Source organism: Flavobacterium oreochromis (assembly GCF_019565455.1).
Classification (GTDB): Bacteria; Bacteroidota; Bacteroidia; order Flavobacteriales; family Flavobacteriaceae; genus Flavobacterium; species Flavobacterium oreochromis.
This window is the reverse complement of record NZ_CP067377.1, coordinates 1,737,672-1,853,014: the sequence shown is the minus strand read 5'-3', so window position 1 is coordinate 1,853,014 and position 115,343 is coordinate 1,737,672. Positions and strand designations below refer to the sequence as shown.

Genomic DNA, 115,343 nt, shown 5'->3' with positions numbered 1-115,343 from the left:
TGATTTTACTTTTGCTTTTGGCATACCTGGCATTATATTAATAAAATCAACTACAAACTCAGTATTAGAATGATTTATAATAGCTAAATTCGAGTAAGTCCCCTCTGCAATTGCTTCATCCAATTCTATATTTATATGCCCTTCCTGTTCTTGATTAAGATTATTACTCATTATAGTCTTTATTTAAATGTTATATATTATCACTAACACAATAATAATAAAAAAATCCTAACAGTTCAAAACTGTTAGGATTTATATTTATTAGAATATTAAAATTACTAGAAGTTATATTCTTCTTTAGTAATCATCAATTCATCATACTCTTCTCTAGAACCTACAATTGTATTATCATAATCTCTCATACCTGTACCAGCTGGAATTCTATGACCTACAATTACATTTTCTTTAAGACCTTCTAAAGTATCAATCTTACCAGCTACAGCCGCTTCATTTAACACTTTCGTTGTTTCCTGGAACGATGCTGCTGAGATAAACGATTTAGTTTGTAATGAAGCTCTTGTAATACCTTGAAGTATTGGAGTAGCAGTTGCAGTGATTACATCACGAGCTACAACTAAGTCCTTATCTTCACGTTTTAATAATGAGTTCTCATCACGTAATTGTCTTGGAGTAACAATCTGCCCTGGTTTTAAATTAACTGAATCACCTGCATCTTCTACAACTTTCATACCATATAACTTATCATTTTCTTCGATAAAGTCTTTTGTATGAATTAGTTGTTCTTCTAAGAACAATGTATCTCCTGGATCATTTACTTGAACTTTACGCATCATCTGACGGATAACTACCTCAAAGTGTTTATCGTTGATTTTTACCCCTTGTAAACGATACACCTCTTGAATCTCATTCACCAAGTACTGTTGTACTGCTGATGGTCCTTTAATTCTTAAGATATCATCTGGCGTAATAGCACCATCAGATAATGGCATACCCGCTCTTACGAAGTCGTTTTCTTGAACTAAAATTTGGTTAGATAACTTCACTAAGTATTTCTTAACTTCACCAAATTTAGATTCAATTACGATTTCACGGTTACCTCTTTTAATCTTCCCGAATGATACAACTCCATCAATTTCAGATACTACTGCTGGGTTAGAAGGATTACGAGCTTCTAATAATTCTGTAATTCTTGGTAAACCTCCCGTGATATCGCCTGCTTTAGAAGAACGACGAGGGATTTTTACTAATACTTTACCTGATTTAATTTTTTCTCCATCTTCTACCATTAAGTGAGCACCTACTGGTAAGTTGTATGAACGAATTAACTCACCATCTTTACCATAAATATGTAAAGTAGGAATTAACTTTTTATTTCTTGCCTCAGAAATTACTTTTTCTTGGAAACCTGTTTGCTCGTCAATTTCAACTAGATATGACTGACCTTGTTCTAAATCTTCGTAACCAACTTTACCTGTAAATTCTGAAATGATTACTCCATTATATGGATCCCATTTACAAATCGTATCTCCTTTGGCTACTATCTGACCGTCTGCAACGAAAATACTTGAACCGTAAGGAATATTGTGTGTACTTAATAAGATCCCCGTATTTTCGTCTACTAATTTTAATTCTGTAGAACGAGAAATTACGATATCTACTTCTTCCCCATCTCCATCTTCTCCTTTAACCGTTTTTAAATCTTCAATTTCTAAACGTCCAGGGAATTTAGCAATAATACTAGACTCTTCTGAAATACCTCCAGCAACCCCCCAACGTGGAACGTACGAAGTGTTAACTGTGTACCTGGCTCACCAATAGACTGCGCTGCAATTACTCCTACTGCTTCACCTTTTTGAGTCATTTTACCTGTTGCAAGGTTTCTACCGTAACATTTAGCACAAATACCTTTAGCTGCTTCACAAGTTAGAGGAGAACGTACTTCAACCGCCTCAATTGGAGAGGCTTCAATTTCTCTAACAATTGCTTCTGTAATTTCTTCACCTGCTGCTACTAAAACTTCAGAAGTTAAAGGATTTACTACATCTTGTAAAGCCACACGCCCTAAGATTCTTTCACCTAAACCTTCAACAATTTCTTCATTTTTCTTTAAAGCAGTTACTTCAACCCCTCTTAAAGTTCCACAATCTACTTGATTTACGATTACATCTTGAGCAACATCATGTAAACGACGCGTCAAGTAACCCGCATCTGCTGTTTTTAATGCCGTATCCGCAAGACCTTTACGAGCACCGTGTGTAGAGATGAAATATTCTAAGATTGATAGACCTTCTTTAAAGTTTGATAAGATTGGGTTCTCAATAATTTCACCACCACCAGCAGTTGATTTTTTAGGCTTAGCCATCAAACCACGCATACCGGTTAACTGACGAATCTGTTCTTTTGAACCACGGGCTCCAGAATCAAGCATCATATATACCGAGTTGAACCCTTGTTGATCCTCACGGATGTTTTTCATAGCTGCTTCTGTTAACTTAGCATTAGCAGATGTCCAAACATCAATAACTTGGTTATAACGTTCATTATTCGTTATAAGTCCCATGTTATAGTTCATGGTAATTGCTTCAACCTCTTCTCTAGCTCCAGCAATTAATGGGTCTTTCTCATCTGGAACCTTGATATCCCCTAATGAGAACGATAATCCCCCTTTAAAAGCAAATCCGTACCCCATATCCTTCATATTATCTAAGAAGGCTGCTGTTGTAGGTACATCAGTAACAGCTAAAATTTTACCAATAATATCACGGAGTGATTTTTTGGTTAATACTTCGTTGATATATCCGGCTTCTTCTGGTACTACTTCATTAAACAATACGCGTCCTGCAGTAGTTTGAATAATCTGATATACCAATTCTCCATTTTCATTGAAGTCTTTTGCTCTTACTTTAATACGAGCATTTAATTCTAATCTACCTTCATTTAATGCTATATGCACTTCTTCTGCAGAATAAAATGTTAATCCTTCTCCCTTAATTGTTAATTGAGGTGTAGACAAACGCTCTTTTGTCATATAATATAACCCAAGAACCATGTCCTGAGATGGTACTGTAATAGGCGCACCATTTGCAGGGTTCAAGATGTTATGTGATGCTAACATCAATAATTGTGCTTCTAAAATCGCTTCAGGCCCTAATGGTAAGTGAACCGCCATCTGGTCACCGTCAAAGTCAGCGTTGAACGCCGTACATGTTAACGGGTGTAACTGAATTGCTTTCCCTTCAATTAATTTAGGTTGAAATGCTTGAATACCTAATCTGTGAAGAGTTGGAGCACGGTTTAATAATACAGGATGTCCTTTAATTACATTTTCCAAGATATCCCATACTACAGGCTCTTTTTTATCTATGATTTTCTTAGCCGACTTAACTGTTTTTACAATACCTCTTTCGATTAATTTACGAATAACGAATGGTTTGTAAAGCTCAGCAGCCATATCTTTTGGTAAACCACACTCATACATTTTCAATTCAGGTCCAACGACGATTACTGAACGAGCTGAATAGTCAACACGCTTACCAAGTAAGTTTTGACGGAAACGTCCTTGTTTACCTTTTAATGAATCTGATAATGATTTTAATGGTCTATTTGATTCTGTTTTAACAGCAGAAGCTTTTCTTGTATTATCGAATAATGAATCTACCGCCTCTTGTAACATACGTTTTTCGTTACGTAAGATTACTTCTGGTGCTTTAATTTCCATTAATCGTTTTAAACGATTGTTACGGATAATTACACGGCGATATAAATCATTTAAGTCAGACGTAGCAAAACGTCCTCCATCTAGTGGTACTAATGGACGTAATTCAGGAGGAATAACTGGAATTACTTTCAAGATCATCCATTCTGGTAAATTCTCTCTATTAAGATTTGCTTCACGGAAAGATTCTACTACTTGAAGACGTTTTAATGCTTCAGTTTTTCTTTGTTTAGATGTTTCATTATTAGCCGCATGACGTAATTGATAAGATAATGAATCTAAATCAACACGAGCTAATAAGTCCATAATACATTCAGCCCCCATTTTAGCGATGAACTTATTAGGATCATTTTCATCTAAATATAAGTTTTCTAACGGAAGTGAATCTAAAATATTTAAGTATTCTTCTTCTGTTAAGAAATCCATTGCTTGTAATGAGTCTCCATCTGCATTTTTAGCGATACCTGGCTGGATTACTACATAACGCTCATAATAGATAATCATATCTAATTTCTTAGATGGTAATCCTAAAATGTACCCAATTTTATTAGGTAACGAACGGAAATACCAAATGTGTGCAATAGGTACCACCAAGTTGATGTGTCCTACACGGTCGCGACGTACTTTTTTCTCAGTAACTTCAACCCCACAACGGTCACAAACAATTCCTTTGTAACGAATTCTTTTGTATTTACCGCAAGCACATTCATAATCTTTTACAGGACCAAAGATACGCTCACAGAATAACCCGTCACGCTCTGGTTTGTGGGTACGGTAATTAATAGTTTCTGGTTTTAATACCTCTCCACGTGATTCAGCTAAAATAGATTCAGGCGAAGCTAAACCAATCGAAATCTGATTGAAACGTTTGATCGTATTTTTATCTTTATTTCTATTTGTTGTCATCTTTTTTGAATTTTTAAGTTTTCAGTATCAGTTCTCAGCCACAGATAAACTATGACTGAGAATGATTAACTGTATACTAATTTATTCTTCTAAACGAATGTCTAAACCAAGACCTTTTAATTCGTGCATTAATACATTGAATGATTCTGGTAATCCTGGTTCAGGCATAGTTTCACCCTTAACGATTGCCTCGTAAGTTTTAGCTCTACCTATTACGTCGTCTGACTTCACAGTTAAGATTTCACGTAAAGTACTTGATGCTCCATATGCTTCAAGTGCCCAAACCTCCATCTCTCCAAAACGCTGACCTCCAAACTGAGCTTTACCTCCTAATGGTTGTTGCGTAATTAATGAGTAAGGACCTATAGAACGAGCGTGCATCTTATCGTCAACCATGTGACCTAATTTCAACATATAGATAACTCCTACAGTAGCTGGCTGATGGAAACGTTCTCCTGTACCACCATCATATAAATAGGTATGACCAAATCTTGGAACTCCAGCTTCATCAGTTAAAGCATTAATTTCATCAAGAGAAGCTCCATCAAAAATTGGCGTTGCATATTTTCTACCTAACTTTTTACCTGCCCAACCTAAAACTGTTTCATAAATCTGACCAATGTTCATACGAGAAGGTACCCCTAGCGGATTTAACACGATATCAACTGGTGTTCCATCTTCTAAAAATGGCATATCTTCTTGACGAACGATACGAGCAACAATACCTTTGTTACCGTGACGACCTGCCATCTTATCACCTACTTTTAGCTTACGTTTTTTAGCAATATAAACTTTTGCTAATTTTAAAATTCCTGATGGTAACTCGTCCCCAACAGTAATTGTAAATTTCTCACGACGTAAAGCTCCTTGCAAGTCATTTAACTTAATCTTATAGTTGTGGATTAAATCATTAACCATTTCATTAGTTTCGTCATCAGCTACCCATTGACCTTTTGTTAGGTGAGCAAAATCCTCAACTGCTTGTAACATTTTTTTGGTGTATTTTTTACCTTTTGGCAATACTTCTTCGCCTAAATCGTTCATTACACCTTGAGAAGTTTTTCCATCAATTATTAAGAACAATTTGTCAATTAAACGATCTTTTAATTCAACAAATTTTGTCTCATATTCCATTTCAAGAGCAGCTAACTCATCTTTTTCTTGAGAACGCTTACGTTTATCTTTTACAACTCTTGCGAATAATTTTTTATCTAAAACAACACCATGTAATGAAGGAGAAGCTTTTAATGAAGCATCTTTCACATCTCCTGCTTTATCACCAAAGATTGCTCTTAAAAGTTTTTCTTCTGGTGTAGGATCTGATTCTCCTTTAGGCGTAATTTTTCCGATTAAAATATCACCAGGTTTCACCTCGGCACCAATTCTAATCATACCGTTTTCATCTAAGTCTTTTGTAGCCTCTTCAGAAACGTTTGGTATATCATTTGTTAACTCTTCGTTACCTAATTTAGTATCTCGAACTTCTAATGAATAGTCATCAATATGGATAGATGTAAAAATATCATCACGAACAACTTTTTCAGAAATTACGATCGCATCCTCAAAGTTATATCCTTTCCAAGGCATGAACGCAACTTGTAAATTTCTACCTAAAGCTAATTCACCTGCTTGAGTAGCATATCCTTCACATAAAACTTGTCCTTTAACCACTTTATCACCTTTTCTTACAATAGGTTTTAAGTTGATTGTAGTACTTTGATTCGTTTTACGGAATTTGATTAATTGATATGTTTTTTCATCTGGATCAAAGCTTACTGCTCTTTCTGCATCAGTTCTTTCGTATTTAATAGTAATTTTATCAGCATCTACATACTCAACAATACCATTACCTTCAGCATTAATTAACACTCTTGAATCAGAAGCTACTTGACGTTCTAAACCTGTACCAACAATAGGTGATTCAGGACGTAATAAAGGAACTGCCTGACGCATCATATTTGATCCCATCAATGCACGGTTCGCATCATCATGTTCTAAGAATGGGATCAACGAAGCTGAAATAGATGCAATCTGATTTGGTGCAACGTCTGTATAATGAACAGCATTTGGCTCTACTACAGGGAAGTCACCTTCTTCTCTAACAATTACTTTATCAGTAGTAATTACTCCTGTATCATCCATTTCGATGTTAGCTTGAGCAATTAACTTACCTTCTTCTTCCTCAGCACTTAAATAAATAGGTTCAGAAACTAAATCTACTTTACCATTCTCTACTTTACGGTAAGGAGTTTCAATGAATCCCATTCCGTTTACTTTTGCATAAACTCCTAAAGAAGAGATAAGACCAATATTTGGTCCCTCTGGTGTTTCAATAGGACATAAACGACCATAATGTGTGTAGTGAACGTCACGCACCTCGAAACCAGCTCTTTCTCTAGATAAACCTCCAGGTCCTAGAGCAGATAAACGACGTTTATGTGTGATCTCTGCTAATGGATTTGTTTGATCCATAAACTGAGATAACTGGTTCGTACCGAAAAATGAATTGATAACGGAAGACAGAGTCTTAGCGTTAATCAAATCAATAGGAGTAAACACCTCATTATCACGAACGTTCATACGCTCACGAATAGTACGAGCCATACGAGCTAAACCAACACCAAACTGAGCTGATAATTGCTCACCTACAGTACGTACACGACGATTTGATAAGTGGTCAATATCATCAATCTCTGCTTTAGAGTTAATTAACTCTATTAAATATTTAACAATAGTTATGATATCCTCTTTTGTAAGCACTTGCTTATCCATAGGAATATCTAAACCTAATTTTTTATTCATTCTATAACGACCTACATCACCTAAATTGTAACGTTGATCTGAGAAGAATAGCTTCTCAATAATACCACGAGCGGTTTCTTCATCAGGTGGTTCAGCATTACGTAACTGACGGTAAATGTGTTCTACTGCTTCTTTTTCTGAGTTAGTAGGGTCTTTTTGTAAAGTATTGTGGATGATTGAATAATCTGCTGTATTATTATCTTCTTTATGCAATAAGATAGACTTTACATTTGCATCAACAATTTCTTCAACATTATCTTTATCTAAAAGCGTATCACGATCTAAAATAATTTCATTACGCTCGATAGATACTACTTCTCCTGTATCCTCATCTACGAAGTCTTCATGCCATGTATTTAATACACGAGCTGCTAAACGACGACCTATATATTTCTTTAAACCTGATTTAGATACTTTAATTTCTTCTGCTAAATCAAAAATTTCTAAGATATCTTTATCACGCTCAAAGCCAATAGCTCGGAATAAAGTTGTTACAGGTAGTTTTTTCTTTCTATCGATATAAGCATACATCACACTGTTGATATCGGTAGCAAATTCAATCCAAGAACCTTTAAAAGGAATTACTCTGGCAGAGTATAATTTTGTACCATTTGCATGGAAAGACTGACCAAAGAATACACCAGGAGAACGGTGTAATTGTGATACAACTACGCGCTCAGCACCATTAATAACAAAAGTACCGCTAGGTGTCATATAAGGAATAGTACCTAAATATACATCCTGAACGATGGTTTCAAAATCTTCGTGTTCTGGATCAGTACAGTATAATTTCAGACGTGCTTTAAGTGGCACACTGTATGTAAGACCTCTGTCTATACATTCTTCAATTGTATAACGAGGAGGATCAACAAAATAATCTAAGAACTCTAATACGAACTGATTACGCGTATCAGTGATTGGAAAATTTTCCATAAAGGTGTTGTACAACCCCTCGTTTCCTCTCTCATCAGATTTCGTTTCTAATTGAAAGAAATCTTTGAACGACTTCACTTGAACATCCAAAAAATCTGGATAATTCGGAATGTTTTTTGTCGAGGCAAAATTCAATCTTTCAGTCTGATTTAATATCATCTATGGACAAAATTATGATTAAAAAAAAGTAATTTTTATGTTAGTCTATTTAACATGTAAAACAATCAATACTTTTTTATTTATAACTCACACATCTTTTGAAAACAAGCGTATTGATAAACTTTAGTTTCTTTCTTCGTGATAAGTTAAAATTCGCATAAAGTTTATTCTGAAAAGAATAACATTACTATACGAAAAAAATGGTTTAGGCCATTGAGTGCTTTACTCAAGGCCTAAACCTATAATTTATACTATGTATAATTATTTAAGCTCAACTACAGCTCCAGCTTCTTCTAAAGCTTTTTCAAGCCTTCAGCTTCGTCTTTAGAAACTCCTTCTTTAACATTTGTTGGAGCAGCATCTACTAAATCTTTAGCTTCTTTTAATCCTAAACCAGTTAATTCTTTAACAGCTTTAACTACACCTAATTTAGAAGCACCTGCATCTTTTAATACTACTGTAAATTCTGTTTGCTCAGCAGCAGCTTCAGCAGCAGGACCAGCCATAACAACTGCAGCAGCAGCTGGTTCAATACCATAGTCATCTTTTAAGATTGCAGCTAATTCATTTACTTCTTTAACTGTTAAATTTACTAATTGTTCTGCGAATTGTTTCAAATCTGCCATTTTTTTCTATCTTTTAAATGATTTGTAAAATTTATATAATTTAATTAGTGCGCTAATTATTCAGCTGTTTCCTCACCTTTTTGCTCTGCATTGTTAAGTAAAGCAGAAATGATGCGTTTAGCTGGAGATTGTAATAACCCGATGATATCGCCGATAACCTCTTCTTTTGATTTAAGAGCTGCTAACGAATCTAATTCTTTATCACCAATATATACTTCCTCATTGATATAAGCTCCTTTTAATAAAGGTTTGTCACCTTTTTTACGGAACTCTTTAATTACTTTAGCTGGAGCATTAGCAATGTCAGCAATTAAAATTGAAGTATTTCCTTTTAAAGTTGTTGGTAAATCACCAAATTCTTTATCAGAAGCTTCCATTGCTTTAGCAAGTAAAGTATTTTTAACAACTTCTAATTTGATACCTGCTTTATAACAAGCTTTTCTTAAATTTGAAGTAGTTTCTGCATTTAAACCAGAAATATCTGCTAAATAAACGATATTAGTTCCAGCTAACTGTGCAGTTAAATCTTGAATCGCTAATGATTTTTCTTCTCTAGTCATGATACTAAATTTTTTTAACTACCAATTACACTGCTTTAGGATCTAAAGCAATAGCTGGACTCATAGTACTTGATAAGTGGATAGACTTAATATAAGTACCTTTTGCAGCAGTTGGTTTTAATTTAATTAATGTTTGAATAATTTCGTGAGCATTCTCTTGAATTTTTTGAGCATCAAAAGAAACTTTACCGATAGCAGCGTGAACGATACCTGTTTTATCAACTTTGAAGTCAATTTTACCAGATTTCACTTCTTCTACTGCCTTACCTACTTCCATAGTAACAGTACCTGTTTTAGGGTTTGGCATTAAACCACGAGGACCTAAAATACGACCTAATGGACCTAATTTACCCATAACAGCTGGCATAGTGATAATTACATCAACATCAGTCCAACCGTCTTTAATTTTTTGTAAGTACTCATCTAAACCTACATGGTCAGCACCAGCAGCTTTTGCTTCAGCTTCTTTATCTGGAGTAACTAAAGCTAATACTCTTACATCCTTACCTGTACCGTGTGGTAATGAACACACACCTCTCACCATCTGATTCGCTTTACGAGGGTCTACACCTAACTTAACAGCGATATCAACTGATTCATCAAATTTTGCAGAAGCAACTTCTTTGATTAAAGATGAAGCATCTTTCAAAGAATACATTTTATTCTTTTCAATTTTTGAAGCTGCAACTTTTTGCTTTTTCGTTAATTTTGCCATTTTCTCTTAGTTTAAAGGAGAATCTCCAGTTACAGTAATACCCATAGATCTAGCTGTTCCAGCTATCATGCTCATTGCTTTTTCAATTGTGAAAGCATTTAAATCAGGCATTTTGTCTTCAGCGATTGTACGGATTTGATCCCAAGATACGCTAGCCACTTTTTTACGATTTGGCTGTCCAGACCCTGATTTAATTTTAGCAGCTTCTAATAATTGAATAGCAGCAGGTGGAGTTTTAACAACAAAATCAAACGATTTGTCTTTGTACACAGTAATTTGTACTGGTAATACTTTGCCTGGTTTATCTTGTGTTCTTGCATTAAATTGCTTACAGAACTCCATGATGTTAACCCCAGCAGCTCCCAAAGCAGGTCCAACCGGTGGCGACGGGTTCGCAGCACCTCCCTTTACTTGTAGTTTAACTACTTTACTAACTTCTTTAGCCATTTTTAAAAAAATTAAGCACATCGATCATTGGAAGCGATTGATGTGAATTATATAAATAAATATTATACTTTTTCTACCTGAACGAAACTTAACTCTAATGGTGTTTTTCTTCCGAATATTTTTACCATTACTTCTAGTTTACGTTTTTCTTCATTTATATTTTCAATAGTACCGTTAAATCCATTGAACGGACCATCAATAACTTTTATCGTCTCACCAACAGAATATGGAATAGATCCATGATCTACAGTAGTTGCTAATTCATCTACTTTTCCTAACATTCTATTAACTTCCGATTGACGCAAAGGCACAGGATCTCCGCCTTTTACTTCACCTAAGAAACCAATTACACCTGTAATAGACTTTATAATATGAGGTATTTCTCCTGTTAAGTTTGCTTCGATCATTACATAACCAGGAAAATAAACTCTTTCTTTACTAATTTTTTACCATCACGTACCGTCACTACTTTTTCAGTTGGTACTAATACTTGTGATATATAATCAGCCATTCCTACACGATTAATTTCTTGCTCGATGTAGGATTTAACTTTATTTTCTTGACCACTTACAGCCCTTACAACATACCACTTCTTCACACTAGTTTCAGCCATAATTCTATTTTATCCTTTTAACAAATTAAAGAAACCCTCAATTGTTTTAGTAAAAATTTCGTCAACACCCCAAGTGGCTAGGGCAAAAATGACAGAGAAGATGGCCACAACTACAGTTAGTTTCTGAACCTCTTCCCATCCTGGCCAAGTCACATTTGACTTAAACTCTTCAAAAGCTTCTGATATATAATTAGTCACTTTGTTCATTATATTTCTTATTTGCACGGGCGGAGGGATTCGAACCCCCATCAACGGTTTTGGAGACCGCTATACTGACCCTTGTACTACGCCCGTATTTTATAAACCAGCAGCATATAACTGCTGGTTTTTGTATTTATTTTGACTAAAATTAGTCTAATATTTCAGTTACCTGACCAGCACCAACTGTTCTACCTCCTTCACGGATAGCGAAACGTAAACCTACGTTTAATGCAATTGGATTTAATAACTCTACAGTAATTGTTAAGTTATCACCTGGCATAACCATCTCAACACCTTCAGGTAATGAAATTGTACCTGTTACGTCAGTTGTACGTACATAGAACTGAGGACGGTAGTTGTTATGGAATGGAGTGTGACGTCCACCTTCTTCTTTTTTCAAGATATAAACCTCTGCTTTAAATTTAGCGTGTGGTTTCACTGAACCTGGCTTACAAATAACCATACCACGACGGATATCAGCTTTATCAATACCACGTAATAATAAACCTACGTTATCACCAGCCTCACCTCTATCTAATATTTTACGGAACATCTCAACCCCTGTAATTGTAGAAGTTAATTTATCAGCTCCCATACCAATGATTTCAACTGGATCACCTGTATTAGCAACACCTGTTTCAATACGACCTGTTGCAACTGTACCACGACCTGTAATTGTAAACACGTCTTCAACTGGCATTAAGAATGGTTTTTCGTTATCACGAACTGGCTCTTCAATCCAAGCATCAACAGCTTCCATTAATTCAATGATTTTAGGAACCCATGTTGGATCATTATTTAATCCACCTAAAGCAGAACCTTGAACTACTGGACCGTTATCTCCATCATACTCATAGAAAGATAATAAATCACGGATTTCCATTTCTACTAACTCTAATAACTCAGCATCATCAACCATATCCACTTTGTTCATGAAAACAACGATACGAGGAATACCAACCTGACGACCTAATAAGATATGCTCACGAGTTTGTGGCATTGGACCATCAGTAGCAGCAACCACTAAGATAGCACCGTCCATTTGAGCAGCACCAGTAACCATGTTCTTAACGTAATCCGCGTGACCTGGACAGTCTACGTGAGCGTAGTGACGGTTAGCTGTTTCATATTCTACGTGAGATGTATTAATTGTAATACCTCTTTCTTTCTCTTCTGGAGCGTTATCGATTTGGTCGAACGACTTAGCTTGACAGTAACCTGCATCAGATAATACTTTAGTGATCGCAGCAGTTAAAGTAGTCTTTCCGTGGTCTACGTGTCCGATAGTACCGATATTTAAGTGCGGTTTCGAACGATTAAAACTTTCTTTTGCCATTTTACTTAATTTTTAATCTTAGTTATAATAATTAGTGTTCAAAAAAATCTTGTGAGCCAATGACGGGATTTGAACCCGTGACCTCTTCCTTACCAAGGAAGCACTCTACCCCTGAGCTACACCGGCGGTAAAGTTTTAGGTTTCTTATTAAAAGCTTCACGTTTCGAATACAACCTGAAACTTGAAACTCTCAAACTCATCTTGTGGGGAGAGCAGGATTCGAACCTGCGAAGGTTTCCCAACGGATTTACAGTCCGTCCTCGTTGGCCGCTTGAGTATCTCCCCGCCTTACTTTTTATTTCACACCTCGTTTCGGAGTGCAAATATAAAACATTTTTTCAATATTTCAAAGAGCCGATGGAGGGACTCGAACCCACGACCTGCTGATTACAAATCAGCTGCTCTAGCCAGCTGAGCTACACCGGCATTCAGTAAAAAAGTCCGCTATTTCTAACGGACTGCAAATGTAAGCATATATTTTAGATTTCAAAAGTTTTTTTTTTTTTTTTTTATTTTTTTTCAAATCAAGCATGCGCCCTCTGTTTTTCCTTGCGTTTTACAAGTAATCTTTCCAAAGCATCAACTGACAAATCCACTCCTTCTTCAAATGATTTACAGGTCTTTTTAACAACAAACTCATCCCCTGGAACTAAAATTTTAGCCTCAACTACTTTATTTTCTTTTTCACTAGTTTGTTCTACTCTCATAAAAATATCAGCAGACACAATTTTGTCATAAAATTTTTCAAGTTTATTTACTTTTTCATCTGTAAAAGAAATCAATTTTTTGTCAATGTTAAAATTAACCGCATGAACATTTACCTTCATAATTAAATCTTTTTAAGGTTAAACAATTTTAAAAGAACTACTTTCGACCTCTCGGATGCGCATTTTTATACACCTCTTTTATCTGCCCTAAACTAGATTGAGTATATACTTGCGTAGACGCTAAACTAGAATGCCCCAAGAACTCTTTTATTGAATTTAAATCAGCACCTCGGTTTAACATATGAGTCGCAAAAGTATGCCTAAGCATATGTGGACTTTTTTTTACCTTTTCCGAGACAATACTAAGATAATAATTTATTAACCTGTAAACAAAAGTTTCATTCATTTTCTTACCATTAGTAAGAAGAAATAAATATTCTTCATCAAACACACAAGACAAACGACTCCTTTCTTCTAAATATTGATTAATTTCTAAAAATATCGCATCCAAAATCGGTATAATACGCTCTTTATTGCGTTTTCCTAAAACTTTAAGAGTCTTTAAATTAAAATCAACATTAACTACCTGTAAATTAATCAACTCAGAACGCCTAATACCCGTAGTATAAAGCAAATCAATTATTAATTTATTACGAAAACCCTCAAAATCGTGACCATACTCCACCTGAGCTAAAGCAAACTCTAATTCTTTTTCAGAAAAAGGAACTTGAACTTTCCTTTCGATTTTCAACGATTTATGTTGAGACATAGGAGAATTTTCTATCACTTTTATCTTTAAAAGAAATTTATAAAATGCTTTTAAAGAAGCCATTTTCCTATTAACCGTAAGATTTGAAAGACCCGACTCAACTAAACTCACAATCCATCCTCTAATCAACACATAAGTCACCCCTTCTAATTCCCCTCCTTCTATTCCTACTAAATAATCAGAAAAAAACAACAAATCCTTAACATAAGCCTTAACTGTATAGAACGAATATTTCTTTTCTTTTAACAAATAATCCTGAAAACGAATTAAATTCTCACTCATAACTCTTTAATTGAAACAAAAAAACCGCTAGTCTAAAAGTACAACTTTTACAACTAGCGGCTTAATATATGATTATAATTTGCTATTAATTTTCTACAGCATCTCTTAATCCTTGGATATATTGTGCTTTCTGAACTTCAGCTCTTCTTGTTACAGAAGGTTTTGTAAACTGCTGACGTGATCTTAATTGACGCACAACTCCTGTTTTATCGAATTTTCTTTTATAACGTTTTAACGCTCTATCGATATTTTCTCCGTCTTTAATAGGTATAATTAACATAATTTTGACACCTCCTCTCAATTTCGATGCAAACGTAATAATTTATTTTGAATTAAGAATTATAATTTTCAAATTATTTTATAAATTTTTTATTTTACATCACAGAAATTATTTATACAAATTAACTCTGAACAAATAAGATAGTGTAAGCCAACTCTATATTTTAATTTTTAAACAACTTTAATCTTTATTTTTTCAAATAAAGTTAACAAATCTATGTTATTCTTAACACCTCATAAAACAAATAAAATTCATATTATTATTCTTTATAATCTTTAAAAAATAAAAAAACTTAGATTCTTATTTGATTTTTGACTAACAATCAAACTTATGGTTTGTTTATTATTTTATAATAGAGCTATTATCTTTTCTGCTTGTTCTACACCAGTAGCCACAGCTCCATGAACTGTCTGATGATCTCCTTGCAAATTAGTTGCTTCGCCTGCAAAAAATATTTTCCCATCTACAGATTGTGCTAAAATCTCTCTAGCATTCCCCATACCTACAGGACTATAAGAATAAGCTCCTCTTATGAATGGATGTTTTGTAAAATTTTGAACACTGGATTTAACAAAAGATTGAGTTGCTTTACCATCAAACATAGAATCCAATTCTTTTAATAAAGCATTCGTTATTGCCTCATTAGTATTGAGATCTGAAAGAGCTTGAGCTTGTTTCCCCATTACAAAAGCTAACAAAATATTATCTTTAGTTTGTTTCCCTATTGTAACGTCTCCATATGCAGCACAAACTGAACCTCCATAAATAAAGTTATCTGGATAAAACTTTTTATTAAATTTTAAAAACACTTTCATTCCGGCTTCCATTCCAATTTTTTGAAAAGCTGCAGTTTTTTCACTAGGCAAAGATGGCTTAAATGCAATATCATTTGACTTTAAAATAGTAATTGGCACTGTAACAATTACTTTATCTGCAACAAAAGTTACTCCATTTACATCTGTCACTTCAATTGATTTTCCTGAATAATCAATTTTTTTTACAATTGTATTCAATTTTATATCTTCTTTCACAAAAGGAACGACATAGTCTTCAAAAACGTCAAAATAAGTTTTACCAAATTTATAATTCTTTTCTTGACTATTTGATTTTTTTGCTTCTTCGTTATCCCATTTAGCAGAAATATTAGTTGAACTTGCTCCTTGATCACCAGCGTAGGCCTCTATAATATGATTATAAGAATTATCTAAACCTTTTTGATGTGCATGTTCCAGATAGCTAATATCTTGAAAAACCTCGTTATCATTCCTAAAAATATCTGTCTTTAAAGGTAAGGTTGGCCTAATTTGATTATTATACCAATATTGTACTTCTACATCATCCAAAGTTATTTTGGTTTGTGTATCTTTAATTATTTTACCTATTATGCTATTTTCTAAATGCAGCCATTCTGCTCCTTGATCAATATCAAAATCAGCAAAACCTGATTGTTTTCCTAGACGTCCGCCATATTTTGAAGAAGCTTCTAAAATTTTAAAACTCACTCCTTTTTTCTTTAGTGTGTATCCTGCAAATAATCCTGCTGCTCCTCCACCAATAATCAATACTTTTACATTCTTTGAATTATCCTCTTCTGCTTGAGAAGCGCAAGAGGTTAAAATTGAAGGTATCAAAACCGAAGCACCCAACACTGTTGAATGTTTTAAAAATTTACGTCTATCCATTAAATTTTAGTTTACTTTTATATAAAAATAGATTGGAACTAAAATAATTTTGTTAAAAAACTATTTTTCGCTAAGCCTAAAGTACGGATTAAAATTTTATTATAAGAAAATTTTTCTTAAAATATTCAAACCTATTTTATTATTGATCCTAAGAGGGTGTCCTAAAGTCTGTAATCTCATTATTTTACTCAAAGACTCTCCTCGAATAGGAAAGAAAAAATGATATAGTACTAACCATGAGACTTCTCATTTCATCCGAGTCATAAAGAGTACGTTGATTTTTTACTTTTTGGACAGCCTCTTTCGGATCTATTATCTTTATAAAAGTTTTATGATAACCTAGCTTAAATAAATCAAGTAGAGAGGAAGAAGTATTTTTAAAAATTTATTGTTATTTTTTCACTGCTGGTTTATAATCTTTATTATCAATGATCATTTTTGATAAAATTTCTTTTAAGATTTCAGATGTTCCTCCACCAATAGGTCCTAATCGGCTATCACGTAACAGACGAGCCAACGGATATTCTTCCATATATCCATAACCTCCTAACATTTGCAAACAATCATAAATAGCTAAATCAGCTACTTTTGTTGATTTTAATTTTGCCATAGTAGCTTCTTTTACAACATATTCTCCTTTATTTAAGCGTGCTACAGCAGCATAATTAAATACTTTACAATGTTCAACTTCTGTTGTATGTTCTACCATTGTATGTCGTAAAGCTTGGAATTTATTTATTGGACTTCCAAAAGCTTCTCGTTGTGCCATGTATTCTAGGGTATAATCTATGGCATACTCTGCACGAGCATGTGCATTAATAGCCATAATCAAACGCTCTAAAGCAAAATGTTGCATTATGTAAGGAAAGCCTTTTCCTTCTTCTCCCATTAAATTCTCCAATGGAATTTCAACATTATCAAACGCTAATTCTGCTGTATCAGAAGCTCTCCAACCTAATTTATCTAACTTAGTAGCGGAAACTCCAGGTGTTTTAGCATCTACTAAAAAGATACTAATCCCTTTATTCCCTAAAGTTGGATTCGTTTTTGCAGCTACTACATAATAGTCTGCATAGACTCCATTTGTAATAAAAGTTTTGGAACCATTAATAATAAATCTATCTCCTTTTTTTTCGGCAGTTGTTCTCATCCCAGCTACATCACTACCTCCAAAAGGTTCTGTAATACAAAGGGCTCCTATTTTATCTCCTGAAATACTTGCTGCTAAATATTCTTGTTTAATACGTTCATCTCCTTCTGCATTTAAATGAGTCATTGCTAAATAAGCATGGGCCCACATGGCTGCAGCAAAGCCTGATGATTTTACTTTTTGTAATTCTTCTAAAAATATTACTGTATAAAATAGGTCTAGATTAGATCCTCCGTAAGCTTCGGGATAATTTAGCCCAAAAAAACCCATCTCCCCAAATTTTTTCCAAATAAAACGCTCTATTGCTCCTTCTTTTTCCCATTTTTCAATGTGAGGCACTACTTCTTTTTGTAAAAAATCGCGAAAACTTTCTCTGAATAATTGATGATCTTCCGTAAAATAAATTGAGTCCATAAAGTTGTATTGTTCTTCTTGCTATTTATTTAAAGTCCAAATATAATGTAATTATTTTTACTTTATCAATTGGAAAACCCTTTATTTTAAGCAAATCATCTACGGAATGAATTCCATTATTCATACTCCTATACCCTATTATTTCAAGAGCTATAGGATATTTTAAATAAGGAATTCTTAAAAGTTCTTTGATAGAAGCTTGATTTATTTTTAATTTTAATATTTCTGGGTTTTTAAACAAAGCAAATCTACTGTTCAATTCAATAATAACTTCTGGAGATAATCCCCAAACATCCTGTAATTGTTCCATAGAGACAAAGCCTCCTAAAGTTTCTCTTTTTTTGAGTATACGATCTGAAATAATTTCTCCTATACCATACACTTTCATTAAATCTTCTTTAGTTGCTAAATTAATATCTTTTTGCACCCATGAATCCTTTTTTTGAAATCTTCATCAGATTTATTAAAAGTTATAAACTTGGATTTATTAGAATATTTATTTTTAGAGAGCCAATTAGGAAATTTAAAATAGGGGATCATTGTGGTTAGTAATGAATCTGATATTTTTGTTATACTCTGAAACTCTTTTGCTGAATTTACATATTTTCCTTTTTTCCTATAAGCGAGTAAACGATTGATTTCTTCTACAGACATACCTAATTTATAACCCTTAAAATCAGTAATATAATTAGGATTAAAGGGATATAATCTATATTCATCTTGTTTTGTTTGTTTCTTTAATGAATCTATTATTATTTGTTGAGCAAGCCAATTCTGTTCTTCTTTTGTCAACTCTATATTTGTAGAAAAATCAACTAGTGTATATATTGTATGGATCGATACACTCAAAATAATCAAACATAATAATGCTATACGTTGATTTTTTGTATATTCAAAATAACATTTGAGTGATTGAAACATAATTATAAATCAAAAACGGAGGTTCTTTTTGCTCTAACTAAATCTTTTAATTTCATAATGAAACCAATTGTTAAGTATACTCCAAACCAAAGTCCTACTGTAACACATGATATATAAATAAAAAACAAGCGAACGCTATTCGCTCTCATACCTAAACGATCGGCTAATCGTGAGGCGATATGAAACCCTTGTCGTTCAAAAAAATATTTAAGTTTTAATATCATAGAATGATAGAAGAATTTTTATATAAATACTTTAGTAAATCTACAATTTATTTTTCAGACTTCAAAAACTGAACCCCAATAGCACATTCTAAACAACGTTTATTATCACAGTAATTCTTTTTAAGCTGAATCATACCTTGAGTTTCCATTGCGCCCTTTGGCTTTAAACCATAAAATTTAAAATATTCTATTATTACATTTTTTTCAGGTTTAAGATTTTCTACTAAAGTTAAATTTAAATCATTTTGACTGTTATAATTATATTTTTCATAGGCAAATCGTATTGGCAATATTGCATTGATAATTAACAATTCAATAAATGATTTGGATAGTTTTTTTTCTTTATACTTGGATTTTTTTCAAAATTATAATGAGATCCCCAATATTCGGAAACTCCAACTGAAAAAAATTTTATAAAACTCTTCTATAGTAGTTGCTTGAATAATTAAACTAAAAAGTTTTTTTTGAATATGATAAAGCATTGCTAATTGTGCAATACGAATAGTTGGAAAATTATCTGGTCTTAATCTAAAAAACTCAAAATGTTGTATATAGTTTGATGTTAATGAATATTTAAGTTTAATATAATGATATAAGTCTATTAAATCTTTTGCATAATTTTCTTGAGGTTCTAATGGTAGAAGTCCCGCACTTCCAAAAAATAAGGCTTCTAAATACATGACATCGAAACTTTCTTTTCTAAGAACAGAGAAGGGAATAGCTCGAGCCAGATTAAAAAAAGCATCTCCATTTATATTTAATCCGAAATTTTTAGCTAAAATGATAAAAAAAACGGCTTCCCAATCATGTTTTGTATCCTTCAACAATACTTGAATATATTGATCTTTTTGCTCTAATCGTTCAAAATACAAACGTTGAATCCAACTAGAGATAATAAATTCAGGTATATCTTTTAATTTTTCTTGGCAATTGATCCATCTCTTTTTTACTATTAATTTTTCATATTGGTCAACTAATTCTTTGGAAACATAGTCTTGAAGTACTAAAACGGGAATTTCGGTATTATCTTTTCTAAAAACAGAAATATCATGTTCCCAAACTACATGTAAAATACAATTATCATACCGGCTATTGAGTTGATGATTGTGATGATACCAATCTGATGATTTTAAATGTATTTCTACATTTCCTGCCCATTTTTGATTATCAATAATGAGTTGAACATTAAAAAAATCTGGACCTGATTGATTTAATTGAAAACCTGAATGAAGTATTTGAAGGTTTTCTCCTTGTGCTGTTGTTAAGCATTGTAAAGAAAATTTTTTATTGTTCCATACATAATGTAAAAATTCTTCTTTCATAATAAGGGCGTATAATATTAATAAGGCGTATAAAAAATGAGATTATTTCATCATGTTTTATAATACAACAAATAATCTGATCTAGGTATAAATTTACAAAAAAAACCTAACAAACTCACTGCAAATGAATTTATTAGGCTTTTTTTCATAAAAACAAAATGATGTAACTTATATACGTTACAGAATATTTATTTTTTATTATTTTATAGAATTGATAATATCATATTTTGTAATGATATGATGTTTTTCATCTCCTAAATCTACTAAAACGGCTTGATTATCTTTTGTAATTAGTTTAGAAACTTCTTCTATAGGGGTTCCTTTGGCTACAATTGGAAATGGCGCTCCCATAACTTCTCTTATGGGTCTATCAGCTGTATTTTTATCTAATATATAGCTTTGAAAAAGATCTGATTCATCAATAGATCCTACGAATCCGTTTACATCAATAACTGGTATTTGTGAAATTTTATACTTACGCATTCTTTCTATAGCATGTGAAACTAGCTCTTCTGTACGAACGATTACAAGTGGTTTTTCAATATGATCTTTTATTAAGTCTTCTGCTTTTGTTAATTCTTCTTCTAAAAAGCCTCTTTCTCGCATCCAATCATCATTGAACATTTTACCTACATAACGACTTCCTGAATCATGAAATAAAACAACTACTACATCATCTGGCTTAAATTCATCTTTTAACTGTAATAATCCTTTAATAGCTGCTCCTGCTGAATTACCTACAAATATTCCTTCTTCTAAAGCAATTTTACGAGTGTATACTGCTGCATCTTTATCCGTTACTTTAGTAAAACCATCTATTAGAGAAAAATCAACATTTTTAGGCAATATATCTTCGCCAATACCTTCTGTTATGTAAGAATATATTTCGTTTTCATCAAAAATACCTGTTTCATGGTATTTTTTAAATACAGACCCATATGTATCTATTCCCCATATTTTTATATTAGGATTTTTCTCTTTTAGATATTTAGCTACACCTGATATGGTTCCTCCTGTACCAACGCCCACAACAAAGTGTGTAATTTTACCTTCTGTTTGTTTCCAAATTTCCGGCCCTGTTTGCTCGTAATGCGCTAATGCGTTACTAGGATTATCATATTGATTAACATACCAAGCATTTGGTGTTTCTTCTGCTAAACGTTTGGAAACGGAATAATAAGAACGAGGATCAGTAGGTTCTACGTCTGTTGGGCAAACTACAACTTTTGCTCCAACTGCTCTTAGTATATCACATTTTTCTTTTGATTGTTTATCTGAAATTACACAGATTAGTTTATAGCCTTTAATTATAGCACCTAAAGCCAATCCCATTCCTGTATTACCGGAAGTACCTTCAATAATGGTTCCTCCTGGTTTTAAACGACCATCTTTTTCGGCATCTTCAATCATTTTAATTGCCATACGGTCTTTAACAGAATTTCCTGGATTAAATGTTTCTACTTTTGCTAAAACTAGTGCTTCAATTTCAGCTGTTACTTTATTTAACTTTACTAGAGGTGTATTACCAATGGTTTCTAGTATGTTCTTTGCATATTGCATACTGTGATTTTTATTGTGATACTTGTTATCTTTAAACTAAATACCTATTAAATGGTTTACAAAGGTATAAATATTCTGAATATAGATTAGAATTTCTAAAATATTCAAAAAAGAACTTAATTAATTGATGTTTAAAATTTAACATTAAAATTACTGAAAGAAATTCCATACTAATCCAAAACGAATAAGAAAGTCTTTATAGGGCTGACTAGGTGCTGCAAAAAAATCATTATTAATAAAGGCAGCATTCAAATGTTCTGCTTTCAAGAAAATTCTTGTTTGGCGTACTCTAGCGTTAACAAAAAAATCAACAATAGGATGGTTTCCTATTGTTGTATCAGTTTGAGTATAAAAATTACCAATTAAAGGATTATATCCGTTGGCATAATAATTAGTAAAGTATTGTAAAGTAATACCTGTTTGTAAAAATAAAGCTTTTTTAAAATAATGGTCAGAAAAATATAGTGTATTACGAGTTAAAATTTTTGGAACATTTAAAATTGATTCCGCCTGAATTACTTGTTGATAGACTATGCTATTATTTAGTGCCCATTTTCCTAATTTTAATTCTTTTTGCAATTTAGCTGAAAAATAATTAATTGGCCCTTTGTATTGCTTAGGTGATGTAAGTAATGTTTTTTGTGTTAAATCATCATTGCTAAAATAAATATGATCATGTAATACTGTAAACTGGGATTCGAGTGTTCCCCATTGTGTTTGGGCATTTAAACGAAAAGAATTAATTTTTTCATTATTAAAATAATTTTTCCAATTATAAGCTACAAAATCACTCTGATACAGAGAAGAGGTTAAATCTGGCAATTTACTCAAATTAGTGTATTGAGCTGAAAAACTATTTTTATTGTCTACTGTATATTTTGCAAAAATATCAATAGTAGAGTTAGTATTTTTTGAAATCGCCTTGGAAAAAGAGCTTCTCCTCGAAATTTCCCTTTTAGATAAAAATATTTACCTCCAATATTTTGAACTGAAAAATCATTTCGAGCAGGTACTTTTATTTGTTGGTTTTCGATTACTAAACGATTATATCCGTAACGAAAACGACTATCTTCAATAAATATATTAAACTTTCCTATTGAGGTATTAAAAAAAGTTGCACCAATTTTATTATAAAATGTAGATGATTTTGTTAGATCTGAATAATTAGAATTTTCATACCCCAAACCGAAATAATCAGTTCTAGTCAATTTTTCAAAACTGAAATTAAAAATTTCATATTTGAATTGATGTTCTAATAGTACATTATTCAATTTTTGATTTCTATTTAAACGAAAATATTGATCTAAAAAATAACGTTTTCCTTCAAAAAAAGATTTTGCATCTCTTAATTTGACATCTAATCTTGAACGTTGGCTAAATTGAGGATCACCAGAGGTAAAATCAATGATATTTAAAATCCCACCATTTTCTTGATTTGTAAAATCTTGGCTTGTAAAATGCAAATTAAATCCGTAACGTTCATTTTTAGTTTGATAGCTTGAAGTAAATCTAAAATTACCTGTACTTGTCAATGAATTTAGATATTTACCTAATGAACGTAGTCCTTTATACGCTAATGAAAAATTAAGTTTTTTTGAAGTATTTAAGGTTATAAAAGCATCTATGTTTTGTCCTTGCTCCAAAACAGTTTTAAAATATAATTCTGTTAGAGGAGTTGGAACGTTATAATACAATATATCTTCTGAATTAAGACAATTAAATTGCTTAGCATTAAAGCCAATATTAGGCAAAGCTTTAGTATAATTATAACTGTAGTCTAAAATAGTATATACAGAACCATCATTAGCAAATGGTAACAATCCAAAATTGTCTTTTCTGAGCAAATTAAATTTATAATCACTTTTTATAGTAAGAGAGGTATCAACAAATGTGGTATCTTTTTTCAAATTGTAAATTTTATACCAATTATGTGGTGCTTTAGGATTTTCTTTTGGTGCTTGTCGCAAGGACTTAATGCTATCTTTTGATTGACTCAAAGGTGTTTTTTGAGCATAAAGAAAAATAGAAACAAAAAAAGACAGTAAACAGAAAATGTATTTCATATTATAAATTAATGAAGTACAAAAGTAGGGAAAAGGATATAAATAAAAAACCCTCGCTAAGCGAGGGTCTACTATTAATATCCTGAATTTTGAATCAAATTCTTATTTAAGTCCAATTCTCTTTGAGGTATAGGTAATATAACTTTTGGTTTACCAGGCATAGTTTCAGTTGGTGCTGGTACGGTACCTGATGATCTTAATTGTATTCCATTACGTAATAAATCCATCCTTCTATGACCTTCAAAACAAAATTCCAAACGTCTTTCAGTAATAATATTATCCAAAGTAAGAGGTGCTGTTAAGTCGGCAACTCTTGCTCTTCTTCTAATTTTATTTACATCATCAATCGGATTGGCACCAACAGCTGTACCAGCTCTCAAGTTAGCTTCTGCTCTAATCAAATACATTTCCGAAATACGAATTACAGAAAAATCTGAAGATTGATTTTTCCCATCGTCATATTTTGTTGTAAAAAATCTAGCTGAATTAATTTCATCAGCTCTTTTCAAAGTATATCGTAAATCTCCATTTGAAGCAGAAAAAGTAGCATTTAAATTAGCAGAAAAAGGACAATCTCCTCTTCCTCCTTGAGTAGAAGAATTAGTCAAAGTAGAGAAACTCACTGACGGTCCATTTTCATTACTACCAGACTGACTATCATTTGTTAAACTAACAAGGTTAAAAATATGCTCTGACGACGTTTTATTATCATAAAACAAATAATCATTAGCAAAAGTAAACTCAGGCATATTTATTACTTGATTAGCATAATTTGCAGCCAAATCAAATTTATTTTGATATAAATAAACTCTAGCTAACAATGCTTTAGCAGCTCCAATATTTGCTCTAGATCTATCAAATTTTGTAATCTTATTAATTGCATCAAGTAAATCTAATTCAATTTGATTATAAATTTGACCAATAGTTGCTCTAGCTGTACTACGCAAACCTATTTCATCTACAGATTTCACATACTGAGTAACTAAAGGCACTGATAATCCACCTGAACCTACAGTTTGAATTGGTTGAGCGAACAGGCAATTTAATTGAAAATACGCCAAAGCTCTCATAAATTTTGCTTCTCCTACAACTTGATCACGTTCTTCCTTAGAGAAATCAACATCAGGAGTAGAATAAGCTCTACTGATAATTGTATTTGCTTGAGTAATTATTTCATAATGATCTTGCCAAATAGAAGCAATATTTCCATTTGTGGAAATTGTAGTATAATCACGTATTTCAATTAACGTAGGAAATGTACCTCTAAAACCGATATTATCTGATTGCCATTCTCCTAGCAACTGTGGCACACCTCCAAAAGCCCCTTCTTGCTGTGCCAAACCATACAAACCAGTTGTAAACGATTTTACACCTAGTCCTGTGTTAAATACAACATCACGTGACGATTCATCTTGAGCGCTCACATTAAGATCTGTCTGACATCCTCCAAAAATGAGACTTAAAAAAAGTGCTGAAATATAAAAATTTTTCATAAATAAAATCTTAAAAAGTTAAACGAGTACCAAATAAGAATGTTTTAGTTTGAGGAGCCGTAAAAAATGTCTCTCCTTGTATTCCCGCACTAATTGAATTAGAAACCTCAGGATCAATACCTTGTAATTCTTTACTCTTTAATGTATATAAATTTTGCGCAGTTGCATAAATTCTAACAGATGAAATAAAGCTTTTTCCTATTTTAGCCATTGGAAAATTATAACCTAAAGTTACATTCTTTAATCTAGCAAAAGATCCATCTTTTAATTGTCTCGTTGACGCATTATTTACAGTTCTAAATGTAGGAGAGTTTGGATTTGGTGTATAAGCATCATCTCCTGACTTTTGCCAAACATTTCCAACTATTTCTCTATGATTATAACTATAAGTTGCTCTATCCACAAATCTTAATCCATCAACAAAAATATCATTCCCGTAACTATAATTAATTAGTGTAGATAAATCTAAATTCTTATATTTCAAAGTATTTGTCCAGCCTCCAGTAAAATCAGGATTTGCATCTCCTACTATTCTTCTATCTGAGGCTGAATAAACTGTAGTTGGTTTATCATTAATATCCAACCATTCAGCATTTCCAGTATCTTTATTTATTCCTAAATAAGGAACCAAATAAAATGTATTTGCTGAGTAACCTTCAATTGCTCTTTGATAAGTAGATCCCGCAATGAATTTGTTACCTTGTGCATCAACAGAAGCATCAGAATTTAATTCTAGAATTTTATTTCTATTAAAGTTAAAATTCACATTAGAACTCCATTTTAAATCAGAATTTTTCAAAATATCAACGCTTAAATCTAAATCTAAACCTCTATTTTCCATTTTCCCTGCATTCGTCAAATAAGTTCTAACACCGTCATTATCTGCCACATTTAATAATTTATTCAATAATAAATCACTAGTAACTTTTCTATACACATCAACTCCAACTTTTATTCTATCTTCAAAAAGACCTAAATTCAAACCAAAATCAACTGATTTAGATTTTTCCCATCTCAATTCTGGATTTTGAAATCTATAAAAAGCAAGACCAGAAGTTTCGTTATAATTAGGATAAATTCCACCATTAACACGCTCTCTCCAACCATAATCTGCGATTCTATCATTACCAGCAACTCCAATATTTGCCTTTAACTTCAATTCACTAATATACTTACTTCCTTTTAAAAAATCTTCATTCGCAACATTCCAAGCCGCACCTACAGACCAGAAATTACCAAATCTATTATTACTACCAAAACGAGAAGAACCATCTCTTCTAAATGATCCTTCAAATATATATTTTGAATCATAATCTAAATTTAAACGAGAAAAATAGCCATTTAATCTAGATTGAGCATTAGTATTATCAGTTGTAGATTTTACAACTGCTGAAGTTACGTTTATAAAATCATCCGATGCGAAAACAGAACCTGCAACAGTTATATCTCTAACCTCTGTATTTTCTGCTGTAAAACCTAATAAAGCGTTTAAATTAACTTTATCTGCAATTTTTTTATTATAATTTAAAGTATTCGTAAAAATCGTCTTCTGTTGAATTGCATGATAATCAGATGCAGAACCACCAGCTTGATTAATATCCTTCTCACGACGGAATTCTTCAATCGAAGAACGATCTAAACCAAATTCAACTCTATAAGTTAAAGGCTTAAACAATTTAAAATCAGCAAACACATTACCTGTTACACGATTACTCATTAAATTATTTATATTCAAAGATTCAATTGCTACTACATTTGCAATAAAACCTGTACGCTGAAAATTACCATTATCATCATATGGACTCACATAAGGTTCTTGTAAAAATGCGGAAGTAAATGGTGCATTAACAGAATTTTCAGATGCTACACGATCCATTCTCGAATTTGTAATACCTAAGTTCATTCCCACTTTTAACCATGAATTAGCCTCTGTTGATACATTCAATCTTCCTGCTGCTTTTTCAATACCATTCCCAATTATAAATCCTGATTGATTTGAATAACTACCTCCTATAAAATAAGTCGTTTTATCAGACCCTCCAGATAGAGAAACATCTGTTCCCATTGAAACTCCTGTCCTTGAAACAGCATTTAACCAATCAAAATTTTTATCTCCTATATCATTTATTGACACACCTGTATTTACCAATGCTTGAGGATACTTAAAATTATATTCTTTATACTGACTTGCATCCATCATTTTCATTGCATCTGTATAATTTGTAAATGATGTATTGAAACCTACTATAACTTTTGCATCTTGTCCTTTTTTACCCATTTTCGTTGTTATTAATATAACCCCATTGGCACCTCTAGAACCATAAATAGAAGTTGCAGCAGCATCTTTCAAAACAGACATTGTCTCGATATCAGCAGGATTTATATCTGCAATTGGGTTTAGAGCTTGACCTCCTTGAGAAGATGTTAAATTAACATCATTTAAAGGCACTCCATCAACTACATATAAAGGTCTAGCACCCGCTGTGATAGAAGCAACACCTCTCACTTTTACAACTGGTGCAGAACCAATTACTCCAGAAGAAGACACAACCTGCACTCCAGAAGTTTGACCTTGAAGAACATCTTGAACAGAGGCTACAGGAACATCTTTAATCTTATCTGATCCTACAGTTGCTACTGACTGGATCATCTTTTTCTTTTCCTGCTTAGCAAAACCTACTATAACTACGTCTCCTATTTGTTTCGCATCACTCTGCATAACAGTATTCATAACATTAGAAGCTCCAACCACTTTAGCTACTTCTCTCATTCCCATAAATGAGAACACTAAAGTTTCACCTTCTTTCGCTTTAATACTATATTTACCATCAAATCCGGATGAAACCCCACGTTGCGTACCTTTTACAACAACATTTACCCCTGGTAGCGGACCATTTGCGTCAGTAACCACCCCAGTTATTGTTTTCTCTTGAGCAAAAGAAAACTGCATTGTTAACGCTAATAATAGCGTAAAAATCCATTTGAACTTTGATCTCATATTAATTTTATTTGAGTTAGTTATCCCGCAAACTTCTTAAATATTTCTTAATTTCCCAAACAATAGTTAGAAATAATCGTTTTTTATGAATGTTAAATTTTATAAACTACCTTTGAAACATCTATAAATATCACAAAAAGACATTACTTAATTGTTACTAAAAAACAAATAGTATTAACTCTTTATTAAATACAACTGTATGTTATCCTTAAAATTTAGTAATTACACCAAAGAAGTTGGATGCGATGAAGCAGGCAGAGGTTGCCTAGCCGGACCTGTTACAGCAGCAGCTATCATTCTTCCTGAAAGCTTCAAAATTGATTTTTTAAATGATTCTAAGCAATTATCTGAAAAAAAAAGAGAATACTTTAAGACCTACAATAGAAAATTCTGCAATAAGTTTTGCTGTAACACATATATTGAATCAAGAAATTGACGAAATTAACATTCTAAATGCCTCTATGAAGGCAATGCAGGAGAGTATCTTAAAATTAAATGAAAAACCTGACTTTATAATCATTGATGGAAACCGTCCTTTATTAGGAAAATTAGGAATCAAAACACAAAGTGGCTATAATCTAACAAACGAAGAGATACTTTTTTTAAAATCTATACCTAATCAAAGTATTGTAAAAGGTGATAGTAAATTCATGAGCATAGCTGCTGCCTCTATACTCGCTAAAACATATCGGGATGAATACATGAGTAAAATTCATGAAGAATTTCCCATGTATAACTGGAAAAAAAACAAAGGATACCCAACAAAAGATCATAGAGAAGCTATTGCTAAATATGGTATTACTAAATACCACAGGAAATCTTTTAAATTACTCCCTGAACAATTTGTTTTAGATCTATAAAAAGACTATAGCATAAAGCATATAAGTATAAATACACATGAGTTCTTAATTATTCTTTTTAATCAATCCTAAAAAAGCGTTAGAATCTAAACAATGTACATTCTAACGTTTTTTTACATCAAGCTAAAATCACTTCAAAAAGATTTTTAAAATGCTTTAGTATTTTTTCTTTTACTTCTTGTTCATCCACAGAATACCCTAACTCCACATGAAGAGAGGTTACTGCTTTCCCTTTTATACCGCAAGGAATAATATTATCAAAATACCCCAAATCCGCATTTACATTTAATGCAAAGCCGTGCATTGTTACCCAACGAGAAGCACGAACTCCCATAGCACATATTTTTCGAGCAAAAGGCGTACCTACTCCTAACCAAACTCCTGTTTCTCCTTCACTGCGTTCCGAAGCTATACCGTATTCCGCCAATGTTAGAATAATAGCTTCTTCCAACAATCTTAAATACTTATGTATATCCGTAAAAAAATTTTCTAAATCTAAAATAGGATATCCCACGATTTGACCTGGACCATGATAGGTTATATCTCCTCCTCTATTTATCTTATAAAATGTAGCTCCTTTTTCTGCTAATTGTTTTTCAGACAATAATAAATTAGACAGATCACCACTTTTTCCCAAAGTATAAACATGTGGATGTTCAACAAATAAAAAATAGTTATCTGTTTTCAAATCTGGATCTTCTCTTTTTCTAATTTTTTGAGCTACAATTTCGGCAAATAATTCTTCTTGATAATCCCATGTAGCTTTATAATCTTTACGTCCTAAATCTTGGAGCTTTATTTTCTTGTTCATTACTTAAATTGTACTTGTAAATTTAAACATTCAGGCGATTTCAAGATTTCTTGGAAAGAAAACTCTACTGTCGCAATTTTTCGATCATTGGAAAAAATGACTGATTTATTAGATATTGTTTTTACAGGTTTAGGAAAATGATAGTTTACTATATATCTAGATGCTTCTAAAATCATTTTATATTGGGATAAAGAATCAATATTCATTTTTCTCAACACTTCTTGATCTAATATTGTTTTTCTTAAAAATTTTTTACCATCATAAAAACATTCCATTTTAACACTTGTTCCTTTAAAAAAACTAGGATCTGCCATAAATCTCATTTTTTGATTTTTACTAGCCTTCCTAAATCTTTGAATACTTTCCATGTTATCAATTAATCCCTGCAAATCTGTTACGGACTTAAAAGAAGTTTCTAGAGAAAATAAGAATTGTTTTTCTTTTTCATTCATTTTAAATCGCATTGAAAAATTTTCTATATTTTTCAACTCAGCTTGTTCTTTTGAACTTAATTTCGAAATACTATCCTTTTTTTCTTCTAATAACTGTTTAAAAGTTAGGACAGAGTCTATTTCTTTACCTAAAGCTAAACTATCTTTTGGTATCATAGTCATTAAACTAGATCCATCCATAGCAAATGTGTATTTTCCTGATCCTTCTTTGGTAATTTCAATAGTTTCTGTAAAAACACAGCTGGTTAATAGGAAATACATTAATAGTAAGGATACAAAATATTTCATTATATTATTTTTGTCAAATATAGAGATTCTTAAACAGCAAAAGAGTTCATAAATTTTAAATAAATCACAAAAATACACAATATAGTTACGTGGTTACTAAATTTTAAACTTTTAAAACTTTTAAACTTTTAAACTAATAGTTATCTTTGCTGACTTTAAAAATTCAATGTTATGCAACTTTCAGAACAAGAAATTATCAGAAGAGAAAAGTTGACCAAGTTACGTGAACTTGGTATCAATCCATATCCCGCTAATTTGTATCCAGTAGATCATACTTCGAAACAAATAAAGGAATCTTTTGAAGAGGGTAAGAAGGTTGTAGTTGCGGGACGATTAATGAGTAATCGTGATCAAGGAAAAGCTTGTTTTTCTGAAATTCAAGATAGTGAAGGACGTATTCAGGCGTATTTTAATCGAGATGTAATTTGCTCTGAAGAAGATAAAACGTTATACAATACTGTTTTTAGAAAATTAGTTGATTTAGGTGATTTTATTGGTATAGAAGGCGAATTATTTACTACGCAAGTAGGAGCTCAATGTATTCGTGTAACGAACTTTACTTTTTTAAGTAAAACTTTGCGTCCTTTACCTATGCCTAAAACAGATGAAACAGGTAAAGTTTTTGATGAGTTTATAGATCCTGAGCTACGTTATCGTATGCGCTATGTAGATTTAGTAGTAAACCCACAAGTGAAAGATGTTTTTGTAAAGAGAACAAAACTTTTTACTGCTATGCGTACTTTTTTCAACAATGCTGGTTATATGGAGGTAGAAACTCCTGTTTTACAATCTATCCCTGGGGGAGCAGCTGCACGCCCTTTTATTACGCATCACAACAGTTTAGACATTCCTTTATATATGCGTATTGCTAATGAGTTGTACTTAAAAAGATTAATCGTTGGTGGTTTCGATGGGGTATATGAATTCTCTAAAAATTTCCGTAACGAAGGTATGGATAGAACTCACAATCCTGAGTTTACTGCTATGGAAATTTATGTTGCTTATAAGGATTACAATTGGATGATGGAATTTACCGAAAATTTACTCGAGTACTGCGCATTGCAAGTAAATGGTACTACTGAAGCTACTTTTGGTGAATATAAAGTAAACTTTAAAGCTCCTTATGCTCGTGTTACAATGACTGATGCTATCAAACAATTTACAGGATTTGATATCACAGGAAAAACAGAAGAAGAGTTACGCGAGGCAGCAAAATCTATGGGTATCGAAGTAAATGATACTATGGGTAAAGGAAAGTTAATTGATGAAATATTTGGTGAAAAATGTGAAGGTAATTTCATCCAACCTACCTTTATTACTGACTACCCAAAAGAAATGTCTCCTTTAACTAAAGAACATCGCGATAACCCAGAATTAACTGAACGCTTTGAGCTAATGGTTTGCGGAAAAGAAATAGCCAATGCTTATTCTGAATTAAATGATCCAATTGACCAAAGAGAGCGTTTTGTGACGCAAATGGAATTAGCTCAAAAGGGAGATGATGAAGCAAATGGAATTATTGATGAGGATTTTTTACGTGCTTTAGAATACGGAATGCCTCCTACTTCTGGATTAGGAATAGGAATGGATAGGCTTATCATGTTCTTAACAAACAATGCTTCTATACAAGAAGTTTTATTTTTCCCACAAATGCGCCCTGAAAAAAAAGGCCCAGAATTAACAGAAGATGAAAAATTAATTATTGACTTATTAAAAACTGAAGATAATCAAGCTTTAACTCAATTAAAAGAAAAGGCAGGATTGAGTGGTAAAAAATGGGATGCCGCAATGAAAGGATTAGCTAAACACGGTTTGACCAAAGTCTTAGTTGATGGTGAAAATAAAACAGTGACTCTAGTCTAAAAGACTTTAAAATTTTAAACAATAAATAAAAAGGGTGCCCAAAAAGTAAACCTAGATAAAATTTGTCACTACAACGCAAAGAGAAGTGTCATAATCAACATTATGAACTTCTCTATTCAATCGAGATGACAAGATTGTCGACTTTTCAGACACCCTCTTTTTCTATTAGTACTCTATATCAGTTCTTTAGGATTCTAAAAACAGCTGATTCTCCATTACTCATAATCTTCACTAAATAAATTCCTTTTTCAAGGCAGGTAACATTTAATTCAAAATTTGATTTTTGAATAACTGTTTTCTGAATTTCTTTACCATCTAATCCATATATAATTATTTGATCTATATTTTTTTTATAGTTTATTTTTAGATATTCTTGAACAGGATTCGGACTAAAAACAAGATGATCTAAATCAAATGTATTACTAGACAAGACATTAGCACTTAAATAATCTTGCATAGCATTAGATGTATCTTGAAAACAAGTAGTTGTATATTGTCCTGAATCTTCTGCCGCTATCTGATTAGAATTTAACCCTAATATTCCCAAATAGTACTTATATAAATCGGAGCGTAAAGCAACTTTAAGAGTATAAGCGGAACTAGACCAACTTCTACATTCTAGTCCTCCATTAATAATATTATTAGTATGCGCAAATCCTTTTAAATACATTTTATTCATTGTATATTCTCCAATAATTGGCTCCCAAAGATCGTGCATGACTTGATGACAAGAAGGCTTTGGCCACTGAGGCATCATCCAAAACCAAATAGCTGATTTAAAAGCTAACACTCCATCTTGCTGTACTAAATCAGGATTATTTAACAATACATTTTTATCATTATATAAGAATTTACTAAACTGACCATAATTATAGTTCCAAGATAGCTGAATAGGTCCTCTTCCATAGTATCCTTTAGTTGGATCAGCTGGATATTCTACACTTACCTGACTATAAGCTCCTGCTGAATTGGTCGCATTATATCCTAATTCATAAACAAAATACAATCCCCATTTAGCATAATCTCCAAGAGATCCTCCTCCTACTGGTGTTTGCCAGCCACCTGTGGTTTCTTTTGAAATATTAGCTAAAAAAGCTCCTAACTCTCTTATATTATTTACTGAATTAGAAGTATTAATAAAATCAGCAAAATCAATATTAATAATTGTTTCTGGTGTCGTATTAGCATACCATGTAGGATCTACTTGAGAATAATTATAAACTATTGGAGAATTTTTTTTAGTAATTGTAATTAGTTCTCCATTTACTCCTTCCTTTCTTCTTATTTTTACTAAATAATTTGCCATTTCGCTACAAGCTTGGATAAAGTTATTATAAGAAAAAAAATCGGTTGTATAACCTTGTGGATGACTAGAACTCAATCCTGCTCTATTAGGAAACAATGACTGCCATTGAGCACTTGTTAAAATAGTTTGCTTATAAATTAAATTTGAATGTTCTTGTGAATGTATTAATTGAGAAGAAATAATAATGGCTATCAAAAAGCATAATTTAGATAATTTAAATTTCATAAAAAAAGATTTGGTTAATTATATAAAACTAACCAAATCTGAATTATAACGCAAAAAATGTTATTTTTTAATTATTAAATTAAACCCTAAAAGGGTTAAGAGGCATAATGCGATAGCGGCAAGAGTCATCACTAAATCACGAATAGGTTTACCAGCCCAATCCATCCATAAAAATTTATGAAAAAGGCAAAAGAGTAACCTTCTAGTCTATCTGCTTTTTGTATTACAGAAGCAACTCTTGAGGTTCCTGTTTCTATAAAATAGGTAGTCTTTTCTGGTGTATCATATGCTAATTTTACTACAGGTAAACGTTTATTTACAAAACCATATTCTTGATTATCAAAATCACTTAAAATTTTAGTCTCAAGTAATTGGGCTTGATCAATACTACATTTTGATACGGCTGAAATTTCTCCTTCACAACAATTATTATTTGTTTGAAATGATAAACCTTCAAAATAATGGGCTAAAAATTCAGCATATTGTACATCTAAATTTTCAGCAATAGTATTAGATTGAGCATTAATATAGATAATATCTGGAATAGAAGCTGGTCTTTTTTTCCATTTTTTTTCTTTGTAATCAATTTCTGTATTAGGTTTTGTTTTAACTTTTAATTCACATCGATAATAAACTGTATCTTGGAACTTTATAAGACTTATATTTTGAAATTTATTTTTATCTATGGCAATTTGTACTGGAGTTATCTTTATCTGATTAATATTCAAAACAGGTTGATATACCATATCTTGAATTGGTTTAGCATTCCATTTTTTTATTAAATGAAGTGCTCCACTAAAAGCAAATCCTATCGTTAATATTGAAAACCATAAGCCCAATTTCCTATGATGAATACGTATTTTATTTTCGGTTGAAATTTGTACTTTATTAAAAATATTCCAGAAAAAACCATATATAAAAATACCTGACAAAGCTGATAGAATAATAAGTCCTAATAGTATAGCCATGATAGTAATTCGTACTTCATCAACAGTAATAGCGTCTATAAATGACCAATTATGAAAGGTGTCAAAAAACCATATAAAAGTTTGTCTAGACAAGGGGTTAAAAGTAGCTAATTTACTTGATGCTGTTTCTACATATACTTGCATTCTATCAGTTCTATCAAAGGAAATTTTATAAACTGGCAAATATCTATTTACATATTTATATTGATGATCAAATTGGGTTAGATAGTCTATTTTTACAATTTTACTTTGATAATCATCTAGAAAATATTTTGCTAGATATTGAGCATATTCTTCATCTCCGTTATTTAATTTCTGTCCATTACAGGTATTAAAATAAACTAATGAATTATTAATCATTTTTATTTGGTAGTACCAAATATTATTCATTTCTATAAAACGAAAATTTTTAATTTTTTGAATTTTTTCTTTTTGTAAGATTTCCTGGAGGGAGATTTTGATTTTAGAGGTGTTTATTACCTTTGTATTTATAAATTCGTTCTTTATTTCTGGCTTAAAAAAATGTGCCATTAAAGGGTGCATAATTCCCGATAAACACCATAAAATAACGGGTATAAAAGTAACATAGGCTAATAATTTATGCCATTTATAAATACGCTGTTTTACTTTCTTTTTTATTTTTTGAGGAATTGTTTTTTTAGACATTATAAAATATTTTAGACTTAAGATTTTTTATCTTTCTTAAGTTTATTAAAACTATAGAGACAAATCGTATTGTAATCCAAAAACAAATGTTCTTGGAGCTGAAGGAGTATAATTAGAAACGGATTTAGATGAATTACCACGAGATACGTTATAAGCATATAATTGATCTGTAAAATTCATTATATTACAATAGGCTTCTAGTCGATTTATCTTATAAGAGATTCTTCCATTAAATACATTGTAACCTTGATATTTGATCGTATTAATTTGATCTTGATAGAAGCTTGAAACATATTGCCATTCTGTAGAAATTCTAAAATTAGGCAACCATTTAGGATAATAACTAAGTTCTGAATTTACTACACAACGGGGTGCTGAAGGCATTTCTTTTCCATTTAAATCTTTTATTCCTTCTGAAGATTTTTCTGGGAATTCAAATTCTAAAAAATGATGTTCTGAATAGGTCCCGCCTACTCTTAATTTAATGACTTTTGAAATTTCATAATGTATTCCTATTTCAATTCCTTTATGTAATGTTTTTCCTGCGGAACGATAATCTGTTGAATTATCGGCTAACCGTGTATTGATTAATTCATTTTCTCCTTTCATATAATATAAGGAGTAATCTATCTTAAATTTATTTTTGATTAATGCTAACCAGCCTCCTATTTCATAGTTATAAAACAAGGCCGACTTTAAATCGTAATTAAACTCTGCTGGAATTCCTGTTTTTCCTCCTGTACCTGCTTTTATTTCAAAAATACTAGAAACACTAGGAGGAGAAAAACCTTGTGAATAATTTGCGTAAAACCCCGCATTTTGCAATGGATTATAATTAATTCCAGCCTTAAACGTTAATTGATTATAATCTTTTGCACCCTCTTTTTACTAATATCGTTATAATAATCTAAATTCATTTTATCATATCGCCCTCCAAATGTAAGAATTGTATTTTTTATAGGTATAGTTTTTATTTGTGCAAAAGTGGCGTAATTATAAATCGTTCCATTATATGCTTTTAATCTTAGATCAGGACGCTCTGTAATAAAGTCATATTGTGAGACAATTGTTGTACCTGGCTTAAGAACTGGTTTCAAATCTATTCTATAAGACCAATAATCAATAGGTGAGTAATCTAATAAACCTCCTGCTACTAAAGTTGTATTAAATAAATTAACCCTTTGGGTATGTTGTAACAAAATGCCATAACTCGTAAAATTATTAGAATTAATTTCTCCTGTAGCTGTTTTTTTATCATCTGAAATTCTTATCGCATAGGATGGATTTTGTCCTAATTGATTATCACGGACAAAAGCGGTGAAGGAGGTCATGCTATAATTACTCCAATTTAATTCATATGTTATTTTTGCTCTTAAAGCATTTGACTTACGATAAGCAAAATTCGTTTGACTTCTATATGTTCGTTCATAAAAATCTTGTTCTGTAACACTACCACTCATTTGGGTATAATATTGTCCATAAAATATTGTAGTAATAAGTTTATGTTGAGAATTAAAAGAATAATCAAAACGCCCGTTTACATTATATTTATCGTAATCAGAGTAAGTCATCCAAGAATTTTTTTGAACGGATGATAAGCCTGCAATATGATAACCGAATTTACCAATGGTACCTGAACCCATTGCTTGAAAACGATTAAAATGAAATTGATCTCCTTGATAGCCTAATTTTAACTCGTGTTTTTCAGAAGGTTGTTTGGAAATTAGATTAATTGCTCCTCCTACTGCTTCTGGACCATATAAAGAAGAAACAGGTCCTTTAACTACCTCTATACTTTGAAGATTAAACTGATTAATTTCTAAAAGGGCATTATGATTAAAAACGCCTAAAGGTCGAATAGGCAAACCATCTTCTAAATATAAAAAATAAGCATTTGTCGTCATAGGTTGTCTAATAGACATACTATGTTGTTCATTTCCTAAATTAGTCATTAAAACACCTGGTGTTTTATTAACTAACTCGTATATGGCAGTTGCTTTAGTTTCTTTAATTTGCTTTTCTGTTAGTTTAGAAATAGCTACGGGGGTTTCTATTTTTTTAGTGTGTACTCTATTAGAGGTTACAACTATTTCTTCTATATGATTAATTTTTGTTGTATCCTGATTTTTTTTATTTTGTGCATAAACACTCACAACTCCTAAAAGAGTAATGAATACTTTTTTTATTTTCATTGGAAGATTACTATTATAGCATATTTTCTTTTTAAAATAAGAAAGCATACTGCTTTAAGAATAAAATATAAAACTATGTGTTGTATCTAAAAGAAATAATTGTATTCGTTCTTAATCTTATTTGATAAACTAACCATTAACGCAGATAAGGCTTATAATAGCTTTCTTTAATTATGATTATTAATATAAGATATTAATTATTTTTTTAGAAAATTATAAAAATGCTATAATACTAAAAGGTATTTAGCAGTAAACGCTTTTCTAAATAAAGGTGGATGAAAAATATAATTTTCTAGTAGAAAATTATATAAGTTGATATATATAGAAATATTTTTATGTGGTTTAAAAATAGGTTTTAGTGACTTTGAATCATTTAAAAGGAATAAAAAAATAAAATTTCATTTTCTATTTTTATTTGTTTAGTATCTTTTGCAAAGGTTTTTCTTCCTCTGATTCTTTAGCCATTTGTTTTTTTAAATAACACTTACCATTACATTCTAATTGAGGTTTATTCTTATTTTCACACAATACACGACTTATATGATCATAGTTTATGACATAAGAAAACACAGGCACTACAGGACGTAATAACAATGAGAAAATGACTATTAATAGGGTAAATTTCATTTATTTTTCTAAGTGTATTTTATCTTATTTTTTTATAAAATTTTACTCACTTTTTTTAATAAATATCTGATCACTTAATGTTTTCATAAAATGAATTAGATTTATTTTTTCTTCTTCTGTTAATGAAATTTTATTTCCATTATTCTTTAAAATGGCATCTAAATTATCAGCATTTAAAACACCTTTATCAAAATAATCTAAGAGATCTTTCAATGAAGCAAACTGACCAAAACTTCCATAAGGAGCAGTATATTCTATATTTCTTAAAGAAGGGACTCTAAATGCTTGTACATCCTGATCCTTACCTGTTACTCTAGCTCTACCAACCTCATCTTTATTAGGATTTATAGGAAAGCCTATATTTCTAAAGGTCTGGTCTGTAAATAATTCTGTTGAATGACAGTTAATACATTTTTTTTGAAAAGTTTCATATCCTTTTTTTCATTAATAGTAAATGCTTCTTCTTTTTTCATTACTTTATCATATTTACTGTTCGATGAAACTAAAGTATATTCATATTGCGCAATACTTCTAAATATTTTTTCTTGTGTAATTTTATCTTCTCCAAAAGTTTTCTTGAATAATGATTGGTATTCTTTATCTTCTTCAATTTTTGCTATTATTTCTAAGACAGAGGATCCCATTTCTTCTTTTGTAATTATAGGTACGATAGGCTGATGTTCTAATTCTAGTTCGTTTCCGTCCCACATATAAAAGTTCATAAAAGCTAGATTTTGAATAGGAGGAGTATTACGAAGTCCTATACGTCCTAAAATTCCAATAGCTTTTGGATTTTTATCAGTAAATGCGTTTTCTTTTATATGACAACTTGCACATGAAATAGAATTATCTTTGCTAAGCCTTTTATCATTAAATAATTTTTCTCCTAATTGTACGCCATATTTTGTTGGCTTATTTCTTAAAAAAAAGCTATTGAATGGGGGAAATTTTTGAGGTATTTCTAAAATTAGTTCTGGATTATTTATTTCAGAAATAGAAATCGGCTCTATATACATTTCTTTATCCTTAGTACATGAAAATAAAAAGGGTAAAAGAATCATTAGTATTTTTTTCTTTGATTTCATTTCAAAAGGATAAAGGAGACTGTCTAAAAGTTTATAAGTAATATTTTTTAATCTAATCATTTACTTTGCTCTAACTTATTTAGTATAGAACTAATAGATCTAACATTTTTAAGTATAAAGCATTAATTACGAAATATTCATTTTAACGATTAGACAGTCTGATTATTTTTTAGTTTTGAACTTTAGTAACAGAAAACATTCCTGCAATATCAGTTGTCCCATTACCTCCTATATTATTTACAAAACGCATCATCTGCACTGCTGAATGAATATTAGGGGTTGCGTTATCTCCACTTTTAGTACCTGTTGTTAACGTTATTTTCTCTGTTCCGCTTAATAATTTATCAAAATCAGCATTTATAGTAATTTTTGCTGCTGTTTTTCCTACAACTGCTTGGTTTGGAAAACGCAAAGTTATATCACGATAAGCATCTACTCCTTGAACTAAATTTCCATTAGAATCTTTTTTTTTGTGTACTTCCTGTATGGATTGAGAGTTCTTTATTTTCATCACCATAATATCCTTCGATTTTCACAAAGCGATAACCTGCTCCCCATTCCCACATCATCTGAGTTTTATTTTCTCCTGCATTAGCAAAAATTTAGGTGCCTTTGTTTGGTCTACTTTATTCAAATCACTTCTTACTCCTAATCCAAATTTAATTTGTTTATAGGTTCCATAAGGAATATTTAATAATACATAATTTAGTGTTTCTGGTTTTGCTTGGTCTATTATAGTTGCTCCTAAATCTAAATTTGTTACGTTATAGGGAACTTCTGTACCATCTTCAGCTATAAGTCTAATATTACTAACGATGTACTTTACTTCTTTCAAAAGATGTTTTTGATTATTTACAGAAGTATTAGTAGTTACAGTAGCTGAAGTTGGCTCTCCAAGTATAATTGGCGTATTTTTAAAACTATTTTCAAAAACTAATGTAAGATTATTAGATAGTACAGTAGGTTGTAGTATTTTTTGATCATCATCTTTACTACAAGATAAAAAGAATAATGATGAAATAAGTGGTAAATAATATTTTTTAAAATTTTTCATAATAATTAGATTGTTTATTTTTTTAAAAATTAAGTTTAAATGAGATAAAAATATTCCGTCCCATTCGATTAATATTTCCCCAATCAGCATAGGTACTATAATTTTTATTTAGCATGTTTTCTGCTCCTAATTGTAATGTCATTTTATAACTATCAAAAGGGATTGTATAATCCATTGAGCTATTCCATAATAAATATTGAGGTGTTCTATCCTCTCCATACAATGAACTGAAATGTATTTGATCTAAATCACCATTTATAGATGTTCTTAGACCAAAATTGCAATGTTTATATTGTAAAGAGGTTAAATAAGTTAAAGGTCTAATAAAAGGCAGATTAATTTGTTTACTATCTAGACCTCTTGCATAGGTTAATGAAGTTTCCCAACGAATATGTTCTGTTAAATAATAAAAGGCTGTTACTGATATATTATAGAGTTTTGCATAATCTAAAGAAGTATATCCTTTTACGCCTATAGACTGATAATTCATAGGACTTCCTAGACTCAAAATTTTCCCAACAATATAGTTTTGAATATAAAAATAATTAGCTTTAGATTCTATACCTATGATATCATTTTTATACCCTATATTGGCATTTACTTCATATGAAATTTCATTTTTTAAATTGGGGTTTCCTATATAATCGTATCTATCAAAACTATTATAAATATAATATCCATATCCTTCTGAAATAGAGGGCGCTCTATGACCATAACCTGTACCTACAGAAAAATGATAATTATTTTTTTTGTATTGATATTTGAGATTAAGACTAGGAAGAAATCGTATTTTTTCTTGGGGACTATTTGGGTAAAAAATCCAGTTAAATTCTACATATTTTGAAAAGTTGTAATTAACCCCAAAAGAACTACCGAAGGACAACTGATGTTCATCTGAAAAATCCCAAGAATTTTGTATGGCTAAACTGGCAAATTTTGTGGTTACCCAAGGCCAAGTATAAGCAAACATAGTCCTTTTACTACGATCTTGCGGATACATTCGCATTTCTGCAATTGATAAATTATTATATCCATTAAGTTGTACTTCTGAAGAGAACTGATTTTTTTTAAGTTCATTTTAGAAACTAATCCATAAGTGGTACTCCAGCCAGGCATATCCATATGAACTAAATTCTCAGGTCTAGTAGTGTCATCCATATAGTGTTCTATGGTATTAAAATAGACTTTAGTATCCCATACTTTAATTAATTTATCTTCAAAAATCTTCTTATAAGCTGCTGATGTTATTAAAGTTCTTGAAAGATACAAATCCATAGGTAAAGCTGGAAATCCAACATTTTTGGCCATATCAAAAATAGCATCTACCTTTAAAGAAGAAAGCAATCCTGTTTTATATGCCACCCCTAATGAGGAATTAAATTTAGAGTATTGAGAATGTTTTACTTCATTATTGTTCCCATCAAAATAATTTCCAGCTTCTCTATAAGCTATAGTACCATCAAAAACCAATTTATCATTTGTAAAGGCTATAGCTCCTAGATTAAAAAGTTGATGATTATTTGATTCAAAACCCCCTTGAAAACTCCCAGATATATTGGGTTTTTCGGCAAAAGAGCTATTTTTTCTAACTAGATTAATATTTCCTGCAACAGTTGCTCCATGTAAGCCTCCTTGTTGCCCTGATTTTATATCAATAGTTGCTAAATTATTAACTTCTAAATAAGAGGTAACTGGATCCATTTTATCTGTACAAGCTCCAAAAATATGCATCCCATCAATAGTAATAGTAGAACGCTCACTACTCATATTGTTTAATAATGGTTCCCATGCGTAAGCTCCTCTTTTTATAAAAGAAATATTATTTGAAGAAGCTAAAAATTCATCTATTGAAACGGCTAATTTTAAATCAGTTTCAATCTTCTTTTTTTTCTGAATTTTTGCAAATAAATTTCTTTCATAACTTTTATTGAATCCTTTTTTTCTTGTATTCCTTGCGCGTTTGCAAAAAAACAAATACCAATTATTGGTAATAACATTTTTCTCATTGGTTATTAGAATAAGATATCAATAAAAAGTGTACTTTTTAAACCTAGAATACCTGGTGTAAAATCTTCTGGAACACTAGTTCCTTTTATGACTTTTCCTGTAGAATCTAACAATATAAAGTTGAGTGTCCAATTACCTGTCATTGTATAATTAACGATACCATGATAAAATCCATCGTTTTCCTGTAATAAATCCTTATTATTAGGAGATGAATGATTTCCCATAGAAGGTTCTGGCATTCTTGGATCTATTTTTAAAGTATAATTTTTAACTTCAGTAAAAGAATATTCATAAGGTTCTATAGCTGTAGGTTTATTATACTTATATATTCCTGCTATTATAGTGTTTTCTGCTACTTTTGGTTTTTGTGGGGCAACTAAAGCTATATAATACTCTTCTCCATCATTTCCTATAAAAGTAGTCATGTTTAGATTCATATTTTTTTGAGGAAGAACTGATAGGGTTTGAATACCATATATTTTTGATTATTAATAGTAATATCAACACGTATTTGCCAAACTCCTTTATTGCTTTGATCTGTAAAAACAGAATATCCCGTAAAGTATCCTTCTACAGGTTTATATATCATATTATACTGATGAGGACAAGATGTTTTTTTGTCATTTGCCGATATCATAATTGGTAAAAAGATACTGAAGTAGGTAGAACTGCTTTATTTGTATCATGATCAAAAACCTTTATATGAATCTCATTATATCCTTTATAAAAAGTTCCATTAAGTGCTTCAACACAAACATCATAATTACCTATTTTTAAAGAAGTAACTTCTTTAAAAGTGGCATATTCAGTTACTACAGTTGCTATTTCTGCTTCATAATCTGTTTTTTCCAATGTACAAGAAGTCATTGTATATATTAATACAATACTCCAATACTTTAGAAATTTCATAGTCTTCTTTAATAAATTATTTTTACGCAAGGCGCGAGAAAACAATGCTAATTATAGTATAGCATATATATGTGATTAGAGAAAATCAACATAGTAAATGATTATCTAAAGATAGGTGGTTTTAGAATAAATCTTTTATCAAGAAGTTGGTACAAATTCATATAATTATCAAATGGATGAATTTGTTTATAAATACGTTTTACAGATTCAAACTCAAAAATGGCTTGAATAAATAATATTTCATATTGTTCTAAAAAAACATTCTTTTTATCTGGTACGGGTTTTTCACTTTCAGAGGCTTTTGCTAGCTCTTTCATTAAGTGACATTTTCCATTACATTTTAATATGGGTTTATCTTTATTTACACACAATACCTTCGTTATGTAGTCATAATTTACTACATAATCAATAACTGGCATAACAGGTCGCAACAGTATTGAAAAAGCTAATATAATGTATAATTTCCTCATTATTAAAGCGCAAATTTATATAATTTACACAAGCTTTATTACAAACAATTTTGATTTTTTCGTTTTAACTTATGAAATGTATTGAGTAAAGAAAAAAATCTAAATTTAGATACAATCTCTTTTTTGACGTTTGAGATGAACACAAATATACATCTATATTAGTTAATTAGCTATGATATTTGTCATTTAACATTATATTTTAAATAAATCAACTATCCTTTTTAATTAAACTGTAAATTATTTTAAAAATTAAGTAATTATAAAATCATGTAAATTAAAAACTAGAGTTAAAGCCCTCCTAATCGAACAAAGCTTCCTAAGATTAACATACTTACTCCTATTATTGTTACTAGTAAGATATGAATAGCCATTAAAATTATTTTTTCTGGAGTTAATTTAGGTATAATAAATAATCGCGCATGAATAGCAAGAACTAAGGTTAATAAGAGTAATAGTAATTTAATTGATACGATCTTTTCAATATTCGTTTGAAAGGAAAACCAATTTGTAAAAGTTATATTATATTGATAAGCCATTAGTATCCCAGTAGTTACTAAAAACAATAAAGCGGGAAGACCTATAGGCTCATAATGTTTTTCAAAATCTTTAATTATTTGAATATCTCGTTTTTTTAGTGCTTTTGGCAAATATCTAATTGATAAAATTAAATGTCCCCCTACCCAAATACTAGCTGCTAATAAATGAATTATTAGTAAAAAATGATGTAACATATATTAGTATTTAATTTTAAATTAATGATCATAAATCTTTGTTTTTGAATTTTTTCAATGAAATCATAAAAGGTATAAAAGCCCAGAGAAAAAGGAATAAAAATGAGAGTATCAGCCCTAATGTTGTTCCAAAGAAATCTTTAAAAATAGCACCTGTATATCCCATCATAGCAGAAACATCTAGGTATAATAAAATCTGAATACGTGCCAAATCAATTGGGCTAAATACCGTAATCCCAACCATTGTGTTTTCTATTGGGTATTCTGAAAATTGAAATAATAAAAAAGAACTAATCCATCAAATAAAATTGAAAAATATAGCCATATCATAATTGCTAAACCTATTCCTTTTGCTTTATCTCTGGTAAAAATTGTGCTCAAAAAGGCTAGAGAAACAAAAACTATAGATATTAAAACACCAACAATTAGCATCATTATTCCTACGCTATTAGGTGAGTTTATCAGCAAAGGTATTCCGGCTCCTATACAAAAGGCCATTCCTAGAGAAAAAGATATTCCTAAATATAAATTACACCAAATATTTTCTCTTTTAATTGGTTGACTCAATAATAATTCTATAAATTCAGAACTATTATACAAGTATAGGGTTCCAAATAAAATAGATACAAGAGGGACTGTAAATAAAATTACATTTAATATAGTTAGTATTCCTTTTGAAGAATTATCTTCTAAAAAAAAATGAACTCCAACTTAAGATAGATAAAATAATAGTATAGGCTAATATAATTTTGTTTTTATAGATATCTTTTATAATTATTTTTATCAATGAATTCATCTTCTAATGTATAACATGTTGATTTTGTCTTAGTATTTTTGCAATTGCTTTACTAATTTTATCTTCGTTTGTTTGTTTTTTTAATTCGCTAATAGTTTTATGTAATTGTATTTTTCCTTCTTGCATAAAAACAATATTGGTAATTAAATCATCTAACTCGCTTAATAAATGAGAAGTTATAATTATGAGTTTCCCTTTTTCTTTTTCTTTTAGTATCTTTTCTTTTAATATTTCAGATGCTAGAGGATCAAGACCGGCTGTTGGTTCATCTAAAATTAAAATATCAGGATTAAATAAAAAGGCTAAAACAGCACTTACTTTTTGTGTAGTTCCTCCTGACAATGTATTCATTTGCTTGTCTAACATTTTTTGAAGTTCAAACGCATAAAATAACTCTTCGTCTAATTCTTGTTTTGAATTTCTTAACTGTTTGATCATTTTTATAACTTCGCCTATAGTTAATCCTTCTGGGTATTTGCCTATTTGAGGCATATATCCTATGCTATTTCGATATAAAAAATCTTTTTTAATTGATTTATTATGTATAGAAATGTCTCCTGAATCAGGAATTACCATCCCTAATATTGATTTAATTAAAGTTGTTTTTCCACAACCATTTGGTCCTATAAGTGCTATACATTCTGCTTTTTTCAAGGTTATAGATATATTTTTTAACACTTCTAGTTTGCCAAATTTTTTAGTACAATTATCAATTATGATCATAAGGGTAAGGATTTTATTAAAGGGCTTTTATCAACAAAATTATCAGGTGTAATTGTAGGTAAAATCTTTTCTGATTTATCTAAAAGTGTAATCATAAAACTCCTATACAATAACATTGCTGATGGTGTATTTTCTGTTAAAACAGCAAATAGGCTGAGTGGATGATACGGAATATCTCCTAAACCATCTTTATTAATATCATATCCTTCATATTTGTCCCAATAGTTCTTATTAAAAGTATTAAGAACTAAACTTCCATTAGTACTTATATCAAATGTATTTTTAATAAAATTATTATTGGTTATTACATTATCCATACAACTGGCTTGTATTTTCATTCCCCAACCATTACTTTTAAATTGGTTTTGCTCTACTAAAATACGTGAGGTACCTTCCATGTAAATTCCTGATGTATTACTTAAAAATTTATTATTATAGATATAACTATCCGAAATTTCCTTTAACAATAAACCATAAGCAGAATCGCCCCAATTTTCCTCAAAATAATTATTAAACATTTTAACATTTTTGGTAAACATTACCGCTACTCCTGCTCCATTATTTTTAAAAACATTTGTAATATAAGCATCGTCATTAGAAAACATAAAGTGTAAGCCGTAACGAATATTATTATTTGAAATATTTCTCCAAATAACAGAATTGGTAACAAATTCAAAATATATACCGTCTCTATGTCCAGTTATAATATTACCTATAATTTTTAAATTTTGACTTTTCCAACAATGAATTCCGTTTCCTATTAATTGTTCTTCCTTACCATAAGCTTTTATTTTATTATTTTTAATCTGACAGTTTTTTCCATTCTGAATATAAATTCCAAAAAAATTATTATCTAAAATATTATTTTCTATGATAATATTTTCTTGATCATATATCTTAATTCCACAAGGATCATTAAGTGCTGCAAAACCTGAATTAATTATCTTAAAACCTTTTATAACTACATTGTCCGCATTAATTGAAAATATTTCAAATTTATTTTGACCATCAATAACGGGAAAATCTTTACCTATCAAGACAATCTTCTTATTAATTAATATATTTCCTTCTCTGTATATTTTTTTAGGAACAATAATAGTATCATTATCTACACTTCGTTGAATGGCTTTTTTTATTGAATGAGTAACTATAATTGTTTTTGCAAAAGAATTTTGAAAATAAATTAAGGCTAAAATAGCTAGTATTTTTATTTGTATATTTGAGTTAATTGTTTCCAATTTAATACATCTGTATGAAGTTCTGTTTGATATTTTTTAGTTTCTTTTAAATCTGAAAAGCATGCTATATTGCCATTCATAGGACTATTAAACTGTTCATGCTTTAGAAAAAAACCTTCTTCTATAGGAATCATATTTTTATTTGAATAATCTGATACGTATATAGTTTTTACTTTCACTTTTGTATTATTAATATACTGAAGCAAGCAGAATATATCGTCAAATTTATAACATCTTCCTTTCTCGGTGATAATTTCACTAGAAAACTGAGGATTTGAAATGGTCATTTTACAGGATTCACACTGGTCTATATTTAATTTTATAGGTTGTGGCTTATCTGACCCACAGGACAAAAAGAGGACAAAACTAAATAATAATAAAAATTTATAGTTCAACATATCTAGTATTTTTTTCTTTAATAAGAATGAAAAGTAACAAAATCCCGACCATTGCTAGCATCCAACCTCCAATATCTGGAATAGAATAAGCAGCAAAATTTAATAATTGTTTATAACCTATCAGAGGTGGTTGATACGCCATTCCTGGCACTTTTATGGCTGCATTAGGATCTAAATTATGTCCATATTCATAATTCCAACGATAAAAATCAATAGCTGATAGTATTATAAATACGATATAGAGTATTAAAAAGATGAATATGTATTTTACTTTGTCTAGTAATAATAGTAACAATGCTACTAATCCAAAACTTACTAGAATATACGTGAGAACGGAAAATTCAAAAAAGTTTTCTGTATGAAGGGTTGCCATTCCAATATAATGATTTAGACCATTTATTATTTCTACATCACCTCCAATTTTATAAGCATATAATCTTAATACTAATCCTTCTGGATATTGAGGTGCGTCAAGTTGTATTTGCCATAATGGGAAGAAAACAGATAATATAAAAAGTACGGATATGGTTATTAGAAGTACTTTTGATATTAATGATAACTTTTGAGTTTTCATTCTGAAAAATTATTAGAATAATAATAAAAACTGTCTAAATAATAGATTTTTATTACTAAGCCCTCTATAACTTAGACAGTTTTACAAAAGAATTTTATTTTGTGTTAGGTAAATTAGTTCCTACACTATATGTGATAGGCACTTTACTACCTGCGGGAGATACTCTTACATATCCTTGCATTTCCTGATGTAAGGCACTACAAAAATCAGTACAATACATAGGATAAATACCTACTCGTTTAGGAATCCACTTTAAGGTAGTAGTTTCGCCAGGCATAATAAGTAACTCTCCATTATCTACTCCTTTGATTGCAAAACCATGAGGGACATCCCAATCTTGCTCTAAGTTAGTTACATGAAAATAGACTTCGTCTCCTAATTTTATTCCTTCAATATTATCAGGTGCAAAATGTGATCTGATAGATGTCATGTACACATGAACTACATTCCCTTTTCTTACAACTTTAGCCTCTTTTTCTCCTTTTGTAACGAAAGGATGGTTATTTTCATTTATTTTATAAAACTTGAGCTGTCCATTATTTCTAATCAGATCTACTGGTGCAGCTTGAGCATAATGAGGTTCTCCTATAGTAGGAAAATCTAGGATCATTTGCATTTTATCTCCACTAATATCAAATATTTGTGCAGATTGTGCTAATTCTGGTCCAGTTGGTAAATATCTATCTTTTGTAATTTTATTATAAGCTATTAAATATTTACCAAAAGGTTTTTTACTATCTCCTCCAGGAATACATAAGTGTCCTACAGAATAATAAGTAGGCACCCTATCTAATATTTTTAATGTTTTCAGATCCCATTTTACGACTTCTGATGAGACAAAGAATGTGGTATAAGCATTTCCTCTACCATCAAACTCTGTATGAAGGGGTCCCAAACCTGGCTTTTGTACTTCTCCGTGTAAAGCTGCCTCATATTTTATTACATTAATCCCTCCAAATGCTCCTTCAAACTTTTTATTGTTAATAGCATCTATCATTTTATCAAAACTAAATACAGGTACTAGAGCAGCTAATTTTCCTGAACCTACAATATATTCTCCTGAAGGATCCACATCACAACCATGCGGAGATTTAGGACACGGAATCATATAACAAATATCTTTTAGTTCTGCTGCATCTAAAACGAATACTTCGTTTTTAATTTCTGAACTGGCAGAATGTGTTTTTTCATTCCATTTGTTATGAGCGTACTTAACATTTTGTTTTTTAGCTTTACCTGCTTTTAGATATTCTTCCGCTTTTTTCCAGTTTACTGCCATTATAAAGTCTTTATCTTTTTGAGACGCGTTAACTTCTAATAATGTATTAGCTTGCTCTGTATTATAACAAGAAAAGAAGAACCATCCGTGAGATTTTCCTTTACCTGCATGAGATAAGTCAAAATTAACACCAGGAGTTACAATTTGAAAAGCTAAATCCATACCTCCTTCCTTACCTACTTTTACAAAACTTATATGACCTTTAAAGTTTTTCTTAAAAGTATTAATTTCAACATCTCCATCTGAATAATCTGCTGGCACGCTAAATCGGGTTCCTGCTACAACATATTCTGTATTTTCTGTAATAAAAGGAGATGAGTGATTTCCTCCTGAATTTGGTAATTCAATTATTTCAGCTGTTTTGAAAGTTTTTAAATCAATACGGGCAATACGAGGTGTATTATTAGCATTACCAAATACCCAACGTCCATCAACCTCTCCATTTGTTTGAGATAATTCAGTGTGATGTAAATCATCCCATGGTACAAATCCATTAGATGTATTTAACATTGGTTTCGTTTCTTCACTATATCCCCATCCTTTTTCTGGGTCTACAGAAAATACTGGTATTACTCTAAATAATCTACCACTTGGTAATCCATATACACTAAGTTGTCCGCTAAATCCTCCCGAAACAAAGTTGTAAAATTCATCATATTTACCTGGTGCCACGTAAGCTTTTTGAGCGGCATTACCACTTACAGCATCACCTGAATTTTTAGGCTTACAGGAAAAAACACTTCCTGCAACTAAAATTAACAATCCTATTTTTGAAATATTCTTATACATAATTCACTTTATTTAACGCCATCATTTTTGCGCATATATTCTAAAATATTTCTCGCTTCATCATCTGTCAAACCTTGATTTGGCATTCTTACCAAACAAATTTCTAATTGAGCTTGAAGTTCTGGGTCTTTATCAATCATTGGATCTGGATTTGTTATAAAATTCATTATCCATTCTGGTTTTCTTCTTTCTGTCACTCCTTTCCACCCTGGCCCTACTAGTTTTTCATCTGTAGTTTTATGACAAGAAACACATTTTATTGCAGAGACTTTTTCTCCATCAGTCGCTTTTGTAGGATCTAATGCCCCTAACTCAATTTTATCAAACTTTCCTTCCCCTCTATTAGGATCATATGAAGAGACATCTGAACTTGATTCTTTTTTATTTACTTGTTCTCCTGTTGATTTTGAAAAATCTTCAGTTTTACTATCTTTTTTACCACATGAAAACAGGATTGTTAAACCTAAAATGATTAATGAAATTCGTTTCATAATTTTTCATTATTTATAATTATTATGCAAATTTCCTACGAACATATATTATCTCTTATGACTCTAATCATAAAAAGAAGTATTATATTTTTGTATATAAAAAAAGTCCGATGAATCATCGGACTTTTTTTATATACAAGTAATTACTTATAAGCTTTTTGTAACTCTATCAATAGCTTGAATGGTGTAATCTAAATCTTCATAAGTTAACGCATCAGTTATAAACCATGTTTCATAAGCTGAAGGTGCAATATAAACACCTTCTTTTACTAATCCGTGAAAGAAATCTTTAAAATATTGATTATCTCCTTTTTTAGATGTTTCAAAATCAAAAACTTCAGCTTCATCAAAATGAACTGAAATCATAGAGCCTACACGATTAATTGTATAAAGAATATTATTTTTAGTTAATACTTCACGAATACCTTTTTCTAAATAAGCTGTTTTTTCATCTAACCGATTAAAAATTTTATCATCTTGATTTAAAGCTTCTAACATAGCTAACCCTGCAGCCATAGCTAATGGATTCCCAGATAATGTTCCTGCTTGATAAACAGGTCCTAATGGTGCTAAATAATTCATAATTTCATTTCGTGCAGCAAAAGCACCAACTGGCAATCCTCCTCCTATTACTTTACCGAAACAAACAATATCTGCTTTTATATTAAATAGTTCTTGAGCTCCTCCTTTTGCTAAACGAAATCCTGTCATTACTTCATCAAAAATGAGTAAAGTTCCATGAATATCGCAAAGTTCTCTTAATGCTAGTAAAAAACCTTCTTTAGGTGGTACACACCCCATATTACCTGCAACTGGTTCTATAATAATAGCAGCTATTTGATCTTGATTTGCTTCTAATAAAGTTTTTACATTCTCAAGATCATTGTAATTTGCTAATAATGTATCTTGAGCTGTTCCTTGTGTTACACCTGGACTATTAGGTGAACCAAAAGTTATAGCTCCACTACCCGCTTGAATTAAAAATGAATCAGAATGTCCATGATAACAACCTGCAAATTTGATTATTTTATCACGGTTTGTAAAACCACGCGCTAAACGAATAGCACTCATACATGCTTCTGTACCAGAATTAACAAATCGGATTTTATCAATATTAGGCACCATAGAAACTGCTAGTTTTGCTATTTGTGTTTCTAACTCAGTAGGCATACCAAAGGAAGTTCCTTTTTGAGCTTTTTCTATTACCGCCTGCACAACAGGTTGATACGCATGACCTAAAATCATTGGTCCCCAAGAGTTGATATAATCGATTAAACGATTACCATCTTCGTCATATAAGTAAGCACCTTTGGCTTCTTTCACAAAAATAGGGGTACCCCCTACATACTTAAAAGCGCGAACAGGTGAGTTAACTCCTCCTGGAATAACTTCTGCCGCTTCCTGAAATAACTGACTGCTTCTTTGATAAATCATTTTGTTCCTGATATTTATATATGATCCTGATGGAAACAACACACTATCATTCTGAGATAAATTTAATTTATTTGTATTTCTTTAACTCACAATAACAAATGCAGCATACAACAGGAAATTATGTTTAAAAAATTATTAATACTTGTCCGATAGCTATTGCATTATCTATCATGTTATTTTTCTGACGAATTTGTTCTACCGTTGTATTGTATTTTTTTGAAATTGCATACAAAGTTTCTCCTTGTAACACAGTATGAGTAGTTCCTTTAGTAGGCTTTTCAGATAGTGTATTCGAATTTGTTAAAACTTTTACTGTATCTTTTACTTCTGAGGTTACTTCTTTTACTATAAATGGTTGTCCAGATGGTTTGGGTTCTTTTATAAGATTTTCTGTTTTTACAGAAGGGACAAAAACAAAACCTAAAACTTTAGAATCGTACTCGTGTAGTTTATAACGTTCAATAATAGATATCAGTTTTTCTGGATATTTAGGATCTGTTGCGTATCCTGATTTTTTTAGTCCATATGCCCATCCTTTATAATCATAAGGATCAAGTTTAAATAAGGGTGCATACCAAGATCGTGATGTTAAAAACAATGAATGATCACGATAAGAATGAGATGGGTTTTCATATTTCCTAAAACATTCTTGAGCAGCATCGTCATCATAACGAACAGAATCTCCTGTCCATTCTTTATGACATTTAATCCCAAAATGATTATTAGCAGTACGACAAAGCGATCCTGTACCTGCTCCTGACTCTAAAATACCTTGTGCTAAAATGATACTAGCAGGTACTTTATGTTCTTTCATATTATTCATAGCAACATCTTTAAATTGTAAGACATATCCATTTACAATTTCAGGAGTTACCTTAACTCTTGAGGTTGCTACTAATTCTTCTGAATTACTAATATTTTGACTATTATTTATTATTTTTTCATTTTGAGTTCCTTTTTTTTGTGGAGTCGTATGAACTACTTTTTTAGTAGTCTGAATCTTAGGCTTGGAAGTTCCACAACTAACTAAAAAAATCGATAAAAGAAAATATATTATTTTTTTCATGGAGTAACTTTATTTTATATTCTTCGATTATATAATCTAAATGAACTCTTTTAATTATTCTATTTATAAAATTTCATTCTGATCGGATTGATCTAGATTCATTTTTAAAGTAAAGCTCAAAATTATTGATTTTTTAAACTATCTTCATAATGAATGAGTGTTTTATTTTTTTTAAATAAGAACTGATTCATACCTTCTATACCCTGTAAGCCACCTGTATGAATAGTTAAAATTTTTGTTTTTGGCTCAAAATATCCTTTATTAATCATATCTATTACACCAAACAACATTTTACCTGTGTACACTGGATCTAAAGGTATAGTCGTTTTATCATAAAAATCATTTAGAAAACGAATTAATTCCTCTGTTACTTTTCCATATCCTCCAAAATGATAATCATTTATCATATCCCATTGATTTTTATTTAAGCACAATGACTGTACCTCTTTTTTTTAAAAATCACTTTTCAACGCAGGAAAACCTAATACTTTTTGATGAGATAAAACACTGTTAATTATCCCTGAAATAGTTCCTCCTGTACCTACTGCTGTACATATATAATCATAACACTGATCAGAAGAATTAAGAATCTCTTCACATCCTTTGATTGCTAATTCATTCGTTCCTCCTTCTGGCAACCAATAACAACTACCATATTTAGACTCTATAAAGTATTTAAAATCTATATTTTCTTTATCTCGATATTGCTCTCTAGTTATAAACTCAAATTTCATTCCACATTTTTGAGCAAATCGTAAAGTAGGATTGTTGTTTATTTCTTTCCAAAGTTCTTCTCCCCTAATTATACCTACACAATTTATTCCTTTTTCTTTACAAGCAAAGGCAGTAGCTACAATATGATTTGAAAAAGCTCCTCCAAATGTTACTAATGTATCACAATGATTTTTCTCTAAATAATGCAAATTATACTTAAGCTTTCGGTATTTATTTCCAGAAACAAAAGGGTGAATTTGATCTTCACGCTTTATAAAAAGCGTAATTTCTTGTGGTAAGGCAATATTTATTTTTTGGATTAAACTATTCACTCCACAAAGGTATATTATTTTAGATATTAAGAATTTAGGTTTTTTAATTTAATTATAATATAAGAATTTTTATACAAAAAGAAAAATTCACAAAAATACCTTTAAAAATTAAACAAATCCCAGTATTTGTATGGCTTTTTACGAAAAAACAACATGATAAAATTAAACAAATTCAAGGTCTTGTTTGTAGAAAAAAATCGACAAAGCACTATTTTTTACTTAAATAAATTGGATATAACTACAACAAAGTATAATTTTACCGCTATACCGACTATAATATAAGTAAATATCTCCAAAAAAGCAAACATTTATGAAAGAATTTTACAGAATAAAGAATGATTTATTCCTTCTAGTATTTTTAGTTCTATTTATAGTTGAAAATAGAGGGCAAGTATCATCCTATAACTTTTCAGAAAGCAACGGAACATATGTTTCTATATCAGGTACAGCAGCAATGAACCCTGGATGGGATGAGAATACAGTTCCCAACATACCCATTGGTTTTACTTTTAATTTTAACAATTCAAACTATACTGCTTGTACTATTAGCAGTAATGGTTTCATTACATTTGGCTCTACAAGCCCTACCAATTCCTTGTACAACCCTATATCATCAACTATTAGTTACACAGGGGCTATTAGTGCAATTGGAGCAGACTTAATTGATGGTGGAACAAAAGCTATAACTTATTCAACAACAGGAACTGCTCCTTATAGAATATTTACCATTCAATGGGATGATGCCAGAAGATATAGTGGAAATGGAAATTTTGATTTCCAAATAAAATTATATGAAACAACTAATACTATATCTGTTGTTTATGGAATTTGCTCTCCAACTGGTACCACTACAACTGAAAATATAAATGTTGAAGTTGGACTAAGAGGAACCTCTAATACTGATTTCAATAATAGAAATAAAACAAATCACTCAAATTGGGCTTTAACAACAACAAAAGGAACCTTTAATACTGATTCCTGTACAACAAACGGTTCAAGTGCTCCATCTAATGGATTAACCTTTACATGGGCTCCTATTCAAACTTGTTTAACCCCTACTGCTCAACCTTCTGCTCTTGTTCTGACACCTGGTACTACAACAATAGCAGGAAATTTTGCAGCTGCAAGCCCTTCTCCTAACAGTTATCTAGTTGTACGCTCTAATACAAGTATAAAACCAAATCCGATCAATGGAACGTTTTATCCAATAGGATCTACCGCTTTAGGTGCAAATTATGTCGTAATAGACACTGACTCTAATACTTCTTTTAATGATAGCGGATTAATTACCTCTACATCTTATTATTATCATATTTTCTCTTATAATAATACAAGCTGTACTGGAGGACCTAAATATAACACAACTAACCCATTATCAGCATCTACAACTACAACTACAAATTTCACATATTGCACCCCTTCATCTTCTAGTAGTAATAGATATATAAATAGTTTAGAATCTGTAGGCACTGTAACTACATATGCTAACAACAACACAGGTTATTCTCCTGGAGGTTACGGAAATTATAGACACATTAATTTATTTACTCAAATACAAGGAGGAGGAGTTAATTTATTAGCCACTCTACCTGACAAACCCAATAGTCAAACTATAAGAATATGGATTGATTGGAATAACAAAGATGGTCTTTTTAACAACACTAATGAATTAGTTTATACTACTGGTAGTATATACACGGAACTTAAAAACACATTAGGTTTTACAATCCCTCACACAATACCAGCTGGTACTTATACACTTAGAATTAGAACTTTTTCATCAAATACTCTAGATCCTTGTAATAATTATAGTGGAGGAGAAACCGAAGATTATACAATAACGATATTGGCTGACTGTTCTGCTAAAATTAATGCTGCTACTTCTGGAACTAGTTGTGGAGCTGGTCCTGTTACCTTACAAGCATACGGAACAACAGATATTACAGAATTCAGATGGTATGATTCCGTAACTAATATTTTAGAAGGAACTAGCCCAAGTACAATAGTTTCTGGACAAGCTACGACTACATGGATAACCCCATCATTAAACACTAGTAAAACATACATTGTTAAAGGTTATAATGGAACATGTCAAAGTTACTATAACACTTTTGTAGATGCCGAAATAAAATCAACAACCGAAATCAATGTAGCGGCTTCAGCTCCCACTATTTGTGGAGAAAATTCTCAAGTAAAAATAACAGCAACCGTTGGTGAAACTAAATTTAATTTATTAACAGAAACATTTTCTGAATTAGATATTTCAGACACAAACTTTCGAGTAACACAAACGCTAAATAATACTAGCTACACTAATGCTACTTGGAAATTATACCCAAGTCCTTCTGTACCTATTAGTACAACTGTTTTCAAACCCGCTATTAGTTCAGGAAATATAGATGATCGATTTGCTTTAACCACATCTGATTACTATAATCTGACAATGACTAGTAGAATGATCACAAAAAACACTGTTTCAACTGTTGGATGTACTACTGCTACTCTAAGTTTTAGACACTATTACTCTGATTTTGACAATACAGACACAGCAGCTGTTTATTATTCAACACTTGCCTCCCCAGATCCTGCTAATAGCTCTCATTGGACATTATTAATAATGTATAATTCGGATCAAGGCTTAGCACATTCTTTTACATCTGCGAGTTATTCACTACCTGTTGGCATTCAAAACCTCTCAATAAAATTTGAATACAAAGGAACTTGGGCAGAAGGTTGGGCAATTGATGATGTATACATAAATGCAACAAAACCTTTTATACCAAACTACTTATGGAACAACTCGTCAGGTATAGTATACATTGACACAAACAACGACAATGTAGGCGATACTCCTTACACAAACCAAAATGTAAGCTCTATTTACTTTGCACCAAATGGTTTAGCAATGGAATCTCCTTCTTGGTCAACATCTGTAAAATCATTAACCCCAAATGGATGTGTATCTACCGTACCAATTAGTATTACAAATACTACCCGTACATGGAAAGGAACCATAAATAACAATTGGGATATAGCAGGAAACTGGGCTCCCGCTTTTGTGCCAGATGCTACTACTTGTGTTATTATTCCTAGTACAGCAAAAATTATAGGTACAGCATATAGTGGTTATGGAAAAAACCTAACCATTAAATCTACAGGAGACTTAGAATTACAAGCAGATAACAACTTAATCATTACGGACTGGATGGATATAAAAAATGGAGGTGTCTTCAATGTTCGTAATAACGCTAATTTTGTACAAAAAAATGACAATCCATCTCCTGCTAACACAATTTCTGGAACTTTCACCATGGATAGAACAGCAATAGGCTTAAAAGCTCTTGATTATATTTATTGGTCTTCTCCCGTAAACAATTTCCCAGTAACCAGCGTATCACCTAACAGTCTGACTAGCAAAATTTATCATTGGGTAACAGATTATCCAAATCCTAATGGTTTTGGTTTTGGAAATTGGTTTAACACAACCGAAAACATGCAAGCAGGTAAAGGATATATTATCAGAGTAGCAAATAATAACCCTACTTTTTCAACGACCTTTACAGGAGCACCAAGAAATGGTATCATTACTAAAACGATCGCTCGTGGTCCCTATATAGGAAGTGATTACAGAGGATCTACAGGACGCATTATAACTAATTTAGATGACAATTTAAACTTAATTGGAAATCCTTATCCTTCAGCCATAGATGCTATTGAGTTTTTAACTGAAAATCAATCAGTTTTAGAAGGAGGAATACAAATTTGGACTCATAAAGGAACAATATCTAACAGTAATCCATCTCCTTTTTATCAAAACTTTTCTAGTAACTATTCTTATAGTGACTATCTAACCTACACTAAATTAGGATCTAGTATAGGGAGTAGTACTGGTGCTGATACAGGATTTAATGGAAAAATAGCTGCAGGACAAGGATTTTTAGTAAAGATGAAAGATGGCAATGCCTTAACAGCTAACATCACTTTTAAAAACAGTATGAGAACTGACGATTTAAATAGAGCGTATAATAATAGTCAATTTTACAGAACAACTGATAATAAAAAGAAAAACAAACAGATCGAATTTGGATTGATCTAGTTGATAACACTTCAAGTAGTGACCGTTTTTTAATTGGTTACACAGAAGATGCAACAGCAGAAAAAGATTTCTTATTTGATGCTAAAACTGATTATGAAGCACCTTTAAAAGCCTTTTCATTACTAGATAATGACGCATACGTTATACAAGGTAAAGGCCCTTTTGACATAAATGATAAATTCAACATAGGATATCAAGTACCAGCAAATGGTAATTATAAATTTGCTATATCAGAAGTAGACGGTATATTCAAAACTAATAATCAGAAAATATATATAGAAGATTTATTAACAAATACAACACATGATTTAACAACTAGCCCCTACTCTTTTACAAGTGAAAAAGGACTATTTAAAACACGTTTTATAATTAAATATACGAACGAAACATTATCTAATAACGATTCAGAGTATAAGAATAGTGTTTTTATTTATGGAACTAATGAATTACATATCAAATCAGAATTATTCAATTTAAAAAACATTGAAATTTATGATGTTTTAGGAAAAACTTTGATTGAAGCAAAAGACATTAATCAAATGGAATCTTTAATTAATCTTAAAAACACTCAAAGTATGATATTAGTAAAAATAATGCTCGAAAACGGAGCTATAATAACTAAAAAAGTAATATACTAAACATATTGTAAAAATGCCCAAAAAGACCTCCTCTTTAAATAGTGGAGGTCTTTTTCTTTTTATATGCCTCTCTTTCAAATGAAATATTATAATACGCCTTCCTTTTATCTCTAAACTGTAATAATCGAAACAAATACTCTATTCCATACCAAATAAAAAATAAAAACAACAACATCTCCTTTTGTTGCTGTATATGAATTCTTTCATGATTTATAAAACATACATCAGCTCTATCGTCCTCCTTTCGCATAAAAACAAATGGAAAAAAAGTAATTCCACGAAATCCCTTAGGTGTTAAATATTTAGATACTATAAAAAACATATATACAAATTTGATAAATTTGTGCGCATGAACAATGATTTAAATCCAAATAATTTAAAAGAAGGTGAAGATTTTTATTATACTCCTGAAGGATATAAATGCTTCACAGAAAAATACCATTTAAAACGGGGTTATTGTTGCAAAAGTGGATGCCGTCATTGTCCTTATGGATTTGATAAAAAAACCGGAATAATAAAAAAAACCAACCCTTTTTGGCATATCTAATAATTCTAAAATTTTAAAAAAACACAATAAAAATTGCTTATTGCTTATAGCATAAAGCTTAAAGCTAAACAAAATGACATTTCAAGAACAAATAGCAGAAGGAATTCCTACAATCTTACCACAAGCAAAAACGTATGAATCTCAAATTAACCACGCTCCAAAGCGTAAAGAAATATTAACTACAGAAGAAAAAAAGTTAGCTTTAAAAAATGCTCTTCGCTATTTTGAGCCTAACCAGCATGCTGAACTAATTCCAGAATTTAAAGAAGAATTAGAAAAATATGGACGTATATATATGTATCGTTTACGTCCTGATTATGAAATAAAAGCTCGACCTATTACGGACTATCCAGGTAAAAGCTTACAAGCAAAAGCCATTATGCTTATGATTCAAAATAATCTGGATTATGCTGTAGCTCAACATCCTCACGAATTAATAACTTACGGTGGCAATGGAGGTGTTTTTAGCAACTGGGCTCAATATAGGCTAACAATGAAATATTTAGCCGAAATGACAGATGAGCAAACACTTGTTATGTACTCAGGTCATCCTATGGGATTATTCCCCTCTCATAAAGACGCTCCAAGAGTAGTAGTTACAAACGGTATGATGATTCCTAATTACTCTAAACCTGATGATTGGGAACGTTTTAATGCTTTAGGCGTAACACAATACGGGCAAATGACAGCAGGAAGCTATATGTATATTGGTCCTCAAGGAATAGTACATGGCACTACCATTACTGTTTTAAATGGATTTAGAAAAATTAAAAAAAATCCTAATGGCGGATTATTTGTCACCTCTGGATTAGGAGGAATGAGCGGAGCTCAACCAAAAGCAGGAACTATTGCCGGTTGTGTAACTGTTTGTGCAGAAGTAAACCCTAAAATAACCAAAATACGTCATGAACAAGGCTGGATTCACGAAATTCACGAAAACATGAATGAATTAATTTCTCGTGTTAAAAAAGCATTAGAAACTAAAGAAGTAGTTTCCCTAGCTTATTTAGGAAATGTAGTAGATGTATGGGAACGTTTTTATGAAGAAGGCTTACAAATTGACTTAGGCTCAGACCAAACCTCATTACACAATCCTTGGGCTGGTGGCTACTACCCCGTTGGTATTTCTTTTGAGGAAGCAAATAATATGATGGCCAACAACCCTGACGAATTCAAATTAGAAGTCCAAAAAACATTACGCCGTCATGCCGAAGCCATTAATAAACACACTGAAAAAGGAACCTATTTTTTTGATTATGGAAATGCTTTTCTTTTAGAAGCATCACGTGCTGGTGCTAATATTATGGCTGAAAATCCAACTTTAGGCCGAGAATTTAAATATCCATCCTACGTTCAGGATATCATGGGTCCCATGTGTTTTGATTATGGTTTTGGTCCTTTCCGTTGGGTATGTACTTCTGGAAAACCAGAAGATTTACAAAAAACAGACGATATTGCTTGTCAAATCTTAGAAGAAATGATGAAAAATGCTCCTGAAGAAATCCAACAACAAATGGCAGACAATATTCAATGGATTAAAGGAGCACAGCAAAACAAATTAGTAGTAGGCTCACAAGCACGTATTTTGTACGCAGATGCAGAAGGTCGTACTAAAATAGCACAAGCATTTAACAACGCAATCAACAAAGGAGAAATTGGACCTATCGTACTAGGACGTGATCATCATGATGTTTCAGGTACTGACTCACCTTACCGAGAAACCTCTAATATTTACGATGGTTCAAGATTCACAGCAGATATGGCCATTCATAATGTTATAGGTGATAGTTTTCGCGGTGCTACCTGGGTATCTATTCACAACGGTGGTGGTGTAGGCTGGGGAGAAGTAATAAATGGTGGTTTCGGTATGCTATTAGACGGTTCTGCAGACAGCGAAAGACGATTAAAATCAATGCTTTTCTGGGATGTTAACAATGGCATTTCAAGAAGAAGTTGGGCTCGAAATGAAGGTGCTATCTTTGCTATCAAACGCGCTATGGAACAAGAACCTTTATTAAAAGTAACCCTTCCTAATATCGTTGACGACACTCTATTATAAAAGTTAAAAACATTTATTTTGGTATATTTTTTGATGTAATTTTATAACACCCATTTAAAATTTCCAGTATTATGAAAACGATAAAATTACTAACACTATTCGGATTTTTTATTCTTACAGCATGTAGTTCAGTACACGTAAATACTGATTATGACAAAAGAGCTCGTTTTGACCAGTACAAAACCTTTGCATACCTGAAAAGTGGTATTGATAAAGCAGAAATATCTGATCTAGACAAAAAAAGAATTTTATACGCTCTAGATGAAACCTTAACAGCAAAAGGTTTTACCAAATCTGAAAATGCAGATATCCTAATCAGTTTTTTCACAAAAGAAAAAGAACGCGTAGATTATTATAACAATAACTGGGGATGGAACATGGGATGGAATAATCCTTGGTGGGGAAGTTTTAGTTATTCAATGCCTATTACATCTATAGAAGGCACATTAATCATTGATGTAATAGATGCCAAAACAAAAGAACTAATCTGGCAAGGAAAAGGATCTGGACAACTAACAGAAGATGTTAACAAAAAGATGCCCGTATTAAAGAATTTGTATCTAGAATACTTGAAAAATACCCTCCACAAATAAAAAATTAAATAAATGCTCCTTAATTGGAGCATTTATTTTTAGAACTAACATTTATCAGTCTTTTTTTATTAACAACCCAATACCTTTACCCAAATTACAGTATAAAATGAAAGATATTCAAAATAGATCCGATATAGAGCTATTAGTAAATACTTTTTATAACAACGCTAAAATAGATACTTTAATAGGCCCCATTTTTAACGGAGCTATCAAAGATTGGACTCCTCATTTAAACAAAATGTATACCTTTTGGGAAACAATCTTATTAGAAGTTCACTCCTATTCTGGCACTCCTTTCCCTCCTCATGCTAAAATGCCATTGGAAAAAATTCATTTTGATCGCTGGATGGAATTATTTAAAAAAACAGTCGATAGTTTATTTACAGGAGAAAAAGCTAATGAAGCCAAATGGAGAGCTGGAAAAATGGCAGAGTTATTTGAATATAAAATTGAATATTTCAAAAAAGCCAATCATAAACCGTTATTATAGCACCATCATTATTTTAAATTTTAAATTCGTCACAAAAAGGCTTATTTTTGCTCAAACAACTAATTAAGATATGGAAGCTCATTTTGAAACCAATCCCTTAATCGACCGATTACCTGAACATTTAAAACAATTCATCATCCCTCAAAATTATCAGGATTATACTCCTATTAATCAAGCGGTATGGCGTTACGTAATGCGCAAAAATGTTGATTATCTTTCAAAAGTTGCTCATGAATCTTATCTAGAAGGCTTACGTCAAACGGGAATAGATACAGAAAACATTCCTAATATGTATGGAATGAATCGTATTTTAAAAGAAATTGGATGGGCAGCTGTAGCGGTAGATGGATTTATCCCTCCTAGTGCTTTTATGGAATTTCAAGCCTACAACGTATTAGTTATTGCTTGTGATATCCGCCAATTAGAACATATAGAATACACCCCAGCTCCTGATATTATTCACGAAGGAGCAGGTCATGCCCCTATTATTGCCAATCCAGAATACGCCGAATATTTAAGACGCTTTGGAGAAATTGGATGTAAAGCCATTTCCTCAGCAAGAGATTATGAATTATACGAAGCCATCCGCTTACTTTCTATCCTAAAAGAAGCTGAAAACACATCAGAAACAGATATCAAAAAAGCAGAAGAAAATGTTGACTTCCTTCAAAACAATATGGGAGAACCTTCTGAAATGGCCCAAATTAGAAATTTACATTGGTGGACAGTAGAATACGGTCTGATTGGAAGTGTTGAAAACCCTAAAATATACGGAGCAGGACTACTCTCTTCAATAGGCGAAAGTGAATGGTGCATGACTGATAATGTAAAAAAATACCTTATGACCTAACTGCCGCTAATCAAAGTTTTGACATTACAAAACCACAGCCTCAATTATATGTAACTCCTGATTTTGCCCATTTAAGTTTAGTACTAGAAGAATTTGCTAACAAAATGGCATTACGAACAGGAGGTTTATCTGGCATACAAAAATTAATCAACTCAAAAGCATTAGGCACTATTGAATTAAGTACTGGTTTACAAATTTCAGGTATTTTTACAAATGTGATAGAAAATGAAGGCAAACCTGCTTATATTCAATCAATAGGAAAAACAGCTTTATCATATCGCGAAAAAGAACTTGTAGGTCACGGCACAGAATACCATACTGAAGGGTTTGGTTCTCCTATTGGTAAATTAAAAGGGATTAATCTTGCGATTGAAGATATGAGCCCTCGTGATTTACGTGCTTATGACATTTACGAAGGAGAACAAATTACCTTAGAATTTGAAGGAGATATAAAAGTTAAAGGAGAAATAATTACAGGAACACGTAATATACAAGGTAAAATATTAATTATTAAATTCAAAAATTGCACTGTTACACATAAAGATCAGATATTATTCCAGCCTGAATGGGGAATTTACGACATGGCAGTAGGAAAAGAAATCATTTCCGCTTTTTCAGGTCCAGCAGATGTAAATAGTTTCGATATGATTAGCCATGTCCCCTCAACTAAAACAATCAAACAACAAAAATCACCTGAACGAGAAGAATTAGAAGAACTATACCTAAGTGTCCGAAATATCAGAGAAAGAAAAAATACTACTATAACACTAAAAGAAATCTTTGGCATTTTAACTAGTAATCATCCTAATGACTGGCTTTTAGCAATAGAAATTACTGAAATAGCCCATAGAGAAAACCATAATGAACTAGTCAGCAAAATATTAAACCATTTAGAAAGTGTTAAAATTCGTAAACCAGAGGTAAGAAAACTCATTCAAAATGGTTTAGATCTCATTTTTGAAAAAGTTTCTTTGTAATGTAACTTTTGTCACACAAAAATAAAATAAGAGCTCATACATTTGATAAAAAATCAAGAAGTATGGGCTTTTTTAGCTTTCTAGGATTCGATAAAAAGAATGAACTACAAGACTTTATTAATAAAGAAGCAATAATAATAGATGTAAGAACATCTAACGAATACGCATCAGGACACATATCGGGATCAAAAACATACCTCTTGATACCGTTGAGAAAGAAATAGAAAACATCAAAAAGTTAAATAAGCCTGTAATTGTCTGCTGCCGTAGTGGTATGCGCAGTGGTCAAGCAGTTTCTATACTTAAACACCACAATGTTAAGTGTATAAACGGCGGGAGTTGGGATAGTTTACAAAATAAGCTATAATTTTCTTCATATCAAAAAATACCACATTATTAGTTTTTTTGGAACAAAAGGCTATCTAATTTTTTAGATAGCCTTTTAATTTTTTCAAAAATAAAAAAATCCCAGAGTCACCCCTGGGAATAGTCGCACTAATAAACTAAGATGATAGGTTTATCGTAATCGATCCACAGATTTTACAAGATCTTCATCCTTCTTAATGGCTTTGTTAGCTAAAACTAACAATAAGATAGTAATTATAGGAAGAAACATCCCAATACCCTTCACGGGAGCCTGAACCCCTCCAGATACGCTTAGTGTACGATACACAAATAATCCTAGTAAAATTAAGTTTAATATCATATTCAATCTGTTTAATACAAATTGAGTTTGTCTCTTTTTATACGATAATAAGCTCATCAACGATAAAGATGTACTTAGACCAAAAAAAATAGTATAAATAATATTTGTCATAAAATACACTTCCTTCCCTCCTTCTGTCCAGAGAGGAAATAGAAACGGTAAAACCGCCATTGCGACAAAAGCCAAAACTAAATATACGCTTTGAATTCTTTGAATCATCTTTTTTAGTATCTTGATACAAAAATATATTTTCTTTTTTTAAAAAACTATTGTTTCCTTAATAAAATTTTGTATTATTGCAGGAACAATCCGTAAGCACTTCATACTTCGGAACATAAGTTTCAAAAAATCAATTTTTAAACCCCATTTTTTTAAGCTAACTATACTTTATGTTTGATATTTCTGTATTAAAAGAAATGAAGCTAAACGAATTGCAAGAAATTGCAAAAGCAGCGAAAATCAAGAATTTTAAAACTCTTAAAAAAGACGATTTAATATACCAAATACTTGATTTCCAAGCTTCAAACCCCGAAAAACTAACTTCAGAAGCGAATAGCGTATCTGATAACACCTCAAAACCTAAACGAATTCGCATGGCTAAAGACAAAAAAGAGGAATCAGAACCTGAAAAAACAGATACAATTCAAGAAACAATTCTTTTTACTGAAGAAACAGTAGATAAAAAAATTTCTAAAAAAGGAAATAGTAAAAAACCAGGTACTAATCCGGAAGAAGTAACTGACACAAAGAAAGAAGCTTTTACGAAAAAGACTAAAAATCAAAAATTTTCAAAAGAAAAAAAGAAAACAACTGAAATACAACACAATACAATTGAGTCTTCCGATCCTACAGAAGAAATAAATGTAGTTCTAGACCTTGAAAAAAATCAAACAGAGGAAGCGATAGAAGTAATAGAAATAGCATCAGAACAAACAAATGATCCATCTATTACCCCTGAAGTAGAGCCAAACACTTCTATTGAAGTAAACAAAAACAAATTCAATCCAAACAATCAAAATCCTAAATATAAAAAGACAACTAATTTTAGAGAACCTGATTATGAATTTGAAGGAATTATAGAAAGTGAAGGGGTATTAGAGATGATGCCTGACGGATATGGTTTTTTACGCTCTTCCGACTACAATTATTTAGCATCTCCTGACGACATTTATTTATCAACTTCTCAAATTAGACTATTTGGATTAAAAACAGGTGATACTGTAAAAGGAGTGGTTCGACCACCAAAAGAAGGAGAAAAATACTTTCCTTTAGTTAAAGTTTTAAAAATTAATGGTCATGATCCACAAGTAGTTCGAGATCGCGTTTCGTTTGACCACTTAACCCCTGTTTTTCCTACCGAAAAATTCAAATTAGCTGAAAAAGGGAGTTCTATTTCCACTCGTATTATTGATTTATTTTCTCCTATCGGAAAAGGGCAACGCGGTATGATAGTAGCACAACCCAAAACAGGTAAAACGATGTTACTTAAAGACATTGCTAATGCCATAGCAGCCAATCATCCGGAAGTATACATGATAGTTCTACTAATAGACGAACGCCCTGAAGAAGTTACAGATATGCAACGTAGTGTACGAGCAGAAGTAGTTGCTTCTACGTTTGATCGTGAACCACAAGAACATGTCAAAATTGCTAATATTGTACTTGAAAAAGCAAAACGTTTAGTCGAGTGTGGACATGATGTTGTCATTCTATTAGATTCTATTACTCGTTTAGCACGTGCTTATAACACAGTACAACCTGCATCTGGCAAAGTACTAAGTGGAGGTGTTGATGCCAACGCATTACAAAAACCAAAACGTTTCTTTGGTGCTGCACGTAATGTAGAAAATGGAGGTTCATTAAGTATCATTGCTACTGCTTTAACAGAAACAGGATCTAAAATGGATGAAGTTATTTTTGAAGAGTTTAAAGGAACTGGAAATATGGAACTTCAATTAGATCGTAAAATTGCTAATCGTCGTATTTTCCCTTCTGTAGATTTAACATCTTCAAGCACACGTCGTGATGATCTTTTATTAGATGAAAAAACCATTCAACGTATGTGGATTATGCGTAAGTATTTAGCCGATATGAATTCAGTAGAGGCAATGGAATTTATTAATGATCGATTTAAGAAAACGAGAAATAACGAAGAGTTTCTAATATCTATGAATGATTAAAAAACACAACCTATTTATTCTAGAAAGAAATAATATTAAAATCAGATGGAATAAAAAAATTAGGTTCGTAAAAGTTTTAACACAGAAATAAGACAAAAAACTTATTACACACATACCCCTATAAAAATAAGATTCAAGAATATATCCGAAAAGTTATGAGATTTATGATTCTTCACAAAAAGGAACTAAAAAGTTCTAATTGATACAAATCATAAATAACTATAAGAATTCCTCTAGTAAAACACCCTAGATATTGACCTTTTACTTTTCGGAAATCCTCTTGAAAAATTGAATTAAAATAGAAGTCCTTTTAGCTAAAACAAATTCAAAAAAATAATTCTCTTTCATTTTTTTAGCAAACCTTAAAAAACTGCTTCTTTAAATATTTACGAGCACAACCTGTTATCAGCTAGATAAAACACTTAGAATAGCAAACAACATCATATTAAAGTTTAAAATCAGCCTCTGTTTTGACTTCTCCTCCATTATATTCTACTTTCCAGCCTATAGAATGGGTTACTAACAATATCTTTGATAGTTCACTTATTAAACGATTTTGAGCATTAGATTTTAAAGTAGATTTTTGAATTTTTTTAGCTAAATCTATTTTGACCTTTTTAGTAATAGCATTAAAATCTGCTCCTGTAAATTCATTAAATTTACTTTGCTCAATATCATAATACTGTATATCAGGACTAATCTTTATTTCTTCTTTAGGTATAGAAACAATACGAATTGTTTTAGATCTATCATCAATTTCATATTTCATTTGGCGCAGATCATAGGCTACTGTAACATCTGAATTTACTACTACTAAAGCTTTTTTATCAAACGAAATCAATCCTCCTAAATAATGATCTTGGTCTTTAAAAGTCATCACTTGCGAATAATGCCCTTCAGTAACAACTAATTTACCCACACTTTTGATCTGTTCTTGAATTAAATTAGAGTTATACTCTGCTCCAGTATTATTATCATTGGTAAAATATTGATAGGTAAAAAAAGCTAATACTAAAATCAATAACCAAAAAAATAGCTTCTTATATAGATTAATCATAATTAAAAGGATAAATGAGATAACTTATTTATTAATATTGTCTTTTTAGTTTCTAATTTTTGTAAAAACTTTTGATGACTTTCTGTATTAGGATTAAATGGACGATGTGAAAGACTTTTTTGAACACTCTCTATTTCAGCCATTAAGGCTACTGTTTCTGAATCAAAATAACTTTCTGAAAATCGTTCCCAAATATAATCTACTGCAAGCGAATTAGGATGCAACATGTCTTTCTCATAAAAACGATAATCTCGTAATTCATCCATAACAATTTCATAACTTGGAAAATAATGAGCATTTACCTGTGAGGTAGAAAGTAACTGGTTAACTGCCGAGAATAAATTTCCTTTACTTACATTATTTTCAAAAAAACCGTCTTTTATATGACGCACTGGAGAAATAGTAAAAATAAATTTCACAGTTGGATTTAAAGTTTGTATTAAAGAAATGATATTTGTTAAACTTTCCTGAATAGTTTCCACAGAAAGTATTTCTTTGGTAAATTCTTTCTGTGGCACTTTATGACAATTAGCTACAATTTCACCTGTTTTATTCATTCTATAAACCCAAGAGGTTCCTAGTGTAATAACACAATGGGACAACTCACTTATTTTCTGATTCGTTAATTCAATTAATTTATTTAGTTTTTTTAAGAGTTCTTCTTTATCTGGATTTGAAAGTTCTGAATGTATTTGAAAACAATGCCATAAATCATGATGATAAAAAACATCTTCCTCTGTAAATTTTTTTTTCTCTACAATTCTTTTTATCAATTTTTGAATTGAGATAGGATTAAAAATTATACCAAAAGGATTTACTGTCGTCTTAAATTTAAAATAACTAAATTTGTTACCTATGTTTTCTGAAAAACAAGAACCCAATAACAATAAATCGGATTGATAATCTATTGTTTCGTTGGTTTTGTTAATTGGTATTTTTAATGAAAAAATCATATTCAAAACTACAAATATTTTAGCAATCCTCTAAATATAGACTCTATAGAAATGGACATTTTATTTCAATATTTAAAAAAGCACTACAAACTTTTAGCTATTGCATTATTAATGGCGGGTATGAATATTTGTTTTAGTCTAAGTGACTCAATTATTACAGGTAAAATCATGCAGGATTGTGGTGTAGGAATTCAAAAATATAAAGGGAATGATTTAGCATTTGTAAAAGCTGTTGGTTTTTGGTTAGGACTATCTGTTTTGCTGGCTATGATTTCTAGAATTACTAAAAATTTTCAGGATTATTTCACTAACATTGTTATTCAACGTACAGGTGCTGAGATGTATACTGATGGTATTAAAAAATCATTAGATTTACCCTATGCACAGTTTGAGGACCAACGCAGTGGTGAAACATTAAACAAATTACAAAAGGTAAGAATTGACTCTGAAAAATTAATTAATCTTTCTATTTCATTAGTTTTTCAAACGATTGTAGGTTTTATTTTTGTTTTTTTATACATAGCTCGTATTGATATAAAGATTTCAGTTATATTTATTATTACGGCTCCCATTATAGGCTTTGTCAGTTCTATTTTAGGAAAAAAAATAAAAGCTGTATCACGAAATATTGTAATTCAAACAAATGCTTTAGCAGGATCAACGACTGAAAGTTTACGGAATATTGAATTAGTAAAAAGTCTTGGACTAACACAACAAGAGGAAGCTCGTCTAAACCAAAATACACTTAGAATCTTAGGTCTTGAACTTCAAAAAATACGTTATATCCGTAGTTTAAGTTTCATACAAGGCACAACTGTTCATTTCATGAGAACATCGGTTGTTTTTACCTTGTATTATTTTGTTTTTCAAGGCAAAATAGTCGTTGGCGATTTATTAACCATGACTTTTTTCACTTTTTTTATTTTCAACCCTTTGCAGGAAATGAGTCAATTTATTATCGTTAAAAAATGAAACAAAGGTTTCTTTAGACAATTTTAAAAAATTACTATCACAAGCATCAGAATACAAACCTTCCTCTCCCAAAACTATTGGTACGATCGAAAAATTAACTTTTAACCAAGTAAGTTTCCAGCATCAAACAGCTAGTTTTAAAGCTGTTGAAAACATTTCTTTTGAAATAAAAAAAGGCGAAACTGTTGCCTTTGTAGGTCCATCAGGATCAGGAAAAACTACATTAGTAAAACTCCTAGTAGGACTATACAAACCGAACGAAGGGAATATTGCTTATAATAATATAAATGAAACGGAAGTAGAATTACTAGAAATACGAAAACAACTAGGATTTGTAACACAAGATGCTCAACTATTTTCAGGAACAATTAAGGAAAACTTACTTTTTGTAAAACCAGATGCTACTGATGAGGAATTATTAAGTGCTTTACAACAGGCTAGTTGTCAAAATCTATTAAATCGAGCAGAAAATGGTATAAATACTACTATTGGAGAAGGAGGAATTAAGGTATCAGGAGGTGAAAAACAACGTTTATCTATTGCACGAGCTATTTTACGCAATCCTAATCTTCTAATTTTTGATGAAGCAACGTCTGCTTTAGATTCTATTACTGAAGAAGCTATCAATGAAACTATTAAATCTATTTCTAATAACGATCGAATAACCGTTTTAATAGCTCATCGCCTATCTACTATAATGCACGCAGATAAAATTTTTGTTCTTGAAAAAGGTAAAATTATTGAACAAGGCAAACATAATGATTTAGTAGAAAGCAAAGGTTTATATTATGCCATGTGGCGTCAACAAATAGGCGAACGAAAATAAAACACTTTGATATAATATCTAATTGTGTAGACGTTTTACAAACAAACTACATTTGTCTGCCTTTATATAAAAGGCTACCTTTGAACAAAGAAACTTAATATAAAAATCACTAAAACTACGACCATAAGATTCACTGCTATAGTATTCTTTTTAAAAAACTATTTGCTCTTTATGGTTAAATAACATAACAGATGGAATTTTTAATCAAACTAGCCTACAAATTTTGGCCTACTTTATACAAAAAAGATACTACAAAACCCTTGCTTCATTAAGAACAGGAAATTATAAATGTGAACCTGAATTATTATTAATTCATCAATTATTGAATGAAGATTCAGTATTTGTAGATATAGGAACTAACAAGGGTATTTATTTATATCAAGCCGAAAAGAAAATTAAATCTGGAAAAATTTTTGGTTTTGAACCCAATGAATCTTTAGTAAACTATATACAACCATTATTCCCAAAAATCAAGTTGTTCTCCTTAGCTGTTTCTTCAATTACAGGCACTTCAGTATTACACATTCCTAAAAAAGGAAACGGATTACAAGATACTCGTGCTTCGTTAGAAGATATGGGAGATAACGTAGAAAAAATAGAAATTAAAACGATTACATTAGATGATTGGGTAATTCAAAATAATATTGAAAAATTAGATCTTGTAAAAATTGATGTTGAAGGACATGAATTTGATACTATTAAGGGAAGTAAAAAAGTGTTAGAAATATTAAAACCTACATTTATTATTGAAATTGAATTACGCCACGCGCATTACCCTATCAATGAAATTTTTAATTTTATCAAAAGTTTTAATTACGAGGTTTTTTATTTTGACAGAAAATCATTGAGTTTAAAACCATTTCAAGTTTCTAAAATGGAAGTTTTTCAAAAGGATGATTATTTGAATGATTTTAATAAATACATTAATAATTTTATTTTCATTCCAAAATAATTATAAAGCTTTTATATCAATACTCAAATTTTTATCTTCCCAGAAGATTTTTATTAAACAATATTATTAATACATATACTGCCTTGTTTTCAAAATAATTTAACAGCTCTCTACCTCTTTAGTAAACATGATAAAAGAAGTTAAAATCCTGAATTCAGACCATAAGTTACAATTATTAAACTTATGGAATACAGAATATCCTGTCTCTTTACATTACAAGAATCATGAAGCTTTTGAAGATTACCTAAGTAAAATAAAAAATCAAAGACATTTTTTATATATTACTGATACAGGAAAAATAACAGGCTGGGCATATAGCTTTAACAGAGAGGAAGAACGCTGGTTTGCAATTATACTAAGCCATACTATTCAAGGTAAAGGGATAGGAAAAATGATGATCAAAAAAATACAAACATCTGAAAATAAACTTTTTGGATGGGTAATAGACCATAATAATTCAAAAAAATCCAATGGAGAAGTATACATTTCTCCTTTAATATTTTACAAAAAATGTGGATTTGATGTTCTAATAAATGAAAGACTTGAAACAGAAATACTTTCAGCTGTAAAAATCTATTGGAATAAAGAGTTAATAACCCTAAAAAGTAAATAAATAAATTATCTGAAATGAGTGTAATAGCCCGTCAAAGCATTAAATATAGTATAGTAGGATACTTTAGTACATTAGTAGGTATTTTTTCTACCGTATTTTTATATCCATATAATTTAGATTTTTCAGGAAAATTACAATTTGTATATCAGACTGCCTTATTGATTTTACCAGTAATAGCATTAGGCATTATGCACGCTAACGTGCGTTTCTTTCCTGAGATGTCAGAAAAGAATACTGAACAAGATTTATTTAAGTTTTCTGTTGTATTTATCCTCAGCAACTTTTTACTAGGGTTAATATTATTAGGTTTAGCAAGTCTACTTTTTCCACGTATTAAAATAATGAATTTCTGGGCTTATACGCCTTATATTCTTTCAGTAGCCTTATTACTTTCATTAATTCAATTAACATCAAAATATATTTCAATAAAAAAACGAATTGTCGTTCCTAATATTTTTGAAAATCTATTTCCAAAGTTGGGAATGATAACGGGTTTTATTTTATTGTTTTGGAACCAATTACAAGAAGAACAAGCTTTATGGATTTTTGTTGCTTTTTTTGGAATGGCGTTTTTAGGAATGCTATTTTACCTGAATCGATTAGAAAAATTAACTAAAAAAGTTGATTTTACATTTCTAAAACAAAATAAATTTGGCAAAGATCTTTTCATATATTCATTTTATACCTTTTTAGGAAGTATGGGATCAGTCATTGCATTGAATATTGACACCTATATGATAGGTGAAATGTTGAGTTTTCAAGAGGTTTCTATTTATAATACTTCACTTAACTTAGTCCGAATGATAACTGTTCCTGCATTAGGTGTTTATAGTATCTCAGCTCCTATTATTGCACAATATATTTCCGAAAATAAAATGCAAGATTTAAAAAATTTACATCATAAAACATCTTTATACTTATTCGTAATTGGAGTTCTGTTATTTGGATTAGTTACCGTAGGCATTGAAGATTTATTTACTTTGATGAAAAATGGTGATAAATTAGCTAAAGGATTGCCTGTATTATATATTATGGGATTTGCCTTGCTATTTGATTTAGCAACGGGTTTTAATGGCTATATTATTACTAATTCTAAATATTATAAATTTAATAATACCACTACCGTAGCTTTAGCCCTATTAACGATTTTGACTAACTTCATTTTTTTATTTTGGTTTAAATTAGGAATCATCGGTGTATCTATAGCAACTGCTATTTCATTGACGACCTATAACTTGATTAAAATTTATTTTAATTATAAGAAGTTTGGTATTCATCCGTTTAGCTGGAAATTTTTACACTTATCATTAGTCCTCATTTTTGTAATTATTATTGGTCAATTATTACCTAATACTTCTTATAAATTAATTAATTTATGTTACAAACCGTTTGTAGCATTAAGTATATTTTGTATAATGAATTGGATCTTTAAAATTGTTCCCATAAAAGATATTCTACCCAAATCATTAATGCGATAGAATGATTGATATTATCAATTAAACTACTAGAAAAGACTCCTTATTTCAAAAACAATACACAACTGATTTTCAAACACTTTCTCCACAACAAACATTACAAAGAGCTGTTTTGTTTGTAAATTTGTAGTAACTCAATGTGTAATGTTATGAAAATAAAAGTTACTGCCATTCAATTAGCTGAAATCATTAATATCAAAAATTTCAGAAATGAGTTAGAAGGAGGTAATTATACTTTTTCTGGCTCAGAGTTCTTTAAACAAATCGAACAACATAAGTTTATTTATCTATTAGATTATGGTGTAGTTGTTTTTGCTAATTTTAATACTGAAGAGGAAGCAGAATGGCTGGAAAGAATAAGAAAACACCAAGAGTCTCCCATAGCTATGCTTTTAAAAGAAAAATATTATGTTAATATAAAAGAAGAAAACACATACTTTGAGGTTAAAAATAATGAAGTAATTTTAACTGAATTAGACAGCTCAGCTATACGAATCATCATGTTGAATGTGGCGCAATCAGTTGCACTCGAATATTATGAAATTATTACAGGCAAATTAGTCTCTTCTACCAAAGAGTTCATCCTTCAATTAGAGAATACTGGAAAAATAAATATTTCTAAAAAAAATCTTTTAAGATATATTGGTCAAGTATTAAATGTAAAAAATAGCATCGTTGATAATTTATACATATTAGATGATCCTAACTCCGTTTGGGAAAATGAAAGATTAGATGCTCTAAATAAAAAAATGAAATTTAATTTTGAGATTCTACCTCGTTTTAAAGATGTTGACTACCGATTATCGATAGTAGAAAACAATTTAAAAATTTTCACAGAAGTTCTTAATGTAAAAGAAAGCTCACGTTTAGAATGGATCATTATCTTATTAATAACTTTTGAAATAATAATGTCATTTATTAGATAATAACGTCTTTAAACTAATTTAATTTTTAGAACTGTAGCCATATTAACTGCCATTTTCTTCATTTGTTCTGCAACCTTTCCTTCAAAATAAGGATCAATGCTATCGTATAAATAATCTAACCAAATATCATAATGTTCTTTTAGGAACGGTAATTTATCATGAACGTCTTTGTGTATTTGAAACATATTATTCACATATCCTCCTTTTAAAAACAAGGCTTGTTCCCAAAAAGTACACAAAATATCCAAATGTTGATCTAAATGTTGAGCAACATGGGTCACTTTATTAAAGAAGAAATTAATTTTATCATCTGCTAAAAGTTTATCATAAAATTCCTTCATTATAAACAATAAGTCCTCTCTTGTTTCAATATCTCTCATAATATGACCAATATAAGAAATTAAATTAATAAAATTATTGATTTTTATCATCTAAAGAGTCTTTCTATTAATCAGAAAACAAAGCATCCATTTTTATTTCCTACCTTTGCAAAAAAAGTACATTATGTCGCACAAAGCAGGATATGTTAATATCATAGGAAATCCTAATGTTGGTAAATCAACTCTAATGAATGCCTTTGTAGGTGAACGATTATCTATCATTACGAGTAAAGCACAAACAACTCGTCATCGAATTTTAGGTATTGTAAACGGTGATGATTTTCAAATATTATTTTCTGACACCCCTGGTATTATTAAACCTGCATATGAGCTACAAAGTTCTATGATGGATTTTGTTAAATCAGCATTTGAAGATGCAGATGTACTAATTTACATGGTTGAAATAGGTGAAAAAGATTTAAAAGATGAAGCTTTTTTTAATAAAATTATTCACTCTAAAATTCCTGTTCTTTTATTATTAAATAAAATAGACAAATCAAATCAGGAGCAACTAGAAGAACAAGTAAGTTTATGGAAAGAAAAAGTGCCTAATGCTGAAATTTTCCCTATTTCTGCTTTAGAAAATTTTAATGTACAAGCAGTTTTTGATAGAATTATAGAATTACTACCTATATCAGAACCTTATTATCCTAAAGATGCTTTAACAGACAAACCTGAACGTTTTTTTGTAAATGAAGCGATTCGTGAAAAAATATTATTAAACTATGACAAAGAAATTCCTTATGCTTGCGAAGTAGAAACAGAAGAATTTAAGGAAGATGACGACATTATTAGAATCCGTTCTTTAATAATGGTAGAACGTGATACTCAGAAAGGTATTATCATAGGACACAAAGGAGCTGCTATTAAAAAAGTAGGGATTCAAGCTCGTGAAGAATTAGAAAAATTCTTTGGCAAACAAATTCACATTGAATTATATGTAAAAGTCAACAAAGATTGGCGCTCAAACGAAAGACAATTAAGACGTTTTGGATATAACCAGAAATAAGTAATAGGTATAAAAAATAATTTAGAGTTGGATTTATTTATATAAAAAATAACACTCCTTTTATCATTTAAAGGAGTGCTATTTTTTTAAACAATTAAGATTAGGCTTCTTCAATAATTTTTAAAAATTCTTGTTCTAATTCGTTCATTTGTCCATATCCGTTTTCACGTGTTTGACGGCCGAGAATGTATAATAATATCCAGCTAAAAACCATTAACCCCATTACAATAAAATCAGATATAAGACTTTTTTTGAGCATATAATCAGAAATAGCAAACATCATAAAAACGGTAAAAATACCTGCCACCATGAAATGCATAAAAATAAAAAATGTCCACATAGTTTGAGCAGGTCCAAACAGCCCTCTAATATGAGTAGCTTGTCCTCTACTCCCTTCTTTTTCTTCTAACTCTATGGTTAAATAAGGAGACCAGTAACGTTGTTTGACACCTCCTATAGTAAATTGTATATGATTTCTTCTTATTTTCATTATGTAATCAGAAGAAATTTGACTTTTGTAATCTATAAATTTTTGTCTAACGGCATCAACCGTTTCGTCAATATCTTTATAAAATCGTAGTCGTAAATTAATAGTGTTTTTAGTTTCCATTTAATTTGATTATGCAATTAGAGCGTAACCAAGGTAAGGAAATTATTAAAAACTTATAAAATATTCATTCTCTTTTTGAAAAATCATTGGTTTAATAGCATATATCTTTTCAATAATTTCAGGCTTAAATATTTCTTTTTTAGTTCCTGTATATTTAAGATACCCTTTATTAATGACATAAATTTGATCTGCAAATTTAGCTGTAAGATTTAAATCATGTAAAACACCAATAATAAGTAATTTTTTTTGTTTGCTTAACTCTTTTATCTTATACATAAAATCATATTGATAATGAATATCTAAAAAAGTCAAGGGTTCATCCATAATAAGAATTCGATCTTCTTCTTCTTCCCATATCTGTGCCATTACACGGGCAAAATGAACACGTTGTTTTTCACCTCCGCTTAGGGTCATAAAATTACGTTCAACCAAGTTTTCAATTTCAAAAAACGCTACTACTTTATTTACTATTTCACGGTCTTTTGGAGTAGGAATAGAATCAAAATGAGGATAACGCCCCATCATCACTATTTCTTGTACATTAATAGGAAAATGAACTTCTATATTTTGAGAAAGCACAGCCCTTCTTTTAGCTAACTGATCCATAGAAAGATTATTAGTATATTCTGAAAAAAAAGTCTTCCTTCAGAAGGTTTTATCTGTCCGCTAATCAATTTGATTAAAGTTGATTTACCTGCACCATTAGGACCTATAATAAGATTAATTTTACCTGGTTCAAAAGTAGTTGAAATATTTTCAAGTATCGTTTTATTACCTATTTTATAACTGATATTTTCAATACGTATCATTGCGTTAAACTTTTAATATTAAAAGAAATAATTACGTTTTCGTAAAAGAAAAATAAAAACAGGTACTCCTACTATAGAAGTAACAATCCCAATAGGAAGTTCTGCCGGACTCAAAATATTTCGCGCAACAAAATCAGCAATACATAAAATAATTCCCCCTAAAAGTGCACTATATGAAATTAAATTTCGATTATCAGAACCTATAAGCATTCTTAATATATGAGGAACAATTAAACCTATAAATCCAATAACTCCAACAAATGAAGTTGCAACAGAAATCATAATAACATTAATCGTTAATACTTTTAATTTTAATTTTCTTAAATCAACTCCTAAATAACCTGCTTCATCTTCCCCTAAAATGAGTGTATTAAGTGGTTTCCCTAATTTAAAAGCAAAATAAATACCTAAAAACCCAATAATACTTACTATTTGGACAGATTTCCAATTAGCTCCTGATAAGGTTCCCAAGTTCCAAAAAGTAATAGAACGAGCTTGTGGATCACGTGCGATATACCCCATAAAACCTACTCCACTCATAAAAAGAGCATTAATAGCAACACCTGTCAGTAATAATAATGTAATTGAATCTTTTCCTTTTTATTGGTATCCAACAATATTAATACAAACATTGTTCCTAGAACACCTCCTAAACAAGCTACTAAAGGTAATGACCATTCCCCTATTGAAATTTCTAGTATATTCCCTAAAACAATAAAAAATGCAGCTCCAAACGCAGCTCCGCTAGAAGTACCTATCATTCCTGGTTCTACAATTGGATTTCTAAACAAAGATTGAAGGAGTACACCTCCAACGGCTAATACAGCCCCTACAACTACACTTAAAATCGTTCTAGGCAAACGGATTTCTAAAAAAATACGTTCATTAAGTGGTAAATTTTGAAAATTATAAAACCAATGAAAAAAAGCACTTTCTATTTCTTCTATAGAAATCGCTACTGCTCCATATCGTAAAGAAGCTAGAGCAGTAACGATTAGTAAACAAATAAATAGTACTAAGAGTAATATGTTTTTATTTTGTTTCACTAACTTATTTTAAATTTTAAAGATGTAAACCTCATAATTTATATTAGAATAGTATAAATTTTAAATTAATTTTTACTCATCTCTATCCATCATACATAAATACTAAAACGCTCTATTGAACTATTCTCCTCTATGAATTAACTCTTGAATTAATAATACATTTTTACCTGTACGAGGTCCCATATATACTAAATCATGCTCTTCAATTCTATAAATTTTTTTATTTTTAAATGCTTTAGTGCTCGCAACACCTGGTAAATCTTTGATCTTATTTAAATCACCGTTTAATTTATCATATCCAAAATCAGTCATTAATATTACGTCAGGATCTGAAGCGGCAACTAATTCTGGTGACAAATGTTTCATTCCTTTTTCATCTTGAATAGATAATACTCCTCCAGCCCATTCTATCATTTTAGCACCTACACTCTTACTCGTCATAACTAAAAAGACATTGGATGCTTGTCCATAATGAATCACTAATACTTTTGGCTTTTTAGCATATTTTTTTGCTGTAGCGAATGCTTTATCCATATCTATTTTTAAATCGTCGCACAATTTTTTAGCTTGTTTTTCTTTATGAAAATACTTTCCCATTTCAGTAATCAAAGAATCAGTACCTTCTAGAGATTTTGCATATTCTCCAAATTGTTTCATTGGAATTTGCAATTTTTTTAGTTGATCTACAACATGTTCTGGACCTATATTATTATCTTCTAGGATTAACGTTGGTTTTTGAGCTAAAATAGCTTCTGCACTTAGCGCACGATGATAGCCTACTGTAGGTAATTTTTTAACCTCTGCTGGATATGTACTGGATAAATCAACGGCGACAATATCCTTTTGAGCACCTAATGCAAAAATAATTTCGGTATATTGTTTTGCAATACATACAATACGTTCAGTTCCTATATTTTGATTATCCTCATTATTAAAGCGTTTACAACTAATAATGAAACTTAGTGTTAGTATAGATAAAATTATTTTTCTCATAAAACGGATTAAAAATTTTAGAGCGGTATTAACACCGCTCTAAATCATATTAAAAAGTATATTTTAAATTTACGCCTCCAAAGAAAGTTGCTTTTAAAGGAGCTGGAATATAAGCATCTGGCATTTGATTAACGAAGACCATCTGATAGTACTGTACATTCGTTATATTATTAACACCTGAAAAAACATCTAAATCTAAGTGGTTAATTACATTTATTTTAACCCCTAATTTAGCATGTAACAAGTTGTATTTATCTGCTGTAGAAACATCTAAATTAGATTTTGTTCTATCTACAGGAACGTATGCAAAATTAGACGCTCCTCTATGATTAAATGTTACGTTTCCGTATATACCTAATTGAGTAACAAAATCTACACCTGCATTAGCAACCCATTTAGGAGTTCCTAAAACGCTTAATCCTGAAAAATCATAAATATTTTGAGCTGTATTAGCTCCCGTAGTTGTTCTACTAAATTTATAATCTTGGTATTTAAAATCAGAATAAGACCCATTTACAAAAGGTGCTAATGATTTTAAGATACTATTTCCTGTTTTTATCATTTCAAATTTTAAGTTACCTTCTACGCCTTTATGCAATTGACTTCCTCCATTAATCATATAAGTGTATAATTTAGTTGTATTACTTGGATCTGTAACAGAAACTGTTGACATCTTATCTTTAAATTCTGTTCTAAAAGCTGCAAACTCAAATCCTAAACGACCATCTAAAAGTTTCCCTTTAGTTCCTACTTCGATTTGTTCTCCAATTTCTGGACGTAAATTAGTATTGGGTTGATTTATTTCAGGAATAAACAAATAACCACTTACAGGTGCTTTATAAGCTTTATTATAAGAAGCATAAAGAGACACAGTTTTATAAAATACTTTATTAATAGCTACTTTTGGAGAATACAGATCATTATAAGATACACTAAAATTTAAAGGTTTTGTATTCTGGGTAATTTGTGGATTCCCTAAAGCATTGTACAAATAAGGAAATCTATCATTTGAATCTATTCCCATATAATTTGAACTAATTCCAGCTGTTACTGAAAAATCATATGGTAAATTCAGCGTCCATTCTGTAAATACAGAATTTGTTTTAGAAAGCACATATAAATTACTTCTTAGAAGCCCTATTGTATTATATCCTTCTGCATTAACAGGATTTCCCATTGGATATGCCATTGTTTGCGCATTTTGCATTTGCATTTCAACACCTGTAATTCCTGATAATTTAAATTCATTTCCTAAATCCCATTTACTATCAAAAGTAGAACGGAAGCCATAATTAATTGGTAATTTATCTGTCCATCCTCCAGCAGAACTTACATTACTACTAATACCTGAACCAAAAATAGAAGTAGAATTACTTAAATTTTTACAAAGTTGATAAAAATGATTTAATCCTGCTCTAAAACTAATTACGTTACTATGAGCATTATTTTTAATATACGCTGGGTTTCCTGAATAATCTAAATTTTGATACTGAGCTATTGTTAACTCTCCATTTCTTTCCTCATAACTATTAGTATAACCAACATATGTATTTATTTTTTGCTTATTATTAAGATTAAAATCAGCAAATACATTTACAAAATCTTTTTTAGAAGCCGTATGATTCATAAATCCATCATATTTTTGATTTCCATAATTAACTAAAAAGATGCTTTTTCGCTACCCACAGCTATTTGTGATGTTAAACGTCTTAAGCCATAACTTCCAAACAGAGTATTCTGGGAGAGGGAGATTTTTCCTGCTTCAGGTTTAATAGTTTTTAAATTTACAGCACCAGCAATAGCTAATCCATATAATGAACCTGCGGGTCCTTTTAAAACCTCAACTTCCCCTATAGAATTAAAATCAATATCATCCATTAAGGTAATTCCTTCCGCATCCGTTACAGGAATATTATTTAAATATACTTTTACACCTTGTGAATCAAAATTACTATTCGTTCCATTCGTTCCTCTTACTCCATTTCCATATCCACGAATATTAAAAGTTTGACCAGCGGATACAGTACGACGTTGCATAAACATTCCTGGAATATTTGTATTTACTGCATCATCAAAAAACAACCCTGTACCGCGTTGGATTTCTTTTGATTCTAATTTAGAAATAGATGCTGCCTGTTTTAATAATGTTTTATCAGATTGTGAAGTAGCTGTAACCTCTACTTCATTTAGTTTGTTTACTTCTGTATTTTTCTTATGTTCTTGAGAAATGGCTTGAATTGAAGAGAGTGCTAATAAAGCGACTCCTACTTTATTGGTGATTTTCATGTATATTTTCTTATTTTAAAAAATTTAATGTGCATTAGAATCAACTAATACTTTTACTTTTAAATAAAAATAAAATAATAATAAATTGAATGAATCCAAAAACAGATTATTCCTTTCTATTATTTTAAATTTTATTGATTAAAATTAAGATTACTTTAATAAAATTGATCAAACAATTTTATTCATTAATATACATTCTGGAGGAGGTGATTCTATTCCTTGTTCATTTTCTAAATAAACTTTCAGATCATTTATGTATAATTTCTGAATATCACAAACTATATTATTTGTTACTAAAAAAAAATCAGCCACAGGATCACAGTATAAAAACTTAATTTTCAAATTATTATTTTTACTCTTAGCTCCTGCACTACTCTTCTCTTTATAATCTTTTGTTTTATTTAGATAGCTTTTTTCAATGCGGTCACTAATTAATTTTAAAACGACAGATTGATGTAAAGTTTTAATTTCAATAATATCATGAAATTCTTTATTTATTATTATTTCATTATCTGAAATTTTTCTTCTAAGAAATTCTTTCAAAGATAGTTTTATGGTAAAACAATCATTTTCAGAATAATTTTCTAATATTTTTGATTTTAAAAAATCCTGTTTGATCTCAAAAAAAGAACTAACTACCCCAGCATGCATGAGTATGATAATTGCGAGCATTAACAGGATAATTTTTCTCATTTAAGTTTTTTTGGGAGAAGCAAATATATAAAAATCAGATTCATGGCAATATAATTTTCTTAAAAAGAATGTGTAACCGATTTGTTTTTTTTACCTTTGCGGACTCAAAAAATGAAAAATGAATAATATCGTAGCCATTGTAGGAAGACCTAATGTAGGGAAATCAACTTTTTTTAACCGATTAATTCAACGTCGTGAAGCTATTGTAGATTCTGTTGCAGGGGTAACGCGTGACCGTATTTATGGAAAAAGTGAATGGAACGGAAAGGAGTTTTCTGTAATCGACACAGGTGGTTATATCAAAGGTTCTGATGATATTTTTGAGGGTGAAATACGCAAACAAGTTGAATTGGCTATAGATGAAGCAGACGCTATTATTTTTGTAGTAGATGTAGAAGAAGGCATCACTCCTATGGATGAAGAAGTAGCTAAATTACTACGAAAAGTAACAAAACCTGTACTTCTAGCTGTAAATAAAGTAGACACAGGTAAGCGCATGGATGATGCTCTTGAGTTTTATAATTTAGGCCTAGGAGATTACTTTACTATTGCTGGTATGAGCGGTAGTGGCACAGGAGAACTATTAGATAAATTAGTAGAGGTACTACCTGAGATGCCAGAAGTAGTCGAAGAAGAAAATCCTTTACCACGTTTTTGCGTAGTAGGTCGTCCTAACGCTGGTAAATCTTCATTTATAAATGCGCTAATTGGAGAAGATCGTTTTGTGGTAACAGATATTGCGGGAACTACGCGTGATGCAATTGACACTAAATACAATCGTTTTGGTTTTGAGTTCAACTTAGTTGACACAGCAGGTATTCGTCGTAAATCAAAAGTTAAAGAAGATTTAGAATTTTACTCTGTAATGCGTTCTGTTCGCGCTATTGAACACAGCGATGTTTGCATCTTAATGATAGATGCTACTAGAGGCTTTGAAGGACAAGATCAAAACATTTTTTGGTTAGCTGAAAAAAATCGTAAAGGAATTGTTATTCTAGTTAACAAATGGGACTTGGTTGAAAAAGATACTATGACCACTAAATTATACGAGGCTAAAATTCGTGAACAAATAGCTCCTTTTACAGATGTGCCTATTATTTTCGTTTCAGCATTAACTAAACAACGTTTATTAAAAGCTTTAGAAGCGGCAGTTCAAGTATACGAAAATAAAAAGCAACGCATTCCTACTTCTAAGTTCAACGAACATATGCTAAATATCATAGAACATATGCCACCACCTGCACTTAAAGGTAAATACATAAAAATTAAATATTGTATGCAGCTTCCTACACAATCTCCACAATTTGTGTTTTTTGCTAACTTACCACAATATGTAAAAGATCCTTATAAACGTTTCCTAGAAAACAAAATCCGAAATAATTGGAATTTCGAAGGAGTTCCCATTGATATATATATAAGAGAAAAATAAAATACTCTCTTATTTCATTTAAAAGCCATTGCCCTAAAACAAGCAATGGCTTTTTTATTTTTTAAAGTTTCCACTTAAATTTTATTCCCATCTACACATACAACGAGTAAAAGACAGGATAGAATAGTATTCTTTATTGTTAAAAAAATATAAATAAAACAAATTAAAGATAAATAAATTGCATTATATATAAATAAAAAACCAAAAAATGAAATTATGAAAAAAACATTAATCTTAATCACCCTCTTATTAAGTATTAGAGGGAGTTTATCAGCCCAAGTTCTAGAATGCGGAACAAAAGAACAAAACGAAATAACGCAAAGAAAAAATCCTGATGCCTTAAGAAAAAAAAACGAGTTTGAAATCTTTACTAAAAACTTTGTAGAAGATTTACATAAAAACAAAAGTACAAACAACAAAGTAAGCACTACTTATATTATTCCTGTTGTTTTTCACGTTTACGGCACAACACAAAGCGGAAAAAGTGTAACCTACGAAAAAATTGTTAACGCATTAAATGCTGTTAATAATGATTTTAACGGACTTAATGATGATTTCAATACTGTTGAAACTTTTTTCCAACCTCGTAGAGCAACACTAAACATTCAATTTAGATTAGCAAAAATCGATCCTAATGGAGGCAATACTACAGGTGTTGTTTTTCATACGGTAAAAAATGGTTATGGAAACGGAGGCGGATATGATGATCAAATTGCAGCTGACGCTTGGGACAATAAAAAATATGTGAATGTTTATATACAAAATGACTTATATAATCAAAACATATACAATAACTCTGGTGTTGCTTGGTATCCAGACATTAATATGACGAACAGCAATACAGCCAGAATTGTTTTTAACGGTGCTTATTTATTAGGAAATACAGACAAAGAGTTCTCTTCTACTCTTACGCATGAATTTGGGCATTTCTTTAACTTAATTCACACATTTGAAAATGGTTGCACAGGAACTGATCAAGTAGACGATACACCTAAAGAAGACGGTCAACACACTTTAAACTGTACGCCTGGTACAAATTGTGATGGAGACAAAGTAAATATAGAAAACTATATGGGCTACAATGGAGCAAGAGGTTGCTATAAAATGTTTACTAGAGGTCAAGTTGATCGAATGACAGCTGCAATGCAACATGAAGCAAGAATTAGTCTTTGGCAAAATTCTAATTTATTAGCAACTGGAGTATATGATAATCAACTAGCTACAATTAATGCTCCTTTAAGCATTTACAAAGAAAATTTAAACAACAATGGTTCTTTCTCGCAAATAAATGACCTAACTCTAACTGGAGGGAAAACTTTTTCTGTATCATCAGGAAAACTAATTGAAGGAACTCATTATACATTAGTAAATTTCCCTCAAGGATTAACCCCTGTTATAACTATAAGTAGTAATACTAAAGCCACGTTAACAATAGAAGGTAATGCACAAAATCATCAAGTTAGCAATAACATCTTAGCAAGTATAAAGTTTCTTCCTGCTGCTTTTACTGGAGGCATTAATAATTTAATATCAGACAAATTAAATATCAAATTAGAGTTTTTAGATCCTTATGGAATATTTCTAGCTAAAGGTGAAGTAGACTGGGTCGTAACACCTAGCCAAACATGGCATTTTTTCAGCACAGAAAAAGGAGATGATAGATCATATGGCTTTTGGTTATATCAAACGGATAAATACAAATTAGAAACATATGGCAAACGTTTAATTTGCAACACAAGCACTAGAAATATTACACGTTTAGCAAAAGGAACAGAAATAAATAGCAGTTCTAACTTTACAGCACCTGGGGCTTATCCAAATCAATTAGACATGATCAATCCTTCTTACAATGATTGGAGAGGACAAACAGGATATATAGGTTATGAATACAAAATTGATGGTAATACTTGTTATGGATATTTTAAAGTAGAACCTGTTAGTGGATCAGAAGGCTATAGAATTACAGAATATGCTTACAATACACAACCTGGAGCACCTATAAAAGCAGGTGAAAAAGATTTGCAGTCTTTATTAACACCTCCTACAAACCTTACCTCTAGTATTAACAAAAATATTATAGTCTTAAACTGGACTGACAAAAACACTACAGAAGATGGATTTTATGTAGAAAAATCTATTAATGGCGGAGCTTATCAGATAATTACAACTTTAGCTCCCAATACTTCTACCTATTCAGATAATTCTATTAATGGTGGTACTACTTATAAATACCGTGTTAATGCGTATAAAGGAACTGAAAAATCAGGTTATTCAAACGAAACTACCATTATAACTCCTAGTGATTATATTGATTATTGTAAAGTCAATTCAAAAAATACTTATGAATATATCAAATCTATTAAATTAGGAACTTTCAGCAATCTTTCTGGAGCTGATATTGAAGGATATGGTAATTACACATCTAAAATCATTAACTTAAAATCTGGAGAACAGGTAAGCGCATTACTTACACCAGGTTTTACAGCTTCTGCTTTAAATGAATCTTGGACAATTTGGATTGATTATAATGACAACAAACTATTTGAAAACTCAGAAATTGTTTTAAAAACAGCACTAACAAACAAAGAGTACGCTGGAACATTTTCTATACCATCTACAACAAAAGGGACTTTCCGTATGCGTATCACAATGCGTTATAATGACACTACTAATACTCCATGCGGTAATATTAACAATGGAGAAATTGAAGATTATACAGTACAAATACAAGAACCTAATACTACATTAGAAACACCTTATGCTTATTTAAATGGTGGAATTTCAAAAACAGGGTTTTATGCTTTATGGGATACGGTAACGAATGCTACTAACTACGAAGTACAATTAAACACTTCTGGATCTTGGTATACAGTAGGTACCTCAACTACATACTACTTATATGTTTCAAAACCAGGATCAAGCACACAATTTCAATTTAGAGTAAAAGCACTTAATTCCACAGCACAAAGCAACTGGAGTAATCCGGTAAACGTAACCTTACCTTTATCAGGTCCTATAAACACAAGTGAATCTAAATTAATTATTTCACCAAATCCTGCAACTGACCAAGTAACATTTACTACAGCTGAAAATCTACTAAACAACAGTCGTATTGAAATTTATAATAACTTAGGTCAATTAGTAAGAGTAACTGAACAAATGGAAAATTATTCCGTACAAAATTTACCTAGAGGTTTATATGAAGTTAAATTAATTTCAAAAGAAGGAGTTCAAGATACTAAACGTATATTCCTAAAATAAGAACGAATTATCTTTTATCAAAACAAGAAACAAGGTCTAGAGTCTAAATCTCAAAACCTTGTTTTTTTTATACAATATATAAAATGATAAACTTAACGAGTCAAAAACTTACTTTTAGATTTAATTATATCTGCTACTGGTTTATTTTCAATTTTACTTTCTAACCAAGAAATAATATCTAAATAAAGAAATGCTCTTTTCTCATAAGAATGATTTTCAAAAATTTTTAATTTTGAATGAAGTTTTTTAAATTCATTCTTTAATTGATGCGGATAGATCTCACCTAAATTTTTCAAAAACTTTATCATTTCTCTTTGAACTTCATGCAAATCATTCATCTTAATAAGAAATTTATATGTGGCTTTCAATTGAATTTCTAATTGATAATCCATACAAGCCTCATAATGAGCAACTAAATTTAAAATTCTTGAAAAACACATTAAGTCTTCTCTCATACTCAAATTTCTATTCTCTATAATTTTATTTAAATACTCTATACATTTTTGTGATTATTAGTTCCAAAATGCAAACATGCTATTTTATAGTAAAAAACCATTATATGATGGTCATCAATTGTGTTTTCATAAACTTTTATAAGCTTTTCAACTTCTTCTATAAGTAAAAGTCCTTCTTTAAAAGTTCCTTCTAAAAAATGCAGGTTTAGCTTATTATTATATATACACAAGAAAGCTAATGAACTTATATTATCATTTTTAGGAAAATTATCTGATTTAATGGTTTGTTCTATTCTACCTAAAGTATCTTTAAAACTTGATTTATGTTTTATTAAATACAAGCATTCTAATAAATAGGTAGCTCCTTTTAAAAACCATACTGGATTTATATATATTTGATGCTCATTCTGATAAAATAAATCAATCCATTTATTAGAATATTTATAACAGCTTAAAAAATCTTGAACTAATAAATTTTTCCACAAGAAAGCTTTATAAAGCCACAATTTTTCTCTAAATCCTAATTCTTCATATTTATACTTAGGTATATTTTTATTAAAATATTCGGTTATTTCTTTCATCTCTTCATCACTTTTAGCATAACCGCTCTTAAGCATAATACTATACAGTTGAAGAGATAAATTTGACAGCTTACTTGCAATTACATTTTGTTTACTCAAATCCTTTGCCTGAATAGCAAGCTCATCTGCTCGATTAATAATACTACGAGTAATATATTGTGATTCTATTACCTTTTCTAACTCCACTATTTCATAAGCAATATTTTTTTCTTCATTTTCTATTGCCATAGTTTTTGCCTTATCAAGAATTTTTAAACTTTGTTTATACAACCCTTTTGATATAAAATCGTTGCAAAATCTAATTGTTCTCTTATCAAAATTCGCATATTTTGATTAATTGGATTTAATCGTAAACTGATTAATATTTGCCTATATAAATGAGCTTTCAAATTTGACAACTGAAGTTTTGTTACAACTTTACTTTTCAAAATTTCTTCTTCATCATATTCTGACATTTTATCAAGAAGATTAAATAATAATAAAAACTTAGCATCTGTATTCACACCTAATCTATTCACATAAAGTTTAAAATGCCTCTTTTCAGATTTTGAAAGGGAATGAATTAAAATATGAAGATTATCTTTTGTAAGGTTAGACATTGTAATTTATTTTTTATTAAACCCTTATAATTAAAGCATTTATGAGCCATTTATAACTCTTTAGATATTGTAAAATCAATGTTTTAAAATCATTTTAATGCTTTCACAAAATATAAATTCGTCATCAAAACTTAAAATATTTTATGGAAAATCAGAAAATAAAGATTTTTGACACAACGCTTCGCGATGGCGAACAAGTACCAGGATGTAAACTAAATAAGGAGCAAAAACTAACTATTGCTTCTCGTTTAGATGAACTGGGTGTTGATGTAATTGAAGCAGGTTTTCCTGTTTCTAGTCCAGGAGATTTTGAAGCTGTAGAAGCTATTGCTAAATTAGCCCAAAATGCAAGCGTATGTGGTTTAACTCGAGCTGTAAAACAAGACATAGAAGTAGCGGCAAGAGCATTAGAAAAAGCTAAAAAACCACGTATTCATACAGGCATAGGAACTTCTGATTCTCATATAAAATATAAATTTAATACCACTAAAGACGAAATCATTCAGCGCGCAGTAGAAGCCGTTTCATTTGCAAAAAAATTTGTAGATGATGTCGAATTTTATGCTGAAGATGCAGGAAGAACAGATAATGAGTTCTTAGCACTAATTTGTAGTGAAGTAATCAGTGCAGGTGCTACTGTTTTAAATATTCCAGACACAACAGGTTATTGCTTACCTGATGAATATGGTGCAAAAATAAAATACTTAAAAGAAAATATTAGAGGAATAGATCAAGCTATATTATCTTGTCATTGCCATAATGATTTAGGCTTAGCTACTGCTAATGCTGTAGCAGGAATCATTAATGGTGCAAGACAAATAGAATGTACTATAAATGGAATTGGAGAAAGAGCTGGTAACACCTCCTTAGAAGAAATAGTAATGATTTTACGTCAGCATTCTGATTTAGGCTTTACTACTAATGTAAATTCAAAATTACTATATCAAATGAGTCAGTTAGTTTCTGAACAAATGGGAATGATTGTTCAGCCTAATAAAGCAATTGTAGGCTCTAATGCTTTTGCCCACAGTTCTGGCATTCATCAAGATGGGGTAATCAAGAATAGAGAAACTTATGAAATTATAAACCCAACTGATGTAGGTATTAATGAATCATCTATTATTCTTACAGCAAGAAGCGGTCGAGCAGCTTTAGCTTATCGCGCTAAAAAAATTGGTTACGAATTAACTAAATTACAACTAGATACTGTATACCAAGAATTTTTAAAGTTTGCTGATAGAAAAAAGGAAGTTGTAGATGAAGATGTACACAAAATTATAGAACTAAGTAAAATTGGAATATTTGCATAATGAAGAAGAAAACCTTATTTGATAAAGTCTGGGATAGCCATGTTGTTAGTACCATACCTAACGGTCCACAAATCTTATATATTGACAAACATTTAATACATGAAGTAACAAGCCCTCAAGCATTTGCTGAATTAGAGGAACGAAATATTCCTATTTTTAGACCTGATCTAATTGTGGCAACAGCTGACCACAATGTACCTACTATTAATCAGCATTTACCTATTAAAGATGAACTATCAAGACAACAAGTAGAGGAGCTAACAAAAAATTGTAAGCAAAATAATATTACCCTTTATGGTTTAGGTCATCAATACCAAGGAATTGTTCACGTAATAGCTCCCGAATTAGGAATTACATTACCAGGAATGACTATGGTATGTGGAGATAGTCATACCTCTACTCATGGTGCCTTCGGGACAATTGCTTTTGGAATAGGAACCAGCCAAGTAGCTCAAGTTTTTGCAAGTCAATGTTTATTATTAAACAAACCGAAAAGCTTACGTGTTAATGTAAATGGAAAATTAGTAGAAGGTGTCACTCCAAAAGATGTTATTTTATACATTATATCCAAAATAGGTACTAATGCAGGCACTGGTTACTTTTGTGAATATGCCGGTAATATTTTTAGTGAAATGTCTATGGAAGGACGTATGACCATCTGCAATATGAGTATTGAAATGGGAGCAAGAGGAGGAATGATTGCTCCAGACGAAATCACTTTTGAATACATAAAAGACAAGAAATTCGCTCCTAAAGGACAAGAATTAGAAGAAAAAATAGCCTATTGGAAAACGCTCCCTACTGATGAAGGAGCTGTTTTTGATAAAGAATATCATTTTAATGCTGAGGATATTGCTCCTATGATTACATATGGAACTAATCCGGGAATGGGTATAAAAATAACAGAGGCGGTTCCCTTTCTAGACAATGATCCCTCTTTTGACAAGGCTATAGAATATATGGGATTCAGCAAAGGAGAATATTTATTAAATAAAACTATTAATCACGTTTTTATAGGTAGTTGTACAAACTCCCGCATTGAAGATTTTAGAGCAGCAGCTCACTATATAAAAGGAAAACAAAAAGCAGCAAACGTTAACGCATTAATTGTTCCTGGTTCACAACTAGTAGCTCAACAAATTAAGGAAGAAGGTTTAACTCAAATTTTTGAAGAAGCCGGTTTTGAAATCAGGCAACCAGGTTGTTCTGCTTGTTTAGCAATGAATGATGATAAAATTCCTGCTGGAGAATATTGTGTTTCTACCTCTAATCGAAATTTTGAAGGTAGGCAAGGACAAGGAGCAAGAACCTTATTAGCTAGTCCTGTTTTAGCAGCGGCTATTGCAATTGAAGGTAAAATTGTCGTAGTATAATTTTTTAGAAAAAAATATGAAAAAGTTTACAAAATTATTATCTACAGCAGTACCATTACCTGTAGAAAACATAGATACAGATCAAATTATACCAGCACGTTTTTTAAAAGTTACTAACAAGGTAGGTTTTGGAAATAATTTATTTAAAGATTGGCGCTTTGACAGTTTTAATAAACCTATAGACTCCTTTGTTTTAAATAATTCTAAATATTCAGGTAGTATTTTAGTTGCTGGAGACAATTTTGGTTGTGGTAGTAGTAGGGAACATGCTGCATGGGCTCTAACGGATTATGGATTTAGAGTAATTGTTTCTAGTTATTTTGCTGATATTTTTAAAGGAAATGCTCTAAACAATGGTTTATTACCAATACAAGTAACACCTTTATTTTTAATTGAAACCTTAGAATTATTAAAATCTAATCCTCAAACTCAAATTGAAATCAATCTAGAATCGCAAACTATCACAGTACTTGATTTAAATAAAACTGAGAACTTTGAGATAGATCCTTACAAAAAAATCTGCCTAATAAATGGTTATGATGATATTGATTTTTTAATTAGCAACAAACCTCTTATTGAGGCTTTTGAAAAATCAAAGATTTCTTTTAAAAATAAAGCAACAATATAAAGTTAAACAATATGGAGATAAAAATTGCATTATTATCAGGAGATGGAATTGGTCCAGAAGTTACAAAACAAGCTATTAAAACATTAAAAGCCATTGAAGAAGTATATGGCCATTCTTTTGTTTTTAAAGAAGGGATTGTAGGCGCAATTGCAATAGATCATACAGGAAATCCTTTACCAGAGGACACCTTAGAATTATGTAAAAAAAGTGATGCTGTACTTTTTGGTGCTATAGGAGACCCTAAATATGATAATGATCCTTCTGCAAAAATAAGACCGGAACAAGGACTATTAAAATTAAGGAAGGAATTAGGATTATTTGCTAACATTCGTCCAATAAAAGCCTATGATTCATTAATAAGTAAATCGCCTTTGAAAAAAGAAATTATTCAAGGAACAGATATGATAATTTATCGAGAGCTTACAGGTGGAATTTATTTTGGCGAAAAAAAAATAAATGAAGCAGGCACAATAGCCTCTGATTTATGTGAGTATTCAAAAGAAGAAATAGAAAGAATTACTCATCTTGCTTTTAAAGCAGCTCAAGCAAGAAAAAAACATATTACTTTAATCGATAAAGCAAATGTTTTAGAATCCTCAAGGCTCTGGAGAAAAGTAGTTACAGAAATCGCTAAAGAGTATTCTGATGTAACTTTAGATTTTCTTTTTGTAGATAATGCTGCGATGCAAATGATTTTAAATCCAAGTCAATTTGATGTTATTTTAACTGAAAATATGTTTGGTGATATTATTTCAGATGAAGGCAGCGTAATTGGTGGTTCAATAGGGTTATTAGCTTCTGCTTCTGTAGGAAACAAAAATGCTTTGTTTGAACCTATACATGGATCATATCCACAAGCTAAAGGAAAAGGTATTGCAAACCCTATTGCTTCTATTTTAAGTGCAGCTATGCTTTTAGAACATTTTGGTTTGTATGAAGAAAGTGCTACTATTAATAAAGCAATAGATAAAGCTCTTGATTCAAAAATAGTCACTATAGATCTAAATCAAGATTTATACTATTCTACAGAAGTTGTTGGTGATACAATTGCAGAATTTATATTAAATAAGAACATTGAAATTGTTAATATAGAAAATCTAAAAATTGGCAAATCAGTAATAATTTAGTATCTACTTCAATTAATTTGAATGTATTTTTTACTATTAAATTGGGTTTAAATTTTGAAAGGGTTCGCTTTTTTAAAGTCGAACCCCTTCTTTTTAACCCAACTTAAAACAAATCTACTTTTAATCAGTTTAATCTTTTCTTTAGGAATAAATAAATATAATTAGCTCAATTGAAATTGATGAATAGACACAGAAAGTGGTTTATTAGCAATCATTTCAGAGATTAGTTTACCTGTAGCAGGTGCTAAACTCAGCCCCATCATAGCATGACCTGTTGCTAAAATCACATTTTTTATTTTTTTATCTCTAGTAATTATGGGCATACCTGATGGAGTGCAAGGACGAAAGCCATACCATACATCCCTATTATTAGGCATTGATACTTTCATTTCAGGATAAAAAGTATTTACAGTATTCAATATACCTTGTAATCTATTCTTATTTATTTTTGTATCTCCTGTGTGTGTTATTTCCATTGTACCTCCAAAACGAATATCATTATTCATTGGTGTAACAGCTACTTTCCCTTCACATAAAATTGAAGGTATTGAAGGTTTATGATTTTTTTCGAATAAGGTAAAACTATATCCTTTACCTGGTAAAAGAGAAATATCAGTTCCTATTTTTTTAGCTAAATTAGGACTCCAGGCCCCTGTAGCTAGCACTACTTCTTCTACATCAAAATTACCTTTTGAAGTAACTAATTGGGAGACTTTTTTCATCTTTTAAAATAAAATCAGCTACGTTACAATCATTATGAATGATCACTTTCTTTTTAGCTAGCTCTTCTTTTATAAATGCCATAAATTTTTGTGGATATAAATGCGAATCACATTTATAATGAACTCCTCCTAGGATATCTGTTTTGGTTCCTTTTTCTAAATCTTCTACTTGTGATTTTGATAAAAAGTCAACTTCTAATCCTAATTTTTTAACTTCTTCTCCTTCATGTATAATCTCTTCTCCTGTTTTATGGCTTTTAAATAACATTAAAAGTCCTTTTTCTTCGTAATAAAAGGAATTACTTTTACTTGCTAAATCTCTATAAAGTTCTTTACTTAATAAAGATAAATTTCTAAGAGCAGGTTTAGCATTTTCTACATGTTGTTTAGTAGCATTTTTATAAAATTTCCATCCCCATTTTAATAAATCAACATCCAAACGGGGTTGAATATAAAAAGGGCTTTTGCTATCAAACATCCACTTAATACCTTGTGCCATCATTCCTGGTTGTGCAAGAGGAATAACATGTGAAGGCACTATCATTCCTGCATTTCCATAAGAACAACCATCCGTTAAATCAGAACTGTCAAATATTTCTACTTGATATCCTTCTAGTGTCAGATAATAAGCTGTGCATAACCCAATGACACCTCCTCCTATTACACTTATTTTTTTCATTTTTAAATATTTTATGGTTTTAAATGCTCAAAACCTTTTATCTGGAACTGAATCTATTTTTATAGTATTTTCTTTATATAACCTGAAATCCGTGTGCATATGGATCATCTTCATCATCAATAATAATGTTGTTATATCCATAAACTTTCGCCCATCCTTGAATACTTGGGACAATTGCTGGTATTTCTCCTATTTTTGTTTCTTCTACCACACGTCCGATGAATTTACTACCAATAAAACTTTCATGTATAAATTCTTCCTCTTTTTTTAATTTCCCTTTTGCGTGCAATTGAGCTATTCTTGCTGAAGTTCCCGTTCCACAAGGTGATCTGTCTATTGCTTTGTCTCCATAAAAAACTGCATTTCTTCCAGATGAACTAGGATCAATTGGCGTTCCTGTCCATAGCATATGACTTACATCTCTAATTGTATCGTTTTCTGGATGTATAAATTGATTTGGATATTTCTCATTTATACGAGTACGAACAACCTGACTATATTGTACTATTTTACTTGCGGTAAAATCTTGTATCCCGCTAAAATTTTTCTGAGGATCAACTATTGCATAATAGTTACCTCCATAAGCTACATCAAAAGTTATAATTCCTAATTCTGGACATTCTATAGTTAAGCCTTCAGCTGCTAAATAAGATTTAACATTAGTAAGACGTACCCATTCTACTTTTTTTCCTACTTGCTTATATTCAATTTGTACAAGACCTGCTGGTGCTTCCATTCTGATTTTACCTGGCACTTTGGGTATAATAAGCCCCTCTTCAATAGCTATCGTTATAGTACCAATCGTACCATGTCCGCACATTGGTAAACAACCTGATGTTTCTATAAATAAAATTCCAAAATCATTTTCTGGATTAACGGGAGGATATAAGATACTACCACTCATCATATCATGCCCTCTAGGTTCAAACATTAACCCTTTACGAATCCAATCGTATTCTTTTAGAAAATGTTGTCTTTTTTCGCTCATATTAGCTCCTTTTAGATCAGGACCTCCTCCTGCTACAACCCTGACAGGGTTACCACAAGTATGTGCGTCTACGCAAAAAAAAGTTTTTCTTCCCATTTATTATGCTATGATAGAAACTGTTGCTATTTCTAATTTATCATTTACTGTTCTTGAAATCCCTAATGGGTTTTCATCTTTTAATTCGTCTGGTAATAATTCGTTAGGCCAATTTTGATAGCTCACAGGTCTTACCCAACGTTTTACAGCGTGAATTCCTACAGCTGTAAATCTTGAGTCTGATGAAGCCGGATAAGGCCCTCCATGTAACATAGAAGCACAAACCTCTACTCCTGTTGGTACACCATTAAAAATTAAACGTCCTACTCTTCCTTTTAATGCTTCTATTACTTCTTTATATTCCTGTAATTCTTCAGATTCAGCAATAATTGTTCCTGTTAATTGCCCCTCTAAATTTGTAATAACATGGGTCATTTGTTCTTTTGATTCACAAATAACTAATATTGAAAAAGGACCAAATACTTCGTGACTTAATGTTTTATTATTTAAAAATTCTGTTGCACTAACTTGTAATATAGTTTGAGGCGCATAATTAGCTTTAATTTCTCCTTGATAAGTAGCTAAAACTTCTACTCCTTTTTGAGAACTTAATTCCTGCTTTCCTTCTCCATAATTTTTTCTAATTAAATGATGGAGCATACAACTAGGTGGTATTTGTAAAATTTCAGATGCTAATTCAGCTACAAAATCATTTAATTCAGGTGTTTTTAATGCTATAATTAAACCTGGATTAGTACAAAACTGTCCCGCTCCTAATGTAATAGAGCTGGCATATTGTTTAGCCCAAAAAGAGGTATTATTCTTTAACTCATTAGGTAATAAGATGACAGGATTAATACTTCCCATTTCTGCAAATACAGGAATGGGTTCAGAACGTTGTGATGCTAAATCAAAAAGAGCTCTACCTCCTGCTATACTCCCTGTAAACCCAACGGCTTTAACTAATGGATGTTTTACTAATATGGTTCCTAGAGCTGTACCCTCTCCTATTAAATTAGAAAAAACACCTTCAGGCATGCCTGTTTTTTGTACAGCTTTAATTACAGCAGATGCAATCATTTCTCCTGTTCCAATATGCATAGAATGGCTTTTTACAATTACAGGACATCCTGCTGCTAATGCTGAAGCGGTATCTCCTCCAGCTGTAGAAAAAGCAAAAGGGAAATTACTTGACCCAAAAACTACTACTGGTCCTAATGGATAAAGCATTTTTCTCAAATCTATTTTAGGCAAAGGCTGTCGATCAGGAATTGCTGTATCAATTGTAGCTTCTACCCAGCTTCCTTCTTCTAACATTTGAGCAAAAGCACGTAATTGTCCAATCGTTCTTCCTCTTTCTCCTTCAGCTCTTCCTCTTGGCAAACCAGATTCTTGAACATATACCTCTAAAAGAGTATCTCCTAAAGCAAGTATTTCATCTGCAATCGCATTTAAAAACAAGGCTTTTCTCTTTCCCGAAACGTTTTTATATTCTTGGTAGGCCTTATTTGCTAATTGAACTGCTTGTTCTATTTCTTCTGTTGTTGCTTCTATAAAGTCCCAGCTGTTTTCTTGGTTCAATTCAGGATTAAAAGTTTTTAAAACTTTAGTTCCTCCTGCCACTAAATTAGTTCCTATATAATTTTTTCCTGTAATCATATTTAGTCTTTTATATTTAATAAAGTAACCTACAAGCTTTTACCTGTAGGTTAAGATAGCCTCTGAAAAAACATTATCAACCTTATGAAAAGAAGCCTATCAAATGAACTTTATTAAAATATTTTTTTTATATCGTCTCTGTTATTAGAGATGCGTTTTTGTAATCTGGTAGAATGGGTCTTGTTTTTAACCCTTCTTCAATAATTGCTAAAACTTTTTGTTTTTCAGCACCAGCTAAAGGTAGACGCGGTGCCCTAACATATTCTGTACCTATACCTGTTGCTACTTCTGCTAACTTTATATTTTGTACTAACTGAGGACTAATGTCTAATTCTAATAATGGTAAAAACCATCTATAAATTGCTAATGCTTCTTCTATCCTACCAGCTTTTGCTAATTTGTAAATAGCTACTGTTTCTGCTGGAAAAGCATCTACTAATCCTGCTACCCAACCATCAGCTCCCATTAATAAGCTTTCTAGAGCTAAAGTATCTACACCTGATAAAATTTTTAATCTATCTCCAAATCTATTTTTAATACGAGTAACATTTGATATGTCTCTTGTTGATTCTTTAACAGCTTGTATATTATCAAACTTTAATAATTCTTCGAACATATCTAAAGTTACTTCAATCTTGTAATCTACTGGATTATTATATACCATAATAGGTAATGTAGTACTTTTAGCCACTTCAGAAAAAAATACTACAGTTTCATAATCTGTAGCTTTATATCGCATAGGAGGTAACATCATTAATCCTTTAGCTCCGTCTTGTTCTGCTTTATTAGCTGCTTCTATAGCTCCTTTAGTTGTTTGTTCTGCTATATTCATTATAACAGGTACTTGCCCATTTACAATACGAACTGTTTCGCGGATAAGCTCTCTTTTTTCATCTTCAAATAAAGTACTGGCTTCACCTAAGGTTCCTCCTAAAATAATTCCCTCTGCTCCTGCATCAAGTTGCGCCTTGATGTTTACTTCAAACATGGTTAAGTCAAGCTTATCATCTGCTGTAAATTTTGTAGTAACTGCTGGCATTACACCTTTCCATTGAAAACTCATAATTGCTGTTTTTTGACAAAATTATTTTGAATATTATCAAAGCAATACTCAGTTTTTAGCCTAAAATGATACTATATTAGCCATTGTTAAAAATAATATACCAGAATTATGATAATAACATGATGAAGTTATAAATTTGAGTAAATAAAGTACCTACTTATGAAAGTATTCCCTTTTAAAATACCCAAGACAAAAGAAGAGGCTATTATCTATCAATTTGATAAAGAATTAGTGTTATATGATAAGCTTCACCAACATGAAGAAATTCAAATTAGTTATATTGAAAAAGGAGAAGGAACAATAATAGTAGGAGATACAATATCAGAATATAACTCAGGTGACATTATTGTTTTTGGTAGTAATTTACCTCATGTCTTTAGAAGTGATGTAAATAAAGATGAAGAATTTAGTTTAGTTCATTCTATTTTTTTTGACGCCACCGTAATCAAAGAAAGTCTACAAGTACTTCCTGAATCAACAAAGATATTAGACTTTTTTAATGATACTCGCAATGGCTATAGGGTATTATCTAAAAAGGAAAAAATTTATTTACTGATGTTTGAATTGGCTACAGCAAAAGATACCACTAAGTTTATCAAATTTTTACAATTACTAAATAAACTGGCTGCCTCTAAAAAAAAATCACTTTCATCTTTTAGATATGATAAAGACATTACTGATTCTGAAGGTAAACGTATGCAAGTTGTATATGAATTTGTAATGAATAATTTTGATAAAAAAATATCTTTAGAAGAAATTGCGGATATCGCTAATATGACTAAAAATGCTTTTTGTAGGTATTTTAAAATTAGAACAAACAAAACTTTTTTTCAATTTTTAATTGAATTACGTATAGAAAAAGCCTCTCGCCTTTTAACCTCTGACAATGAAATAAGTGTTATAGAAATTGCCGAACTAACTGGTTTTAATAACATTTCTAATTTCAATAGAAAATTTAAAGAGATTAAAAAGATATCTCCTATGAATTATCGGAAAAGATTCAAAAGTTAATATTTTATTCAATATTAAAATTCTTAACAAGCAAGGTTTCTATTTTTAAAATATTGCTCAAGTAGTTAATATTAAATAATATTAAGTTAATATACTATCCTTTTTGAATTTCTATTTGAATCAATTTTGATTAAAAATTTTAAAATGAAAAATTCTTGCTTTTTATTTGTTACTCTATTTTCCCTTTTTAGCATTAATTGTATTGGACAGGATAAACTAAATTTACTACTAAAGCTTCAAGAAATTTTTAACAAAGCTAGTATCGAAAAGATTAACAATCTTAAAGATTTCACAGAATCTTATAAAATTGTACTCGACGAACCTTTAGATCATAATGACTTATCAAAAGGTACTTTTAAACATTGTATTTATCTGTCTCATAAGGATTTTTCAAAACCTATGGTTATTGAAACGGAAGGTTATGATGCCCGTTATGAAAAAAATGAAGTAACCTCATTATTAGATGCCAATCAATTAATAATAGAATATCGCTTTTACGGCGGTTCTAGACCTAACCCTATTCCTTGGCAATACTTAACTAACAATCAAGCTATAGAGGATTACCATAAAATAGTAGAAAAATTAAAAAAAATATACTCAGGAAAATGGATTTCTACAGGTATAAGTAAAGGAGGCGAAACAACCTTAATTTATAAATCTAAATATCCTAATGATATCGATGTGGCCATACCTTATGTAGCACCCATGATAAACGGCACAGAAGACGAACGAACTATTAAACATTATACAACTACAGCAGGTACAACAGAATGCAGAAATTCAATCATACAAACTCAAAGACAATTAATGCTTAATAGGACAGCTATTGAAATAGAAATTGCCACTCATGCTAAAAAAAACAATTTAACTTTTAATGAAGTGCCTATTTCAGAAGCATTTGAATACGCGGTTCTAGAATTACCTTTTTCTTTTTGGCAATGGAATGCTAATTGTGATAAGATTCCTCAACTAAATGCTACTCCTAAAGAATTGTTTGATTATTTAAATCATATAGTTGGTTTTGATGTCTATTCTGACAAAGGAGTTTATAGACTATTACCTTCTTTTTATCAACACTTTACAGAATTAGGTTATTATGGTTTTGATCTGAATCCTGTAAAAGACTTACTACGTATTGTTAAATCACCTAGTAACAGTAGATTTGCTCCTAGAAATATAGATTTGAAATACGATAAATCTTATATTAAACAAGTACGCGATTATACAGAAAAAAAGGGAACTAAAATTTTATATATTTATGGTGGCTTAGATCCTTGGTATGCTTGCTCTCCTACCCCTAATGAAAAACTAGACGCTTTAAAAATGGTGCTTCCACAAGGAACACATGCCACAAGAATTAAACATTTTTCAAAAGAAGATCAACAAAAAATAATGAACATATTAATAAAGTGGTTACAATAAGTGTATATTAAATGAATAAGAATATCTAAAAATATAAGCTCACTATTTTAGCCTCATTCTAATTATTCAAAAGAAATATATTAGAAAAACAAGTTTGTATGAATCTATATTATAGCGAATATTACGAGATTTTTATCTCTAATAAAAATGATTTGTTTGTAGCCTTTTAAGACGCTCTTGTAGTATCTCACTAAGAGGCTGTCCAAAAAGTCCGCAATCTTGTCATTTGACTTCGTCCACGCTTTGCTCTAGTCGATCAAAGGGAGACCCGAGAGCTCCGCTCGAACAGGCAAATTACAACATAGTACTGATTATGAGATTCCTCCTTACGTCGGAGTGACAAACTGTGTGTTGATTTTTTACTTTTAGGACAGCCTCCGTTTAAGATAGTGTACTTAAAAATAATTAAACAAGCTTATTTTTTTATGACTTTTATATTATTTTTAAAAAATGATAGCTTTGAAATAGCCACACTGTTAGCAGCTAGTATTTCTTCAACATCCACAATGCTCCGTTTTTTATTGTGAGTTTTTCTAATTGTCCATTTGCAGTTAGATTGTCCAAATAGTTTTCACTTTCAATTCGTGCTGTTCCTGTCAGTTCAGAAAATTCTTTTGCTGTCAATGAATGATATTTTGAAAATACATAACTCCAAGTCTTGTCATAGTTGGTTTTGATAGCAGTAGGAAAAAGTTTGAGTAAGGCACTCTCAAATGTATTATATGGTTTTGAGCCATAAACCATTTCCTTTTGTCCTGCTGTGTCTGTAAAAAACATTGTTGGAAAACCTCTTACGTCTAATTCTCTGCCTAATTTTAAATCTTCTTCAAAAAGTTCTTTTGCCTTTCCGTCATAATCTGTTTTAAATTTAATAATGTCAAGCCCAACTTTTTTTCCTGCTAATTCTAAATGTTCCCATTTTGAAATATTCTTTTTTGTAGAAATACCATTTCTCGTATTTCACGAAGAAACAAAATTGCTTTTTCATTGTCTTGCATTTGGGCTGCTTTAAAAGCAATTGAAGGTGGATAAGAAGAGTTTAAAGGGTCTTCAAACCAAACATTTCCGTCAATTGGCATATCGTAATAAACACTTACTTCGTCCCAATGATGTGCAACATCAGAAGGTTTACTTATGCCACCGCTATTATAACTCCAATTCGGCAATAAACCACCCATTCTGTATTCAATTTCAATATTTTCTCCATACTCCAATTTTAATTTTCGTAGTTGTGGTTCAATGCCCCAACAAGAAGAACAAATAGGGTCTGTGTAATAAATTATTTTTACGGGTTTTTTGTTTGCTTTTACAGAACTTGTATTTGCAGAATTAGTCCGGTTTGTTGGTATTTCGCAAATCCCACTTTCAGGATCGCACATCAAAGGATTGTTATTTTCCATTTTCTTTTTTGTTTGAGCTTGGCAACTAATGTTGCCAAGCATAATTAGTATTATTAAAGTTTTGAACATCATTTTTTGAATAATTTTTCAGAATATGCAGTGTTGGCAAATTCTTCCATTTTTGTAATTAAGCCATTTTCAACGGTATAAACCTGTACCCATTTTTGTTCCAAAATTTTTCCATTTTGTTTAATTTTTTTGTTTTTCAGAACCAAGGACAACCACAGTATTTCCGTTGTTTAAAATTTGTTCAACTTTAAAATCAAGAATCTCAACGTTCGATACGATGTTGCCGATAAATTTTACAACTTCATTTTTCCCTTTGTATGTTCCTGAATAAGGAATCAAATTACTTCCATTGTAGTTCCATACTGTAGAATCGGAAAGCGTTAGTTTTAGTGCTTCCATATTTCCTGCTCCAAATGCTTGTAGCATTTTATTTACAACCTCTACTTCTTTACTGTTGTTAGTTTGCGCATTCACACTCATTGTTGTTAGGCTTAATGCTAATAAGATTACGCCTACCGATTTGTTCATTACTTTTTTCATTTTTTTGAAATTTTGAAATTCTTATTAATGGTGCTAAACTATTACACATTAAATATAATTTTGTTATACATTTCCTTTTAGAAAGTAGTTTCCTTTTGGATACTATTCCATAGATTGGTAATTTTGTAAAATATAAATGACTAAACTTAATGAGAAAAAATGCTGAAATAAATGCAACACCTGTCTGTCAGGTAAGAATACAAGCAATTAAAGATGCGATGAGCTTGTTATCGGGAAAATGGAAATTTCATATTTTAGGTACTTTAATAGAAGGTAACACATTAGGTTTTATGGATTTGCTAAGAGAAGTAAATGGAATTGGCTCTAAAATGCTATCAAAAGAACTACAAGATTTAGAAATGAATAAATTAATAAGTCGAACAGTAATGAATACAAAACCCATTACTATTTCATATTCAATAACTGAATATGGCAAAACACTTTCACCTCTAATTGATGAAATAGCAAAATGGGGGATTGATTATAGAAAGTCTGTCTATAAAAATGAAATCTGATAAGTTTGTGTCGGGGGTCACTATACTTACCCCTAATATTTTGAGTATTGCCCAAAGTGGGAATTTTTAATACAAAGTTCAATTAAAAAGAAGATTGAATTTTGCGCAAGTATCCAATTGAGACTGTTCAATTCGACACTATCCTAAAAATGTATAAGTTATAATAAAGAGGTTGTTTTTATGCTTTTTGAGGATTTTTTTCTAAAAATCAGGAGTTGTACAACAGTTACCTATGTTAGCCATTCGTTATTTTTTTAGCATTCCTTCATTTAGATAACCAAATTTAACTAATTCAGTTTCATTTTCTAAATATCTTCCACATCCTTTATTTATCAAGTATATTTTAGTTGTAATTTCCAATAAATGCGAGTAGTTATGGTCTGTTATTATTAATCCTTTATTTTTTGATTGTTCTTTTATTTGTTTATTAATTTCGGTTGCAATTGCTGGAGAAATTCCGCTGTAAGGTTCATCTAAAAGACAAAATTTAGACTTATTAAATAAAATTAATTTGATTTGTAGATATTTTAATTCACCGACTGATAGTTCGCCGACTGAAGAATTTTTTAGTTTCTGTATAATATTATCCTCCCAAAACTCGTCAACTCTATTTTCTTCGATTGTTAGATTTACAGTTTTTATAACTGAAAAATTATTTGGAATAAAATTATTTTGTGGCAAATATGAAATCCCGTTTTCCATTTTAAATGATTGAGTTAACACTTTATTGTTAAGTCTTATAAAACTGTTTTCTGCTTTTAAAGTTCCAAATAATATTTTTAGAAGCGTTGATTTCCCGCTTCCATTTCTACCAAAAATCCCAACTATTTCACCAATTTCACATTTTAAATATATATCTGATAATACTTTTTTTCCGCCAAATGATTTATTTACGCTGTCAATTTCTAATTTATATTCCATTAATCAACAAAATAATAATTGATATTCCAAAGTTTAAAAGAAAACAGAACGATATTAATTTCAGTTTACTAATATTCATATTATAGTAAAAATAGTACTCATTTTTTCTAAATTGTTCTTTGTAAAAATAAATAATAGGAATTGCTAAAAATGACAAATTTACAACTACACTACTTGGATTAAACACTAAAGAAATGATTAATAAAAACAGATTTATAAATAATACACTTTTATAAAATTCCCAATATAATTTCAGTTTCATAATGAAGATTCATTTGTTCTTTGTGCGGTTATCGATAATGACGCACAACGCCAGTCTGTGAAAAAACTTCACATCCCTTTTCAAATATATCTAAAATAATTAGTTTAAAAATAAAATATTTCGCATTCTTAACAATGCACACATCTAGGAAATCTCTCTAGAATTCTCAGTAAAAGTTTTATACAAAGTCTTTAGAGCCAAGTTTTGTGCTTTGTTCTTTAGTCAAGCCCCTGAGCAATATGGGCTATAAAAGAATAACCATGACAAAAGAACTGCGTGGTTTATGCCAAGAAGCCTTTTGGTAGTCCAAAATCAGTAGTGGAATATTTAGGACGTTACACCCACAAAATAGCCATTAGCAACCACCGACTCCGAGAGGTGACTGCAAAAGAGGTAATTTTTAGCTACAAGGAGTAAAAAGGAAATGACACTTTCTTTAGGGGAGTTTACAAGGCGTTTTGCTTTGCATATACTACCCAAAAACTTTGTCAAAATAAGACATTACGGATTTTTGAGTAGTACTTGGAAACGAAATAAGTTGCCTGCTTTGCAGGCAAAACTCCAAGCAAAACCTATACAAACGAAGATTAAAACAAAAGTATTACTTAAATGTCCCTGTTGTAAAAACGGATATTTGCATACCCTAGCTGTGTTTGATAAAAGAGGGCCTCCTGCTTGGTATCTTGCCACTAGCCAAAACACAAGTTCCTGTAAAAGCTAACGTTATGGGTAAGGGTACTTATGCACAAAAGTGAAGGAAAACACTCAGAAAAACTCCGAAATACAGACTTCAAAAAAGAGGCACAGTGTGCCTCTTGTATATCATTAAACTTTTAGTTCGAAATTCCCATAGTGAGTGGATGGAATGCAATCGGTTCCGTTCAACAGAGGTTTACTTCACTGAGTTTCTATTTTGTTTTGGTGTTCAGTGATTACAATTCATTGTTCGTGCTTCGCACGCAACGAAACCTTAGCTGTTGTGTGCAGGTTTAATTATTTACAACCGTTCGATTCTTCTACAGTTTTTCCTTTGCTTTTGCTGTCAGTTACAAAATAAACTAGCGATTTTGCATCTTCATCTCCAATTTCTAAATCTGGATTTTTAACCCAAATTTCAAATGCAATTTCTTTCTTTGTTAATAGTTGTTCAATGTTTATTCCTGTGCAAGTGTAATTTTTGGTTATCGAATTTAAATCTATTTTTTTCTCCAGTTTTCCAACTGGAATAATATTAACATAATTTGAATCAATTGGTTCTATATATCCTTCTTTTGGAATATATTCTGTCATTTTTATAGATTCTATAAAATATCCATCTGAGAGAACTTTAACTGTTTTTGTATCATTATCTAATTCAATTTTATGTCTTTCAGGACAAATCCAGCAGCTTTGAGATAAAATTAAAATAAGTAAAAATAGAAGTTTTTTCATTAGATTTTTTCAACATTTCGTTCGTCAAAACTTGCACACAACGTCAGTCTGTGAAAAAACTTCACAAACCCTGTCAAATATAGCCAAAATAGTTTGTTAAAAAATCGATTTTTCGTATTTTAAAATAGGCAACACATCCAAGGAATCTCGCGTAATCAGTTACATTTGTCCAGCTTAGAAGACAAGTATTGATATCCAGTATCAAAGGGAAACAATAAAAAACTCCGAAATACAGACTTCAAAAAAAGAGGCACAGTGTGCCTCTTGTATATCATTAAACTTTTAATTCAAAATTTTCATAGTAAGTAAATGGAATTCAATCAGTTTCATTCAACAATGGTTTACTTCACTAAGTTTCTATTTTGCTTTGGTGTTCAGTGATTACAATTTATTGTTCGTGCTCCGCACGCAACGAAACCTTAGCTGTTAGCACTAGTTATTATTGAAAAAATTCATTAATTTATCATTAATTGCTTTATTGGATCTTACAAAATCAAAAATGGGCCATTCTAAATATTGGTCTATAATAATCTCATCAAGTAATATAGCTTTCTGAAATAACTCTTCTATATTTTCGAAATTATCATTTAATATGTTATATGATATTTTAAAAATAGGAGTTGAAGTTCCAATTTTAATTTCTTTGAGAGCCATTTTTAATTCATTACTTAAATTTTGTTTTTTTAAAGCAATTGCATTATTAAATTTTACTCTTAGTAGATAATCTTCTTGTAAATCATTTCGAGGCTCAATTCTTTCAGAAAATTTATATGTTTTACATACGAGATTGTATTTTTCATTTTTCAAATCTTCATAAGTTTGAACCATAATTTCATAAATAGCATTGTCGATATTATTTTTATCCCATTCACCCCAACAATTAAATAATAGAAGTTGTCCAGCTAGTTTAAACTCATTTAAAGCTTGTAAAAAATATACTGAGTCAACTGATATTTCCTCTCCTAGTTTGTACTTGTAGGGATTACCAGTTCTGGATATATATTTTTTATTAATGATTGAAGAGTTATGTACAATTAAATGTCTCCTTTCTCTTATTTCAATTATTTTATTCCAATCAATTAGTTCTTTCTCTAATCCAATAGATAATTTTTTCTCAAAATGTTCAAGTAAATCATTAAAAGATTTTTCAACTAAAATTGATTCTACTTCTTTAATTATTAGGCTTTTTATCGCTTCGTCAATATTTTCAAATTCCGTTAATTCTTTTAATGTTATTTTAAATTCTTTGTCATTTAAGGATTTTCTAAATTTATTATAATAGTAATTTAGTAAGTCAGCTAGTAAATACTCAAAATAATTATTTAACATCAAAAATGAACTTCTCGATAAAAGCTCATAGTTTCTGGGATTTATTTTGTGTTCTCGTTTTATTCTATAATCAACTTCTTGGAAAAGTTCTTCAATAAATTCATCAAATTCTTCTGATTTTTCTTCAGGAATTTCTAATTCATTTGGTTCTTCTTGTTTTGAAAAATTTTCTGGCTCTGTTAATTCTATTTCCGAAGTTTTTATAATATTATTTTCTGATTTCTCTGTAAATGTCTCATCAGTATCATTTTCTGAATCAAGATTTTCTGTATCGTCATCCGATAGAATATCATTAATTATTTCTTTTATTTTTTTTGCCTTGTCGTGTTTAATAGTATTGTCTTCATCATTAGCAAGTGATCCAAATTTGTTGAAGTATGATTGAACACTATTTATGTTTTCAAAATATGTATTATATAAATCTTCAATTTTCATGAGTGAAATAATTATGGTTCTCGTCTATTTAATAATTAGTGCTAACGGTTTACGTATATGTGTCAGGAGCGGATTTTGAAGCCGAAACTTTCAATTTTGTACTGACATAAGCAAAACCATTTTTTATTTGCTAATTTACATTTTTTATGGAAATAAAAAATGGATTTTGCGACATAGAAAACCGAAACTTCGATTTAGCACTTAACCCGCTCTTGCACATATACGATGTTAGCCGATGTTTTTTTGAAATCTTTTTCTCAAAACTAAACCCAAAATCCAGATTGTGAGTAATATTACTAATATCAAAATTTTTGTTGAATCTAACTCAGGAAAAAAATTGTTAAGGGAGTGGAATCCGCTAACTGCGATTAATGAATTGGTTGAGTCAGCAACTTTACCAATTCCCCAACTTCCCAAAATTAATATTCCGAAAAATAACAGATTTGAAGAGGTCAATTCAAAATTTAAATGCCACAAAAACCATAAAGAAGAAACAATTAAAATATTTGCGAAAAGTGGTAATCCTTTTAGATTTTGGTATAGGAATCCCCGCCAACCGATTTCTTCAAATAATCCGTAAACAAGAATAGATAAAATAACCAACCAAGGAATTGTCCCTTTTGAAAAATATGTGACGCTTGAAATTAATACAATTGGCAATACCCAATAAATCATTAAAGGAAGAACTAAACTTTTATAATTCCCTTTTAAATTCATTGTTGGTTTTATTTTAAAAATCATAAAGACCGCCAATGCACCCAAAGCAGGTCCAATTCCGGTTAGGATAGATTTCAAATATTCATTTCCAATACCGTCAAGAACTCCTGCTTTATTAGTTAAATATCTGCAAATAACCGCAACAACATAAAAAATGATAATAGCCAAATAATTAATCTTATTTTTCATAGTTTTAAATAATTATTTGGCAAAAATATCAAACGAGTTCAGAAAAAGGCTTGACGAAAGTTAAGAAATCTTTTTTCTAATTCTACTTAAACTTTCTGGAGCAATTCCTAAATAAGAAGCAATAATTTTTAATGGAGTTCTTTGAAAAATAAGTGGTCTTTCTTTGATAAGTTTCAGATATCTTTCAGTCGGTGAAAGAGTTAAAAGATTGATTTGTTCAGACTGTTTTTTAGTAAACATTATATCAGAAATTGCTTTTCCAATTAATAATGATTGATGTGCTTTTTCATAAAGAATATTTAAATTTTCAAAACTTAACGACCATAAAATTGTGTCTTCAAGGCATTCTGTTTTAATTACTGTAGATTTTTGGGTTAGAAAAGAGAGATAATCGCTAAAAATTTCATTTTCATAATATAGATTTATGCAGATATCTTTTTCTTCATTCGGAACAAAGTGAGCAACTGAGCCTAAAACTAAGATGTTAATGAATTTTTCAGTTTTATAATACTCTTTTATTATATCATTTTTTGAAAATTCTCGAACAATTATATGTTTAGAAAATTCAGTCCAAAATTTCAATTCAACAGGATAATAATTATCAAAAATTTCTTTAATTTTTTTCGGAGACGGATTTTCCATAAAATATCGGCTAACGTCAGTCTGTGAAAAAACTTCACAGCATCAGCCAAATATAGCTAAAATAATTAGGAAAAAAAGAGGGAAGTTTGTATTTTTAATAATGCAACATATCCAAGGAATCTCCCGTAATCAGTTACATTTATCCAGCTTAGAGGATAAAATTACTTCTGATAATCCTGTTCGTTTTATAGATGCTTTTGTTCAATACATAGACCTTCAAAAAGTAGGATTTACGCCTGTTGTTTTAAAATCCGAAGGTCGTCCGAGTTTCAAGGCGGAAGTATTTCTTAAAATCTATTTATATGGATATTTAAATGGCATACGCAGCTCTAGAAGATTAGAAAAAGAATGTATTCGTAATATTGAAATGCAATGGTTACTGGAAGATATTCGTCCTAATTACCACAGTATTTCCGATTTTAGAAAAGACAACCCTAAAGGACTCAAACAACTCTTTAAACTATTTGTTTCTTTTTTGAAAGATGCCGATTTAGTGGCTGGACAAACCATTGCTATAGACGGAACAAAATCTAGAGCACATAATGGTAAAAAGTCAAATTTTAATCAAAAGAAGATTGACAAGCACTTGGCATATATTGAAGCTCGAACACAAGAATACTTAGACGAATTAGAAAAAAATGATACTAAAGAAAACGTAGAAAAAGTTACCAATATTCAACAAAAGATTAAGCGATTACAGCAAAACAAAATCAAATACGAGCTATTAGAAGAAGCATTAAATACCAGTGGAGAACCTCAAGTTAGTACTACAGATCCAGATGCTAGAGCATTGCTAGTTCAAGGACAAGTAGTAGAAGTTTCCTATAATATTCAAGCAGCTGTAGATGACAAACACAATTTAGTAGTTGCCACCCATACCATTAACCGTAATGATAAAAACGCACTTTCAACCATAGCTTTAGAAGCTAAAGAAAACTTAGAAGTAGAAACATTTACCGTTTTAGCCGATAAAGGTTATCACACAGGAAGAGAAATAAAAAGCTGTATTCAAAACAATATCACCACCATCGTAGCCCAACCCAATCAAGGTAAAAGCAACGAAAACGGCACACAGCCTGAGTATTTAGTAGCTAAGTTTACTTATAACAAACAAGAAAACACCTATACTTGTCCCCAAGAACAAACCTTAACTACCACTGGACGATGGCACAAGAAAACAGGACGCACAGAGGAAAGTGGTTACCTATTCCAGAAATACCGTACACCAGCGTGTAAAACCTGTCCAGTAAAAGAGCTATGCACTAGCAGAAAAGGAGGCAGAGAACTAGACAGAAGTCAGTATGCCTCTGTAGTAGAACAAAACAACAAACGCTACAAAGAAAATCCACAATTATACCGAAAGCGACAGGAGATAAATGAGCACATTTTTGGCACGATCAAAAGACACTGGGGCTACAATCATACTAATTTGACAGGATTAGAAAAAGTAAATAGCGAACATAGCTTGATTATGCTGGTGTACAACATCAAGCGTACCATCAATATACTTGGGCTACCTGATTTAATAGCAAAAATTAAAGCTTGGAACTCGCCTTACAAGAGAAAGGACTTGTTTTTGATAAAAACGACCTATTTAAACTTGTTTTTAGCATTTGTATTTTTTGGAAAACCTCAAGACAAGTCAAAAATTAGCATTGCTTAGAACAAAGTTATATTGGTTTGGTGGGATAAATTTTATTTAAAAAAGAGGTTTTTTCACAGCCTGACGCTTTGCAGCTTGGCGACAGTAGCGAAGCCAGCGAGTGATTTATTTTCCGTTAAAGATAAACATTTTCGGGAAGAAAATTTAGAATGGAAAACAATTTAGCTATTGCGCCAAACTGCTGTTATGTGATGGTCGCTGCACAAAGTATTTAAAAACGTCACAATTTTCCACAGTAAATTTCCGCATAGTTTTCTTCAGTCTTATTTTCCAATAAATTTTCTTTGAAATGATTCTTAGATTTTTTTCAGTTATTTTAAACGATAGAAATTTACGGTTTGATTTTCCAAACAGATTTTCCAAACAGATTTTCCGCAAAGAAATTCTGGAAAGATTTTCCACAAACTTATTCCGTTTCTTTTTCGGTGATTCTTTTTCCGCAAAGTAGAGTAGAAGCTTTAGTTTCCACTAAAGCGCAAAAGAATTTATTGAGTATTTTTCCACGTTCGCTTTCAGCGACTGTCACATAACTCATAAATAGGCGAACCTATCTTAATCCTATTTATTGTTATTATTGAAACAATTTAAAAAGGCGTAGTTCGCATTTTGTATTGTTTTTTCCAAATATAACGATAATAATGATTAAAAACAGTTAGAAATATACTCATCAAGATAGTTTTTTGAGGTCAACCTTTCTAGTTAACTGCATATTCTTAAAGCAATTATAACAGCAGAAAGTAGTTATTTAGCTAAACTTGTCAAAGAAAATAAAGCCTACCTAAAAAGTGTAATAGCTACTACTTGACCTGACAGTTGTAAGTTTAATTTTGCTTGGCAGATGATTTGTAATTTCATTTCTCCGTGAGTTTCTTTCTCTTGTTTCGCTTTTTCAATAGCGACAACCTGTGATTCGGTAAGTAGCAATCCTTCTTTGGCAACCTTGGTTTCTAATGCTTTTAAACGTTTTTTAAAAGTCTCTAAATCATTACGAAGCCAAATAGAGCGAACACTCTCTTGGAGATAACACAATCCTTCTTTACGTAATTCATTACTAACTCGTTGTTGACCTAGAGCTGGATTATCGGTGGTTATAGTGATTAGTTTTTGCTCAATATGTGGCTCAACACGATTTTTAAGAATAGGTTTACTACGACTTATTTCTTGAAGCGCTAATTCTCCTCCTGTTTCATATAATTCTTGAAAACGATAAAAGCTATCACGACTATAGCCCATAATTCTACAAGCTTCTGATACATTTTTTGGCTTTGTTGCTAAGTTTAATAGTCCTATCTTATTGCCTATTAATTCTTGATTTGTTATCATATTCAATCTTAAAAGTTACTGTTTTTATTGGCAACTGTCAGATTAAATATTAACTATTACAGGATAGACATACACATTAATTTCTTGTTTGTTTTCAAATTCGCTTATGCATTTTATTTTAGTTGATTTATAATTGATTGTAATATCAAACTACTTTTAAAAATAAGACTTTATTTGTTTTTTGTTTTTAAATATTGATCCAATAAACTCCCTTGTTTGCCTTCAATAAATCGTTCGTCTTCATAAATGGTTTCACCTGTTGTTCCGTTTATTATATAACAAGTCAATTTTAATGGATTGGTTTTATGATAACTCCACACTTCATATAAAGGAATTTTTAAATGTTTTTTTTCTTCATATCGGTTTATTGAGTGAATTTGTTTTATATTATAAATATCAATTTGATATTGGTTATTCATTTTTGTAGCTAAATCTTCTATTGTGTATTTATATGGTAAATCGTAATTTGTTTCTCTGATTAATTTACCTTGCTCATCATATTCCTTTTTAAAACCAAATTTTATAGAATAAAAACTTTTTAAAATTGATTTTAATTTAGAGTTTTTATGAAATTCTTTATATATCTTTATTCCTGTTTTTTCATTACTTCTTTCTTCCCAGAATGTTTTATCTTCACTTTCTACTTGCCTAATTTTTTCATTGTCTTCATGAAAAATGTAACCATTGTTAGTTTTATTTTTTCTATATTTTTCTATATCTATTGTTTCCATATTAATATTATTTATAGATTCTGATTTGACTTGACTCTTACAGGATAAAAAAGCAAGCAAATATATTATTTGTATTAATCTCATTTTATACCTTTTTTTTAATTATTCCCCATTGCCATTTCCACGTAGTCTTTCTTAGTGCTCCATTATAACTCATCACATTGTCAGTAGCTAATAAAGGATTTGTTCGTGCATAAACAAAAGTGAATTTTTGATTATATTCTGTAATTACACCATTACTATGAGTATGATATAAACCAAGCCCATGCAATGCTTCATGACTAAGTGTTAAGTTATTACGCATCTTATATAAAATTAAATTTTTAACACCAACATCTTCAATCTGACCAGCTGCATTATCATAAACTTCATCTTGTAAAACAAATACAGTAAAATAATTATTGTATTTACTGTTACCTGGAATAGCTATAAATTTACGTCTTATATCTCTGAAAAAATGTGGTATTTTATCTGTTGGGGTTGATCGATAGTCTTCGTTATACTTACCTGCTTGATCATACTTCCCACCTGCAATAAAATCTGGATCAGTAGTTAGATCAAATTCATTAATCCCAACAGAATTTGAATAATTTTCATCTTTAGGCACTATTAAACTTTGATATAATGAATTATATAAAGTTACTTTTTCAGAATCTGTAAAGATCCCTGATACGGCTGATCCAGTTAAGTTAGTCCTTAGTTGTACAAACACAAACTTTAGCTCCTTAATATTCTTGACCGCGTGTTGTCCTGTAGTATTTTTATTAGGCAAAACAATTATTCTACCAGCAAGTTTACGTTCCATAAGTTGCTCGGCTATAGATTTTGCCAAAGAACCCTTAGGATAGACATATACATTAATTTCTTGTTGTGTGGTAAAGCCTTCTATACATTTTACTTTTATACTATCAGCCGTAGCTTCACGTTTTGCCCCTAATGCTTTGTCGCTTATTAATACTGGATTTGTATC

Annotated in this window: 90 protein-coding genes, 4 tRNA genes and 18 pseudogenes (1 of these 112 only partly in view); 28 read left to right on the top strand and 84 right to left on the bottom strand. The window is 30.6% G+C overall.

All coding sequences use genetic code 11. The features are described 5' to 3' along the window. The 27 genes and pseudogenes from JJC03_RS08810 to JJC03_RS08685 form a co-directional block, all read right to left on the bottom strand. Window positions 1–171, bottom strand: partial view of a DUF3467 domain-containing protein gene (locus tag JJC03_RS08810; protein WP_088400723.1) — the 5' portion only. The gene continues 147 nt to the left of window position 1, outside the view; 171 of the gene's 318 nt are visible here — the first part of the coding sequence; the start codon lies at window positions 169–171; the stop codon falls past the left edge of the window. A 107-nt stretch (window positions 172–278) separates the two neighbouring features. Further along, window positions 279–4,582 (bottom strand): annotated as a pseudogene (gene rpoC, locus JJC03_RS08805) (DNA-directed RNA polymerase subunit beta'). 81 nt (window positions 4,583–4,663) lie between these two features. Then, window positions 4,664–8,476 (bottom strand): DNA-directed RNA polymerase subunit beta, encoded by a 3,813-nt coding sequence (rpoB, locus tag JJC03_RS08800; protein ID WP_088400727.1) that lies wholly within the window; start codon window positions 8,474–8,476, stop codon window positions 4,664–4,666. A gap of 261 nt (window positions 8,477–8,737) precedes the next feature. Then, window positions 8,738–9,102, bottom strand: a pseudogene (rplL, locus tag JJC03_RS08795) (50S ribosomal protein L7/L12). 56 nt (window positions 9,103–9,158) lie between these two features. Continuing rightward, window positions 9,159–9,662 carry a 50S ribosomal protein L10 gene (gene rplJ, locus JJC03_RS08790; protein ID WP_088398422.1) on the bottom strand — a complete coding sequence of 168 codons (504 nt, stop codon included), beginning with the start codon at window positions 9,660–9,662 and terminating at the stop codon, window positions 9,159–9,161. A 25-nt stretch (window positions 9,663–9,687) separates the two neighbouring features. Continuing rightward, window positions 9,688–10,377: a 50S ribosomal protein L1 gene (gene rplA / locus JJC03_RS08785; protein WP_014166163.1), complete on the bottom strand. Its 690-nt coding sequence runs from the start codon at window positions 10,375–10,377 to the stop codon at window positions 9,688–9,690. Between the two features lie 6 nt (window positions 10,378–10,383). Next, window positions 10,384–10,824: a 50S ribosomal protein L11 gene (gene rplK / locus JJC03_RS08780; protein WP_014166164.1), complete on the bottom strand. Its 441-nt coding sequence runs from the start codon at window positions 10,822–10,824 to the stop codon at window positions 10,384–10,386. 62 nt (window positions 10,825–10,886) lie between these two features. Next, window positions 10,887–11,437, bottom strand: a pseudogene (nusG, locus tag JJC03_RS08775) (transcription termination/antitermination protein NusG). Between the two features lie 9 nt (window positions 11,438–11,446). Then, on the bottom strand, window positions 11,447–11,644 hold the full coding sequence (gene secE / locus JJC03_RS08770; RefSeq protein ID WP_060382899.1) for a preprotein translocase subunit SecE: 198 nt from the start codon (window positions 11,642–11,644) through the stop codon (window positions 11,447–11,449). Window positions 11,645–11,659: 15 nt separating this feature from the next. Then, window positions 11,660–11,731 (bottom strand) — tRNA-Trp (locus JJC03_RS08765). A gap of 55 nt (window positions 11,732–11,786) precedes the next feature. Further along, entirely contained in the window at window positions 11,787–12,974 is a 1,188-nt protein-coding gene (tuf, locus tag JJC03_RS08760; protein WP_088398423.1) for an elongation factor Tu, read from the bottom strand. Between the two features lie 54 nt (window positions 12,975–13,028). Beyond that, window positions 13,029–13,100 (bottom strand) — tRNA-Thr (locus tag JJC03_RS08755). A gap of 78 nt (window positions 13,101–13,178) precedes the next feature. Further along, a tRNA-Tyr gene (locus JJC03_RS08750) sits at window positions 13,179–13,259 on the bottom strand. Between the two features lie 67 nt (window positions 13,260–13,326). Beyond that, window positions 13,327–13,400 (bottom strand) — tRNA-Thr (locus JJC03_RS08745). A 98-nt stretch (window positions 13,401–13,498) separates the two neighbouring features. Continuing rightward, entirely contained in the window at window positions 13,499–13,801 is a 303-nt protein-coding gene (gene hpf, locus JJC03_RS08740) for a ribosome hibernation-promoting factor, HPF/YfiA family (protein WP_088398424.1), read from the bottom strand. Between the two features lie 37 nt (window positions 13,802–13,838). Further along, window positions 13,839–14,732 (bottom strand): tyrosine-type recombinase/integrase, encoded by an 894-nt coding sequence (locus JJC03_RS08735; protein WP_103714696.1) that lies wholly within the window; start codon window positions 14,730–14,732, stop codon window positions 13,839–13,841. Window positions 14,733–14,817: 85 nt separating this feature from the next. Next, window positions 14,818–15,012: a 30S ribosomal protein S21 gene (gene rpsU / locus JJC03_RS08730; protein ID WP_088398426.1), complete on the bottom strand. Its 195-nt coding sequence runs from the start codon at window positions 15,010–15,012 to the stop codon at window positions 14,818–14,820. Window positions 15,013–15,359: 347 nt separating this feature from the next. Further along, the gene (locus JJC03_RS08725) at window positions 15,360–16,694 is read right to left on the bottom strand and encodes a flavin monoamine oxidase family protein (RefSeq protein WP_088398427.1); all 1,335 of its coding nucleotides are present in this window, start codon (window positions 16,692–16,694) and stop codon (window positions 15,360–15,362) included. A gap of 391 nt (window positions 16,695–17,085) precedes the next feature. Further along, on the bottom strand, window positions 17,086–18,258 hold the full coding sequence (locus JJC03_RS08720) for an acyl-CoA dehydrogenase family protein (RefSeq protein ID WP_088398428.1): 1,173 nt from the start codon (window positions 18,256–18,258) through the stop codon (window positions 17,086–17,088). A gap of 25 nt (window positions 18,259–18,283) precedes the next feature. Beyond that, complete coding sequence (locus JJC03_RS18790) at window positions 18,284–18,685, bottom strand: helix-hairpin-helix domain-containing protein (RefSeq protein ID WP_309597627.1); 402 nt, start codon at window positions 18,683–18,685, stop codon at window positions 18,284–18,286. Further along, entirely contained in the window at window positions 18,664–19,179 is a 516-nt protein-coding gene (locus JJC03_RS18785; protein WP_309597626.1) for a hypothetical protein, read from the bottom strand. Before JJC03_RS18785 ends, JJC03_RS18790 begins: the two co-directional genes overlap by 22 nt. A 2-nt stretch (window positions 19,180–19,181) precedes the next feature. Further along, window positions 19,182–19,403: a PspC family transcriptional regulator gene (locus tag JJC03_RS08710; RefSeq protein ID WP_088398430.1), complete on the bottom strand. Its 222-nt coding sequence runs from the start codon at window positions 19,401–19,403 to the stop codon at window positions 19,182–19,184. A gap of 47 nt (window positions 19,404–19,450) precedes the next feature. After that, window positions 19,451–20,725: pseudogene (locus JJC03_RS08705) on the bottom strand (DUF2851 family protein). A gap of 198 nt (window positions 20,726–20,923) precedes the next feature. Further along, window positions 20,924–22,285, bottom strand: coding sequence for a pyridoxal-phosphate dependent enzyme (locus JJC03_RS08700; RefSeq protein WP_235873072.1), 1,362 nt, complete (start codon window positions 22,283–22,285; stop codon window positions 20,924–20,926). Between the two features lie 150 nt (window positions 22,286–22,435). Next, window positions 22,436–24,348, bottom strand: a pseudogene (locus JJC03_RS19485) (putative porin). A gap of 74 nt (window positions 24,349–24,422) precedes the next feature. Then, on the bottom strand, window positions 24,423–25,841 hold the full coding sequence (locus JJC03_RS08690) for a RagB/SusD family nutrient uptake outer membrane protein (protein WP_088398434.1): 1,419 nt from the start codon (window positions 25,839–25,841) through the stop codon (window positions 24,423–24,425). Window positions 25,842–25,851: 10 nt separating this feature from the next. Beyond that, window positions 25,852–28,839, bottom strand: coding sequence for a SusC/RagA family TonB-linked outer membrane protein (locus tag JJC03_RS08685; protein WP_088398435.1), 2,988 nt, complete (start codon window positions 28,837–28,839; stop codon window positions 25,852–25,854). Between the two features lie 199 nt (window positions 28,840–29,038). Between JJC03_RS08685 and rnhB the strand changes: the two are divergent. Then, a pseudogene (gene rnhB / locus JJC03_RS08680) lies at window positions 29,039–29,699 on the top strand (ribonuclease HII). A 118-nt stretch (window positions 29,700–29,817) separates the two neighbouring features. Here rnhB and lipB read toward each other — a convergent pair. Beyond that, entirely contained in the window at window positions 29,818–30,510 is a 693-nt protein-coding gene (lipB, locus tag JJC03_RS08675; protein ID WP_088398437.1) for a lipoyl(octanoyl) transferase LipB, read from the bottom strand. After that, complete coding sequence (locus JJC03_RS08670) at window positions 30,510–31,250, bottom strand: hypothetical protein (RefSeq protein ID WP_123867136.1); 741 nt, start codon at window positions 31,248–31,250, stop codon at window positions 30,510–30,512. Before JJC03_RS08670 ends, lipB begins: the two co-directional genes overlap by 1 nt. Window positions 31,251–31,421: 171 nt before the next feature. Between JJC03_RS08670 and lysS the strand changes: the two genes are divergently transcribed. Beyond that, window positions 31,422–33,113, top strand: a complete 1,692-nt coding sequence (gene lysS, locus JJC03_RS08665) for a lysine--tRNA ligase (protein ID WP_088398439.1) — start codon at window positions 31,422–31,424, stop codon at window positions 33,111–33,113. A gap of 178 nt (window positions 33,114–33,291) precedes the next feature. Here lysS and JJC03_RS08660 read toward each other — a convergent pair whose 3' ends face one another. From JJC03_RS08660 to JJC03_RS08565, 25 genes and pseudogenes are all read right to left on the bottom strand, one after another. Then, on the bottom strand, window positions 33,292–34,644 hold the full coding sequence (locus JJC03_RS08660; RefSeq protein WP_088398440.1) for a glycoside hydrolase family 19 protein: 1,353 nt from the start codon (window positions 34,642–34,644) through the stop codon (window positions 33,292–33,294). A gap of 131 nt (window positions 34,645–34,775) precedes the next feature. After that, window positions 34,776–36,278: a PepSY-associated transmembrane domain-containing protein gene (locus tag JJC03_RS08655; RefSeq protein ID WP_258930463.1), complete on the bottom strand. Its 1,503-nt coding sequence runs from the start codon at window positions 36,276–36,278 to the stop codon at window positions 34,776–34,778. Window positions 36,279–36,329: 51 nt separating this feature from the next. Continuing rightward, on the bottom strand, window positions 36,330–37,103 hold the full coding sequence (locus JJC03_RS17740; RefSeq protein WP_258930461.1) for a TonB-dependent receptor domain-containing protein: 774 nt from the start codon (window positions 37,101–37,103) through the stop codon (window positions 36,330–36,332). Window positions 37,104–37,132: 29 nt separating this feature from the next. Continuing rightward, a complete protein-coding gene (locus JJC03_RS17735) occupies window positions 37,133–38,470 on the bottom strand; it encodes a TonB-dependent receptor (RefSeq protein ID WP_258930459.1) in 1,338 nt (445 codons plus the stop codon). 411 nt (window positions 38,471–38,881) lie between these two features. Beyond that, entirely contained in the window at window positions 38,882–39,097 is a 216-nt protein-coding gene (locus JJC03_RS08645) for a hypothetical protein (protein ID WP_235873071.1), read from the bottom strand. A 42-nt stretch (window positions 39,098–39,139) separates the two neighbouring features. Next, window positions 39,140–40,182 (bottom strand): annotated as a pseudogene (locus JJC03_RS08640) (cytochrome-c peroxidase). Window positions 40,183–40,637: 455 nt separating this feature from the next. Next, on the bottom strand, window positions 40,638–40,748 hold the full coding sequence (locus JJC03_RS18775) for an MbnP family protein (RefSeq protein WP_309597794.1): 111 nt from the start codon (window positions 40,746–40,748) through the stop codon (window positions 40,638–40,640). Beyond that, entirely contained in the window at window positions 40,748–41,236 is a 489-nt protein-coding gene (locus JJC03_RS17720) for an MbnP family protein (protein ID WP_258930451.1), read from the bottom strand. The genes JJC03_RS18775 and JJC03_RS17720 overlap by 1 nt, the downstream gene beginning before the upstream one ends. 22 nt (window positions 41,237–41,258) lie before the next feature. Continuing rightward, window positions 41,259–43,242: pseudogene (locus JJC03_RS19140) on the bottom strand (TonB-dependent receptor plug domain-containing protein). 6 nt (window positions 43,243–43,248) lie between these two features. Then, window positions 43,249–43,668 (bottom strand): FixH family protein, encoded by a 420-nt coding sequence (locus JJC03_RS17705; protein ID WP_258930446.1) that lies wholly within the window; start codon window positions 43,666–43,668, stop codon window positions 43,249–43,251. An 8-nt stretch (window positions 43,669–43,676) separates the two neighbouring features. Further along, entirely contained in the window at window positions 43,677–43,880 is a 204-nt protein-coding gene (locus JJC03_RS17700; RefSeq protein ID WP_258930444.1) for a hypothetical protein, read from the bottom strand. Continuing rightward, the gene (locus JJC03_RS17695; protein WP_258930442.1) at window positions 43,877–44,152 is read right to left on the bottom strand and encodes a hypothetical protein; all 276 of its coding nucleotides are present in this window, start codon (window positions 44,150–44,152) and stop codon (window positions 43,877–43,879) included. The genes JJC03_RS17700 and JJC03_RS17695 overlap by 4 nt, the downstream gene beginning before the upstream one ends. Before the next feature lie 101 nt (window positions 44,153–44,253). Then, window positions 44,254–44,622: a hypothetical protein gene (locus JJC03_RS08620; protein WP_123867137.1), complete on the bottom strand. Its 369-nt coding sequence runs from the start codon at window positions 44,620–44,622 to the stop codon at window positions 44,254–44,256. Window positions 44,623–44,909: 287 nt separating this feature from the next. After that, entirely contained in the window at window positions 44,910–45,353 is a 444-nt protein-coding gene (locus tag JJC03_RS08615; RefSeq protein WP_235873067.1) for a CopD family protein, read from the bottom strand. 28 nt (window positions 45,354–45,381) lie between these two features. Beyond that, window positions 45,382–45,597: a hypothetical protein gene (locus JJC03_RS17690; RefSeq protein WP_258930437.1), complete on the bottom strand. Its 216-nt coding sequence runs from the start codon at window positions 45,595–45,597 to the stop codon at window positions 45,382–45,384. A gap of 8 nt (window positions 45,598–45,605) precedes the next feature. Beyond that, complete coding sequence (locus JJC03_RS17685; RefSeq protein ID WP_258930436.1) at window positions 45,606–45,953, bottom strand: ABC transporter permease subunit; 348 nt, start codon at window positions 45,951–45,953, stop codon at window positions 45,606–45,608. Between the two features lie 199 nt (window positions 45,954–46,152). Beyond that, window positions 46,153–46,872 (bottom strand): ABC transporter ATP-binding protein, encoded by a 720-nt coding sequence (locus tag JJC03_RS08605; protein WP_088398449.1) that lies wholly within the window; start codon window positions 46,870–46,872, stop codon window positions 46,153–46,155. Continuing rightward, window positions 46,869–48,110 carry a nitrous oxide reductase family maturation protein NosD gene (locus JJC03_RS08600; RefSeq protein ID WP_088398450.1) on the bottom strand — a complete coding sequence of 414 codons (1,242 nt, stop codon included), beginning with the start codon at window positions 48,108–48,110 and terminating at the stop codon, window positions 46,869–46,871. The genes JJC03_RS08605 and JJC03_RS08600 overlap by 4 nt, the downstream gene beginning before the upstream one ends. Continuing rightward, the gene (locus JJC03_RS08595; RefSeq protein ID WP_235873066.1) at window positions 48,080–48,397 is read right to left on the bottom strand and encodes a nitrous oxide reductase accessory protein NosL; all 318 of its coding nucleotides are present in this window, start codon (window positions 48,395–48,397) and stop codon (window positions 48,080–48,082) included. Before JJC03_RS08595 ends, JJC03_RS08600 begins: the two co-directional genes overlap by 31 nt. Before the next feature lie 97 nt (window positions 48,398–48,494). Then, the gene (locus JJC03_RS08590) at window positions 48,495–49,082 is read right to left on the bottom strand and encodes a hypothetical protein (RefSeq protein ID WP_235873065.1); all 588 of its coding nucleotides are present in this window, start codon (window positions 49,080–49,082) and stop codon (window positions 48,495–48,497) included. A gap of 94 nt (window positions 49,083–49,176) precedes the next feature. Further along, window positions 49,177–51,150, bottom strand: coding sequence for a Sec-dependent nitrous-oxide reductase (nosZ, locus tag JJC03_RS08585; RefSeq protein ID WP_235873064.1), 1,974 nt, complete (start codon window positions 51,148–51,150; stop codon window positions 49,177–49,179). A gap of 8 nt (window positions 51,151–51,158) precedes the next feature. Further along, window positions 51,159–51,641 (bottom strand): c-type cytochrome, encoded by a 483-nt coding sequence (locus JJC03_RS08580; protein ID WP_088398454.1) that lies wholly within the window; start codon window positions 51,639–51,641, stop codon window positions 51,159–51,161. Window positions 51,642–51,788: 147 nt separating this feature from the next. Beyond that, window positions 51,789–53,075, bottom strand: a complete 1,287-nt coding sequence (gene hemL / locus JJC03_RS08575) for a glutamate-1-semialdehyde 2,1-aminomutase (protein ID WP_088398455.1) — start codon at window positions 53,073–53,075, stop codon at window positions 51,789–51,791. Window positions 53,076–53,199: 124 nt separating this feature from the next. Beyond that, a complete protein-coding gene (locus JJC03_RS08570; RefSeq protein ID WP_235873063.1) occupies window positions 53,200–54,141 on the bottom strand; it encodes a glucosaminidase domain-containing protein in 942 nt (313 codons plus the stop codon). 122 nt (window positions 54,142–54,263) lie between these two features. Beyond that, window positions 54,264–55,187: pseudogene (locus JJC03_RS08565) on the bottom strand (1-aminocyclopropane-1-carboxylate deaminase/D-cysteine desulfhydrase). A 310-nt stretch (window positions 55,188–55,497) separates the two neighbouring features. Here JJC03_RS08565 and JJC03_RS08560 point away from each other — a divergent pair. Both JJC03_RS08560 and JJC03_RS19480 read left to right on the top strand, forming a co-directional pair. Then, window positions 55,498–59,600, top strand: a pseudogene (locus JJC03_RS08560) (RemA C-terminal-like gliding motility protein); the annotation flags it as partial. A 48-nt stretch (window positions 59,601–59,648) separates the two neighbouring features. Continuing rightward, window positions 59,649–59,921 carry a DUF8694 domain-containing protein gene (locus tag JJC03_RS19480; RefSeq protein WP_508623376.1) on the top strand — a complete coding sequence of 91 codons (273 nt, stop codon included), beginning with the start codon at window positions 59,649–59,651 and terminating at the stop codon, window positions 59,919–59,921. A 34-nt stretch (window positions 59,922–59,955) separates the two neighbouring features. Here the strand turns inward: JJC03_RS19480 and JJC03_RS08550 are convergent, their stop codons facing one another. Continuing rightward, window positions 59,956–60,243, bottom strand: a complete 288-nt coding sequence (locus JJC03_RS08550) for a hypothetical protein (RefSeq protein ID WP_374226213.1) — start codon at window positions 60,241–60,243, stop codon at window positions 59,956–59,958. A gap of 27 nt (window positions 60,244–60,270) precedes the next feature. Between JJC03_RS08550 and JJC03_RS08545 the strand changes: the two genes are divergently transcribed. The 6 genes and pseudogenes from JJC03_RS08545 to JJC03_RS18770 all read left to right on the top strand — a co-directional run bounded on the left by JJC03_RS08545 (window position 60,271) and on the right by JJC03_RS18770 (window position 65,804). Next, window positions 60,271–60,468: a C1orf53 family protein gene (locus tag JJC03_RS08545; protein ID WP_235873060.1), complete on the top strand. Its 198-nt coding sequence runs from the start codon at window positions 60,271–60,273 to the stop codon at window positions 60,466–60,468. A 73-nt stretch (window positions 60,469–60,541) separates the two neighbouring features. After that, window positions 60,542–62,527, top strand: coding sequence for a urocanate hydratase (gene hutU / locus JJC03_RS08540; protein ID WP_088398461.1), 1,986 nt, complete (start codon window positions 60,542–60,544; stop codon window positions 62,525–62,527). A gap of 71 nt (window positions 62,528–62,598) precedes the next feature. After that, window positions 62,599–63,128, top strand: a pseudogene (locus tag JJC03_RS08535) (DUF4136 domain-containing protein). Window positions 63,129–63,226: 98 nt separating this feature from the next. Next, window positions 63,227–63,610 (top strand): group III truncated hemoglobin, encoded by a 384-nt coding sequence (locus tag JJC03_RS08530; RefSeq protein WP_088398463.1) that lies wholly within the window; start codon window positions 63,227–63,229, stop codon window positions 63,608–63,610. A gap of 70 nt (window positions 63,611–63,680) precedes the next feature. Next, a pseudogene (locus tag JJC03_RS08525) lies at window positions 63,681–65,437 on the top strand (aromatic amino acid hydroxylase). A 62-nt stretch (window positions 65,438–65,499) separates the two neighbouring features. Continuing rightward, window positions 65,500–65,804, top strand: a pseudogene (locus JJC03_RS18770) (rhodanese-like domain-containing protein). 150 nt (window positions 65,805–65,954) lie between these two features. Here the strand turns inward: JJC03_RS18770 and JJC03_RS08515 are convergent. After that, the gene (locus tag JJC03_RS08515; RefSeq protein ID WP_088398466.1) at window positions 65,955–66,362 is read right to left on the bottom strand and encodes a DUF4293 domain-containing protein; all 408 of its coding nucleotides are present in this window, start codon (window positions 66,360–66,362) and stop codon (window positions 65,955–65,957) included. 170 nt (window positions 66,363–66,532) lie between these two features. Between JJC03_RS08515 and rho the strand changes: the two genes are divergently transcribed. Continuing rightward, on the top strand, window positions 66,533–68,323 hold the full coding sequence (rho, locus tag JJC03_RS08510) for a transcription termination factor Rho (RefSeq protein ID WP_088398467.1): 1,791 nt from the start codon (window positions 66,533–66,535) through the stop codon (window positions 68,321–68,323). 445 nt (window positions 68,324–68,768) lie between these two features. On the opposite strand, the gene JJC03_RS08505 is transcribed toward rho, so the two are convergent. Next, window positions 68,769–69,380 carry a DUF4230 domain-containing protein gene (locus JJC03_RS08505; protein ID WP_235873059.1) on the bottom strand — a complete coding sequence of 204 codons (612 nt, stop codon included), beginning with the start codon at window positions 69,378–69,380 and terminating at the stop codon, window positions 68,769–68,771. A 2-nt stretch (window positions 69,381–69,382) separates the two neighbouring features. Next, window positions 69,383–70,333, bottom strand: a complete 951-nt coding sequence (locus tag JJC03_RS08500) for a GSCFA domain-containing protein (protein WP_088398469.1) — start codon at window positions 70,331–70,333, stop codon at window positions 69,383–69,385. 51 nt (window positions 70,334–70,384) lie between these two features. On the opposite strand from JJC03_RS08500, the pseudogene JJC03_RS08495 reads away from it, so the two are divergent. From JJC03_RS08495 to JJC03_RS08475, 5 genes and pseudogenes are all read left to right on the top strand, one after another. After that, window positions 70,385–72,131: pseudogene (locus JJC03_RS08495) on the top strand (ABC transporter ATP-binding protein). 223 nt (window positions 72,132–72,354) lie between these two features. Then, entirely contained in the window at window positions 72,355–73,083 is a 729-nt protein-coding gene (locus tag JJC03_RS08490) for an FkbM family methyltransferase (protein ID WP_258930426.1), read from the top strand. Window positions 73,084–73,210: 127 nt separating this feature from the next. Continuing rightward, window positions 73,211–73,696: a GNAT family N-acetyltransferase gene (locus tag JJC03_RS08485; protein ID WP_088398472.1), complete on the top strand. Its 486-nt coding sequence runs from the start codon at window positions 73,211–73,213 to the stop codon at window positions 73,694–73,696. Window positions 73,697–73,710: 14 nt separating this feature from the next. Next, complete coding sequence (locus JJC03_RS08480; protein WP_103714602.1) at window positions 73,711–75,174, top strand: lipopolysaccharide biosynthesis protein; 1,464 nt, start codon at window positions 73,711–73,713, stop codon at window positions 75,172–75,174. Between the two features lie 146 nt (window positions 75,175–75,320). Continuing rightward, complete coding sequence (locus JJC03_RS08475; protein WP_088398478.1) at window positions 75,321–76,097, top strand: RMD1 family protein; 777 nt, start codon at window positions 75,321–75,323, stop codon at window positions 76,095–76,097. Between the two features lie 8 nt (window positions 76,098–76,105). Here the strand turns inward: JJC03_RS08475 and JJC03_RS08470 are convergent, their stop codons facing one another. Beyond that, a complete protein-coding gene (locus JJC03_RS08470; RefSeq protein WP_258930422.1) occupies window positions 76,106–76,528 on the bottom strand; it encodes a group III truncated hemoglobin in 423 nt (140 codons plus the stop codon). 73 nt (window positions 76,529–76,601) lie between these two features. Between JJC03_RS08470 and era the strand changes: the two genes are divergently transcribed. Further along, window positions 76,602–77,486 carry a GTPase Era gene (era, locus tag JJC03_RS08465; protein ID WP_088398474.1) on the top strand — a complete coding sequence of 295 codons (885 nt, stop codon included), beginning with the start codon at window positions 76,602–76,604 and terminating at the stop codon, window positions 77,484–77,486. Window positions 77,487–77,586: 100 nt separating this feature from the next. Here the strand turns inward: era and JJC03_RS08460 are convergent, their stop codons facing one another. The 9 genes from JJC03_RS08460 to JJC03_RS08420 all read right to left on the bottom strand — a co-directional run bounded on the left by JJC03_RS08460 (window position 77,587) and on the right by JJC03_RS08420 (window position 83,902). After that, window positions 77,587–78,096, bottom strand: coding sequence for a hypothetical protein (locus tag JJC03_RS08460; protein WP_088398475.1), 510 nt, complete (start codon window positions 78,094–78,096; stop codon window positions 77,587–77,589). 45 nt (window positions 78,097–78,141) lie between these two features. Next, entirely contained in the window at window positions 78,142–78,702 is a 561-nt protein-coding gene (locus tag JJC03_RS08455; RefSeq protein WP_235873058.1) for an ABC transporter ATP-binding protein, read from the bottom strand. Next, complete coding sequence (locus JJC03_RS18765) at window positions 78,690–78,905, bottom strand: ATP-binding cassette domain-containing protein (RefSeq protein WP_235873056.1); 216 nt, start codon at window positions 78,903–78,905, stop codon at window positions 78,690–78,692. Before JJC03_RS18765 ends, JJC03_RS08455 begins: the two co-directional genes overlap by 13 nt. A gap of 18 nt (window positions 78,906–78,923) precedes the next feature. Continuing rightward, window positions 78,924–79,445, bottom strand: a complete 522-nt coding sequence (locus JJC03_RS08445) for a FecCD family ABC transporter permease (RefSeq protein WP_258930417.1) — start codon at window positions 79,443–79,445, stop codon at window positions 78,924–78,926. A gap of 26 nt (window positions 79,446–79,471) precedes the next feature. Beyond that, the gene (locus JJC03_RS08440; protein ID WP_258930415.1) at window positions 79,472–79,951 is read right to left on the bottom strand and encodes an iron chelate uptake ABC transporter family permease subunit; all 480 of its coding nucleotides are present in this window, start codon (window positions 79,949–79,951) and stop codon (window positions 79,472–79,474) included. Window positions 79,952–80,071: 120 nt separating this feature from the next. After that, window positions 80,072–80,944, bottom strand: a complete 873-nt coding sequence (locus JJC03_RS08435) for a heme/hemin ABC transporter substrate-binding protein (RefSeq protein WP_088444352.1) — start codon at window positions 80,942–80,944, stop codon at window positions 80,072–80,074. Between the two features lie 49 nt (window positions 80,945–80,993). Beyond that, window positions 80,994–82,571, bottom strand: a complete 1,578-nt coding sequence (locus JJC03_RS08430; protein WP_235873054.1) for a TonB-dependent receptor — start codon at window positions 82,569–82,571, stop codon at window positions 80,994–80,996. 32 nt (window positions 82,572–82,603) lie between these two features. Beyond that, window positions 82,604–83,230, bottom strand: a complete 627-nt coding sequence (locus JJC03_RS08425) for a TonB-dependent receptor plug domain-containing protein (protein WP_235874312.1) — start codon at window positions 83,228–83,230, stop codon at window positions 82,604–82,606. Window positions 83,231–83,398: 168 nt separating this feature from the next. Further along, window positions 83,399–83,902 carry a hypothetical protein gene (locus JJC03_RS08420; protein ID WP_235874311.1) on the bottom strand — a complete coding sequence of 168 codons (504 nt, stop codon included), beginning with the start codon at window positions 83,900–83,902 and terminating at the stop codon, window positions 83,399–83,401. A 139-nt stretch (window positions 83,903–84,041) separates the two neighbouring features. On the opposite strand from JJC03_RS08420, the gene der reads away from it, so the two are divergent. Then, on the top strand, window positions 84,042–85,352 hold the full coding sequence (gene der, locus JJC03_RS08415; RefSeq protein WP_088401041.1) for a ribosome biogenesis GTPase Der: 1,311 nt from the start codon (window positions 84,042–84,044) through the stop codon (window positions 85,350–85,352). A gap of 216 nt (window positions 85,353–85,568) precedes the next feature. Continuing rightward, window positions 85,569–88,613 carry a M43 family zinc metalloprotease gene (locus JJC03_RS08410; RefSeq protein ID WP_235874310.1) on the top strand — a complete coding sequence of 1,015 codons (3,045 nt, stop codon included), beginning with the start codon at window positions 85,569–85,571 and terminating at the stop codon, window positions 88,611–88,613. Between the two features lie 92 nt (window positions 88,614–88,705). Here JJC03_RS08410 and JJC03_RS08405 read toward each other — a convergent pair. After that, a pseudogene (locus JJC03_RS08405) lies at window positions 88,706–90,248 on the bottom strand (hypothetical protein). Window positions 90,249–90,391: 143 nt separating this feature from the next. Here JJC03_RS08405 and JJC03_RS08400 point away from each other — a divergent pair. The 4 genes from JJC03_RS08400 to leuB are packed head-to-tail and all read left to right on the top strand — an operon-like array spanning window position 90,392 to window position 94,686. Further along, window positions 90,392–91,558: a 2-isopropylmalate synthase gene (locus JJC03_RS08400; protein ID WP_088444355.1), complete on the top strand. Its 1,167-nt coding sequence runs from the start codon at window positions 90,392–90,394 to the stop codon at window positions 91,556–91,558. Further along, entirely contained in the window at window positions 91,558–92,931 is a 1,374-nt protein-coding gene (gene leuC, locus JJC03_RS08395) for a 3-isopropylmalate dehydratase large subunit (protein WP_088444356.1), read from the top strand. The genes JJC03_RS08400 and leuC overlap by 1 nt, the downstream gene beginning before the upstream one ends. A 16-nt stretch (window positions 92,932–92,947) precedes the next feature. Further along, complete coding sequence (gene leuD / locus JJC03_RS08390; protein ID WP_088400530.1) at window positions 92,948–93,559, top strand: 3-isopropylmalate dehydratase small subunit; 612 nt, start codon at window positions 92,948–92,950, stop codon at window positions 93,557–93,559. Between the two features lie 11 nt (window positions 93,560–93,570). Further along, window positions 93,571–94,686 carry a 3-isopropylmalate dehydrogenase gene (leuB, locus tag JJC03_RS08385; RefSeq protein WP_088444357.1) on the top strand — a complete coding sequence of 372 codons (1,116 nt, stop codon included), beginning with the start codon at window positions 93,571–93,573 and terminating at the stop codon, window positions 94,684–94,686. A 161-nt stretch (window positions 94,687–94,847) separates the two neighbouring features. Here leuB and JJC03_RS17665 read toward each other — a convergent pair whose 3' ends face one another. The 5 genes from JJC03_RS17665 to JJC03_RS08365 form a co-directional block, all read right to left on the bottom strand. Beyond that, window positions 94,848–95,408: an NAD(P)/FAD-dependent oxidoreductase gene (locus JJC03_RS17665; RefSeq protein ID WP_258932561.1), complete on the bottom strand. Its 561-nt coding sequence runs from the start codon at window positions 95,406–95,408 to the stop codon at window positions 94,848–94,850. Next, window positions 95,371–96,087: an FAD-dependent oxidoreductase gene (locus JJC03_RS17660; RefSeq protein WP_258932560.1), complete on the bottom strand. Its 717-nt coding sequence runs from the start codon at window positions 96,085–96,087 to the stop codon at window positions 95,371–95,373. Before JJC03_RS17660 ends, JJC03_RS17665 begins: the two co-directional genes overlap by 38 nt. 73 nt (window positions 96,088–96,160) lie before the next feature. Beyond that, window positions 96,161–97,171, bottom strand: coding sequence for a 4-hydroxyproline epimerase (locus tag JJC03_RS08375; protein ID WP_088400536.1), 1,011 nt, complete (start codon window positions 97,169–97,171; stop codon window positions 96,161–96,163). A gap of 3 nt (window positions 97,172–97,174) precedes the next feature. Beyond that, the gene (locus tag JJC03_RS08370; protein WP_088400538.1) at window positions 97,175–98,770 is read right to left on the bottom strand and encodes an aldehyde dehydrogenase (NADP(+)); all 1,596 of its coding nucleotides are present in this window, start codon (window positions 98,768–98,770) and stop codon (window positions 97,175–97,177) included. Window positions 98,771–98,897: 127 nt separating this feature from the next. Then, window positions 98,898–99,833: a dihydrodipicolinate synthase family protein gene (locus JJC03_RS08365; RefSeq protein ID WP_088400540.1), complete on the bottom strand. Its 936-nt coding sequence runs from the start codon at window positions 99,831–99,833 to the stop codon at window positions 98,898–98,900. A gap of 159 nt (window positions 99,834–99,992) precedes the next feature. Between JJC03_RS08365 and JJC03_RS08360 the strand changes: the two genes are divergently transcribed. Both JJC03_RS08360 and JJC03_RS08355 read left to right on the top strand, forming a co-directional pair. Beyond that, window positions 99,993–100,844, top strand: a complete 852-nt coding sequence (locus JJC03_RS08360) for an AraC family transcriptional regulator (RefSeq protein WP_060382969.1) — start codon at window positions 99,993–99,995, stop codon at window positions 100,842–100,844. Between the two features lie 144 nt (window positions 100,845–100,988). After that, a complete protein-coding gene (locus JJC03_RS08355; RefSeq protein WP_103715457.1) occupies window positions 100,989–102,266 on the top strand; it encodes a S28 family serine protease in 1,278 nt (425 codons plus the stop codon). A gap of 483 nt (window positions 102,267–102,749) precedes the next feature. Here the strand turns inward: JJC03_RS08355 and JJC03_RS08350 are convergent. Both JJC03_RS08350 and JJC03_RS08345 read right to left on the bottom strand, forming a co-directional pair. Next, window positions 102,750–103,645 (bottom strand): annotated as a pseudogene (locus JJC03_RS08350) (ClpXP adapter SpxH family protein). Between the two features lie 210 nt (window positions 103,646–103,855). Further along, window positions 103,856–104,215 (bottom strand): nuclear transport factor 2 family protein, encoded by a 360-nt coding sequence (locus JJC03_RS08345; RefSeq protein WP_235874309.1) that lies wholly within the window; start codon window positions 104,213–104,215, stop codon window positions 103,856–103,858. Between the two features lie 149 nt (window positions 104,216–104,364). Between JJC03_RS08345 and JJC03_RS08340 the strand changes: the two genes are divergently transcribed. Next, the gene (locus JJC03_RS08340) at window positions 104,365–104,730 is read left to right on the top strand and encodes a winged helix-turn-helix transcriptional regulator (RefSeq protein ID WP_060382972.1); all 366 of its coding nucleotides are present in this window, start codon (window positions 104,365–104,367) and stop codon (window positions 104,728–104,730) included. A gap of 246 nt (window positions 104,731–104,976) precedes the next feature. On the opposite strand, the gene JJC03_RS08335 is transcribed toward JJC03_RS08340, so the two are convergent. Continuing rightward, the gene (locus JJC03_RS08335; protein WP_103715455.1) at window positions 104,977–105,651 is read right to left on the bottom strand and encodes an ATP-binding cassette domain-containing protein; all 675 of its coding nucleotides are present in this window, start codon (window positions 105,649–105,651) and stop codon (window positions 104,977–104,979) included. Between the two features lie 425 nt (window positions 105,652–106,076). Here JJC03_RS08335 and JJC03_RS17655 point away from each other — a divergent pair. Beyond that, window positions 106,077–106,634, top strand: a pseudogene (locus JJC03_RS17655) (IS91 family transposase); the annotation flags it as partial. Between the two features lie 272 nt (window positions 106,635–106,906). Here JJC03_RS17655 and JJC03_RS08320 read toward each other — a convergent pair. The 4 genes from JJC03_RS08320 to JJC03_RS08305 all read right to left on the bottom strand — a co-directional run bounded on the left by JJC03_RS08320 (window position 106,907) and on the right by JJC03_RS08305 (window position 110,656). After that, a complete protein-coding gene (locus tag JJC03_RS08320; protein ID WP_235874308.1) occupies window positions 106,907–107,344 on the bottom strand; it encodes a hypothetical protein in 438 nt (145 codons plus the stop codon). A gap of 432 nt (window positions 107,345–107,776) precedes the next feature. Further along, complete coding sequence (locus JJC03_RS08315) at window positions 107,777–109,108, bottom strand: hypothetical protein (RefSeq protein ID WP_235874307.1); 1,332 nt, start codon at window positions 109,106–109,108, stop codon at window positions 107,777–107,779. Between the two features lie 228 nt (window positions 109,109–109,336). Next, window positions 109,337–110,014: a CPBP family intramembrane glutamic endopeptidase gene (locus tag JJC03_RS08310; protein ID WP_103715697.1), complete on the bottom strand. Its 678-nt coding sequence runs from the start codon at window positions 110,012–110,014 to the stop codon at window positions 109,337–109,339. A gap of 60 nt (window positions 110,015–110,074) precedes the next feature. Further along, complete coding sequence (locus JJC03_RS08305) at window positions 110,075–110,656, bottom strand: Crp/Fnr family transcriptional regulator (RefSeq protein WP_103715698.1); 582 nt, start codon at window positions 110,654–110,656, stop codon at window positions 110,075–110,077. A 100-nt stretch (window positions 110,657–110,756) separates the two neighbouring features. Here JJC03_RS08305 and JJC03_RS08300 point away from each other — a divergent pair, with 100 nt between their 5' ends. Further along, window positions 110,757–112,319, top strand: coding sequence for an IS1182 family transposase (locus tag JJC03_RS08300; protein ID WP_235874306.1), 1,563 nt, complete (start codon window positions 110,757–110,759; stop codon window positions 112,317–112,319). 843 nt (window positions 112,320–113,162) lie between these two features. Here JJC03_RS08300 and JJC03_RS08295 read toward each other — a convergent pair. The 3 genes and pseudogenes from JJC03_RS08295 to JJC03_RS08285 all read right to left on the bottom strand — a co-directional run. Next, a pseudogene (locus JJC03_RS08295) lies at window positions 113,163–113,642 on the bottom strand (helix-turn-helix domain-containing protein); the annotation flags it as partial. Between the two features lie 170 nt (window positions 113,643–113,812). Next, window positions 113,813–114,373 (bottom strand): hypothetical protein, encoded by a 561-nt coding sequence (locus JJC03_RS08290; protein WP_123895808.1) that lies wholly within the window; start codon window positions 114,371–114,373, stop codon window positions 113,813–113,815. Window positions 114,374–114,458: 85 nt separating this feature from the next. Beyond that, on the bottom strand, window positions 114,459–115,178 hold the full coding sequence (locus JJC03_RS08285) for a hypothetical protein (RefSeq protein WP_060382978.1): 720 nt from the start codon (window positions 115,176–115,178) through the stop codon (window positions 114,459–114,461). Between the last annotated feature and the right edge of the window lie 165 nt (window positions 115,179–115,343).

What these genes read in the sequence shown, in the direction of transcription:
- rpoB (WP_088400727.1), bottom strand. Translation starts at nt 8,476, where the DNA reads ATGATATTAAATCAGACTGAAAGATTGAATTTTGCCTCGACAAAAAAC.
- rplJ (WP_088398422.1), bottom strand. Translation starts at nt 9,662, where the DNA reads ATGACTAGAGAAGAAAAATCATTAGCGATTCAAGATTTAACTGCACAG.
- rplA (WP_014166163.1), bottom strand. Translation starts at nt 10,377, where the DNA reads ATGGCAAAATTAACGAAAAAGCAAAAAGTTGCAGCTTCAAAAATTGAA.
- rplK (WP_014166164.1), bottom strand. Translation starts at nt 10,824, where the DNA reads ATGGCTAAAGAAGTTAGTAAAGTAGTTAAACTACAAGTAAAGGGAGGT.
- secE (WP_060382899.1), bottom strand. Translation starts at nt 11,644, where the DNA reads ATGAACAAAGTGACTAATTATATATCAGAAGCTTTTGAAGAGTTTAAG.
- tuf (WP_088398423.1), bottom strand. Translation starts at nt 12,974, where the DNA reads ATGGCAAAAGAAAGTTTTAATCGTTCGAAACCGCACTTAAATATCGGT.
- hpf (WP_088398424.1), bottom strand. Translation starts at nt 13,801, where the DNA reads ATGAAGGTAAATGTTCATGCGGTTAATTTTAACATTGACAAAAAATTG.
- JJC03_RS08735 (WP_103714696.1), bottom strand. Translation starts at nt 14,732, where the DNA reads ATGAGTGAGAATTTAATTCGTTTTCAGGATTATTTGTTAAAAGAAAAG.
- rpsU (WP_088398426.1), bottom strand. Translation starts at nt 15,012, where the DNA reads ATGTTAATTATACCTATTAAAGACGGAGAAAATATCGATAGAGCGTTA.
- JJC03_RS08725 (WP_088398427.1), bottom strand. Translation starts at nt 16,694, where the DNA reads ATGGATAGACGTAAATTTTTAAAACATTCAACAGTGTTGGGTGCTTCG.
- JJC03_RS08720 (WP_088398428.1), bottom strand. Translation starts at nt 18,258, where the DNA reads ATGGACTCAATTTATTTTACGGAAGATCATCAATTATTCAGAGAAAGT.
- JJC03_RS18785 (WP_309597626.1), bottom strand. Translation starts at nt 19,179, where the DNA reads ATGTTTCAATCACTCAAATGTTATTTTGAATATACAAAAAATCAACGT.
- JJC03_RS08710 (WP_088398430.1), bottom strand. Translation starts at nt 19,403, where the DNA reads ATGATATTAAAACTTAAATATTTTTTTGAACGACAAGGGTTTCATATC.
- JJC03_RS08700 (WP_235873072.1), bottom strand. Translation starts at nt 22,285, where the DNA reads ATGCAATATGCAAAGAACATACTAGAAACCATTGGTAATACACCTCTA.
- JJC03_RS08690 (WP_088398434.1), bottom strand. Translation starts at nt 25,841, where the DNA reads ATGAAAAATTTTTATATTTCAGCACTTTTTTTAAGTCTCATTTTTGGA.
- JJC03_RS08685 (WP_088398435.1), bottom strand. Translation starts at nt 28,839, where the DNA reads ATGAGATCAAAGTTCAAATGGATTTTTACGCTATTATTAGCGTTAACA.
- lipB (WP_088398437.1), bottom strand. Translation starts at nt 30,510, where the DNA reads ATGAACAAGAAAATAAAGCTCCAAGATTTAGGACGTAAAGATTATAAA.
- JJC03_RS08670 (WP_123867136.1), bottom strand. Translation starts at nt 31,250, where the DNA reads ATGAAATATTTTGTATCCTTACTATTAATGTATTTCCTATTAACCAGC.
- lysS (WP_088398439.1), top strand. Translation starts at nt 31,422, where the DNA reads ATGCAACTTTCAGAACAAGAAATTATCAGAAGAGAAAAGTTGACCAAG.
- JJC03_RS08660 (WP_088398440.1), bottom strand. Translation starts at nt 34,644, where the DNA reads ATGAAATTTAAATTATCTAAATTATGCTTTTTGATAGCCATTATTATT.
- JJC03_RS08655 (WP_258930463.1), bottom strand. Translation starts at nt 36,278, where the DNA reads ATGTCTAAAAAAACAATTCCTCAAAAAATAAAAAAGAAAGTAAAACAG.
- JJC03_RS17735 (WP_258930459.1), bottom strand. Translation starts at nt 38,470, where the DNA reads ATGAAAATAAAAAAAGTATTCATTACTCTTTTAGGAGTTGTGAGTGTT.
- JJC03_RS08645 (WP_235873071.1), bottom strand. Translation starts at nt 39,097, where the DNA reads ATGAAATTTACCCTATTAATAGTCATTTTCTCATTGTTATTACGTCCT.
- JJC03_RS18775 (WP_309597794.1), bottom strand. Translation starts at nt 40,748, where the DNA reads ATGTGGGAATGGGGAGCAGGTTATCGCTTTGTGAAAATCGAAGGATAT.
- JJC03_RS17720 (WP_258930451.1), bottom strand. Translation starts at nt 41,236, where the DNA reads ATGAAAAATTTTAAAAAATATTATTTACCACTTATTTCATCATTATTC.
- JJC03_RS17705 (WP_258930446.1), bottom strand. Translation starts at nt 43,668, where the DNA reads ATGACTACTTTTATAGGAAATGATGGAGAAGAGTATTATATAGCTTTA.
- JJC03_RS17700 (WP_258930444.1), bottom strand. Translation starts at nt 43,880, where the DNA reads ATGATATCGGCAAATGACAAAAAAACATCTTGTCCTCATCAGTATAAT.
- JJC03_RS17695 (WP_258930442.1), bottom strand. Translation starts at nt 44,152, where the DNA reads ATGAAATTTCTAAAGTATTGGAGTATTGTATTAATATATACAATGACT.
- JJC03_RS08620 (WP_123867137.1), bottom strand. Translation starts at nt 44,622, where the DNA reads ATGAGGAAATTATACATTATATTAGCTTTTTCAATACTGTTGCGACCT.
- JJC03_RS08615 (WP_235873067.1), bottom strand. Translation starts at nt 45,353, where the DNA reads ATGTTACATCATTTTTTACTAATAATTCATTTATTAGCAGCTAGTATT.
- JJC03_RS17690 (WP_258930437.1), bottom strand. Translation starts at nt 45,597, where the DNA reads ATGGTTGGGATTACGGTATTTAGCCCAATTGATTTGGCACGTATTCAG.
- JJC03_RS08605 (WP_088398449.1), bottom strand. Translation starts at nt 46,872, where the DNA reads ATGATCATAATTGATAATTGTACTAAAAAATTTGGCAAACTAGAAGTG.
- JJC03_RS08595 (WP_235873066.1), bottom strand. Translation starts at nt 48,397, where the DNA reads ATGACCATTTCAAATCCTCAGTTTTCTAGTGAAATTATCACCGAGAAA.
- JJC03_RS08590 (WP_235873065.1), bottom strand. Translation starts at nt 49,082, where the DNA reads ATGAAAACTCAAAAGTTATCATTAATATCAAAAGTACTTCTAATAACC.
- nosZ (WP_235873064.1), bottom strand. Translation starts at nt 51,150, where the DNA reads ATGTATAAGAATATTTCAAAAATAGGATTGTTAATTTTAGTTGCAGGA.
- JJC03_RS08580 (WP_088398454.1), bottom strand. Translation starts at nt 51,641, where the DNA reads ATGAAACGAATTTCATTAATCATTTTAGGTTTAACAATCCTGTTTTCA.
- hemL (WP_088398455.1), bottom strand. Translation starts at nt 53,075, where the DNA reads ATGATTTATCAAAGAAGCAGTCAGTTATTTCAGGAAGCGGCAGAAGTT.
- JJC03_RS08570 (WP_235873063.1), bottom strand. Translation starts at nt 54,141, where the DNA reads ATGAAAAAAATAATATATTTTCTTTTATCGATTTTTTTAGTTAGTTGT.
- JJC03_RS08550 (WP_374226213.1), bottom strand. Translation starts at nt 60,243, where the DNA reads ATGTTTTTTATAGTATCTAAATATTTAACACCTAAGGGATTTCGTGGA.
- JJC03_RS08545 (WP_235873060.1), top strand. Translation starts at nt 60,271, where the DNA reads ATGAACAATGATTTAAATCCAAATAATTTAAAAGAAGGTGAAGATTTT.
- hutU (WP_088398461.1), top strand. Translation starts at nt 60,542, where the DNA reads ATGACATTTCAAGAACAAATAGCAGAAGGAATTCCTACAATCTTACCA.
- JJC03_RS08530 (WP_088398463.1), top strand. Translation starts at nt 63,227, where the DNA reads ATGAAAGATATTCAAAATAGATCCGATATAGAGCTATTAGTAAATACT.
- JJC03_RS08515 (WP_088398466.1), bottom strand. Translation starts at nt 66,362, where the DNA reads ATGATTCAAAGAATTCAAAGCGTATATTTAGTTTTGGCTTTTGTCGCA.
- rho (WP_088398467.1), top strand. Translation starts at nt 66,533, where the DNA reads ATGTTTGATATTTCTGTATTAAAAGAAATGAAGCTAAACGAATTGCAA.
- JJC03_RS08505 (WP_235873059.1), bottom strand. Translation starts at nt 69,380, where the DNA reads ATGATTAATCTATATAAGAAGCTATTTTTTTGGTTATTGATTTTAGTA.
- JJC03_RS08500 (WP_088398469.1), bottom strand. Translation starts at nt 70,333, where the DNA reads ATGATTTTTTCATTAAAAATACCAATTAACAAAACCAACGAAACAATA.
- JJC03_RS08485 (WP_088398472.1), top strand. Translation starts at nt 73,211, where the DNA reads ATGATAAAAGAAGTTAAAATCCTGAATTCAGACCATAAGTTACAATTA.
- JJC03_RS08480 (WP_103714602.1), top strand. Translation starts at nt 73,711, where the DNA reads ATGAGTGTAATAGCCCGTCAAAGCATTAAATATAGTATAGTAGGATAC.
- JJC03_RS08475 (WP_088398478.1), top strand. Translation starts at nt 75,321, where the DNA reads ATGAAAATAAAAGTTACTGCCATTCAATTAGCTGAAATCATTAATATC.
- JJC03_RS08470 (WP_258930422.1), bottom strand. Translation starts at nt 76,528, where the DNA reads ATGATAAAAATCAATAATTTTATTAATTTAATTTCTTATATTGGTCAT.
- era (WP_088398474.1), top strand. Translation starts at nt 76,602, where the DNA reads ATGTCGCACAAAGCAGGATATGTTAATATCATAGGAAATCCTAATGTT.
- JJC03_RS08460 (WP_088398475.1), bottom strand. Translation starts at nt 78,096, where the DNA reads ATGGAAACTAAAAACACTATTAATTTACGACTACGATTTTATAAAGAT.
- JJC03_RS08455 (WP_235873058.1), bottom strand. Translation starts at nt 78,702, where the DNA reads ATGGATCAGTTAGCTAAAAGAAGGGCTGTGCTTTCTCAAAATATAGAA.
- JJC03_RS18765 (WP_235873056.1), bottom strand. Translation starts at nt 78,905, where the DNA reads ATGATACGTATTGAAAATATCAGTTATAAAATAGGTAATAAAACGATA.
- JJC03_RS08445 (WP_258930417.1), bottom strand. Translation starts at nt 79,445, where the DNA reads ATGAGTGGAGTAGGTTTTATGGGGTATATCGCACGTGATCCACAAGCT.
- JJC03_RS08435 (WP_088444352.1), bottom strand. Translation starts at nt 80,944, where the DNA reads ATGAGAAAAATAATTTTATCTATACTAACACTAAGTTTCATTATTAGT.
- JJC03_RS08430 (WP_235873054.1), bottom strand. Translation starts at nt 82,571, where the DNA reads ATGAATCATACGGCTTCTAAAAAAGATTTTGTAAATGTATTTGCTGAT.
- JJC03_RS08425 (WP_235874312.1), bottom strand. Translation starts at nt 83,230, where the DNA reads ATGAAAATCACCAATAAAGTAGGAGTCGCTTTATTAGCACTCTCTTCA.
- JJC03_RS08420 (WP_235874311.1), bottom strand. Translation starts at nt 83,902, where the DNA reads ATGCTCGCAATTATCATACTCATGCATGCTGGGGTAGTTAGTTCTTTT.
- der (WP_088401041.1), top strand. Translation starts at nt 84,042, where the DNA reads ATGAATAATATCGTAGCCATTGTAGGAAGACCTAATGTAGGGAAATCA.
- JJC03_RS08410 (WP_235874310.1), top strand. Translation starts at nt 85,569, where the DNA reads ATGAAAAAAACATTAATCTTAATCACCCTCTTATTAAGTATTAGAGGG.
- JJC03_RS08400 (WP_088444355.1), top strand. Translation starts at nt 90,392, where the DNA reads ATGGAAAATCAGAAAATAAAGATTTTTGACACAACGCTTCGCGATGGC.
- leuC (WP_088444356.1), top strand. Translation starts at nt 91,558, where the DNA reads ATGAAGAAGAAAACCTTATTTGATAAAGTCTGGGATAGCCATGTTGTT.
- leuD (WP_088400530.1), top strand. Translation starts at nt 92,948, where the DNA reads ATGAAAAAGTTTACAAAATTATTATCTACAGCAGTACCATTACCTGTA.
- leuB (WP_088444357.1), top strand. Translation starts at nt 93,571, where the DNA reads ATGGAGATAAAAATTGCATTATTATCAGGAGATGGAATTGGTCCAGAA.
- JJC03_RS17665 (WP_258932561.1), bottom strand. Translation starts at nt 95,408, where the DNA reads ATGAAAAAAGTCTCCCAATTAGTTACTTCAAAAGGTAATTTTGATGTA.
- JJC03_RS17660 (WP_258932560.1), bottom strand. Translation starts at nt 96,087, where the DNA reads ATGAAAAAAATAAGTGTAATAGGAGGAGGTGTCATTGGGTTATGCACA.
- JJC03_RS08375 (WP_088400536.1), bottom strand. Translation starts at nt 97,171, where the DNA reads ATGGGAAGAAAAACTTTTTTTTGCGTAGACGCACATACTTGTGGTAAC.
- JJC03_RS08370 (WP_088400538.1), bottom strand. Translation starts at nt 98,770, where the DNA reads ATGATTACAGGAAAAAATTATATAGGAACTAATTTAGTGGCAGGAGGA.
- JJC03_RS08365 (WP_088400540.1), bottom strand. Translation starts at nt 99,833, where the DNA reads ATGAGTTTTCAATGGAAAGGTGTAATGCCAGCAGTTACTACAAAATTT.
- JJC03_RS08360 (WP_060382969.1), top strand. Translation starts at nt 99,993, where the DNA reads ATGAAAGTATTCCCTTTTAAAATACCCAAGACAAAAGAAGAGGCTATT.
- JJC03_RS08355 (WP_103715457.1), top strand. Translation starts at nt 100,989, where the DNA reads ATGAAAAATTCTTGCTTTTTATTTGTTACTCTATTTTCCCTTTTTAGC.
- JJC03_RS08345 (WP_235874309.1), bottom strand. Translation starts at nt 104,215, where the DNA reads ATGAAAAAAGTAATGAACAAATCGGTAGGCGTAATCTTATTAGCATTA.
- JJC03_RS08340 (WP_060382972.1), top strand. Translation starts at nt 104,365, where the DNA reads ATGAGAAAAAATGCTGAAATAAATGCAACACCTGTCTGTCAGGTAAGA.
- JJC03_RS08335 (WP_103715455.1), bottom strand. Translation starts at nt 105,651, where the DNA reads ATGGAATATAAATTAGAAATTGACAGCGTAAATAAATCATTTGGCGGA.
- JJC03_RS08320 (WP_235874308.1), bottom strand. Translation starts at nt 107,344, where the DNA reads ATGAAAAAACTTCTATTTTTACTTATTTTAATTTTATCTCAAAGCTGC.
- JJC03_RS08315 (WP_235874307.1), bottom strand. Translation starts at nt 109,108, where the DNA reads ATGAAAATTGAAGATTTATATAATACATATTTTGAAAACATAAATAGT.
- JJC03_RS08310 (WP_103715697.1), bottom strand. Translation starts at nt 110,014, where the DNA reads ATGAAAAATAAGATTAATTATTTGGCTATTATCATTTTTTATGTTGTT.
- JJC03_RS08305 (WP_103715698.1), bottom strand. Translation starts at nt 110,656, where the DNA reads ATGGAAAATCCGTCTCCGAAAAAAATTAAAGAAATTTTTGATAATTAT.
- JJC03_RS08300 (WP_235874306.1), top strand. Translation starts at nt 110,757, where the DNA reads ATGCAACATATCCAAGGAATCTCCCGTAATCAGTTACATTTATCCAGC.
- JJC03_RS08290 (WP_123895808.1), bottom strand. Translation starts at nt 114,373, where the DNA reads ATGGAAACAATAGATATAGAAAAATATAGAAAAAATAAAACTAACAAT.
- JJC03_RS08285 (WP_060382978.1), bottom strand. Translation starts at nt 115,178, where the DNA reads ATGGAACGTAAACTTGCTGGTAGAATAATTGTTTTGCCTAATAAAAAT.